Here is a 114,545-nt window from a genome sequence, read left to right as displayed (position 1 = left end):
TCGACAATTGGGATCTGAAGGAGCTGTCGCGCTATATCGACTGGACGCCATTCTTCCAGACCTGGGAGCTGAAAGGCCGATATCCGGCGATCCTCGACGACGAGAAGCAAGGGGAGGCGGCGCGATCGCTGTTTGCCGACGCGCAGGCGATGCTGAAGCAGATCATCGCGGAAAAATGGTTCCGGCCTCAGGCGGTGATCGGCTTCTGGCCGGCGAACGCCGTCGGTGACGATATCCGGCTCTACACCGGCGATGATCGCCAGGATGAGATCGCGACCTTCTTCACCCTGCGCCAGCAACTCGCCAAGCGCGGCGACCGGCCAAATCTGGCGCTGGCGGACTTCGTCGCGCCGGAGGGCAGCGGCAAGGCCGATTATATTGGCGGATTCGTCGTGACCGCCGGGATCGAGGAGGAGGCGATCGCCAATCGCTTCGCCAAGGCGAATGACGATTACGCCTCGATCATGGTGAAGGCGCTCGCCGACCGTTTCGCCGAGGCGTTCGCGGAGTTGATGCACGAGCGGGTCCGCCGGAAGTTCTGGGGCACTTCGCCCGACGAGGCGTTTTCACCGGACGAACTGGCTGGCGAGCCTTATGCCGGGATCCGGCCGGCGCCGGGCTATCCCGCCCAGCCCGATCACACCGAGAAGGCGACGCTGTTCCGGCTGCTCGATGCCGAGGCGAAGATCGGGGTGAAGCTGACGGAAAGCTACGCCATGTGGCCGGGATCGTCGGTTTCGGGCCTTTATCTCGGGCATCCCGACTCGTATTATTTCGGGGTCGCCAAGGTCGAGCGTGATCAGGTTGAGGACTACGCCCGTCGCAAGGGGATGGAAGTCGGCGAGGTCGAGCGCTGGCTGGCGCCGGTGCTGAATTATGTTCCCAAACCGGCGGAAGCGCCTCGGGCGGAGGCGGCCGAATAGGCAGCGCAACCCGGATGCGCGCCATGGCACCGGGGAAGGTCGGTCCTCGGATCGCGCCTGGCGCGAAAAATTTCCCGCAATCGCGCGGAGATTTGGAATGCGCGACGCTGCGGTGCGGTATCAGGGGACTATATACTGCCGTGACGATCAGTGAGGCGGCGAAGTTGCGGGCGGTCCAACAACCGCTTCTCCCGACAAACGGGATGGAAGAGTCGGCGGCAGACGGGGCGCGAGCGCTTACGCCGGGTGGGCGAATCGCTGTGAGTGGTGCAACGCGCCGATTGCGAATGGAAAAGGACGAAACCCGATGAGTTCTCTCGCCCTCCAGATGGAGCGTACGCCGGAGCCCGCCTTTCCCATTCCGGCAGGCGTCTTCGCCGAGACCGTGACGTCGGTGACGCACTACACGGACAGCTTGTTCTCGTTCCGCATTTCCCGGCCGCAGAGCTTCCGGTTCCGCTCGGGCGAATTCGTCATGATCGGCCTGCCAAACGCGGAGAAGCCTGTTTTTCGCGCCTATTCGATCGCCAGCCCCTCCTGGGACGAGGAACTGGAGTTCTTCTCGATCAAGGTGCCGGACGGGCCGCTGACCGAGCATCTGCAGAAGATCGCCGTCGGCGATACCGTGCTGATGCGCAAGAAGTCCACCGGCACACTGGTGCTCGACGCGTTGAAGCCCGGCAAGCGATTGTTCCTGTTCTCCACCGGGACGGGCATCGCGCCTTTCGCGGGCGTCGTCCGCGACCCGGAAACCTACGAGAAGTTCGAGCAGGTGATCCTGACCCAGACCTGCCGGCTCGAAGCCGAACTGACTTACGGGCGGGAGCTCGTCGCGACGGCGCGCTCGGATGAATTGATGAGCGAGTTCATCGGCGACAAGCTGCTGTTTCATGCGAGCGCGACGCGGGAGGGCGAAACCCGCCGCCACCGGATCACCACGCTGATCGAGACCGGCCGCCTGTTCGACGAACTCGGCATTCCGCCGCTCGATCCGACCGACGACCGGGCGATGATCTGCGGCTCGATGGCGATGCTGAAGGACACCGAGAAGCTGCTCGACGCGCGCGGCTTCGTGGAAGGCGCCAACAGCCGGCCGGACACCTATGTGGTGGAGCGGGCGTTCGTCGACTGAGGCGCTGCTCAAGCGGCCGCGTCGAAGCCGGCGCTGCTTGACAGGATGCGCCCGGAGCGGCACGGCGGCTTTATGAGCCAATCTCCCCACACCGGCCTGAAGGTCCTGGAACTCGCGCGCATTCTGGCCGGTCCCTGGATCGGCCAGACGCTGGCCGACCTCGGTGCCGACGTCATCAAGGTCGAGAGTCCGGCGAGTGACGATACGCGCGGCTGGGGGCCCCCTTTCATCAATCGGGATGGCGAGCGGACGGCCGCCTATTTCCACGCCTGCAATCGGGGCAAGCGGTCGGTAGTGGCGGATTTTTCCACCGAGGCGGGGCGGGCGCTGGTCCGCGAATTGGCGTCCGAGGCAGACGTTCTGATCGAAAATTTCAAGGTCGGCGGCCTCCAGAAATACGGCCTCGACTACGACAGCCTCAAATCGGCCAATCCGCGCCTCGTCTATTGCTCGGTCACCGGCTTTGGCCAAGACGGCCCCTATGCTGGCCGGGCCGGCTACGATTTCATGATCCAGGGCATGGGCGGCATCATGAGCCTGACCGGAGCGCCGGACGACGAGCCGCAAAAGATCGGCGTCGCCTTCGCCGACATCTTCACCGGGCTGTATGGGACAATCGCCATCCAGGCGGCGTTGACCGATCGCGCGCGGACGGGCCGCGGCCAGTTCGTCGACATGGCGCTCTATGACTGCATGGCCGGCGTCCTCGCCAACCAGGCGCTGAACTACTTTACCACCGGGATCGCGCCGCGGCGGCTCGGCAACGCCCATCCCAACATCGTGCCCTACCAGGTCTTTCCGGTCGCAGACGGCCACCTCATCGTCGCCTGCGGCAATGACCGCCAGTTCGAGCGGCTCTGCGACGTGCTCGGACTGGGTGATCTGGCCATGGACGAACGCTATCGGACCAACGAGGCACGGGTGGCGAACCGCGACGCGCTCACGCCGATCCTGACGGCGGCGATCGGCGCATGGACACGCGACCGCCTTCTGGCGGAACTCGAGACGGTCGGGGTGCCGGCCGGACCGATCAACGATGTCGCGGAGGTTTTCGCCGACCCGCAAATTCTGCATCGAAACATGAAGATCATGCCACAAGGCATTGCAGGAATTCGTACTCCCATCGTTTTTGGAGACGTCGATCTGTCCCTGGACCGGCCGGCGCCGAAGCTCGGCGAGCATCAGGGCGCGCGCTTCGGCGACCGCGGCTGAACCGGCCTTTTCGGCGCGCCGACGACAATTGGTTTCGACGGTCGGCTGGACGCGTCAGCCCTGCGCAGGCTCCGCGCGTTAAGCACTGGTTAACCCCATCCCGCTTAGATCGCCGTAGCAACCGAAAATTAACCGAGATGACCAACACCCTGACCGACACCCGCCCGATCCGCCTGAAGGGCCGTTCGTTTCTCGCGCTCGTACTCGCGCCGGAACTTCCGTTCGACGCGTGGCTCACCCGGCTCGATGATCTCGCCGCCCGCTCCACCGGCTTCTTTCTTGGCCGGCCGATCGTGCTCGATGTCGAGGGACTCGAGATCGACCAGGCGCAGTTGAAGGAGCTGATCGGCGAGCTCGGCGAGCGCAGCGTGCGGATCATGGGAATCGAAGGCGCGCGCGCATCGCTGCTCGGCTTCGGCATGCCGCCGGCGATGAAAGGCGGCAGGCCCGCCGCCGATTTCGAGCCACCGGCGGAAGAGCCCGCGCCGAAGAAGACCGAATCGACGAAATCCAAGGCGGCGAACAAACCGGCGACCGCGCAAGTGCCAGACCCGCAGCCGGTCAAGGCGATGCCCTCGATCATCATCACCGAGCCGGTGCGTTCCGGCCAGTCGGTGATCTTTCCAGAGGGCGACGTGACCATTCTGGGGTCGGTGGCATCGGGGTCGGAGGTCGTCGCCGGCGGCTCGATCCACGTCTACGGAACGCTTCGGGGCAGGGCGATGGCGGGGTCCGTCGGCAACGCCTCGGCGCGGATCTTCTGCCGCAAGCTCGAAGCCGAGCTGGTGGCGATCGACGGCCTCTACAAGACGGCCGAGGACATGGAGCCGAAATACCGCGGCCAGGCCGTCCAGGTCTGGCTCGAAGGTGACACGATCAAAGCGGAAATTCTGGGCTGAGGCCGTCATCGGCCGGAAAGCAGGAGAGCAAGATGGCAAAAGTAATCGTGGTGACGTCAGGCAAGGGAGGCGTCGGCAAGACGACCTCCACCGCCGCGCTGGGTGCGGCGCTGGCCCAGCGTGGAGAGAAGACGGTCGTCGTCGATTTCGACGTCGGCCTGCGCAATCTCGATCTGGTCATGGGCGCCGAGCGGCGTGTGGTCTACGACCTGATCAACGTCGTCCAGGGCGACGCCAAGCTGGCGCAGGCGCTGATCCGCGACAAGCGGCTGGAGACGCTCTTTCTGCTGCCGGCCTCGCAGACGCGCGACAAGGACAACCTCACCGCCGAGGGCGTCGAAGTGGTGATGGAGGAGTTGAAAAAGACCTTCGACTGGGTGATCTGCGACAGCCCGGCCGGCATCGAGCGGGGCGCGACACTTGCGATGCGCCATGCCGACGTGGCCGTTGTCGTCACCAATCCGGAAGTGTCCTCGGTGCGTGACTCGGATCGGATCATCGGTTTGCTCGATTCCAAGACCGCCAAGGCGGAGCGCGGCGAGCGGATCGAGAAGCATCTGCTGTTGACCCGCTACGACCCCGCCCGCGCCGAGCGCGGCGACATGCTGAAGGTCGAGGACGTTCTCGATATCCTGTCGATCCCGCTCCTCGGCATTATCCCCGAGAGCATGGACGTGTTGCGGGCGTCGAATCTCGGAACGCCGGTGACGCTCGGCGAGAACCACAGCGCGCCGGCTCTCGCCTACAGAGACGCCGCCCGCCGCCTTGCCGGCGAACAGGTGCCGATGTCGGTGCCCGGCGAGAAGCGCGGTCTGTTCGGCAAACTCTTCGGCAGGAGGGCGGCATGAGCCTTTTCAGCTTCTTCAGCAAACAGACCTCGGCGCCGAGGGCGCGCGAGCGCCTGCAGGTGCTGCTCGCTCACGAGCGCGCGACGGTCGGGCACTCCGATCTCGTCGCTCAGCTTCGGGAGGAAATTCTGGCTGTCATCGCCAGGCATGTGCAGCTCGATGGGGACATGGTGAGCGTCAAGATGGATCGCGGCGAGAACGTCTCGACCCTTGAGGTCGACATCGAAATCCCCACGACCGCCAGCGTGCGGGCGGCCTGACGGCCTCTCGTCCAACGAGCCCGCCGCACCCGACCGCGGCGGCTCCCGACAGGAAAAGGAGACCAGCATGAGTCGAGTAACCCTCCTGGAGCGGTTGAAGGAATTGCAGCAGACGCCGAAATTCCGGAACCGCGACATTCGCACGATCAGCGCCATTCTCTCGACCGAGGCGCTCGCCAAGCATGTGGAAGCCTGCGAGCAGGCCGCCGCGCGCTGACGCCAGGCGCCTTCCATCGAACAGTATCGAGCGGTCCGGCTTCGCATTGCGGGGCCGGGCCGCAATGCGTTTCGGAGACCCTGTTCGGGCGGGCGCGAAATCGCTTGCGCCATAGGCGGTGATCGCTACTGTGACAAATTGATCGGGAGGGCGCGAGAAACGCCCGATCCGGTCGAAGGACGGTTCCCCGGCTGCCAAGCGGCCGGGGCGAAGAGGGAATGCGACGGGCCGACCCAAGCAGGGGGCCTTCATTGCAGCCGACCCCGCGACTGTAGAGCGGCGAGGTGTTCACCGCCGATCCGTTCCGACGATGTCATCAGCATCGGCGGACCGATCGGAAAGCCACTGAAGCTTCGGCTTCGGGAAGGCGAGGCGACGACCGACGACCCGTGAGCCAGGAGACCTGCCGGCCTTGGAAACCGCCGCATTTCGCGGCCGTCACGGAGGTTGATATGACTGCCACTACCTACAGCATTGTCCATGCCGGAGCTTCGACGCGTATCGCGACCGGACTCGCGGCGCTGGTTCTCGGAGTGTTTTTCGTCTTCGGCATCGGGTTCGCCCATTCGGCGGCGGTGCATGATACGGCGCATGATGTGCGGCATTCCTACGGATTCCCCTGCCACTAAGCATTGTCTGCCCGGCCGCCATGACGCGGACCAGGCTTTTGCTTTGTCGTATTGATCGGAACCGCCCGACCTCGTCGGCGCGGAAAGGGGTATCGCTATGATTGTCAGATTCCTGTTGGCCGCGCTGGTTGCCGGCCTGTTTGTCGGTGTCCTCATGACGCCTATCCAATATGCCGGCGTGGTCCCACTGATCCTCCAGGCCGAGGAATATGAGAGCGGTAGCCGGGGACACGAGGCGGCCGGTGCCGATCGCGGCGGCCTGACGGAAAGCCGGCAAATGCCAGAGCTGTTCGGTGGCGAATTGGTTCTCGTCCATGACCACGACACGGCAGCCGGTGCGAGCAGCGAAGCGGCGGGCGCATCGCCGTTCTTCGGCCGTCTGCTTGGCACGCTGTCGGCGAACATCGTGGCGGGTGGCGGCTTCGCACTGATCCTCGCCGCCGTCAGCCTGCTCACCGGCCGCGCGATCACTTGGTCGAACGGCGTTCTGTGGGGTTTGGCGGGCTTTGCGACCGTGGGCCTGGCGCCCGCGCTCGGCCTGCCACCTGAACTGCCGGCAATGCCGGCCGCCGACCTGTTCGCACGACAGGTCTGGTGGGCCGCCGTCGTCACGTTGACCGCAGGAGCGCTCTACCTTCTCGTGTTCCGACGCGAGCTATGGACGACATTGGCCGCAATCGTGATGCTGGCCGTGCCGCATGTGGTCGGCGCCCCGCACCCGCTTGACCTTGCGAGCCCGGTTCCGCCAACGCTTGCCGCGGAGTTCGCGGTCATTTCGCTGGCGACGACGGCCGTGTTCTGGGTTCTTCTGGGGCTCAGCGTCGGCTTCGTGATGGACCGGTTCGGGACTCGCGCGGCGTGAGTGTAGCGCTCGGCGATGGTGTCACTCTCATTCTTGGCGGAGCCCGCTCCGGCAAGAGCGCCCTTGCCGAGCGACTGGCCGAAGCGAGCGGTCTTGCTCCCGTCTATCTCGCGACGGGCAGGGCTTTCGATGCCGAGATGGAGGCGCGCATCGGCGAGCACCGGGAGCGGCGGGGCAAGGGCTGGCGAACGGTCGAAGTGCCGCTCGATCTGGTTGCCGCGATCGGGCGCGAAGCCGAGCCGGAGCATGTGGTCCTCGTCGATTGCCTGACGCTGTGGCTGACCAACCTCATGATGGAGGGACGTCCGGTCGCGGCGGAATGCCAGGCGCTGGCGGATCATCTCGCCGCGAGGCTTCCAGGTCCGGTGATCCTCGTCTCCAACGAGGTCGGGCTCGGGATCGTGCCGGAGAACGCGATGGCCCGTGATTTTCGTGATCACGCGGGCCGGTTGCACCAGGCGGTTGCGGCGGTCGCGGCGAAGGTCATCTTCGTCGCCGCCGGCCTGCCGATGAAACTGAAGGGCTGATCGCCGACCGTCGAAGTCGGGATGATCGCGACAATGGAGGCACCCATGCAGGGCCAGAAAATTCCCGCCACCGTCATCACCGGCTTTCTCGGTGCGGGCAAGACGACGCTGATCCGCAACCTCCTGCAGAATGCCGGTGGCCGGAAGATCGCGCTGATCATTAATGAGTTTGGTGATCTCGGCGTTGACGGCGATATCCTCAAAGGCTGCGGTATCGAGACCTGCGGCGAGGACGACGTGGTGGAGCTGACCAATGGCTGCATCTGCTGCACTGTCGCCGACGACTTCATCCCAACGATGACCAGGCTTTTGGAGCGTGATCGCGTACCCGATCTCATCGTCATCGAAACCTCGGGCCTCGCCTTGCCGCAGCCGCTGGTCGCGGCCTTCAACTGGCCGGAGGTGAAGACGCGGGTGACCGTCGACGGCGTCGTTACGGTGATCGATACGGCGGCCGTCGCCGACGGTCGCTTTGCCGACGACGAGGAAAAGGTGGCGGCCCAGCGGGCGGCGGACGAGAGCCTCGACCACGACAAACCGCTGGAGGAGCTGTTCGAGGACCAGATCACGGCCGCCGACCTCATCGTCCTCAACAAGGCCGATCTGGTCGATGCTCCGACATTGGAGCGGGTGCGGCGTGAGATCGGGCAAAAGAGCGCGCGCGCGGTGAAGATCGTCACCGCGGAGGGCGGCAAGCTGCCGGCGGACGTGCTGCTCGGCATCGCCGCCGGCACGGAAGACCTCATCGCCGGGCGCAAATCGCATCACGAGTTGGAGCATGAAGGCGAGGCGCACGACCACGACCATGACGAATTCGAGAGCTTCGTCGTCGATGCCGGCGCCGTGCCCGATCCCGCGACTTTCGCGAAGGGGCTGTCGAGACTGATCGCGACCCATGACATCTTACGGCTGAAGGGTTTCGCCGACGTGCCGGGCAAGCAGATGCGGCTGGTCGTGCAGGCGGTCGGCAAGCGCATCGAAACCTATTTCGACCGCGCCTGGGCACCCGGCGAAACCCGGGCCACGCGTCTTGTCGTCATCGGGCTGCATGACGGCCTCGACGCCGTGCGGATAGAGGCCGAGATTCGCGCGCTGGCCGAGAGCGCGGCCAAAGAAGCCGCCGAATAGCGGGCGCCCCGTTGCATCTCCTCCTCGCCCAGAAAGGCACGATCGACGACGGCGGCGAGGCGGTCGATCTCGGCCAGTCGCCGGGCGATATCGTGGTGCTGTCGGCCGCCGACACGGAAATCGCCAGTCTGGCGGCGGCGGCTGGGCGTCTCGGGGGTACGGCGCCGACGCTGCGCCTCGCCAATCTTCTGCGCCTCAAACACCCGATGTCGGTCGACACCTATGTGGAACGGACACTACGCCACGCCAGGCTCGTCGTGGTGCGGCTGCTCGGCGGCGCGGCGTACTGGCCCTACGGGCTGGATGCGCTCATCGCCAACGCGCAGGCGGCGGGAGCCAAGCTCGCCGTCTTGCCCGGCGACGACAAGCCGGATCAGGGGCTCGACCGCTACACCACGATCCCGCTCGCCGAGCGCGACCGGCTCTGGCGCTATCTGGTCGAGGGCGGCGCGGCGAATGCCGAAAAGTTTCTCGCGGCCTGCGGTGCGATCCTTGGCGGCGGCGCATGGCCGGCCGAGGCACAACCGCTGCTGAAGGCGGGGCTGCTGGAGATTGGTGCCCGAGTATCCAGCGCCACCGACCATTCTTTCCCGAAGGCGCTATCCTCCGTCGAAGCCGAAGAGAAACCCCTCGCGGCGATCGTTTTCTACCGGGCGCTGGTGCAGAGCGGGCAGACCGAGCCGGTCGAGGCGCTGGCGCAGGAAATGGCGGAGCGGGGGCTGGATGTGCTGCCGGTGTTCGTTTCCAGCCTGAAGGACCCGGTGTCGATCGAGACGGTGCGGGCATTGTTCGCGGACCGGGCTCCCGACGTCGTCGTCAATCTGACCGGCTTCGCGGTGTCCTCGCCGGGCGGAGACCGCGTTCCGACGGTTCTGGAGGAACAGGGCGCCGTCGTCTTGCAGGCGGTCTTGGCGAGCGGGTCGGCGGAAAGCTGGAAGACATCCGCGCAAGGGTTGTCGGCCCGCGATCTGGCGATGAGCGTTGCGTTGCCGGAGGTTGACGGGCGGGTGTTGTCGCGCGCCATTGCCTTCAAATCGGCTGGCGAATGGGATGCGCTAACCGAGACGGATATCGTCGCGCACCGCTCGATGGCCGACCGCGTGGCGTTCGTCGCCGAGCTCGCGGCCCGTTGGGCGCGGCTGCGGCGGAAACCTGTTTCGGAAAAGCGTGTGGCGATCCTGCTCGCCAACTATCCCAACCGGGACGGGCGGCTCGGCAACGGGGTGGGGCTCGACACGCCGGCCGGCACGATCGCAGTGCTCGAGGCAATGGCGGCGGCGGGCTATCCGGTGGCGGATATTCCTGAGAGCGGCAACGCGCTGATCGACCATCTGATGGCCGGTCCGACCAATGCCGGCACCGCGATGCGCAAGGTGCGCGAGACGCTGTCGGTCGCGGCCTATCGACGGTTCTTCGCGGGACTGCCGGAGGCCGTGCGGTCGGCGGTGACGGAACGCTGGGGTGCGCCGGAGGGCGATCCATTCGTGGTGACGCATCGCGGCGAGGCGGCCTTCGCACTGCCGCTGGCGCGGTTCGGCGAGACGCTGGTCGGCATCCAGCCGGCGCGCGGCTACAACATCGATCCGAAGGAAACCTACCACTCGCCCGACCTTGTGCCGCCGCACAACTACCTGGCGCTCTACGCCTATCTCAGGTCCGCATATGAGGTGGACGCGGTCGTCCATATGGGCAAGCACGGCAATCTCGAATGGCTGCCGGGCAAGGCGCTGGCGCTGTCGGAAACCTGCTTTCCCGAGGCGGTGTTCGGGCCGTTGCCGCATCTCTACCCCTTCATCGTCAACGATCCGGGCGAGGGCACGCAGGCCAAGCGGCGGACGAGCGCCGTCATCATCGACCATCTGACGCCGCCATTGACGCGGGCGGAAACCTACGGGCCGCTGCGGGATCTGGAGGCGCTGGTCGACGAATATTACGAGGCGGCGGGCACCGACCCCCGGCGTCTGACGCTCTTGAAAGGCCGCATCCTCGATCTCGTACGCGACATCGGCCTCGACCGCGACGCGGGGATCGGCGCGACGGACGCCGAGGAGACGGCGCTGGAAAAGCTCGACGCCTATCTCTGCGACCTGAAGGAAATGCAGATCCGCGACGGGTTGCACGTCTTCGGCCAGGCGCCGGAGGGACGGCTGTTGACCGATCTCGTCGTGGCGCTGGCGCGGCTGCCGCGCGGGACGGAGCCGGGCGAGGCGTCGCTGCACCGGGCGATCGCGGCGGATCTGCTGGGAGCGGGTTCGGCGCCGTTCGACCCGCTCGACTGCGACATGGCGGCGCCGTGGGAGGGACCATGTCCACAGGTTTTCCACAGCCTGTCCACAGACTCCTGGCGGACGCAGGGCGACACGGTGGAGCGCATCGAACTGCTGGCGGCAAAGCTCGTCGCCGGCGAGATCACGCCCCAGCCGAAGTGGCAATCCACAGGCGTCGTCATGGCGGATGTGACGGCGCGGCTGAAGCCGGCGGTGACGGGCTCGGGGCCGGCGGAGATCGCCGGGCTGCTGGCCGGGCTTTCCGGCCGCTTCGTGCCGCCGGGGCCGTCCGGCGCGCCGACGCGGGGGCGGGCGGACGTCTTGCCGACGGGCCGCAACTTCTTTTCGGTCGACACCCGCGCGGTGCCGACCGAAGCCGCCTGGCATCTCGGCGCGAAGTCGGCCGAACTCCTGGTGATCCGACATTCGCAGGATCACGGCGACTGGCCGCGTTCGATCGGGCTCACCGCCTGGGGCACGTCCAATATGCGCACCGGCGGCGACGACATCGCGCAGGCGCTGGCGCTGGTCGGGGCGCGGCCGGTCTGGGATCGCGCCTCGCGCCGCGTCACCGGCTACGAGATCGTGACGCTGGCCGAACTCGGGCGGCCACGGGTCGACGTGACGCTGCGCATTTCCGGTTTCTTCCGCGATGCCTTTCCTGACCAGATCGCGCTGTTCGACCGGGCGGTCCGGGCGATCGGCGCGCTGGACGAGGAGGCCGGCGACAACCCGATTGCCGCGCGGATGGCGGCCGAGCGGCAGGCCTTCATGGCGGAAGGAGAGTCACCGGAGGAGGCGGACAAGCGCGCCGGCTTCCGGATTTTCGGATCGAAGCCCGGTGCCTACGGGGCGGGACTGCAGGCGCTGATCGACGAAAAGGGCTGGGACGACAAGGGTGATCTCGCCGAGAGCTACCTCGTCTGGGGCTCCTATGCCTACGGGGCGGATGCCGAAGGCGAGGCCGAGCGCGCGAGTTTCGAGACGCGGCTTGCCGGCATCGAGGCCGTGGTCCAGAATCAGGACAATCGCGAGCACGACCTTCTGGATTCCGACGACTACTACCAGTTCGAGGGCGGAATGACGGCGGCGGTGGAGCATGTCTCCGGCACACGGCCCGTCGTCTATCACAACGACCATTCCCGGCCCGAGCGCCCGGTCGTGCGGACGCTGGAGGAAGAGATCGGCCGGGTCGTCCGAGCCCGCGTCGTCAACCCGAAATGGATCGCCGGCATCATGCGCCACGGCTACAAGGGTGCTTTCGAGATCGCCGCGACGGTCGACTATCTCTTCGCCTTCTCGGCGACGACGGGCGCGGTGCGCGATCATCATTTCGACGCGGTCTATCAGGCCTTCGTCGCCGATGACGACGTGCGCGCCTTCATGCTGGAGAACAACCCGAACGCCTATCGCGAGATGAGCGACCGGCTCGCCGAGGCGATCGACCGCGGCTTGTGGTCGCCCCGCTCCAACTCGGCCCGTGCCCATCTCGGTGGCATCGACGGACGCTCGCCATGACCGGCGTGGTGACGATCGAGCGCATCGAAATGTCGGATACGGACGCGCACAGCCGCATCGTGGCGCCGCTCGCCGAACCCGCGACGCGGGGCAAATTCGCTTACGCGCCGCGCTTCGTCATGCTGGCGCTCAGCGATGATGAGGGCGTCGACGGCGGCCTGATCGGCAAGCTCTACTGGGACTGGCTGTCGATCGAGACCGTTGCCGTGCCCGAGCGCTGGCGGGGGCGGGGGCTGGGCCGGCGGCTTTTGGAACAGGCCGAGACGATCGCGCTGGCGGAGGGTTGCCACAGCGCCTGGGTCGATACCTATTCCTTCCAGTCGCCGGGGTTCTACGAGGCGATGGGCTATCGTCCGTTCGGCCGGCTGGCCGACTATCCGATGGGCGAAGAGCGGATCTTTTACGCAAAGGCGTTGGCGGGGTCGCCGATGGCAGACGATGGGATGGGGAAATGACGGACAAGGCCAAGATTACGGACGGAATGTCGGACGCCGAGCTCGACGCCCGCCATGCCGAGAAGATGAAGAAGAAGAAGGCGGCGCGCGACAAGATCCTCGCCACCAAGACGATCGAGAAGGGGCTGCTGATCGTCCATACCGGCAAGGGCAAGGGCAAGTCGACGGCCGCCTTCGGCCTCGTCTTCCGGGCGCTGGGCAACGGCATGAAGGTCGCCATCGTGCAGTTCGTCAAGGGCAAGTGGGAGACCGGCGAGCGCAAGGTTCTGGAGCATTTTCCCGACCAGGTGACGATGACCGCGATGGGCGACGGCTTCACCTGGGAGACGCAGGACCGCCAGCGCGACATCGCCGCCGCCAAGGCAGCGTGGGAGCGGGCGAAGGCGCTGATCATGGACGACGAGCACCAGCTGGTGCTGCTCGACGAGCTCAACATCGTCCTGCGCTACGACTATCTCGACATTGCCGAGGTGGTCGAATTTCTCAAGGGCAAGCCGGCGATGAAGCATGTCGTCGTCACCGGCCGCAACGCCAAGGACGAGCTGATCGAGATCGCCGACCTCGTCACCGAGATGGAGATGATCAAGCACCCGTTCCGCTCCGGCGTGAAGGCGCAGGTCGGGATCGAGTTTTAGGGGCGGGTGGTTGGATATTGGTATGCCGGTACCGGCTTTGGGGGGAGAGCTGAAAGCCCCGTTTCGGGAAGTAGCTCGAAAACGTCGATCTTTATGGCAGCCAGCGTGATGTCTGGATTTGCTGCCATAGCGGACAGCGTAACGCGCCTGCGCTAGCTAAGTCTCGTTGTTCGTTAGCACCCTTCTCCTTGCAGCGGCATCCCCAACCCGCACCGCCACCTGCCGAGTGTTGAACATCTCACTTACCTTCTTCAATCGCGCAGCCTCATCCTCGTTCTCAACCCATGTCCAAATCAGCGGGAGCAGCCCATCTACCGGTAAGTCTGTCTCGATCGTGTCCACGATTACATACCATCGGTTGCTCTTGGTTTCATACTTATGCATTGCGCCCAAGAGTTCCGCCGAGCGTGCCGTTTTTGCGTCCCTGTGATGAGTGACGATGTAGGTTAGGCCGCCTGTGGCCGTCTGAATTGAAAAGGCCTTGAGAGCTTTCCCGGTCTCGCGCACCTCTTCGCGCATATCGAGAATAGTTGCAGACAGATCAGCGAGCGCGGCACCTGAAAAATCATAGATGTCGACGACCACGCCGGCGAGGTCCGGGTCGCCGCTCCTTAGAACGCCAATCAGCTCCGAAATCACAGGCATCTCAAGCTGTTCGAGAATGCCGAGCGGCCGCTGCGCCTCGATGCCAAGGTCGGCCGCAATCATGAAGTCATCCACAACCGTCGCGAAATCGCGATCGAGCATCATCCAGTCGACGTCGTCCGGAATCGCGAGCTTGGATCGAATGTGATAACCGAGGAAATTGAACTCGCTGTCCGAAGTCACCTTATCGAAATTCAGGGATCGCGCCTGCAGGTAGAAGATTACCTCAACGGGCGAAGCAAGGATGCGGGTGGCACAATCGAGGAAACCTAGGTCCCAGATCACCGGCGGCGTTTCGTCTAAGCGCTTCAGCAGCATCCCCGAAAGCTGCGAGGCAGCCGGGAAGTGGTCACTCAACAAAACCATCGGAAAAATCCGCGGCAAGGTAGGAAATTGGAGCGTGCGACCGTCCGCAGTCACACATCGCGCCCCGCTGATGATGAGCTTGGCGCAGCTAAGCGCTTGCTCATACGGATGCTGTATCGCCCCCTTAAAATCATTCTCAAGCGCCTCCTTATCGCCCGCACGAGCCTTGAGCGACACACGCTTTGATTTAGCTTGGCCCACGATAACGAACTCACCGTAGGCGACAAGCACATCAACCTCGCCAGCAATCTTCTTGCCCCGGTACAGTGTAACGTTCTGATGTACGTGCCCCGAACCGAAAACACTCGTCAGGAGGTGCGCCGCCGTCTCCTCAAGGAATCGGCCTCGGTGTCCGGCAGCAGCCTCGCGGTACGACTTATCCGCAATCATCCAATAGAACGGACTCTCGTAAACGGATTGAAATAGCCGGTGCTGGCTCGGTACGAAGATGTACTCGCCAATGTCGATCAGCGGTGCGATGCCGACCAGATTGATCGTGAATGGGTCAGTGAAATAAGCGTTGGCATTCGTAGCAGGCGTTGAGAACTTCGCGAGGAAGGCGTTGGCTTTGCCGCCAAAGCGTTTCTTCAACTCTGCTTTGTCGATGAGAAGGCTGCTAAAGAATTCGCCCAGCTCCAAAACTCCACGGCTGTTGCGTTGGCCGCAAGCGTCCATCTGCCGCGAGATGCGTTTTCCGATGAAGGTTGCAATCTCCACAATCGGCCGGATAGAGATGCCGGCATTCTGGAGCATCCATTCCTGGTCCCTGCGAAAGCGATGCCTCGCCAGTTGACGGAACTGATGCAGGTAGAATCCGTCCGCGCCGTAGTAGATTGCCTCCCTGCCGATACTTCCAATAACTGTTAACGGGTCAGCGAGTGCACGTGTTTCTCGGTCTATCCACGGAGAATCCACGATGATCCGATCGTGGAGCTCACGCAGTAGCTTGTCGACTTTATCTGCGAAGCCATCGTCCGAAGGTAGGACGTTCCAAATTCTGTCGGAGCCAGACTGAACAGCAAGTCCCAATAGGAGCATCAGTTCGTTCGTGTTGAGCTTCTCCGTCGACCAGCGTTGCGCGGGGTCGTCCGTAACGCGCGCTTGGACCGTGTCTATGGTCAGTACCCAATCCCGATAGATGATCGCCGAAATCGAGTGAAGCGATCCCTCGCTCTGCGCGAGCTCGCGCAGAGCGTGCACGATCTCCTCCATCGGCCGTGGCGCTGAGCGTTCGCCTTCGGCTGTCATTAGGATACCTCGAGGACAGTCGCGGAACAGTAATATAAGCTGCTGTAGCGGCGTTGGTGACACGCAACCGGCAGCAGCAATAAGTCATAATGCGATATCCGGCATGAAACGCATAGCGGTCAACGCCGTGGTTGAGTCGAGCGTCCGTTTTTTGGCGCGGTGAAGCTGAGCGGAACGACTGCATGGAGTTGGATTGCGACGTTCTGATTGGGTGCCGAATGCCCTACGCATCTCATGAGCCGGCCCGCGCCGTTCGCCAAGACGAGGTCGCGACCGCAAACAGCCCTAAACGTTTGCGACCATAAAATCCGCCGGCACGCTTTTCTCCAGCACCAGCCGCATGTTGGGCAGGTCGTTGCCGTCCAGCTTGTCGCGAAGCGCGGCGCCTTCGAGGCCATAGCCGACCCAGCGCTCGGTCAGTCTGGCTTGCAGAACCGCCTCCGGCACGGCGAGCATGACTGTCATATCGAAGCGCTGGCGCAGCGGTGCCCAGGCGGGATCGTCGAAGAGAAGATAATTGCCCTCGACGAGGATGATGGGCGTGGACGCGGCGATGATCCGGGCCCCGGCGCGGGCGATCTCGATCGCCCGGTCGAACACCGGGACTGCGACGTCGCGGCCGTCGCCGGCCCGCAGCCGGTCGAGCATGACGGCCAGCCCATCGACATCGAAAGTGTGCGGCGCGCCCTTGCGCGGCCGGTCGCCGCGCGCCGCGAGAACGGCGTCGTCGAAATGGAAGCCGTCCATCGGCAGAATGTCGGTCGAACCCGGCGCTGCGGCGTTCAGGCGGTCACGAAGCCGCTCGACGAAGGTGCTCTTGCCCGAGCCGGGCGAGCCGGCAATGGCGACAATCAGGCGGCCGGACTTTTGCCGTGCCGCGATCACGTCCGCGAGGGCATCCGGCGTGATCGTCTTCGGATCTCCGGGGGTGGTGCAATCGGAGAAAGTCACGTCGTCGCTCCGCTATTCGTTCGGGATGTGAAAACGGCTGTTCACAATATGGAGACGATTCGTTACGAACCGGCCTCTTTTCATCGGGGGCGTGAATCCGCTTATTTCGTCGAGGAATTTGAACCGCACGGAGCAACCGCCATGAGCATCGCGTTGAAGGGCATCCACCATCTGACCGCCATTACCGCCGACGCCCCCGGCAATCTGCGCTTTTATACCGACGTGCTCGGGCTGCGTCTGGTCAAGAAAACGGTGAACCAGGACGATACCAGCGCCTACCATCTGTTCTATGCCGACGGAAAGGCCAGTCCGGGCACCGACATCACCTTCTTCGATTTTCCGGCGGCGCCGGAACGGCGCGGCACCAACGCGGTCTCGCGCACCGGACTGCGCGTCGCCGGCCGCGACAGCCTCGAATTCTGGCACGCACGCCTGACTGAGGCGGGCGGCGCGGTGGGCGACATCCGCGATCTCGACGGCCGGGCGTCGCTCGACTTCGAGGACCCGGAAGGCCAGCGCCTGCGGCTCATCGACGACGGTGGCAAGGGCGATTCCAACCCCTGGGACGGCAGCAGCGTGCCGGAAGAGCACCAGATCCGCGGCCTTGGCCCGATCATCATGTCGGTTCCCGATCTCGGCCGGACGGAACCGATCCTGACGGAGATCATGAACATGCGGAAGGCGCGGACCTATGAGGCGGACGGGGCGAGCGTCCATGCCTTCGAGATGGGCGAGGGTGGGCCGGCGGCGGAGCTGCATGTCGCGGTCGAGCCGAACCTGCCACGGGCCGGGCAGGGCGCCGGCGGCGTGCATCACGTGGCGTTCCGGGCGGCCGATATCGAGGAGTTGCACGAATGGACAGAGCGGGTGCAAGGCTTTCGCGTGCCCTCGAGCGGCGAGGTCGAGCGCTATTATTTCCGCTCGCTGTATTTCCGCGAGCCGAACGGCATCCTCTTCGAGATCGCGACGGACGGGCCGGGCTTTGCGGTGGACGAGCCGATGGAAAGCCTCGGGCAAAGCCTGTCGCTGCCGCCCTTCCTGGAGCCGAAGCGGGCAGAGATCGAGGCCAATTTGAAGCCGCTCGGCTGAGCCAGGAGAGGGAACCGGCCATGACAGAACGGGACGAACCGGCGTTTCTCGCCGAACATCGGCTGAAACATACGGGCGCGCCCCTCGCCGAGGCGCGGCGGGTCATGCTTTGCCTGCACGGGCGCGGCGCGAGCGCCGAGGACATCCTCAGCCTCGGCGAGGCGGTCGCCCTGCCGGGTCTCGCCGCCATCGCGCCGCAGGCCGAGGGCGGCGCCTGGTATCCGCGCCCGTTCATGGAGCCGCTGGCGGCGAACGAGCCGTTCCTGTCGGCCGCGCTCGACCGGATCGACGCGATCCTCGACGCGCTGGCCAAGGCCGGCCTCGGCAGCGAGCGCGTCGTGCTGGCGGGGTTCTCGCAGGGCGCCTGCCTGGCGCTGGAATTTGCCGCGCGCAATCCGGGGCGCGTCGCGGGCGTTCTCGGCTTCAGCGGCGGGCTGATCGGCCCGTCGGTGGCCGAGCGGACGGATTCGGGCGATCTCGCCGGGCTGCCGGTGTTCATGGGGTGCAGCGAGCGCGACCCGTTCATTCCCGCGACGCGCGTCAGGGAGACGGCGGAGCATCTGCGCAGCCGGGGCGCGAAGGTCACGGCAAAGCTTTATCCGGAGCCGGGACACGCGATCAATATGGACGAGATCGAGGAAGCGCGGGGACTCATCGCGGCGCTTGCGGCATAAAGCCGGGTCGTTCTCGAGCTAAGCGGTTTGGCGCGTCGGCTGTGCGCCCAACTGGTAGCGGTCCCGTAGTTCGCCGATCGGCATTGGTTTTCCGAAGGCATAGCCTTGCAGGTAATCGCAGCCCGTCAGGCGCAGCAGCCGTTGCTCGTCGGCGGTCTCGACACCCTCGGCCACCACGCGGAGATCCAACGCCTTTCCAAGCGCGATGATGGATTGAACGAGGCTTGCGGCCCGCGGACTTCGTGTCATTTCGGATATGAAGCTGCGATCGATCTTCAGCGTATCGAAGGGCAGCTGACGAAGATATCCGATCGACGAGAAGCCGGTGCCGAAATCGTCGAGGGCCACGGTGAAGCCGGCCTTCTTCAGCGCATCGAGTTTCTGTCGCGCGAGATCGGGATGCGTGACCAGAATCCCCTCGGTCAATTCGAGACAAATGCGGTCGAGCGGGATTTTCGCGTTGCCCGCCATAGCGACAAGCGTATCGACGAACATCGGATCGCGTAATTGCACCGGCGACACGTTGACGCTCACCCGCAACCCCTGGATCGCCGCGAGGTCCGCGAAAACACGCCGGAAGATGAATTGGCCAAGTTCGACGATCAGGCCGGTTTGCTCGGCGATCGGAACGAAGACCGCTGGCGAGACATTGCCGAATTCCGGTGAATGCCAACGGGCAAGGGCCTCGACCGCGCGCAGCTCGGCGGTGCCGGTCGATACGATCGGCTGATAATGAACCTCGAGTTCACCGGCGCGAAGCGCATGGCGCAGGGCTTCCTCGATCTTGTGGTTCTTGTAGAGGTCGGACTCATAATCCGGCGTGTAAAGGACCGGCTCTCCTGACCGCCGTCGTTTGGCTTCATACATCGCGACGTCGGCGTGTCGGACGATCTCGGCCGGCGATGTGCCGCCGTCGCGGGAAATCGCGTAACCGATCGACGCCGAGATCCGGAACGATTTTCCGTCGACCTGAAAGTCGGCTTTCAGCTTTTGAATGATCGCCGCGGCGAGGTTCTCGGCGGCCTTCAGCGGTTCGGGCGAAGCGATCAAGATATTGAACTCGTCACCACCGACACGCGCGGCGAAGGAGGACGGTGGAAGCGCCGCCTGAAGTTTGTTCGCGAATGCCTTGATCAGTTTGTCGCCTCCGGCATGGCCGATGGTGTCGTTGACGTTCTTGAAGCCGTCCAGATCGATGAAAAGCGCCGCGCATTCGCCTCTGCGGCAACTTTCTCGAATGGATGGCGCGTTTAGCTGTTCAGTGAACCGCAGTCGATTGGGCAGGCCCGTCAGCACGTCATGGCGAGCGGCTCTCGACGCCTCTTCCTCCTTGACCGCGAGAGTGTCGGCCGATCGGTGGGCGCTTCTTGCCGCGGCCCAGCCGGCGAAGGCGAAGAGGCCAAGAGCGGCAGTAACGGGAATGGCGGCCTGCCGGAGCAGCCAAGCGCCAGGTTGATAGGGAGTCCATTCGAGCTGAGCCAACGGCCTGCCGTCATCTGTCCGCAACACGTTTGTCGCCTTTTGCGAGGCGCGATACGGCGCAAGGGTCAGATCCTCGATCAGGAACTTACGTCCAAGCTCGGCAATGCGCTCGTTGTTCAAGACGAACCCGAATATTGCGAGGGGAAACGCATCCCTCTCGATCCCGCCTAGATCCTCCGGCGAGATCCTTGCCGCCGACAGCACGTAAACCAGATCGCCAACCCGGGCCGTCATGCGGGCGGGCTTCACGTTGTCGGTGGGGATGAGGTCGACCTTCTGGACCATCTGCCGGACGACGTCGCGCGACAGCACCGTGGGATCCGGCGTGTCGCCGGAGTTGCCGTTCCAGCCATATCTGATCGTCCTGTCAGGCTGGACGATCAACAGAAGGTCGATCGTCCCCGATTCGGTGACACCCGCACCCATGTTCGACAAAACCCACTCGTCATTCCGGGCGCGCACGTTGTCCCATGCGTCCTGCCACCAAGCGTAGTCGAGGGCTATCGTGTCGAGTGTTTCGCCGATACCGGCGACGCCCCATTCGACCATGGTCCTGGAGCTCGCCGCCGCTTGCCGGTCGTGCTCAAGCGACATCCAGACGATGGCTGCGACGACGATGGACGCGGCCACGATCATCGTGCCGATCAGCACATGAGTGATCTTTCTGGTAAGCGAAATATGCATGGGCGCCTCGATTCCCATACGTTATGGCGGCGCATTTCTGAACAAAGCGGTAATGCCGGGCCGCGGGTGACGTAAAGTCGCAGATCGTTAAAATGCGGCCGGTCCGGTGAAGGAGCAAAGCCACACCTCGTCCTGGCGTGCCCGTCGAATGTGCTGGCGGACGCCATTGCTTCGTCGTAAGCTCAAACGATGTTGACGGGGAGAATCTGATGGTTCGGGTCGGCAGTCTTTCAAGGTTCATCGCGGGGATCGCGATCGGTTTTGCGGTCCTGATCGCGCCGCCGCCATATGCCCAGGAGGCAGGTCAGCGGCGCATTGTCACGACCGAAGGCGCCGATTATTTCGGCCGCGACTACGACATACTGAAGAATGTCGATCTCGAGCGTTGCACCGCCGCCTGTCTGGGCGACGATCGTTGCAAGGCGTTCACCCTGAATACCAGGAGCCAGTGGTGCTTCCTCAAGGAGGAAATCGGCGAACTCAGGACCGTCGCCGGCGCCGTTTCCGGCAAGGTGGTCGTGGCAGCCGCGCCCGATGAGAACAGCGTCGAACAACGTGCCGCGGGGCTGGATTTCCTGCCGCGATCGGCCCTTGACGAAGCCAAACGTCTGCGCCTCGAAATCGCCGAGGAGGAACGCGACGCGGCCTTTGACGATCAAACGGTCGACGATCTCGCCAGAAGCGCCACGGCGGCGCTTACCTATCCCGATGCCATTCGCCTCTGGCGCGAGGCACTCAAGCGAGAGCCGCTCGCCCATCGCGCCTGGCAAGACATTGCCGAGGCGGCGCTGGCCTACAATCCCGAACAATACGGCGACCGGCCGACCAATGACCGGTTGCGGGAATTCGGCGCCATCAATGCCTATTTGACCGCGACCAGCGACGCGCAGCGGGCCGACGCTTTGCGGGCGCTCGGCCAGGCCTATGAGGCGGCGGAAAACTGGAAGCTCTCGATCAAGACCTACCGGCGGAGCCTTGACGTCGCTGAAACCCAGGCCGCCCGTTCCCGCCTCGACACCGTCATCGCCGAGCATGGCTTTCGAATCGTCGACAATGCCGTCGACAACAATGCCGCGAAGCCGCGCATTTGTCTGAATTTTTCCGATGCGTTGTCGACCGCGCTGACGAGCTCGGAAAATGCCGGTGACTATGTGCGGGTGGAGAACGGCGAGACGCTGTCGGTGACGGCGAGCAGCTCGCAGATCTGCGTCGACGGCGTGAAGCACGGGGAACGCTACCGGATCGTCGCGCGTCCGGGGATCAGTTCGGCCGATGGCGAGACCCTGACCAAAGCGGTCGAAACCATCGTCTATGTGCGTGATCGCGATCCCTCGGTGCGCTTCGCCACCACCGCTTATGTCCTGCCGGCGGGGGGCGGGGCGACGATCCCGGTCACGACGATCAACACCGACGAAATCGAGGCGCGGCTGCAGCGGATCGGCGATCGGGCGCTGGCGCGCACGATCGGCGAGAACCGCTTCCTGCGCCAGCTCTCCGACTGGCAGATCGACGAGGTCGCCAGCAGCAGCGGCGAGGACGTCTGGACGGGAACCGTGACGGTTGCCCGCGAGACCAACCGGGAAGTGACGACGGCGATCCCGGTTTCGGCGATTGCGCCCGATATCAAGCCGGGCGTCTACATCTTGTCCGCCAAGGCAAAGAACGGCCCGCAATATCAGGACGGTTTCGCCACCCAGTGGTTCGTGGTCAGCGACATCGGCCTGACCAGCTTTGCCGCGGCAGACGGCTTTCACGTCTTCGCCCGCTCGCTCGGGAGTGCTGAGCCGATCGTCGGCGTCGAACTGGAACTCGTCGCGGCGAACAATCAGATTCTCGGCTCGACCAAAACCGATGCGGCCGGCCATGCGCGGCTGCCGGCGGGGATGTTGCGCGGCACCGGCGGTGACCGACCGGCGGTGCTGACCGCGGAAAATGGCAGCTCCGACTTCATTTTTCTCGATCTCACCCAATCGCCCTTCGATCTGACCGACCGGGGCGTCGATGGGCGACCACCGGCCGGGCCGCTGGATGTCTTCCTCACTTCGGAACGCGGCATCTATCGGACCGGCGAGACCGCGTTCTTCACCGGCCTGGTGCGCGACGCCAAGGGCGAAGCCGTCGCGGGGCTGACACTGACGGAAATCGTCACCCGCCCGGACGGCGTCGAATATCGGCGCCGGCAGGTCGCCGACGAAGGCGCCGGCGGCTTCGTCTTCGGGCTCGACCTGCCCGAAAACGCCATGCGCGGGATCTGGAAGGTGGCGCTGCACACCGATCCCAAGCAGCCGGCGCTGGCGGAAGAAAGCCTCGTCGTAGAGGATTTCGAGCCGGAGAAGATAGATTTCGCGCTGACCTCATCCGCCGATATTCTGAACCCCGCCGCGCCGCCCGCTATCGACGTCGCGGCGCGCTATCTGTTTGGCGCGCCGGCCGGCGAGTTGGAGATCAACGGCGAGGCCGTCCTCAGCGCCGGCGAGAGCATTGCGGGCTTCGACGGTTATCGCTTCGGCCTTGCCGAAGACGACACGACGGCCATGCGCCAACCCTTCGACGGCGCGACGACCGATGCCGAGGGACATGCCACGATCGCGCTTCTTCCCTTCACGCCGCCGGTGACGACGAAGCCGCTCGACGCTTCGCTGCAGGTGCGTGTCATCGACACCGGCGGCCGCCCCGTCGAGCGGACGCTGACCCTGCCGCTGGCCGGGGCGCAGCCGCGTCTGGGCATCAAGCCGCGCTTCGACGGATCGGTCGGCGAGGGAAGCGATGCGGGATTCGACCTGATCGCGATCGATGCGGATCGGACGCGGACGCCGCTTGCGGGCGCCGAGTGGGTGCTCAACAAGGTCACGACCCGGTTCCAGTGGTATGCGAGCAACGGCAACTGGAACTACGAGCCGGTGCGCACATCCGCGCGGGTCGCAAGCGGTACGATCGACATCGGGGCGGAGGAGCCGGCGGCCCTGTCGCTGCCTGTCGAGTGGGGCGAATACGAATTCGTCGCTCGTGATCCTGACGGAGAGGCGGTTCCGGCAAGCGTTACCTTCGAGGCTGGCTGGTATGTCGCGGCGTCGTCGCTCGACACACCCGACATGGCCAAGGTCTCGCTCGACAAGCAGCGCTACCGCGTCGGCGAGACCGCGACGGTGCATATCGAGCCGCGCTTTGCCGGGACGGCGGAAGTGCTGGTGATGGACGAGCGCGTGATCGCCACCAAGACCGCCGAGATCAGCGCCGACGGCGGCGAGGTGACGCTGGAGGTCACCCGCGACTGGGGGCCGGGCGCCTATATCGCGGCGATCGTCTACCGGCCGATGGATATCGACGCCAAGCGGATGCCGGGGCGGGCGATCGGCCTTGCCCATGCCAGCGTCGATCCGGGGGATCGCGCCCTTTCCGTCTCGCTGGAGGCGCCGGACAAGATCACGCCGAGGCAAAGCGTGGACGTTTCGATTGGGGTCGACGGCGTCAAGCGAGGCGAGACGGCGTATGTGACGCTGGCGGCTGTCGATGTCGGCATCCTCAACATCACCGGCTTCGAGCCGCCCTCGCTGTCGGGCTATTATTTCGGCAAGCGCCGGCTCGGGGTCGAAATCCGCGATCTCTATTCCAAGCTGATCGATCGGATGCAGGGCGCGCCGGGCACGGTGCGCTCGGGTGGCGACGCGGGCGCGAGCTATCAGAGCCCGCCGCCGATGGAGGATCTGGTGGCGCTGTTCTCCGGCCTCGTCACGGTCGGAGAAGACGGCAAGGCAACGATCACGCTCGACGTTCCGGACTTCAACGGCACGCTGAAGCTGATGGCACTGGCCTGGACGAAGACTGGCGTCGGCGAGGCGAGTGCCGAGATGGTGGTGCGCGATCCGGTGGTTCTGGCGGTCAGTCAGCCGCGCTTCCTTGCCCCGGGCGATAGTTCGCGCATCGCGATCGACGTGACGCATGTGGAAGGCGCGACCGGGGAGATGACGCTAACGCTGTCCGGTGGAGACGGCATCGTCTCGCTCGGCGAAGAGGCGAGCGAGCGCTTCGATCTTGCCGAGGGCGCAAGGGAGCGGCTTCTGGTGCCGGTCACGGCCGAAGCCGTGGGTGACTCCCACTTCGACCTCGTGCTGACCCTGCCGGGTGGCGAGATTCTGTCGAAAAGCTTCGCGCTGCCGGTTCGCTCGATCGCGCCGGAAACCGTCGACAAGAGCACCGTGACGCTTGCGGCCAATGGCGGCCGGCTCGATCTCGACGCGAATCTCTTCGACGACTTCGTTCCTGGCACCGCGGCCGCGACCGTCAGCGTCACCGGCGCGGCGCGCTTCGACGTCGCCGGGGTGGTACGGGGGCTCGACCTCTATCCCTATGGCTGCACCGAGCAGATCACCAGCCGCGCGATGCCGCTGGTCTATCTGGACCGGACCATCCTTGCCGCAGGCCTTGCCGGTTTCAGCGGCACGGAGGACATCACAAAGCGCGTCGACGACGCGATCGCCGGCGTCCTTTCCAACCAGTCGTCGAACGGCGGCTTCGGCCTGTGGCGACCCGATTACGGCGATCTGTGGCTCGATGCCTATGTCACCGATTTCCTGACCCGGGCGCGCGAGGCCGGCTACACGGTGCCGGAGGAGCGCTTCGCGCAGGCGATCGACAATCTGCGCAACAGCCTTGCATATCTGCCGGACGCGCCCGATTGGGGGCCGGTCGCCTATGCCACCTATGTGCTGGCGCGCAACGGCCGGGCGGCGATCGGCGACCTGCGCTATTATTCGGACAACGAGCTGACGAATTTCCCGACACCCCTGGCCAAAGGACAGATCGCCGCGGCGCTGGCGCTCTATGGCGACCGGGTGCGGGCGGAGCGGGTGTTCCGCGCGGCGATCGCCGATGCGCTCGAATGGCAAGCCGTGAATTCCGGTCGCACGGATTACGGGACGCCGCTCAGGGACGACGCCGCGATCCTGACGCTGGGGCTGGAGACCGACATCGGCGGATTGTCCTTCGATGACCTCGTCCAGCAGGTGAACACCGCGCGACAGAACCAGCGCTACACCAGCACCCAGGAGGACGCCTGGTCGCTGCTCGCCGCGCACGCGCTGCTGGCCCGCAATCCGCCGAAACTCACCGTTGCCGGCCGCGAGGTGGATGGACCCTATTCCGCCGTCTTCGACGCGGACGACCTGGTCTCGGGTCTGGATGTCGCCAACCGCGGCATGGCGCCGGCTGAGGCTGACATCACATTGCGCGGGGTGCCGAAGATCGCGCCGCCCGCGTCCGCCGACGGCTACGCGATCGCTCGCAGCTATTACACGCTGGACGGGGAACCGGCGGATATCGCCGAAATCGGCCAGGGGGAGCGGTTCGTCGCGGTCATCGAGATGACGCCGATCGACGGCGGTCCGGCGCGGCTGATGATCGACGACCCGCTCCCGGCCGGCTTCGAGATCGACAACCCGGCGATCCTGCGGGGCGGAGACGTGGCGGCGCTCGACTGGCTGGAACTGACCGGCGAGGCGGCCCATGCCGAGTTCCGTGCCGACCGCTTCCTCGCGGCGGTGGATCAAAGCGGCGGCGATACCGCGACCAAACGCTTCGCTTATGTCGTGCGTGCCGTCTCACCGGGGAGCTTCGTCCACCCCGCCGCGCTGGTGCAGAACATGTACGATCCCAGCCGGCGCGGCCGGACCGAGGAAGGCCGGGTTTCCGTCGTCGGGCCGCTGCGGTGACGGCGGCGGCGTTGCCCTGGGACTGAGCGATGTCGCGGCAAAGGCGTCTGGCGCAGGCGGGAATGATCCTGCTGCTTTGCGCGATCGTCGCGATCGGCTGGAGCTTTGCTGCCTTCGAACGCGCGGTCGCGTCGCGGATCGCGGCCTTCCAGGCGCCGCGAACCGGTGCCGAGGTTGTCGATCGCAATGGCGCCCTGCTACGCGCGTTCGCCAGCGACGACGGCCGGTGGCGGCTCGAAGCGGGGGCCGACGATGTCGACCCACGCTATCTCGCCATGCTGCTCGCCTGGGAGGACAAGCGCTTCGTCGAGCATGGCGGGGTCGATCCGCGCGCCTTTCTCCGGGCGGCGTGGGAGACGCTGATTCATCGCCACATCGTTTCCGGCGGCTCCACCCTGACCATGCAGGTCGCGCGGATGCTCGGCCGTTTGCCGACGGGAAGCCTCGCGGCCAAGGGCGAGCAGGTGCTCGTCGCGATCGCGCTGGAACGGACGCGGAGCAAGGCGGAGATCCTGTCGCTCTATCTGCAGCTGGCGCCCTATGGGGGCAATCTGGAGGGCGTGCGGGCGGCGAGTCTCTCCTTCTTCGGGAAGGAACCGAAGCGACTGACGGCGGCGGAAGCGGCGCTGCTCGTGGCGCTGCCGCAATCGCCGGAGCGCTACCGACCGGATCGTTATCCTGCCCGAGCGAAAGCGGCCCGCGACCGGGTACTGAATCGGATGGAGACGCTCGGGGTGCTCGACGCGCGGGAGGCGGCAAGGGCACAGCGCGAGGCGATGCCGGCCGGGCGCCGCGCCCTGCCGATGCTCGCCGCGCACGCGGCCGTGCGTCTGCATGGGGGAGAGCCGGACAGGCCGCGCATTCACCTGACCATCGACAAGGCGATCCAAGAGCGGCTGGAAGCCTATGCGCGGGACAAGGCGAAGACGCTGAAGAAACCGGTCAGCCTCGCGATTCTCGTCTCCGATGCGGCGACGGGCGAGGTGCTGGCGCAGGTCGGCTCGCCCGATCTCTTCGACCGCGAGCGGCAGGGTTTCGTCGATCTGACCCGGGCGCTCCGCTCCCCGGGCTCGACCCTGAAGCCGCTGATCTACGGCCTGGCCTTCGAGCGGGGTATCGCCCATCCCGAAAGCCTTGTCGACGATTCGCCGGGCGGCTTTTCCGGCTATACGCCGCAGAATTTCGACCGTGTCTTCGAGGGGGTGATCACGGCGCGGCGGGCGCTGCAATTGTCGCGCAACCTGCCGGCGGTCGAACTGCTCAGCGCCGTCGGCCCGGCCCGGCTGCTCCATCGCATGAAGCGGGCCGGCGCCCGACCGGAGCTAGGCGACCGCTCGCTACCGGGCCTGGCTATCGGGCTCGGCGGGCTGGGGCTGACGCTGGAGGATCTGGTGCGGATCTACGGGGCAATCGCCAATGGCGGTGTGGCGATGCCGCTGCATATCGAACAGGACGCGGGGGTCGGGCAGGGCAAGCGCATCCTGTCGCCGCAGGCCGCCTGGTATGTGACCTCCATCCTCGCCGGTGCGACCACGACGAACAAGGGCTCGCCCGGCGACGTCGCCTACAAGACCGGCACTTCCTACGGCTACCGCGACGCCTGGACGATCGGCTATGACGGGCGTCATGTCGTCGGAGTCTGGCTCGGACGGCCGGACGGGGCACCGGTGGCGGGGCTGGTCGGCCAGGATAGCGCCGCGCCGGTGATGCGCGACGTCTTCGCCCGACTTGGGCCGGTAACCCGGCTGCCGGGGCCGCCGCCGGGCATTCTCGCCTCGGCCGGGGGCGGGCTGCCGCCGCCGATGCGGCGGATTGGGCGCGCGGCCGAACTGATGCAGGCCGGGCTGCGGCCGGAGATCGTGTTCCCGCCGAATGCGGCGCGAGTCGAAATCGGTCTCGGCCGGGGGCAGGGCGCCGACCTGTTCCTGAAGGTGCGGAACGGCAGGCCGCCGTTTACCTGGTATGTCGACGGGCGCCCGGTCGTCCGCGACGCGCTCGAGCGCCAGTCGAACTGGCGGGCGAGCGAGCCCGGCTTCGTCGATATCGCGGTGGTGGACGCGGCGGGTGCCGCCGCGCGCAGCCAGGTGTTCGTGGAATAGGCTGGCCTGGCCGAACGCTCCGGCGCGGCGGCTATTGCATTATCGCCGCAGCAGACGGATCGCCTCGCCGACGATGCCGCGCCGGAACAACAGCACGCACAAGACGAAGATGATGCCGATCAGGACGGTGACCGGGAAGTCCGACGTGGCGAAATAGTTCTGCATGATGACGACGAGCGCCGCGCCGACAGTCGGGCCGAAGATCGTTCCCATGCCGCCGAGCAGCGTCATCAGCACGACCTCGCCGGACATCTGCCAGGCGACGTCGGTGAGCGTCGCGATCTGGAAGACGATCGCCTTGGTCGATCCGGCGAGGCCGGCGATCGCCGCTGACATGACGAAGGCCCCGAGCTTGTAGCGCTCGACCCGGTAGCCAAGCGAAATCGCCCGGTTCTCGTTTTCGCGGATCGCCTTGAGGATATGGCCGAAGGGCGAGTTGACGATGCGCCAGACGGCGAAGAAGCCGAACAGGAAGATCGCCAGGACGAAATAATAGATGTTCAGCGGGTCGTTGAGGTCGATCAGGCCGAGGAGATGGCCGCGCGGCACCCCCTGGATGCCGTCCTCGCCGTGGGTGAAGGGCGCTTGCAGGAAGATGAAGAAGATCATCTGCGACAGCGCCAGCGTGACCATGGCGAAATAGATGCCCTGCCTGCGGATGGCGAGGAAGCCGACGACGAGGCCGATCAGGCCGGCGCCGACGGCGCCGAGCAGGATCGCCGACAGGGGCTCCCAACCCCAGACCTTGGCGGCGTGCGCGGTAAAATAGGCCGCGCCACCGAAGAAGGCGGCGTGGCCGAAGGACAGAAGGCCGACATAGCCGAGCAGGAGATTGAAGGCGGTGGCGAAGAGCGCGAAGCACAGCACCTTCATGATGAAGACGGGATAGAAGAAGAACGGGGCGGCGAGAAGCCCGGCGAGCGCGATGAGCGCGACGATCAGGCCGGCGGTCGACAGATCGCGCTGTCCGGCCTGGCGCGCGGGCGATCCCTCAACCGAGCCTTCGCCGTCGCGGATCGCGTTGGGTTCCACGCTGGTGACTTGCGGATTGGTCATATCAGGCTTCCTTCCCGAACAGCCCGGCCGGGCGGACCATCAGCACGATCGCCATGATGACGAAAACGACGATGTTCGATGCCTCGGGATAGAAGACCTTGGTGAGGCCTTCGAGAATGCCGAGGAGATAGCCCGACACGATCGCACCGACGATCGAGCCCATGCCGCCGATGACGACGACGGCGAAGACGATGATGATCAGGTTCGAGCCCATCAGCGGACTCACCTGATAGATCGGCGCGGCGAGAACGCCGGCGAGAGCGGCGAGGCCCGCGCCGAGCGCGTAGGTCAGCGTCAGCAAGAGCGGCACGTTGACGCCGAAAGCCTGGACGAGCTGCGGGTTCTCCGTCGCGGCCCTCAGATAGGCGCCAAGCTTGGTCTTTTCGATCAGGAGCCAAGTGGCGATGCAGATGACCAGCGAGGCGACGACAACGAAACCGCGATAGTTCGGCAGGAACATGAAGCCGAGATTGGTGCCGCCGGACAGGAGCGCGGGTGTCGCATAGGGCTGGCCCGCCGCGCCGAAATAATAGCGGAAGGTGCCTTCGATGATCAGGGCGAGGCCGAAGGTGAAGAGCAGCCCGTAAAGATGGTCGAGGTCATAGAGGCGCGACAGCATCGTGCGCTCGATGACGGCCGAGAGCATCGCGACGATCAGCGGCGCCAGGATCAACGCCGGCCAGAAGCCGAGGCCGGTGTAGAACAGGATCAGATAGGCGGTGAAGGCGCCGAGCATGTACTGGGCGCCGTGGGCAAAATTGATGACGCGGAGCATCCCGAAAATGACCGCCAGTCCCAGGCTGAGCAAGGCGTAGAACGAGCCGTTGATGAAGCCGATCAGCAGCTGGCCGAGGAGGGCCGGAAGCGCGATGCCGAAGATCATGGTCATTTGGCGTTATACCCCCACCACTTCATGCAGCCGGTCCATCTTGGAATCGAGTTCCGACGTCGGGAAACTCTCAAGGATATGCCCGTCCTCCATCAGGAAGAAGCGGTCGGCAACCTTCCTGGCGAAGCGGAAGTTCTGCTCGACCAGAAGCAGCGTCATGCCCTGCTTCTTCAGTTCCATGAGGACGTCTCCGATGCGCTGGATGATGACCGGCGCCAGCCCCTCGGTGGGCTCGTCCAGAAGAATGATCCTCACCCCGGTGCGAAGAATGCGGGCAATGGCCAGCATCTGCTGCTCGCCGCCGGACAGTTTGGTGCCGGGGGAATTGCGCCGTTCGGCGAGATTGGGAAAGAGCTCGTAGATCTCTTCGACACTCATGCCGCCGTCCGAAACGCGGGGCGGCAGCATCAGGTTCTCCGACACCGACAGGGTCGCGAAGATGCCGCGCTCCTCGGGGACGTAGCCGATGCCGGCATAGGCGGTCTTGTGGACCGGCACTTTCATCATGTCCTGGCCGGCGAGACGGATCGTGCCTTCGCGCTTCGACAAAAGGTTCATGATGGCGCGGAGCGTGGTGGTCTTGCCGGCGCCATTGCGGCCGAGCAGCGTGATCGTCTCGCCTTCGTGGAGGTCGAGGGAGACGCCATGCAGGATATGGCTTTCGCCGTACCAGCCGTGGAGGTTCTCGACCTCGAGAAGGGGGGAAGCGCCGGACGGCTCACTCATCTTCGGTTCCCATGTAGGCTTCGCGCACGCGCGGGTCGGAGCTGACCGTGTCGTAGTCGCCCTCGGCGAGGATTTCGCCGCGCGCCAGCACCGTGACGTGATCGCAAAGGTCGGCGACGACGTTGAGATTGTGCTCGACCATGACAACGGTGCGGTCCTTGGCGATCCGCCGGATCAGGTCGGAAATGCGGCCGATGTCCTCCGCGCCCATGCCCGCCATGGGCTCGTCGAACAAAAGGACCGGCGGGTCGAGCGCGAGGGTCGTCGCGAGCTCGAGCGCGCGCTTTCGACCATAGGGGAGCTCTGCCGCGTCGAGCGCGGCGTATTCGTCCAGGCCCACGGCCGCGATCAGCTCATGGGCGCGATCGTTGAGCCGGTCGAGCGCGCTGTTGGAGCGCCAGAACTGGGTGCCGAGATGCGCCTTGCGCTGCAGGGCGACGCGGACGTTGTCGAGAACGGTCAAATGTGGAAACACCGCCGAGATCTGGAACGAGCGCACCAGCCCCAGCCGCGCGACATCGGCGGGTTTGAAGCCCGTGATATCCTTGCCGCGAAAGGTGATCTTGCCTTCCGTGGGGCTGAGGAACTTGGTCAGCAAGTTGAAGACTGTGGTCTTACCGGCGCCATTGGGGCCGATCAGGGCGTGGATGGTATTTTCGCGGACGTCGAGATCGACGCCGTTCACGGCCTTGAAGCCGAAGAACTCCTTGGTGAGGCCGCGGGCGGAAAGAATCGCCTCCTGCGGGGAAACGCTCATCGGCGCATTCATCTCCTGTCGACGTCGGGCCAGAGCTTACAAGGAAGCGCCGACTAGGGGCTGGTAGCGATCCGACCGGGCCGCAACCGTGACCGAATGGCCGCTCCTTTTCGATACCCCCGCAAGAGTGCCCGTCCCGAACGGGCGCTCCTCAGCGAGGTTTCCATAGGAGCCGGTAAAGCCCGAGACTTTCAAGTCGAAATTTCAATTTGATCACAGCATTTCATGTGAGAGACGCTGCAGCGTGATCGACTGTAGGAGGCGGGCCGAGGCCCGCCTCCTACAGGTATTCCTTGCTATGTCAGTTCTTGAAGCTGGCGACGTCGCAGCCGGAGTCTTCAACCGACAGGAAGGCCTCGCTGCCGGGAACCGTGGAGACTTCCTTGTAGTAGTCCCACTCGCCCTGGGAATCCGACGGAGCCTTTACCTCGAAAAGGTACATGTCATAGACCATCCGGCCGTTCTCCTGCACTTTGCCGGACTTGGCGAAGACATCTTCGACCGGCATTTCATGCAGCTTGGCGGACACGGCGTCGGTGGCGTCGGTGCCGGCGGCCTCGACGGCCTTGAGGTACTGGGTCACGGCCGAATAGGTGCCGGCATGGACCATGTTCGGCCGGCTTCCCGTCCGCTCCATCAGGCGGTCGGCGAATTCGCGGTTCTCGTCGCTCTGATTCCAATACCAACCTTCGGTGAGGTTCAGACCTTGCGCCGCCTCGAGCCCAAGGCCGTGGACCTCAGCCAGGGTGAAAAGCAGGCCGGCGAGCTTCTGCCCAGCCTGGACGATGCCGAATTCAGCCGCGCCCTTGATCGCGCTGGCCGTATCGAGGCCGGCATTGGCGAGGCCGATGACCTTCGCGCCGGAACTCTGGGCCTGCAGAAGGAAGGAGGAAAAGTCGGTGGTGCCGAGCGGGTGGCGAACCGCGCCGAGAACTTCACCGCCGTTCTCCTTCACGAAATTGCCCGTCTGTTCCTCAAGCGAGTAACCGAAGGCATAGTCGGCCGTGAGGAAGAACCAGGTATCGCCGCCGGCCTTCACCAGCGCGCCGCCGGTGCCGACGGCCAGGGCGTGGGTGTCGTAGACCCAATGGAATCCGTAGGGGCTGCACTGCTTGCCGGTCAATTCGGTGGTCGCGGCGCCGGTGACGATGGTGATCTTCTCTTTCTCGCGCGACAGACCCTGCACCGCGAGAGCGACCGACGATGTGGTCAATTCCATGATGGCGTCGACATTCTGCACGTCGTACCATTCGCGGGCGATGTTGGAAGCGATATCGGCTTTATTTTGATGGTCGGCCGAGATGAGTTCGATCGGCTTGCCGAGAACCTCTCCACCGAAATCGTCGATCGCCATTTTCGCCGCCTCGACCGACGACTGGCCGCCAAAATCGGCATAGACGCCGGACTGGTCGTTCAGGATGCCGATCTTCACCACGTCATTGGAGATTTCCTGCGCGCCAACGGTGGCCGGCACAAGCGCCGCGGCCGCGACGGAGCCCGCAAGCAGCAATTTCATCATACGCATTTCGATAATCCTCCCATACAAAACGCAAACAATCGGGCCAGCCGAAATCGAAGCCGACAGTAATAACCCGACCTTGCGGTTGGTTTTCGTTGTGAAGCAGCGAGAGGAGCCCTGTCAAGGAATGCCGGCGGCCATCATCTAAGTCGTTCGTCGTAGATCACGAACAGGGCCGGGGTAGGGATCAACGCGTCGGCCGGCTGCCGGATTGGCGGCTGGGGGCGCGGCGGAAGCGTTGATTTCTGGAACAGCCGGATCCGGGGGGCGTCTCCGGCGCGTGCCAGGGACGGCCGTCCTCGAGCCACCGCGCGAGGCGCATGGCCGCCATGTGCCGATTGATGTCGTAACGGGGATCGCGACGCCGGGCCAAGCGCGCCAGCAGATCGAGTTCGCCGCGGACCCTGGCGCGCAGGGAAGCCGATTCCGCTTCGGGGAGACCGGCTGCGTCACCCGCGGCCACGGCGTCGGACACGGGCTCCCGCGCGAGGCCGAACCGACGCAGCAACATCGCAAGTTCAATCCGGGAAAGATCGCTTTGCGCCTCGCGCCGTCGGGCTTCGGCGTGGCGGCGGGCGGCTCGTTCGAGCGCGGCCGTTAGCGGCGAGGGGTCGAGAGTTCTGGCCATGCGGATGCTCCGGTGGGTGGTCCGCAAAGAATCTGGCAATTGCCGGGGAGTGGGGATAAAATCCTTTATTCAGAATGGGTGAAACCCTCGATTCGCGCCTTTATCTCCGCGCGGTTCTCGTTGCGGTCGTTAGATGAAATAGGAATTATTTCCCCTTCTGGTGGTGATGGCTTAAGACGGACGTCATGGCCAGCAGGAGGTGAATGCGATGCAATCCATATTCCCGCACCGGGTTTCCGCCCGACCGGGCCGCTGGGCACCCGGCGCAGCGGGCGAGGCGGCCCCGACGGAAGAAGCAAGCCCCGTCACCGGGATCGATCGCCGGGCGGCCGTTGCGCGCAGCTGCCGTCTGGCAAGGGAAATCGCCGGCGCCTTCTTCGCCATCCCCGTTCGGGAGATCGAGCGGCCCGGCCGGGCGATCGCCAGCGTCTGCGAGGCCCGACACGTCGCCATGTATCTCGCCCATGTCGTCTTCCAGATTCCCCTATCCGCCATGGCCGAGGGGTTCGGGCGCGACCGCACAACGATCGCCTATGCCATTCGCCGCACCGAGGATCGACGCGACGATCTGGCCTTCGACGCCGCCGTCGAACGCTTGGAAGGCCTTGCGCACGCGGTCCGCGCGGCGCTCGATGCATGCGATCAGGGATGTGGGCGGGGAGACGCCTGATGGCGGCGTTCGCGGGGCACAATTCGAACGAGTCGCCTCTCGCCCGGCTGGCGCAGCGACGTGGCAAGGGCGGCGAACCGTTCCTCGCCGAAGCGGAGACGCTGGCCGGGGAGCGGCTGCGCGTGGATTTCACGCGCGGTCAGTTGATGCCCGGGATCACGCAGCGCTGGGACGCCCAGCCACGAGAAAAAGGGAGCCGGCGCGGCGCGGGCGATTTATCGGACTCCGCGATCGACGCGCGACAACGGGTCGATGCGGCGATCAAGGCCGTCGGGCCGGAACTTGCGGGCGTTCTCCTCGACATCTGCTGTTTCCTGAAGGGGCTGGAAACCGTCGAGCGGGAACGGCAATGGCCGGCGCGGTCGGCGAAGCTGCTGCTGAAAGCCGGCCTTGGCGTCCTGGCTCGCCATTACGGGCTGACCGGCGCCGCCAGATCGCCGTCCTCGCGCATCCGGCGGTGGGGCACCGAGGACTACCGCCCGTCGATCAACGGCCGGTGACTTTCCGCAGACGGCGATACGAATGGCGTCGCGGTTCAGGCCGCGGCGGCGAGAGCCCGGCGCGCGTCGTCCTTGATCCGTGCCACCATCGAACGCAGACCGTTGGAGCGCTGCGGCGTCAGATGCTCCTGCAATCCCAGACGCGCAAAGGTCGCCTCGGCATCGGCCTCCAGAATTTCAGACGCGCTACGACCGGAGAAAAGCGCGAGAGCGACGGCGACGAGACCGCGAACGATATGTGCGTCGGATTCACCCAGAAACGTGAGATGGGGCGGGCTGGCATCGTCGGTTCGACTGATCAGCCAGACCTGACTGACGCAGCCGCGGACCTTATTGGCGTCGTTCAGCTCAGCCTCCGGCATCGCCGGCAGCGACCGTCCGAGTTCGATTAGATAGCGGTACCGATCTTCCCAATCTTCGAGAAACTCGAAATCGGCGGTGATGTCTTCTATCGTCGGCATGCTTTCTCCCGATCGGGGCCTCGATCACGATGACATAGGATCGATTCGATCCGCTGTCATGGCGATGATCGCTTCCAGCCGTGAGCGCGGCATGCGGGAGGTAACCGGTCCCCACCTTCCTCGTTCCGCGCCAGGTACCGTCCTTGTCGGGCGGTACGCCCGATATAAGGCTATGGGATGCCGATGTCAGGTGCGGGGCGCCGACCGCGGGATCGGCAGGCGCGACAGAGGGCCATGGCCGGGGATGGAGTCGGGTGGGAGCAAGGCGTGCCGCGGGTTCGCCGGCCCCTCGATGCGCGGCATGGCGACAGGCCGGGACGCCTCCACGGAACGCGACGACGCGAGCGACAAGGCCCGGCCAACCGCGCCCGTGACGATCGCGTCCGGATAGGGGGAGGACGATGAAACCGCCGAATTCCCGGAGGCGGGAGCGCTGTGTTGCTCGGTCTCGATGAAATTGTAGGCGAGGGCGATTCCGTCTCCGATCCGCTCGCCGGCGAACCGGGCGAGATCGCCACCGGCATCGCACGCGGCCGGCGCCCGGCCGCAAAAGTTCGACAGATCGGCGATCGCCGCCTGGGCGCCGGCAAAGGTGGAAAAGACGTCAATCTGGCTTTGGCGAGTCTCGTCGCCCTGGCCGTCGCCTGGAAGAAGCATCGCGACGATGCCGAGAAAGAACGCTGATTTCATAACGAACCGGATCATCGATTTGCCTCTAAACGCTTGCCGGTAAGCCGGATCCCTCGTCCCGGTCGGTTGCGTTTTCTGGAGGCATAATGCCGACGGTGGCCAAAGGCTGCGTTGAAACTGCAAGACATCTTTGATTCAAATCTTATGAATTGCTGCTTGCGCTGCTCGTCCACAGCTTCTTTCCGGCCATGATCGCCCGGCAAGCTCGGCTCTTCGCCGCGCTGGTCGCGGTCGTGTCGCGAAGCGTTAACCATAACGGCAACATCCAGGGTCCGAATCCGCCCGCAGGCCAGTAGTTCTGGCCGCAGGCGGCGTCGAAGGCGGCATGGTTTATGGCTTCCTTAAACGGTGGTCCGCATGATCGCGATCAAGCCACTGGGGTCCGACACTTCATCATGACGGGCCGCGCGGCGAGGCGAATGCGAGTGCGTGTATGATAGAGCCGTCGAATAACGGTCGGGCAGTGGCGGCAGCGGCCGGCGCCGTGGCGCAGCTCCGCGGACGGTTGGACGAGCTCGTCGCGGCCAAGGTGCTTGGTCCAGGCGAACGCCGGCTCCAGCGGCTAGCGATCGGCGCGCTTATTGTCGCCGGTCTTCACATGGCGATCGCATCGCCGGTCCTTGCGGTGCTTCAGGCCAGCGCTCTCGCCGTTGCGACGCCGATGATCATCGCGAGCCTCACTCTGGCGGCCGCCGCCTATCTCTCCGCCACCGGTGCGCTCGACCATGTGGCCTGGCTCGTCGGCACCCTTCTTTCCATAGTGTTCGGGCTTGCCGCCCTCGCGGTGGAAGCGCCGCTCGCGGCATGGCTTCTGGTGCTGGCAATCGCGCCGGGGGAAGCGACCATCGCGGGACGGCGCAAACTGGCTCTTGGCCTCGCCGGTTCGGCGGCGGCCGTTGCCGGAGTGGCGGTGTTCCTTGCGGGGCATGCGCCGACGAACCAGCCCGCGGACATCGCCTCGGTGGTACTCCTCCTGGCCTATGTCGCGACGGTGGCCCGCAGGAGCGCGAAACGCCCGGCACGGGAGGAGCGTCCGGCCGGGGAATCGGGGCATCGGATGGCCGATGCCGCCGAGCTATTCGGCGCGGCGATGCTGAGCCTCGACGTCGAGGGGAGGATCGTCTTCGCCTCGAAGGGCGCGCGCATCCTGTTTTCGGAAAAGGGTGGCGATCTCGAGGGCCAGCAGCTCCTCGACAGCGTGCTGGTCGCCGATCGTATCGCCTTCTTGAAGGCGATGGCCGACGCCAAGTCGGACGGCCACGGCTCTCGCGTCGAAGCGCGGCTCCTGCGTCCGGACGGGCGATATGTGCCGGCCGTCATGCGGTTGCTTGTCGCCACGGCGGCTGAAGACCCGGCGGCTCTGGTCCACATCGCGGTGACGCGCGCCGTCGAAGAAGGCACGGTGGACCAGGGTCTGCAGGCGGCGCTCGATGCCGCGCAGCAGTCCTCCGCCGCCAAGAGCCAATTCCTGGCAGCCGTCAGTCACGAGCTTCGCACCCCACTCAATGCCATCATCGGTTTCTCGGACATTCTGGATCAGGAGTTCTTCGGCGGATTCGAGAGCGAACGGCAAAAGGAATATGTCGGTCTCATCCGCCAATCGGGCCAGCATCTGCTGTCGGTCGTGAACTCGCTGCTCGACGTTTCCAAGATCGAGGCCGGTCGATACGAACTGGCGCCGGAACCGTTTTCGCTGGACGAAGCGGTGAACACTGCCGCCGGTGTCGTGCGCGAGGAAGCGCGGCGCAAGGACTTGCGGCTGGACGTGCGCTCGAGCTGCCAGGGGGAGACGATCGTCGCCGACCGGCGCGCCTGCCACCAGATACTCCTGAACCTCTTGTCGAACGCGGTGAAGTTCACCGATTCGGGCGTCATCACGCTCGAAAGCCAAATCGATACCGGAGCGATCGAGCTTTCGGTGAGCGACACCGGCATCGGAATCGCCGAAGCCGATATCGAAAGGCTTGGACGGCCCTTCACCCAGCTGTCTTCCGGGCCGGCACGTCGCTATCAAGGGACGGGGCTCGGACTTTCCCTGGTGAAAGGGCTGGCGGAATTGCACGGTGGTTCGATGACCATTCGCAGTCAGCCCGGGATCGGCACCATGGTGACGGTGCGGCTGCCGACCGACTGCACCCGACGAACGGACGAGTCACAGACTCTCAAGGAAAATATCGTAGCACTCAGTGATGCCCGCACAAAAACGACACCTCAACCGAAAATCCACGCGACGCGCCGCACGGCCTAGCCTCGGCGGGCGTGTTCTAGCGCTTGGAAAGAAAGGCGTAATGGCGAGCGCCGCCGGCATGTGGCGACGTCCGGCGCTTTCTGTCGGGCTAACGGCCTTCGGCGTGTTGTTCGCCGGAATGGCTGGCAATGCGATCTACGGCCAGGCCGGCCCGCATCCCAACCCGATGCTGGCGACGCGGGGCGATGGCGAGAGTGCCGAGCGCCCGCATTTGGCGAACACGCAGGGGCTGATGCCGGTCCCGCTCGTTCGGGAAGTTCAGGCCGGACTTGCCGCGATCGGTCATTACCGCGCGCCGGTCGATGGCAAGCCCGGCCCCGCGACCGAAGCGGCGATCCGCGACTTTCAAAAGACGCATGGGCTGACAACTGACGGCGCGGCAACACCGCTGCTTCTCGCCCAGATCAGACAGGCTGCGGCGGAAGCCCCCAACCCTTCGCGGCGACCGGACGAATTCGCCAGCCTCGACGAGCGGATGGGTGGCGGCTCCGGTGGTGGTTCGGCGGAAATTCCCGAGGGACTGGCTGAATCCGGCCTTGCCGCGCTCGACCAGGAGGAACTCGTACGCCGGATCCAGGCCGGCCTGACGGCGGCGCAGGTCGCCGAACTCTCGTCGGACGGGATTCCCGGCGAGCGGACACGGGCCGCCATCCGCACCTTCGAGGCGTTGGAGGGCCTGGAGATCACCGGTTCGCCGGACGCGCGGATTCTCGAGCGTCTAATCGAGATAGGCGCAGTCGATTGAGATCGGTGCCATAGCGATGCGCATCACCAGCGAACTCTTCGTCGCACAACTCATTCGCCGCCTGTTCGCCGCCGGTGGGTTTGCCGTCGTAGCCCGCAAGGGGGCGGATGCTGCCGGCGCGATCTACGTGGTGACCCGGAACCGCGGCGGGGAGATCCAGCTCTTCGGACCGGCCGTGCAAAGCCTCGGCGACGACAGCGGCACCCGGCAGTTCATGTTGGAGCCTGTGAACGACGAGGCCGGGCTGGAAGCGCGGTTCGCGCGTGAGGCCAGATTCGACCCGGATTTCTGGGTGGTCGAAATCGAAACGGACGACGCGCCAAGCTTTCTCCAGATCGTCGAAGGCTGATCCCTATCGAGGGCCGGCCTGTCACTGCCGGCGAACTGATCAACGCGAAACACGCCCGGAAGCGCGTCAGCCCCTCCTGCAACCGTGAAACGTCAGCGTTTGGCGCCGAATTGCTCGTTTCGCGACGGCAGCGCGCGACGGCGGCCGAAGGCCGGGCGAGGGGCCAAGGCTTCGATCCTCGGTTCAAGGTCCGCATACTGGCGCTGGTGGGCGGCACGAGTGCGAGCGGGGGGCGCGGAGGAAAGTCCGAAGCGGCCACGACACGCATCGACGTCGAGGCCGCGATAGGCTGACTTCATCGCGGTGAAGGCCGCGATGTCCAGGCCGACCCTCGGTTTCAGCAACATGATGATCGTCAAGGCGTCGGCGGGGCCCACGCCAATCGCCTTCAAAGCCGCGGCAAGGATCTCGCCGGTCGGATCGTCGATGATCTCCCGCATGCGGGAATCGGGAACTTTCAGCATGGTCGCGAGGCCGTCATAGGCCAGATGCTGGCAGCCGGTCCGGGCCATTTCGACGATGCCGCCGATCGTGGCCGGAGCGCCAGCCACAGGCTCGGCGAGATGCTTCCCGGGTTCCGCCAGGCGAAGCAGCGCGGCGCGTGCCTCGCTGACGTTGGCCGGCTCGGCCGTATTTGGCCTCGGCGTATCGCTCTCGATGGTTCCGAGAGCCTTCGCCGGCGCCTCCTTCGTCCCATCAGAGGGGGGCATCATGGGGGCGGGGTTGGCGGTCGGAGCGGCAGCATCGGCGGAGTGCCGACCCGTCGTTTCGCCGGATTCTCGCCGACGGTCCAGGATTCGTTGCAGCTTCGCGCTCGACTTTCCCGCGAGCACGGCGATGTCGTCCGCTGTCAGGCAGGGACTTGCCACTAAGAAGGGTGCCGCGACGTCGACCGGCGCCGCGAGGAGCTGTTCGACAATGGTTCGCGGTACACGCGGCGACTGGGACAACGCCGCCGCGAGGGCGCGTTTGGTCCTGGTGTCGATCTTGTCCCAAGCCGGGCTAACAAGCCGACCGAACTCGTGCGCCTGTCGCTCGCTCGGGTTGCGACGGGCCGCGAAGCTGGCGACGGCGGCAGTCACGATCGTGTCGAAACCGCCTTGGCCGGCCTCCTTTTCGAGCGATCGAAAAATGCTCGGCACGACGTCCTTCATGGGACTCCTGGATTGGTTGATCAGCGGTTTCCTCGCCGCGAAGAATTACGCAAGATTTCTTAGCAAGCTGTTAACCCTCCTGAGGTCTGCTCATGCAGGGAGGCCGGCGAACAAGGCGCCGGTTCGCCGGTGCAGCCGGCCGGCCAGAAGGGGAAGCGGACCGTGACAGTCGTTCTGAAATTTGTGCCCCGTAGCCCGGCCCGGGCGCGTCGGCGGAACGAAATCCGCACGCGTGAATCGAAGGGCGAGATCATCCTGCTGCCATGTATTCGTCGCGAACCGCTCGACGCGGCGAGACACCGCCACGACCGGCATGTCACGGGACCGAGATAGAAGAAATCGACGTGACGATCGCTTCAGGAGCGCCGGCCAGGACTGTCCGGCTCAGCTGTCGCGATTGTCCGGACGGCTCGCCACCGCCGGTTCGACCGGTTCGCATTGCAGTGAGTTGACGAAGGCTCTTGCGGAGGGACGCTTGCTTTCCTCATCGACCAGGACGCGGATGGTCATGTATCCTTCGCTTATATCGAGCTCTACCGGGATCGCGGTCTCCTCGGGGTCCGGGCCGAGATTTGCGTTGAACTCCACGATCTGTTCCCTGCTGCCGACGAGAAGATTGAACACGCCATCAACGGCCGACCGGTCGTTGATGCTGTAGAGGGTGTCACCGCGCCTGTCGTAGATCGAGGCCGACCAGAACGGGCTATCGTCATAGTTGGCAAGGATGCGGACCGGCCCTTTCGCGACCGAGAAGCGGCAACTCGCGGTCACGAAGGCGGGGTCGACAAAGGCGAAATCCTGCCGATCGGACCCCAGCGCGGGCGCGATCGCGTCCGTTCCGGCGCTGCGCAGGGGCTCGACACCGACGATCTGGTACATCGGGCCAAGGTTGGAAAAGCGTGCCCAGGCATTGTTCCCGGCCACAAGAGGCATGGCGAATATCACGGCAATGTGGACGATGACGGCGCCCACCAGACCGATCACAATGGCCAGAAGCAGCTTACCCATCGAAGCAGGTCTCCAACTCGATATCGGGTAATGACAGGCTGTCGACGCCGCTGGACGCGCTGGCGGGTGTATCATACAGCGCCAGCGCAAGGACGAGCGGTCCCCGGCCGGAGGTTGCAAGCCAGTTGCCAGCCCTGGCCATAGGGCCGATCGCGACCGCGAACGAATTGTCCTCGGCCCGCATCAGATTGTGGGATGTCAGCCATCCGGCCCTGCCGGCACCGGGCTGGATCAGGCGGCCTTCCGGCGTATACGGAGCCAGCGTCCAGATTCGAGTCGGCGGAGTATGCCCGGCGATCCGATATTGGCACTGGCGGCGCAGCGGCGCATCCGAGCTGTCACGGTCAGCCGTGAACAAGATACCTTCGCCGATGCCCAGCGTCAGACTACCCAGGCGCGCCAGCCGCGCCTTGGCGTAGGGATCGGCATCGGGAGAGCCGGCGAATGGATTGGCGGTCCAGGGGCCTACGGCGACGGTCCCGATCTCCGCCGATTCCTCAAGCGTCAGATGCGCGGACCATCCGCCGAGGCCAAGCGCGATCGCAAGGGAAATCAGGACGAGGAGAGTGAAACGCATAAGCCGATCATCCGGTCCGACAGGTAGGCTACGGGCGGCTTACTGCTGCGCCGGCGTCGCATCGGCCGCCGATCGCGCCGATGCGAGTTGCTCCGGCTCAAGCGGTGGCAAGGTTTCGAGCCGCTCGGCGATATCCGCCAGGACATCTTCCGTGGCTTTCCTCAGTGTCTGTGGGCCCTGGGCCGGCGGTGCTTCGCCGTCGATCGCGGCAACCTCGCGTTCTTCTTCCGGGAAGGGATTGTCGATGAACGGGATCGGCTTCAGTTCGATGTTCTGGTGCGCCGCCTCCATGAAGCGTTGCCAGGTCATTGCGGGTAGCGAGCCTCCCGTCAAATTATTGGTCGGATTGAAGCTGTCGTTGCCGAACCAGACGGCGGCGCTGAAATTGCCCGTGTAGCCGACGAACCAGCCGTCCCGATAACTCTGCGTCGTGCCGGTCTTGCCGCCCACACGGGTCATCGAAAGCTGTGCGCGCCGCGCCGTGCCGCTCTCGGTGACGCCGACCAGCATTTCGTTCATTGCCTTGGTCGCTTCCTCGCTGAGGACACGGCGGCGCGGCGGCAGATTTCTGCGGACGTCCCAAAGCGTCTTCCCGGACGCATCCATAAGCTGCGTGATCGCATGCCTGCGGGTTTCCATGCCGCCATTGACGAAGACCCCATAGGCTGTGGCCTGGTCGAGGACGGTCACTTCGCTCGTCCCGAGCGCCATGGTCTTGTCGCCGCGCAGAGGAGATTCAACACCCATGGCCTTCGCCGTCGCGGTCACGGTGTCCATGCCGACTTGCTGGCTGAGCTTGACGGCCGGCACGTTCAGTGAGCGGGCGAGGGCATTGGCCAGCGTAACCCGGCCGGAGAAGGACCGGCCGTAATTCTGCGGCGACCAATTGCCGATCGTGACGGGGCTGTCGACGATCGTGTCGTCCGGCTTCATGCCGGCTTGCATAGCCGCGGCGTAGATAAAGACCTTGAACGAAGAACCCGGCTGCCTGAGCGCTCTCGTGGCGCGGTTGAACTGCGAGATGCCGTAGTCCCTTCCGCCGACCAGAGCGCGCACGCCGCCATCGTCGCCGAGCACCACCATCGCGGCTTCCTCGACGGCGTATTTCGTACCAAGCTGCCGCAGATGGTATTCGACCGCCTCATCCGCGAGTTGCTGAAGACGCAGGTCGATCGTGGCGCGGGCGACGAAATTGCGCTGCTTCAGGCCGCTGTCGCGGGCGATTTGCTGGACCTCCTCGAAAGCATAATCGAGGAAGTAGTCGGGCGACTGCGTCACCGAACGATCGACGGCGACGGCGGGCTGCCGGCGCGCCGCCACGACCTGACCCTCGGTGACGAAATTGGCCTGGACCATATTGGTCAGGACCTCGTTGGCACGGGCGCGAGCCGCCGGCAGATTGATGTGCGGAGCGTATTTGGCGGGCGCCTTGAAGAGGCCCGCAAGCATCGCCGCCTCGGCCATCGACACGTCGCGGATGTTCTTGTCGAAATAGAATTCCGCCGCCGCCGCGGCACCGAAGCTGCCGCCGCCCATGTAGGCGCGGTCAAGATACATCGCGAGGATCTCGCGCTTGCTCAGATTGGCTTCCAGCCACAGGGAAATGAACGCTTCCTTGATCTTGCGATCGAGGGTCCGCTCATTCGACAAAAACAGGTTCTTGGCGAGCTGCTGGGTGAGGGTGGAGCCGCCCTGCACAACGCCTCCGGCGCGGGCGTTTTCCGTCATGGCGCGTCCGAGCCCGAACAGATCGATCCCCCAATGCTCGAAAAAGCGCCGATCTTCCGTCGCCAGAACCGCCTTGACGAACGTATCGGGCAACTCGTCGATCGGTGCCGCCGCAGACCTGAGCACGCCGCGCCGCCCGATTTCATCCCCGTGACGGTCGAGGAACAGGACCGAGAAATCGGTCTCCTGCGGCAGTCCCCTGGCCGTGACCTTCATCGCCGGTTGTGCGAGCGCCAGAAGGAGGACGAAGCCCGCCAGGCCCAACGTCATGCCTTCTCCGGCGACCTCGAAGACGAATCGGTTGAAGCCGCGTGCCCGAAACTTGCGAGAGGCGATCGTGACGGTTTCCCACCACGCCGCAAAGGCGCGGAAAAACCGCCACAGGCTGGAATCGATCCACGCGTCGATCTCGATCAATCGCGACGGCTGCCGACGCCGGGGAGTTCTTTTCGAGGAATTCTGCAACTTCAACCTGTCACTGTCGGCGGGAGCCGGCGGTCCGTCGCAGCGACAACGAAGCGTCTCGCCCGCGAAGCCACGGTTCCCCACATCCCTTTAGAAAACCCTGTTGTTCCCATATACGTTGAGCGCATGAAAAAGTCGCGAGAAAGGTTAGACATTTCGCCCATGCGTGATTTCGGCAACAAGCCATTTTGGCGTGAGAAGCCGCTTGAGGCGATGAGTTCGCAGGAGTGGGAATCGCTGTGCGACGGCTGCGGACGCTGCTGCCTGAACAAGCTGGAAGACTGGGATAGCGGCGAGATCGCGTGGACGAATGTGGGCTGTCAGCTGCTCGACGGGCACGCATGTCGGTGTCGCGACTACGAGAACCGGCAGGCCACCGTGCCCGACTGCGTCGCGCTCGATGCGGCAAAAGTGCGCGAGCTGACCTGGCTGCCTCCGACCTGCGCCTATCGCCTGGTGGGAGAGGGGCGCGATCTTTACTGGTGGCATCATCTGATATCCGGCGATCGAGAGACGGTGCATGAGGCGGGCATATCGGTGCGCGACCGCACCGTGAGCGAAGTCGGAATGGAACTGGAGGACTACGAAGCGTACGTGGCGGCGTGGCCCGGGGAAAACCCGATGGACGACGCGGCCTGAGCAGGTTCGTGCGGAAATGTGAAAATATTCCTTGACACCGTCACGGTGCTTTGGTAGCGTTCCTATACAGTCGAGAAATTGCGGGCGGCGGGGTATTCACCCCAGCCGCTTTTTCTATGCGAGAATCCTCCTTTATCGAGAGGGATTTCGTGCTCTACCGACAGGAGATCAGACATGGTGAAGCTGCCATCGGATCGCCTCCTGGCTCTGCTGACGCGTGAAATCGATGTCTTCGAAATCGCGATAAAGGAAAACAAACCTGTTAAAGCGACATCTGACCGGTCCAGGGCCCGGCGGCCGAAGGCCGGCACGGGCACGAGTACCGGCGCCGGCGCCGGCACGGGAACGGACAGAGCGCAGGAATTCGCGACGGCCAAGGAACGCCTGGATATTCTGGTCCAGATGACCCGCACACTGGAAAAGCTACTGGAACTGCGGCGGCTCGAAATGCTCGCCGCCCAGGGCGGCGCCGAGGACGAGGCCGAGACGGCCCGGCTCCGCGAGGAGCTGTTGAACCGGTTGCGCAGCCTGGATGCGCGGCGGCGGGCGGGGCCGGCATTGTTCGACGCCGCGACGGGCGCGTTCGCCGGCGACGCGGCCGTTCAGATAGGGGAGGCGCGGGACGCCGACGAACAGGCCGGCGTCCCGCCAGGGTCCGGATGACGGACGCCGCGGCGCATGAAGCGGATACAAACGGCCCGCAAGACGACGCCCGACCTTTGTCGGCTTGCGAATTCTGGAAACGGGCGGGCGATACGCTCGAGCAAACTCCGGCATCCGCGATCCGGGCCGCAATGCCGGTGTGGCCGTCCTATGCAAGGCCCGCCCAATTGCCGCCGCCCGGCGCGTGGCGGCAATGGCTGCTGATCGGCGGCCGCGGATCGGGCAAGACCAGGGCTGGCGCGGAGTGGGTGCGGGCGATGGCGGCGGGCGACGCGCCATTCGCCAGCCGGCCACACGGCCGGATCGCGTTGATCGCCGAAACGCTTGGCGATGCGCGTGAGGTGATGGTCGACGGGGAAAGTGGCCTCATGGCTGTCTCGACTGGGCCGAGACCGGGTTTCGAGGTGAGCCGGCGCCGGCTGGTCTTCGCGAATGGCGCGATCGCGCAGATCTTTTCGTCCGAGGACCCGGACGCGCTGCGCGGCTACCAATTCGACGCGGCCTGGGGCGACGAGTTCGCCAAATGGGCCCATGGGGAGGCCTGTTTCGACAATCTGCAGTTCGGGTTACGCCTTGGCGAGCAGCCACGGGCACTGTTCACGACGACGCCGCGGCCGATCCCGCTCTTGAAGCGGCTGATCGCCGATCCGGCGACGGTGACGAGCCACATGCGAACGGCGGAGAATGTCCGCAATCTCGCGCCTGGCTTCCTGGCCGCGATGGAGACCCGCTATGGCGGCTCCCGGCTCGGGCGGCAGGAACTGGAAGGCCTGATGATCGACGCGCGGGAGGACGCGCTGTTCGATCTGGAAGCGATCGAGCGCGCGCGGGTCAGGGCGGCGCCGGAATTGCGGCGTATCGTGGTGGCGATCGACCCGCCGGCGACGGCGACGGCGCGCTCCGATGCCTGTGGCATCGTCGCGGCCGGGAGTTCCGCCGACGGCACCGTCTACGTCCTCGCGGATGCCTCGCGGCGAGGGTCCAAGCCGCATGAGTGGGCGAGAGCGGCGGTGGCGCTTTACGAGCGGCTGGCGGCCGACCGGATCATCGCCGAGGTCAATCAGGGCGGCGACATGGTCGAGGCGGTGATCCGGACCTGCGCACCGCATGTGCCGTTCCGGGCCGTGCGGGCAAGCCGCGGCAAATGGGTGCGGGCGGAGCCGGTGGCGGCGCTTTACGAACAGGGCCGCGTGCGCCATGCGGGACGGTTTCCCGAGCTCGAGGATGAGATGGCCGATTTCGGCCCCGATGGCCTGACCGGCGGCCGCTCGCCCGACCGGCTCGACGCGCTGGTCTGGGCGGTAACGGCCCTGATGGGAACGACGCGGGAACCGCGGGTTCGTGGCTTCTAAAGCATCGAACGGCCGCCGAAGACGACAATCTGGAGACATCGATGGGACTGATGACGACGATCGCCGGCTGGCTCGGCGGTGCTGAGACGCGCGCGCCCGTGGGTGGGAATGCCACGGGACGAGAAAGCAAGGGCGCCGGCTATGCCGGCGGCGCGCTGGTGTTCACGGGCGCCGCCGACCCCGGCGCCTGGAACGAACCGTCCTATGAGGCGCTGGCGCGGTTCGGTTTCATGCAAAACCCGATCGTCTACCGTTCGGTGCGACTGATCGCGGAGACCGCGGCGGCCATTCCCTTCGTTCTTCATGACGGTCCCAATGAGGTCGTCCGGCATCCGATCCTCGATCTGATGCGCAGGCCGAACAGCGGGACGGATGGGCCGAGCCTCGTCGAGACGTTGTGCGGCCATCTGCTTCTGTCAGGCAACGCCTATCTCGAGGCGGCCAACTTCGAGAGCGAGGTCAAAGCGCTGTACTCGCTGCGCCCGGATCGGATGCGGATCATCGAAGGACGCGACGGATGGCCGGTCGGCTACGAGTACAGGGCCGGCCATTCGGTCCGCCGCATCGCCGCAGACGGCAGCGACGGCCGGCCAAGCACGCTCCTGCATGTGCGCCTGTTCCATCCTTTGGCGGAGATGGCCGGCTATTCGCCGCTCGCGGCAGCGCAGACGGCGCTCGACCTGCACAATGCGGCATCGCGCTGGAACAAGGCGCTGCTGGACAATTCCGCGCGCCCATCCGGGGCGCTGGTCTACCAGCCGGCCGACGGCGGCAATCTCGCGCCGGAGCAATTCGACCGCCTCAAGGCTGAGCTCGAAAGCGGCTATGCCGGATCAGCGCGCGCCGGGCGTCCGATGCTGCTCGAAGGAGGGCTGGACTGGAAGGCGATGGCGCTATCGCCGAAGGACATGGACTTCATCGAGGCCCGCAACGGCGCGGCGCGCGACATCGCGCTTGCCTTCGGCGTGCCGCCGATGCTGCTCGGCATACCGGGCGATCTGACCTACGCGAACTATGCCGAAGCGAACCGTGCCTTTTTCCGGCTGACCGTGCTGCCCCTGATCAGCCGGTTGAGCGGAGCGATCGGCGATTGGCTCGGCGGCCATTTCGCGGCGCCCGAACTTCGGCTCGGCGTGGATCTCGACCAGGTGGACGGCCTGAGCGCCGAGCGTGAGGCGCTCTGGGCGCGGGTCGGCGCGGCGGACTTCCTGTCGCGTTCGGAAAAGCGCGTGGCGGTCGGCTACGGCGTCGAGGAGTAAACCGGGGATCAACGCCAGAAAAGAGCGGCAACCAATCGGTTCCGCTCCAAGACCTTGTTTCACCACGATATTTCAGGGTGACCGAACGATGCAGCCATCTTATGCGATTGTCAGGACGAAGCCTTGTGGCGGCGCTCGCGGCGCAAGGCGGCTGCGATGAGCGCCGAGCCGCTGTCGGCCCTGGCGCTTTGGGTCGCAAAGATCGCCGGCGCCGTCGCCGGGTCAGCCATCTCGGTGGCCTATTTGTTGCCGCGGGGGCGGCGCGAGGCGGCGTCGCGGTTTCTCATAGGGATTGTGACCGGTGTGGTCTTCGGCCCGCCGGCCGGCCTGGTGCTCGCCGAGCATCTGGGGCTCAACGCGACCTTGAGCTCGATGGAGCTCGCGCTGATGGGGTCGGCCTCGGCCAGCCTTTGCGCCTGGTGGGCGCTCGGCATTCTCGCGCGCCTCGCGGAGGGGCTGTTCAGCGTCGGTGACAAGGCGCCTTGGAGGAACCGATGAGCTCCGGACCTTCGGCGTTCGACTTCGCCAGGCCCGACGCCTCCGGCCGCTTGCGGGGCTACGCCGCGATCTTCGGCGACGCCGACCTTGCGGGCGACGTCATCGAGCCCGGCGCCTTCACGGCATCCGTGGTGACGCGCGGCGCGTCCGGCATTCGCATGCTCTGGCAGCATGATCCCGCCCGCCCTGTCGGCACCTGGACGCTGATCCGCCAAGACCGGACGGGGCTCTATGTCGAAGGCCGGCTCGCGCTTGGCACGCAGGCCGGCCATGAGGCTGCCGAGCTGATCGCGGCCGGGGCGCTGGATGGGCTGTCGATCGGCTTCAAGACCAAGCTGGCGCGTCGGGCGGTCGGACCGATCCGAAGACGCCTCGTCACGATCGATCTGTGGGAGATCTCGCTGGTGACCTTTCCGATGCAGGAACGGGCGCGGCTCATCGGCCGGGCCGGTCTCGCCCGCCGCCGGGACGAGCGGCTGCCGGCATCAGGCTATCCCCGCCAGAAACGGCGGGCCGTCCCGGCCTGAGCGCCGACCGCGACGCAATAGTCCGCTGACCATCCATCCCAAGCAGAACGGAGAACCGCATGAGCGACATTTCCAACGCCGCGCCGGAGACGAAGGCGCACGGCCCCGAGGCCGGTTCGGCTTTCCATGACTTCATGGAGGCTTTCGAGAGCTTCCGGGAAGCCAATGACGAGCGTCTCGGCGATATCGAGAAGCGCATGAGCGCCGACGTCATCACCGAGGAAAAGGTCGATCGCATCAACAAAGCGCTCGAAGAGCAGGAGCGGCGCTTCGAGCGGCTGGTGCTGAAGGAGACCCGCCCCGCGCTCGGCGGTTCGGAGCGTCGGCAGAACGCCGGTCCGAGCGAGCACAAGCAGGCTTTCGAGCGCTATGTCCGCGCCGGCGACGAACGTGACATGCGCCGGATCGAGGAAAAGGCGATGTCGAGCCTGACCGGGGCGGACGGCGGCTTCCTCGTGCCCGACGAGACGGAAGCCGAGATCGGCCGGCGCCTCGCGGCGATTTCACCGATCCGTTCCATCGCCACCGTTCGCACCGTCTCCGCTGCGGTCCTGAAGAAGCCCTTCGCGATATCCGGGGCGCAGACCGGCTGGGTCGGCGAGGCCGACGCCCGGCCGCAGACGACGGCGCCGCAGCTCGCCGAACTCACCTTTCCGACAATGGAACTCTACGCCATGCCGGCGGCAACGAACGCGCTGCTCGACGATGCGGCGGTCAATATCGACCGGTGGATCGGCGAGGAGGTCGAACAGGCTTTCGCGGCCCAGGAAGGCACCGCTTTCGTCAATGGCGACGGCATCGCCAAACCGAAGGGCTTCATGACCTATCCGACGGTCGATGAAAGCGCCTGGGCGTGGGGCTCGGTCGGCACCGTCGCCACCGGTGCGGCGGGCGGTTTCGCCGCGGGTACCGCCGCCGACGCGGTGCTCGATCTCGTTTATGCGCTGAAGGCCGGCTATCGGCAGAACGCCAGCTTCGTCATGAACCGGCGCACGCAGGCGGCCGTGCGCAAGCTGAAGGACGCGGACGGCAACTATCTGTGGCAGCCGCCGACCGGCGCCGGCGCGCGGGCGACGCTGATGGGCTTCCCGATGGTCGAGGCCGAGGACATGCCGGATATCGCCGCCGGAGCGAAGGCGATCGCCTTCGGCGATTTCGGCCGGTTCTATCTCGTCGTCGACCGGCAGGGGGTGAGGGTGCTGCGCGATCCTTATTCGGCCAAGCCGTATGTCCTTTTCTATACGACCAAGCGCGTTGGCGGCGGCGTCCAGGACTTCGATGCCGCGAAGTTCCTCGACTTCTCCCTCTAAGTATCCCCCGACAGCGCTGGCCGGGCAGGGCCCTTGCCCGGCCAGTCCTCTATCCGGAGACAATGATGACGACGATCGACCTAGGCGGTGGCGTCGAGCCGATGACGGCCGCCGATATCAAGATATGGGCCAGGATCGACCGTGACGACGAGGACGGTCTGATCACGGACTTGATCCGCGCCGCTCGCGAAACCATCGAGGCGGCGACCGGCCTCGTTCTGGCTCGGCGGGTTTTTCGGCTGGCGCTCGATCCGGTGCCGGGTGACAGGTGGGTCGAAGTCCGGCGCAGCCCGATCGTCGGCATAACGTCGATCACCGCCTATGAAGCGAACGGCACGCCAAGGATATTCGATCCCGGCGAGGCCGTCGTCGAGCGCGTTCTCGGGATCGAGGCGGTCCGGCTGTCGCCGGCGGTGCGGATGGCGGCGGCGAACGGGGTGGAAGTCGAGTTCGAGGCGGGCTTCGCGGTCGGTATGGTTCCCGAGAACCTGCTTCTGGCGCTGCGGACCATCGTCGCGGCGTCGTATGAACTGCGGGCCGCCGTCGATCTCTCCCAACAGCCGGCAGTCCTTCCCCCGCTGGCCCGGTCGCTGCTTGCTCCATATCGCAGGGTCCGGATCTGATGGCGCCGCTGTTTCTCGACCCGGCGCTGCTGCGCAAGCGCGCGGTGCTGGAAGCCGCCGATCTCACGCCCGATGGCGCGGGCGGGGCGTCGGCCACATGGCGGGAGCTGCGCGAGCTTTCGGTGCATGTCGAGCCGGTCTCGGTGGTCGCTCGCGAGCGCTTCGACCGGCACGAGGCGGTAGTGACCCATCGGGTGATCTGCCGCTGGACAACCGACGTCGAGCGCGGCCGCGCATTCCGCCTGGGCCCGCGCCGCCTTGCCATTCTTTCGGTGCATGATCCGGACGAGACCGGGCGCTTTCTCGTGTGCCGCTGCGAGGAGCAACGCTGATGCGCATCAAGGTGCGGCTCGCGCGTTTCCGGCTCGGCACGGCGGCTTCCCGCGTGTCCGCCGCGGCGCTGGACAAGGGGCGGCGGTCGCGGGACGCGCCGTTGCGGCAGTCGCTGCCTTCGACATCGCGAATCCTTAACGTTCCCGAGGCATGGTCGATGTTACACGCCGAAGTGTTCGGCAAAACGCGAAGCACGGGAACGCTGACCAAGAAGGCGCGTTCATGACTCACGATGACGTTACGAAGATTTAAATCAAAGGGTCACGAGCGCCCCTGACAGGAAGGTGCTACACTCCATATATCAACTTGTCAGGAAAGGTGAGCGAGGATTTCTGGCCATGGCACATCCCAGCACTGAATTGCAGACGACGATCTTCCAGACGCTGACGTCGGACCCGGCGCTGACGACCTTGCTCGGGGGGCCGAAAGTGTTCGACCGACGCCCGGAGCAAGCGAGCTTTCCCTATCTGACGTTCGGACGGACAGCCGTCGTCGATTGGTCGACCGGGACGGAGGACGGGGCGGAGCATGTTCTGACCCTGCACGTTTGGGCGAAGGGCGGCGGCAAGCGCGAGACCTATGAAATCATGGACAAGGTCGCGAGCAAGCTGAACGATGCAACGCTGCCACTGGAGGGACATCATCTGGTCAACCTCCAGCTCCAGTTCGCCGAGGCCCGGCAGGAGCCGGACGCGCCGACCTATCACGGCATCCTGCGGTTCCGGGCGGTGACCGAACCGCTGGCCTGAGCCAGGCAAACCGAGCAACGGACGTCCGCGACAGCGGGGTCCGTGACGTTCGACTTGTGCGAAATGTGTTTTTGGGCGGTCCTCCGGGCCGCCCTTTTTGTTGGCCGGTGCGCCGGCCGCGCGGGAAAGGACAACGCGACATGGCCGCCCAGAAAGGCAAGGACCTGCTGCTCAAGGTCGACGACAATGGCGATGGCAGCTTCACGACGGTGGCGGGGCTCAGAACGCGGCGAATCGCGTTCAACGCCGAAAGCGTCGACATCACCGACACAGAAAGCGCCGGGCGCTGGCGCGAGTTGCTCGGCGGTGCCGGCGTGCAGCGCGCCGCGCTGTCGGGGGCGGGTATCTTCAAGGATGCCGCCTCGGACGCGGCGCTCAGGCAGATCTTCTTCGACGGCCGCGTCGCGCCGTTTCAGGCGGTGATTCCGGATTTCGGCTCCATAACCGGCCCGTTTCAGGTGACGGCACTAGAATATGCGGGCGAGCATAATGGCGAGGTCACCTTCGAGGCGACGCTGGAGTCCGCCGGCGCACTGACTTTCGCGGTGCTGTGAGGATGGCGGTCAACCGACGGCGGGGCGAGGTCTCCGCGATCATCGACGGGCGTGAGCACACGCTCTGCCTGACTCTCGGCGCGCTCGCCGAACTCGAAGACGCCTTTGCCTCCGACAATCTGGCGACGCTCGCCGAACGCTTTGGCGGCGGGCGGCTGTCGGCGCGCGACCTGATGCGCATTCTCGCCGCCGGATTGCGCGGGGCCGGGACCGATGCCAACGAAGCCGACGTCGCCGCCATGCAGATCGATGGCGGGGCGGCCGGTGCGGCGGCGGTCGCGGCGGCGCTGCTTTCGGCCGCCTTTGGCGAGCCGGAGGAGGCGAGCGAGGCACCCGCAAACCCTTGAGCGCCGTGCCGGAACCGCAAGGGGTCTCCGACACGGCTTTTCCCTGGCAGGAAGCGATGGGCGCGGGGCTCGGGCTGCTGCGACTTTCGCCCCCGGCGTTCTGGGCGATGACGCCGCGCGAGTTGGCCGCGGCGCTCGCGCCCTTGACCGCGGCCGGCGGCGCGATGCCGCCGCAACGGGCCGATCTGGCTGCGCTGATGCGGCGCTTCCCCGACCGGGGCACATCACAGGCACAGAGGTGAACGGATGGAACCGGACGAGACGTTGAACGTCGCGATCGTGGCCGACACAAGCGGTTTCGAGCGGGCGATGGGCGATCTGACGCAACGGGCGAACGCCTTCGGGTCGGCGATCTCCTCGGCGCTCAAGGCTGCCGCCACCGGCGGTCGATCCTTCGACAGCGTGCTGCGCCAGCTCGGGCAACGCATTTCCGCGATCGCGCTGGATGCGGCGCTGCGGCCGCTGACCAACATCGCGTCCAGCTTCATCGGCAAGGCGGTCGGCGGATTGACCGGTGCCCTGACTGCGCCAGTCCCGACGGGCGTTCTGCCCTTCGCCAAGGGCGGCGTCGTCGCGGCGCCAAGCTTTTTTCCGGCCGGCGGCAAGCTTGGCCTGATGGGCGAGGCCGGGGCAGAGGCGATCCTGCCGCTGAAGCGCGGCGCCGACGGAACCCTCGGCGTCGCGACACCGGCAGCGGGTGCCGGACCGTCGATCGTTTTCAATGTGACGACGCCGGACGCGGCCAGCTTCAAGCGCTCGGAGGCGCAGATCCAGGCGATGCTCGCGCGCGCCGCGAGCCGTGGCCGGCGGGGGGTGTAGGAAATGGCTATCGAAGCCTTCAGCGAAGAGCGGTTTCCGCTGCGCGTCTCGTTCGGCACCAGCGGCGGGCCGGAGCGCCGGACCGAGATCGTCCGCCTGTCGACCGGCTACGAGCACCGCAACCAGCGCCATCGCCATTCGGCGCGGCGCTACGATGCCGGCTCCGGCGTCAGGAGCCTTGCCGACCTTGCCGCCGTGCTCACCTTCTTCGAGGCGCGGCGCGGCAAGCTCACCGGGTTCCGGTTCCGCGACCCGCTCGACTGGCGCTCGTCGCAATACGGGCAGGCGGCGACCGCCTTCGATCAGATGATCGGAACCGGTGACGGTGTGACGACGGTCTTTCCGCTGCTGAAAGTCTACGGAACCGGAGACGCGGCCTACAGCCGGCCGATCGAAAAACCGGTGCCGGGGACCGTCCGGATCGCCGTCGACGGCACCGAACTCGCCGCCGGTGCGGACTTCAACGTCGATACGGTCAACGGCGCGGTGACCCTGGCCTTGGCGCCGGCCGCCGGCCTGTCGATCACCGCCGGCTTCGAATTCGACGTGCCGGTGCGCTTCGACATGGACCAGCTCGCCGTCAATGTCGCGGCCTTCGAGGCCGGCGACATCCCGTCCATACCGTTGATCGAGGTGCGGCCATGAGGCAGATCCCTTCAGGGCTGGCGAGCCGTCTGGAGAGCCCGGCGACGTCGCTGGCCCATTGCTGGCGCCTGACCCGGCGGGACGGCGTGGTTCTCGGCTTCACCGATCACGACGTGGCGCTGACCTTCGCCGGGACCCGTTTCGAGGCGGCGACAGGATTGACCGGCGGCGAGGCGCGAGGTCGAGGGCGCGCTGTCTTCGGCGGCGATCGGTGAGGCCGACATTCGCGCCGGCCGCTTCGACGCGGCGCGGGTCGAGACCTTCGTGGTCGACTGGCAGAATCCCGCCGACTTCGTGCTGATGGATGTCGCCGAACTCGGCGAGGGCAACCATGGCGAGACCGGATTCGCCGCCGAATTGCGCGGCGTCGTCGCCCAGCTCGACCGGGTGCGCGGACGCATCTATCGGCGCCGCTGCGATGCGGTCTTCGGCGATGCCCGCTGCCGGTTTCCGGCGTCCGATCCGCCTTTTTCCATCGAAGCCGTCGTTAATGGCGGTGAGGGCGGAGCCATCCTGATCGACGGCGATCTCGGCGGCTCGCCGGAGGGCTTCAATCACGGCCGCCTGGAGTTTCTCGACGGCGCCGCAGTAGGGCTCGCGGTCGATATCGTTGCGGCGAGCGATACCGGGCTCGGCACGGTTCGTCTTTCCCTCGCCGATTCGATCGACGCGGGCCTCGCGCCGGGCGACCGGTTGCGGCTGACCCAGGGCTGCGACAAGGGCTTTTCCACCTGCCGCGACCGTTTCGCCAATTCCCAGAACTTTCGCGGATTTCCGCATATGCCGGGCAGCGACGCGGCGCTTGCGGTGGCCAAGGCGGACGGCGTCCATGACGGCTCGCCGGTGGTGCCATGAGCGACCTTGCGCCGTCTCGCGCGCTCGCCGCAGCCCGCGCGTTTCTCGGCACTCCCTATCGTCATCAGGGCAGCCGGCAGGGCGTCGGCTGCGACTGCCTCGGCTTGTTGCGCGGCGTCTGGCGTGCGCTCCATGGGGCCGAACCGGAAGATCCCGGTCCTTACGGTGTCGACTGGTCGATCCGTGGCGGCCCGGACCGGCTGCTGGAGGCGGCGCGGCGGCATCTCATTGCGGTCGATATCGCCGATGCCCGGCCGGGCGACGTCGTGCTGTTTTGCTGGCGGGCTGGCGCGCCGGCGGCGCATTGCGGGATTCTCGACGAAAGCGGCCGGCTGATCCACGCCTATGAGGGCGCGGCGGTGGTTTCCTCCCCGATGCCGCGGGCGTGGTCGCGCCGGATCGCCGGCGTCTTTCGCTTTCCGGAGTAGCTCATGGCCACGATCCTTCTGCAGGCGGCCGGCGGTTTCGTCGGCGGCGTGCTCGGCGGTCCGTTCGGCGCCGTTCTCGGCCGCGCGGCCGGAGCTCTCGCAGGTGCGTCCCTCGACGCCTCGCTGTTCGGCGGGACGCGCCGCAGCGAAGGCCCGAGGCTCGGCAATGCCCGCATCATGGAAGCCGACGAGGGCGCCGGCATCGCGAAGGTCTACGGCACGGCGCGGGTCGCCGGTCAGGTGATCTGGACAACGCGCTTCGAGGAGGTCACGACCACCGAACGGCGGGGCGGTAAGGGCGGTGGCCCGCGCATCGAAACGACGACCTACAGCTATTACGGCAATGTCGCGGTCGGGCTTTGCGAAGGGCCGATCGCCGGCATCCGGCGGGTGTGGGCGGACGGCGAGGAACTCGATCTCACCGAGACCGTCCACCGCGTCTATCGCGGCGACGAAACGCAAGGGGCCGACCCGCTGATCGAGGCCCGGCAAGGAGCCGGTAACGCGCCCGCCTATCGCGGGCTTGCCTATATCGTGTTCGAGCGGCTGCCGCTGGAGCGCTGGGGCAACCGCCTGCCGCAGATCGCCTGCGAAATCCTGCGGCCGGTCGGGCACTTGGAAACCGAACTGCGGGCGATCACCATCATCCCCGGCGCCAGCGAACACGGCCTCGATCCGCTTGCCGTACGCGAACGGCTTGGCGCGGGCGAGGACCGGGTCGTCAACCGCAACCTCCTTTACGGTTCGAGCGACTGGACGGCTTCGCTGGACGAACTTGGCGCGCTGTGTCCGGCCCTGGAGCGCGCGGCACTCGTCGTCTCCTGGTTTGGCGACGATTTGCGGGCCGGCCGTTGCCGGCTCATGCCCGGCGTTGAAATCGGCCAGCGTGACGAAACCGAGCCCTGGCGGGCCGGCTCCGTCGACCGGTCAGGCGCGCATCTGGTCAGTTCCATCGACGGCGGGCCGGCCTTCGGCGGCACGCCCAGCGACCAGGGCGTGCTGCGGGCGATCGCTGACCTGAAGGCGCGCGGGCTGAAGGTGACCTATTATCCGTTCATCCTGATGGACGTGCCGCCCGGCAACGGACTGGCCGACCCCTATGGCGGCGCCGAGCAGGCGGCGTTTCCCTGGCGCGGGCGGATGACGCTCGACATCGCCACGGGGCGCGCCGGCTCGACCGACGGGACGGCGGCGGCGCGAGACGACATCACGGCATTCCTGGGAACCGCTACTCCAGGGGATTTCGCGCTGACGACCGCTGGCGTCGAATATACGGGGCCGGACGAATGGTCCTATCGGCGCATGATCCTGCATCAGGCGAAGCTCGCGACGGCGGCCGGGGTCGACGCGTTTGTCATCGGTTCGGAGATGCGCGGGTTGACGCGGATCCGCGATCAGGACGGCCGCTTTCTCTTCGTCGAAGGGCTGATCGCCATCGCCGGCGCGGTCAAGGCGATGATGCCGACGGCCGTCGTCACCTACGCGGCCGACTGGAGCGAATATTTCGGCTACCAGCCGACCGATGGCTCCGGCGACGTCTTCTACAATCTCGATCCGCTCTGGGCCTCGCCGTCGATCGACGTCGTCGGCATCGACAATTATCTACCGCTGGCCGATTGGCGGGATGGCGATATCGATGCGGACCCGGAGGGGCCTTCCTCGCAATATGACCGGGACGGGCTGCGGGCCGGGATCGGCGGCGGCGAATATTACGACTGGTACTATGCGAGCGACGCCGAACGGGCGGCGCGCATCCGCACGCCGATCACCGACGGCACGGCCGGCAAGCCGTGGGTCTACCGCGCCAAGGACGTGACGAGCTGGTGGTCGAACCCGCATGTCGAGCGCCGCGCCGGGGTCGAAATCGCCGGACCCTCCGCATGGGTGCCGATGTCGAAACCGGTGTGGTTCACCGAACTCGGCTGTCCAGCAATCGACAAGGGCGCGAACCAGCCGAATGTCTTCGTCGACCCGAAATCGTCGGAAAGCTTCGTGCCGCACTTTTCCGCCGGTGGCCGCGACGACCTCGCGCAGCGGCGCTTCCTCGAAGCGCAGCTCGAATATTGGGACCCGGCATCGCCGGACTTTTCGCCCGCCGCCAATCCGATTTCGCCGGTCTATGGTGGCCGGATGGTCGATCCCACCGCGATCCATGTGTGGACCTGGGACGCCCGACCCTATCCCGCCTTCCCGGCGCGCGGTGATCTGTGGAGCGATGGCAATAACTGGCGCCGGGGCCACTGGCTGAGCGGCCGTCTGGCCAACGCGCCGGCGGATGCCCTGATCGCCGCCATTTTGGAAGGCCACGGCATCGCGGATTACGACGTCTCGGCCGTCGATTCCTGTGTGACCGGTTACGTCGCCGCCGGTCCCGGCACGGCGCGCGAGACGCTCGAGGATTTGTTGCGGCTGACCGGCACCGTCGTGCATATCGCTGCCGGGCGACTGATTTGCCGTTCGCTCGCCTCGTTGCGGTCGAGCCGGGAGATCGGGGCTTTCGCCGACGAGGAGGGACCTTATGTCGAATTACGGCGCGGCGAGGCAAGCGAGCGGCCGGAAGAGATCGCGCTCGGGTTCCTCGATCCGGCGCGCGCCTACCAGCCGGGCTCTGCCGAGGCAGTGCGCGCCAGTGCGAGCCATCCCCGCAAGGACATCATCCAGCTTCCGGTGGTGATGGACGAGGCGCAAGCGAAGGAATTGGCCGCCGCGATGCTGCGCGAAGCGAGCGGCGCGGCCGAGACGGCTCGATTCGGCGTTGCGCCGTCGCTCCTGTCGCTGGAGTCCGGGGATATTGTCAGCCTCGCGGAGCGTCCCGGCGCCTGGCTGGTGAACCGTATCGAGACGGGCGTCTCACGAAGGATCGAGGCACGGAGGCTGCCCCAGCGCCGGGGCTCCTTCGCCGATCAGGGGGAGCCTCCGCCTTCGCCGCGGTCACCGGTTCCCGCGATCGCCTCGCGTCCACTGGTGCATCTCCTCGACCTGCCGTTGCCCGAGGGGGGGCAGGGCATCGCCGGTGCGCGGTTTGCGGTGCAGGCCAAGCCTTGGCCGGGCTACTTGATCGCGACATCGCGGAAGGGCGGCGCTTTCATCGAGCGAGCGACGGCGACGCGCCGGGCAACCGCGGGCCAGTTGCTCGAGGCACTCGGTGCGGGACCGGAAGGACGCCTGGATCGCGGGAACACGATCACGCTGCGGCTCGACAGGGGCGCTGTCTACGCGATTTCCCGCGAGGAACTTCTGGACGGCGGCAATCTTTGCGCGGTGCGGAGTGCGACGGGTGTCTGGGAGGTGCTGCAATTCGAGACGGCGGTCGAGATCGCGTCCGGCGTCTTCGAGCTGCGGAACCTGCTGCGCGCCCAAGGTGGCACCGAGGACGCGACGGTCGCAGGTGCGCCGGCGGGGTCGGCGTTCGTATTGCTCAACGCTGCCTGCGAGCCGCTAGGACTGACAACATCGGATGTCGGCCGCGAGATGGAAGTCCGCGTGGCGCCGCTCGGCCGGGCGCTCGACGATCCCGCAACGGTGACGATCACCGCCACGCTCGGCCAGCGCTCGGTCAGGCCGCTGTCGCCGGTCCACATGAAAGCGGGCTTCGACGCTGGGGGCGCGGTGGCCCTGTCCTGGATCCGGCGAACCCGCGTCGGTGGGGACAATTGGGACGGTCTCGACGTGCCGCTTGGCGAAGAGCGGGAACTGTACCGCGTCGTGGTCGGCGGCGGCTCGGGGGCGGTGCTGACGCGTGAGACCGAGACGCCGACGCTGCTGCTTGCTTCCGACGAGCAGATCGCGGCGTTCGGCGCGCTGCCTGCCGAGCTTGTCGTCTCAGTCGCGCAGGTGAGTCCCGTGTGGGGCGCCGGGACCGCCCGACAATCAGTATTTTCCCGGCCGGCATGAATGCCGGCGCAATCGTAAGGAAAGGGCGAGGTGATGAGTGAAGCAAAGCCATGGTATCAATCTCGAACCGTCTGGGGCGGGCTCGTCGCGTTCGGCGCGGCGATCGCCGGATTGTTCGGCCTTAAAATCGATCCCGCGACGCACGATGTGCTGGCCCTCTCGCTGACCAACGGTGCCGCGGCCGTCGGCGCGGTGGTCGCGATCCTGGGACGACTGGCCGCGCAGAAGACCCTACGCTAGTTGCGGGGTTGAAATCGGCGGGTGGCCCTGGTCGTCCGCCGTTCATTCGTCGTTCAGCGACAATGCACTAGGACTAAAGCGATCGTCATTCCGTCTTGGCGACGCCGCCATTCTCCATCTGGACCCGAAATGACAAGATTTCGCACCTTCCTCGCCTGCATTGTGACGGTTCTGATCGTCGGAACCGCTTCGATCGCGGCCGCGGCGCCGGCCGCCGCTCAACTCATGGACAGCTCTTTTTCCAGTCGCGGCATCGGGTCGGGATTTGGTCTGGACGTCGTCCCCGGGCCGGGGGTGCGCTTAGAGCGGGGGCCACGTCGAAATGGCGAGGGCGCGTTCGAAACCGCCGACGCCGGCTGCTCCGGCGCCGCGGCTCAGGCAGCCGCACAGACCGGCGGACAGGTCCTTTCGGTTTCCAGCCGTGAGCAGGGCGGCCAGACGGTTTGCGTGGTGACGCTCCTCGTCCCCGGAACGGAGGGTGGCCGGCCACGCAAGACGACGGTAACGATACGGCCCTGATCGCCGGTCGCCGGAGTGAGGGGAGGCGTTGACTTCGATCGCGGTCGCGGCGATTCGACAGGATGAGACGAGAGCGAGAAGACGAGGTCCGGCATGCGTATCCTGGTGGTCGAGGATGATCAGACCCTCAATCGGCAACTGACCGAGGCGCTGACCGGCGCCGAGTATGTCGTCGACCGCGCCTTCGACGGCGAGGAGGGGCATTTCCTCGGCGACACGGAACCCTATGACGCGGTCATTCTCGATGTCGGTCTGCCGGTCATGGACGGCATCAGCGTTCTGGAGCGCTGGCGCCGCGACGGCCGGACCATGCCGGTGCTGATCCTGACCGCCCGCGACCGCTGGAGCGACAAGGTCGCCGGCATCGACGCAGGGGCCGACGATTACGTCACCAAGCCGTTTCACGTCGAGGAAGTGCTGGCCCGCATGCGCGCGCTGATCCGCCGCGCCGCCGGCCATGCCTCGTCCGAAATCCACTGCGGACCGGTCCGCCTCGATACGCGGGCGTCGCGGGTGTCACTCGACGGAACGCCGCTGAAACTGACCTCCCACGAATACCGGCTGCTCGATTATCTGATGCATCATCAGGACCAGATCGTTTCCCGGACGGAGCTCATCGAGCATCTGTACGATCAGGATTTTGATCGCGATTCCAATACGATCGAGGTGTTCGTTGGACGATTGCGCAAGAAGCTCGGCGTTGATGTGATCGAGACCGTCCGGGGGCAGGGCTACAGGATGAGCGATGGCCATTCGGGCCGCTAACTCCCTCACTGTCCGGGTCATCGTTCTGTCGAGTCTGTGGGCCGTGCTGGCCCTGATCGTTGTCGGCGGCCTGATTTCCACGCTTTACGAGCGGACCGCCACCCGGGGTTTTGAAGACCTGCTTGCCGCGCAGCTCTACAATCTCGTCAACAGCGTCACTGTCAGCGACACAGGTTACCTGTCGGGCTCGCCCGATCTTGGTGATCTGCGCTATTCCCAGCCACTTTCCGGATGGTACTGGGAGGTGCTTCCCGCCAGTGACAACACCCGGGGACGACTGATCTCCAGTTCCCTCGGGATCCTGGATATTCCCGCCAGATCCACCTCGGATATTCCCTTCGATTCCGCCTACCGTCGAAGCTATGAGGCCAGCGGCCTCGATGGCGAGCGGTTGCAAGTCGTCGAGACGGAGGTCGTGCTCGACGCGCAGAACCACGCCGCGCGGTTTCGCGTGATGGGCAACGCCAGCATCGTTGCCGCCGACGTCGCCGATTTCGATCGCACGCTCGTCTACTATCTCGGCGCGGTCGGCCTTGGGACGGTCGTCGTGAACGTGTTGGCCATCCTCGCCGGTCTCAGTCCCCTGAGTGCCGTGCGTCGGTCGCTTGCCAATGTGCGCACGGGAAAGGCCGAAAGGCTGGAAGGGCAGTTTCCCGCCGAAATCGCGCCGTTGGCCGTCGAAATGAACGCGCTGATCGACAACAACCGGCGCATCGTCGAGCGTTCCAGAACGCAAGTCGGCAATCTGGCGCATTCGCTGAAGACGCCGATCGCTGTGCTCGTCAACGAAGCCGCTTCCCTTGGCGGACGGCAGGGACAGGTCGTCGCCGACCAGGCGGAGCGGATGCGTCAACAGGTACAGCACTATCTCGACCGCGCGCGAGTCGCCGCGCAGAGCGAGACCACCGTGTTCCGTACGTCGGTCGGGCCCGCTCTCCAGCGGCTGGTGAGGGTGATCGCCAAGCTCAATCCAGCGCTGGAAATCCAATACGATCCGACGTCGGCCGAGGGTCTGGTCTTTGCGGGGGAGCGTCAGGATTTCGAGGAGATCATCGGCAATCTGCTCGAAAACGCCGGAAAGTGGGCGAGGGGGCGGGTCATCGTGACCGGCATACCGGTCTCCGAAGACCGTTTCGCGACGATCATCGAAGATGATGGGCCGGGGCTGACGGAGGCGCAGATCAGCGAAGCGACAAAGCGTGGCCGCCGTCTCGACGAGGCGACGCCGGGCAGCGGCCTTGGCCTGTCGATCGTCTCAGACATGGTGGCCGAGTATCGCGGTTCGCTGGAATTCAGCCGGTCCGACCTTGGCGGCTTGCGGGTGACGATCGTGCTGCCACGCGCTTTGGGCGGCGGTGCGGCTTGACATCAACGGCCGAACCGACGAACTGCGGCACGCGGATTGCTCCGAACTCCGCACCCCGTCGTTTCAGTCCCATCGGGCTGCCGCACTCGGATGAAAACGTCATGCGCATCGTGTTGAAGCTCGTCTTTCCCTTCCTGGTCCTGCCTTTTGCGGGCTGTCTCAGCGCCGGGCTCGGTGGCGCATCGCTCGTTCCCGGTTCAGCCGGCGTCCAGGCGCTCGACGGCGGCTTGATCGGCCAGTATGAGGCGGCGACATCCTTGTCCGATTCTGCCCGTGGCAAGGCGTTGGAAGCCGAATTCCAGGCCTTGCAGTACGGGGCGGCAGGGCAGGCGGTGCAGTGGTCCGTCGACGGCTACAGCGGCGAGGTCGTGCCGACGCAGCTCTATCGCGTTGGATCGCAGGATTGTCGGGGCTACACCCACACATTCAAGGGCGACGCACAGCCGGTCAAGGCGGTTGGCACTGCCTGCAAGACCAGTAAGGGGTACTGGAAGCCCGTCGCCTGATCCGCTTGCCCCATTCTTGACGAAGTGAATGGGCAAATCGACCCATGTCTGCTAGAGGGCTCGTCGGACGGAATCTGGTTTTGAGACGGCCGGCCATTCGGGGCGATATGCTTCGATCCCCCGGCGTACGGTATAAGGGTGTCATGGCGTTCTGGATTATCGCAGCTGGCATGACCGTTGCCGCAACGTTGGTGGCTCTCTGGCCCTTGTTTCGTGCCTCCCCGGATGAGGCGGCCACGCGTGCCGCTCACGACGTCGAGGTCTATACGGCGCAGCTTCGCGAGCTGGACGCCGATGTCGAGCGGGGCGCGATCGCTGCCGGCGAGGCGGAAACCGCGCGGGCCGAGATCGGACGGCGATTGCTGAAGGCGGCCGGCCGCGCGAAGGGCGGCGGCGATGGCGGCGCCGCAGGCTGGCGGCGCCCAGGCGTCCTGGCCGCGATCGGCGTTGTCGCGATCGCTGTGCCGCTTGGCTCGGTGGCTGTTTATCTGACATTCGGAGCGCCCGGCCTGCGGGATATGCCGCTCGCCACGCGGCAAACGCCGGCACAACTGCCCGGCCAGGATGTCGAGAGTCTGGTTGCCACCGCCGAGGCGCAGCTTCGGTCCAATCCAAACGATGGCCGGGGCTGGGACGTGCTCGCGCCGATCTATCTGCGACTGGACCGCCCGGACGACGCTGCCATCGCGTTCCGGAACGCCATTCGTCTGGTCGAGCCAACGGCATCTCGCCTGAGCGGCCTCGGCGAGGCGTTGACGCGGGCCGCCGACGGTGAAGTGACGGACGAGGCGAAGGCGGCGTTCGAGCAGGCACTCGCGATTAATGGCGATTACCTGCCTGCGCATTTCTTCCTGGCGCTCGACCTGTCGCAGGAAGGTGATTACCCGCAGGCCGAAGCCGCCTGGGCGAAGCTCATCGATATCAGCCCCACCGACGCGCCCTGGATGCAGATCGCCGATGCGGCTCTCGCCGACGCGCGCCAGAAGACCGGCAACGCTGCGCCGTCCACCGCCCTCGCGCAGAACACCCGCCCCCAGGTGAAGGGCCCGAGCGACGCCGACATGGCCGCTGCCTCCGCGATGTCGGTCGACGACCGTCAGGCGATGATCGAGGGAATGGTCTCGCAACTGGCGAGCCGGCTGGAGGCAAACCCGGACGATCCCGCCGGATGGAAACGCCTGATTCGGTCCTACACGGTTCTGGGAGACAGGGAGAAGGCGGGCCAGGCTTTGGCGGCCGCCTCAGGTACATTCACGCCCGGTTCCGCCGCGGGCCAGGACATCGCCGTGCTCGGCGAGGAATTGGGGCTGACACAGGCGGGAACGACGCGATCCGCGCCGCCCCGGCCGAGCGAGGCCGACGTGGCAGCCGCGTCCGAAATGTCCTCCGGCGACCGTCAGGCGATGATTCAGGGAATGGTCTCGCAACTGGCGAGCCGGCTGGAATCCAACCCGCGCGACGTGGAAGGGTGGAAGCGGTTGATTCAGTCCTATAAGGTCCTGGGCGAGACGGACAAGGCGAGCGATGCGCTGCGCACGGCGTTTCAGCATTTCGGGACGGACACCGCCGCGGGTCGGGAGATCGCGGCTCTCGGACAGGAACTCGGCCTGACGGACGCGGAGGCGACACAGACGCAATGACACGGAAAGCGAAACGGCTCACTTCGATCGGGGTCATCCTCCTCGTTATTGGCGCCGCGGCCGGCCTCGTCCTGACCGCGCTGTCGGATTCTGTGGCGTTCTTCAATTCACCCAGCGACATTGTCGCCAAGGCACCGGCGTCCTCCCAGCGCATCCGGCTCGGCGGCCTCGTCGAAGAGGGTTCGGTCGTGCGCGGCGGATCGCAGAAGGTCTCGTTCCGGGTTACGGACACGATCGAGAGCGTGCCGGTGACCTATACCGGGCTTCTGCCGGACCTTTTCCGCGAAGGGCAGGGCGTCGTCACCGAAGGCACGCTCGGACCAGACAACGTCTTCGTCGCCGACACCGTGCTCGCCAAGCACGACGAGAACTACATGCCGAAGGAAGTCGTCGACGACCTGAAGGCGCGCGGCTTGTGGGAAGAAGGCAAGGGCATGGTCAAGTCCGACCCGCAGCCCGCGCCGGTGCAGACGGAAAGCGGAGCGAGTTCATGATCGTCGAGATTGGCCTGTATGCGTTGATTCTGGCTCTGTCTCTCTCTCTGGTCCAGTCGCTGCTGCCGGTCATCGGCGCGCGGACGGGAGACGCGCGGCTGATGGAGACGGGGACCGTCACCGCGACCGGCGGTTTCGTGCTCCTCGCCCTGTCGTTTTCGGCCCTGACGACCGCCTATGTGACCTCGGACTTCTCGGTCGCCAACGTCTTCGAGAATTCCCATTCGCTGAAGCCGATGCTCTACAAGGTTACCGGCGTGTGGGGCAATCACGAGGGCTCGATGCTGCTCTGGGTGATGATCCTGGCGTTCTTTGGAGCGCTCGTCGCGCTGTTCGGACGCGACCTGCCGGCTACCCTCAAGGCGAACGTCCTCTCCGTGCAGGCGTGGATCACCAGCGCCTTTCTCCTGTTCATCCTGTTCACCTCGAATCCGTTCGCGCGCCTCGCGCCGGCGCCGATGGAGGGACGCGACCTCAATCCGATCCTGCAGGACATCGGTCTCGCGATCCACCCGCCGCTTTTGTATCTCGGCTATGTCGGTTTCTCGATCGCCTTCTCCTTCGCCGTCGCGGCGCTGATCGACGGGCGGATCGACGCGGCCTGGGCGCGCTGGGTGCGGCCGTGGACGCTGGTCGCCTGGATCTTTCTGACCGCCGGCATCGCGATGGGCTCCTACTGGGCCTATTACGAACTCGGCTGGGGCGGCTGGTGGTTCTGGGATCCGGTCGAGAACGCGTCCTTCATGCCTTGGCTGTCGGGGACGGCGCTGCTGCACTCGGCGGTGGTGATGGAGAAGCGCTCGGCGCTGAAGATCTGGACCATCCTCCTGGCGATCCTGACCTTCTCGCTGTCGCTGCTGGGGACGTTCCTGGTGCGCTCGGGTGTGCTGACATCGGTGCATGCCTTTGCCACGGATCCGGAGCGCGGCATCTTCATCCTGATGATCCTTTGCCTGTTCATCGGCGGCTCGCTGGCGTTGTTCGCGATGCGGGCCTCGACGCTGGAAGCGGGCGGCCTGTTCGCGCCGATCAGCCGCGAGGGCGCTCTGGTCTTCAACAATCTGTTTCTCACCACAGCGGCGGCGACCGTTTTGATCGGCACGCTCTATCCGCTGGTGCTCGAGGTCATCACCGGCGAGAAGATTTCGGTCGGGGCGCCGTTCTTCGATCTGACCTTCGGCCCGCTGATGGTCCCGCTCCTGTTCGCGCTTCCGTTCGGGCCGTTGCTGGCGTGGAAGCGGGGCGACCTTCTCGCCGCCGCGCAGCGGCTCTATTTCGCCATCGGCGCGGTCATGTTGACGGTGATCGTGGCTGTCGCGGTCACTTCCGGCACGAAGATTCTGGCGTCACTCGGTTTCGGCCTCGCGGTCTGGCTCCTGATCGGCAGCCTGACGGATCTCTACGGTCGGGCCAACTTCGCCAAGGTGGGCTGGCGCAAGGGGCTGTCACGCCTGAAAGGTTTGCCTCGGTCGGCCTACGGGACGGTGCTTGCGCATTTCGGCGTCGGCGTTCTGGTGCTCGGTGTCGTCACGGTCTCGTCCTTCGAGACCGAGGATGTGCTTTCGATGGCGCCCGGCGACAGCGTCGATGTCGGTGGCTATACGGTGCGATACGAGGGCATCGCGCCACGGCGGGGGCCAAACTATGAAGAACAGGTTGGCACGTTCGCGCTGAGCCGCGATGGTCGCGACGCCGGGACGATGGAGAGCGCCAAGCGCTTCTATCCGGCACGGCAGGCGCCGACGACCGAAGCCGGTATCCGCACCCGGTGGTTTTCGCAATTGTACATTTCGCTGGGCGATCCCGCCGATGATGGCAGTTCGACCGTCGTGCGCATCTGGTACAAGCCGTTCATCACGCTGATCTGGATCGGTTCGATCCTGATGGCTCTGGGCGGCGTGATTTCGCTGGCTGACCGGCGGCTCAGGGTCGGCGCGCCGGAGCGCAGCCGGCAGCGGACCGCCGCGATGGCGAAGGTCTGAGCCATGGTTCGGCGCGTTCGGCACCTGTTTTCGGTCTTCGCCCTGCTCGCCATGCTGTTGCCGGGCGGGCTTACTGTCGGGCCGGCCTTCGCGGTCAATCCCGACGAGGTGTTGAGCGATCCAGTGCTCGAAGCCCGGGCGCGGGAGCTTTCGGCCGGTCTGCGCTGCCTTGTCTGCCAGAACCAGTCGATCGACGATTCCGACGCCGATCTGGCCAAGGATCTGCGCGTTCTCGTCCGCGAGCGCCTCGTCGCCGGCGACACCAACGAGGAGGTCCTCGATTACCTGGTGTCGCGTTACGGTGCGTTCGTGTTGCTCAAGCCGCGTTTCGACTGGGCGACGCTGGCGCTCTGGGGCGCGCCGATCATCCTGCTTCTCGGCGGCATCGGGTTTGCTCTGAGGGCCCTACGCAACCGTCGGAGTGAAAGCGGCACGCCGCCGAAGCTTTCGGCCGAAGAGGAAGCGGCCATCGCCGATGTGGTCGAAGCAAGGCGGTAGGTAAAAATCAGCGGAGCGGAGGCGACCGTGCCGACCTGCGTTCGTGGTCGCGTCACAACCTTACGAAGATTTCACGCAGCCGAAAAGCTCCTGTAACCTCGGGAACCCTATCTCTGGTCGCATCGATGGCGGGTGCGGTGTTAACGCCGGTCCGCCTGGGATTTGGACTACCAGACGAAAGGGTTTCCGATGCGGAACGAGACGAAGAGCAAGACCAAGCGCGGCGGTCTGATCGCCGGTGCGCTGGCCGCCGGCGTGGCCGGACTGGCCTTTTCCGGAGGCGTTGTAACCAACACCGTGCCGGTATTCGCCCAGCCGGTCCAGATCGAGGCACCGGCCCAGAACTTCGGTTTCGCCGATGTGGTCGAGAAGGTCTCCCCGGCGGTGGTATCTGTGCGGGTGACGCAGGACATCTCGCCGACGGTTTCCAGCGGTCGGGATATGGCGAGCCCCTTCGACAATCTGCCCGAGGACCATCCTCTCCGCCGCTTCTTCGACATGCCCGGCCAGAACGGCATGCCCGACGGCATGCGACCGCGCCGCCAGCCGCGCCAGGCGATGGGCCAGGGGTCCGGCTTCTTCATCTCCGACGATGGCTATCTGGTCACGAACAATCACGTGGTCGGTGACGGCAGCAAATACACCGTCGTCATGGATGACGGTACGGAATACGACGCCCGGCTGATTGGCACGGACAAGCGAACCGATCTCGCGCTGCTCAAGGTCGACAGCGACGACAGCAAGTTCACCTATGTCGAGTTCGGCGATGACGACGCGGTTCGCATCGGCGACTGGGTCGTTGCCGTCGGCAATCCGTTCGGCCTCGGCGGCTCGGTCACGGCGGGTATCGTTTCGGCGCGCGGCCGCGACATCGGCGCCGGTCCCTATGACGACTTCCTGCAGATCGACGCGGCCGTGAACCGCGGCAATTCCGGCGGCCCGGCCTTCGGCCTCGACGGCAAGGTCATCGGCGTCAACACGGCGATCTTCTCGCCCTCGGGCGGCAATGTCGGCATCGCCTTCGCCATCCCCGCTTCGGTCGCGAAGGACGTCATCGCCTCGCTGCGCGAGGACGGCAATGTCGAGCGCGGCTGGCTGGGTGTTCAGATCGCCGCCGTCACTGAGGACATCGCCGAGGCGGTCGGGCTTTCCGACGACAAGGGCGCGATCGTCACGCTGCCGGACAACGAGACGCCGGCGTCGAAGGCCGGAATCGCGACCGGCGACGTCATCACGGCGGTTGACGGGCAGACGGTGGACGGCCCGCGCGAACTGGCGCGCAAGATCGGCAACTACAAGCCGAACACCGAGGTGGACATCACAGTCTGGCGCGACGGTGAGGCGGAAGATATTTCCGTCCAGCTCGGCAATCTCGCCAGCCTCGACGAGGCGTCATCGGCTGAAGAATCCAGCAATCGCAAGGTGCCGGTCAACCCGTCCTCGCTGTCCGGCTATGGTCTGACCTTGGTGCCGTCCGAGGACGGCAAGGGCGTCGTCGTCACCGACGTCGAGCCGGATTCCTCGGCTGCCGACAAGGGCGTCGAAGCCGGTGACGTCATCGTCACCGTCAACGGCAAGGACGTCTCGGACCAGAAGGACGTGGAGGCGGCGATCAAGGATGCCTCGAAAAACGGACGCAAGGCCGCGCTCTTCCAGCTGAAGAACGGCGACCAGAACCGCTTCGTGGCCTTGCCCATCGACAAGGGCTGATGTTTGCCGCGGGTCGGGGACCTTTACCGGTTTCCGGCCCGTTCCAGATGCGCGGCGAAGGGGCGGACAGCTCGCATTGAGCTGCCTTCGCACCTTCGCCGCTTTTCTTTTGCCCATAAGGGATCAGATAAGGGAGCTGACCATGTCCTCTTCCACGGCCCTTGAAGCATCGACCGAATCCATGCGCATCCTGATCATCGAAGACGACCGCGAGGCGGCGGCGTATCTGGTCAAGGCGCTGCGCGAGGCCGGACATGTGGCCGACCACGCCGCCGATGGCGAGACCGGCTTCCACATGGCCGACAGCCGCTCCTACGACGTGTTGATCGTCGATCGCATGTTGCCGGAGCGTGATGGCCTCTCGGTGATATCGGGGCTGCGCGAGAAGGGCGACGGAACGCCGGCGCTGATCCTCTCGGCCCTGGGTCAGGTGGACGACCGTGTCACGGGCTTGAGGGCCGGGGGCGACGACTATCTGGCCAAGCCCTTCGCCTTTTCAGAATTGCTGGCCCGGGTCGAAGTGCTCGGTCGACGCCGCGGCGGCAAGGATGTCGAGACCAGCTACCGCGTCGGAGATCTCGAACTCGACCGCCTGTCCCATGAGGTGCGACGGTCCGGCAAGACGATCATACTGCAGCCGCGCGAGTTTCGTCTGCTCGAATATCTGATGAAGCACGCCAACCAGGTCGTGACCCGGACCATGCTTCTGGAAAACGTCTGGGACTATCATTTCGATCCGCAGACCAACGTCATCGACGTTCATATCTCGCGACTGCGCTCGAAGATCGAGCGGGATTTCGGTTCGTCGCTGCTGCATACCGTTCGCGGCTCCGGCTACATCATGCGGTCCGTCGAATAGGCGTGGCGGGAGGGGTTCCGGCATGGACCGACTGAGGGCGCTGATGCGCATGACGGCCGTCCGCATGTCGGCCGTCTATCTGCTGCTTTTCGCCGTCTTCGCGATCATCCTCGTCTTCTATGTTACCGCCACTGCGTCGGGAATCCTGGAGAGCCAGAGCCGCACGGCGATTTCCGAGGAGCTCAGCGACCTTGCCCAGGTCTATCGCACCAACGGGATCATCGGCCTCGTGCGCACGGTCGACCGCCGGGCCCGCCAACCCGGTGCCTCGCTCTATCTGGTCACCGACGCGACCGGCCGCATCATCGCCGGCAATGTGGAAAACCTGCAGGCCGGTGTCCTCGACGAGCCGGGCTTCACCGATAACGTCTTCGCCTATGAGCGTTTCGCCGAGAACGGCGCCGACCGCTATCATCTCGCGCTTGCCGAGGTCGTCAGCCTGCCGAACGGCATGCGCGTGCTCGTCGGGCGCGATCAGACCGAACAGGAACGCTTTCGACAGATCGTCCGCAGCGCGCTGATCCTGGCGCTTGCATTGATGGGAGCAGGCGCGCTGTTCGCGTGGCTGCTGGTTGGTCGCCGCGCCCTGCAGCGTCTCGACCGCATGTCCGCGGCGAGTGCCCGCATTCTGGCCGGCGACCTGACCGAGCGGCTGCCGGTAACCGGCGCGGGCGACGAGTTCGATCGCTTGTCGGAAAACCTCAACACGCTCCTGGCGCGGGTCGCCCTTTTGCAGGAGGGGCTTCGCCAGGTTTCCGACAATATCGCGCATGATCTCAAGACGCCGCTGACGCGGTTGCGCAGCCGGGCCGAGGCGGCGCTGACGGCGACTTCCGGCGAGGGCGATCCGCGCGAGGCGCTGGAAGGCACGATCGCCGAGGCGGACCAGATGATCCGCACCTTCGACGCGCTCTTGATGATCTCGCGGGTCGAAGCCGGCTCGCACCCGGTTCTCAAGGATCGCGTCGATATCGCCACGATCGTCGCCGATGTCGGTGAACTCTACGAACCTCTGGCCGAAGAGGCCGGTGCCCGCCTGGTCATCGACGCGGGCGCGCCGGTGGTTGCCTCGGTCAGCCGGGAACTGATCGCTCAGGCGCTGTCCAATCTTCTCGACAACGCCCTGAAATACGCCGCCGGCGATGGCGCCACCGTGATCACGATCCGGCTCGCGCAGGTGGGTGACCTGTGCCGGCTGACGGTCTCGGACAATGGCCCCGGCATCCCCGCCGAACAGCGCGAGCGGGTGCTGGAGCGTTTCTATCGTCTCGACCAGAGCCGCTCGCTGCCCGGCTCCGGTCTCGGCCTTTCGCTGGTTCAGGCGATCGCCCGCGTGCATGGCGGGACGTTGACGCTTGAGGATGCCGCTCCGGGCCTTACAGTGATCCTGGAGTTTCCTCTGGACGGAAAGACGCTTCTGGATGGCGAAGGATGAGGCAAGCGGTCTCGGGATCGGCGGCGGTCACCGATTGGCGCCGCTGGACCCGGACAAGGCGGCGGCGTGGCTCGCCGATCTGAAGACCGCAGCCGAGGCGCGGGAGTGCCCGAGGCTTGCGGCGCTACTCACGGCCGGCGGGCCGCAGGTCGAACGGCTCGGGGCGGTGCTCGACCTTTCATCCTATCTGAACAACCAGATGCAGCAGCATCCCGAATGGCTGGAGGCGTTGTTCGGCCAGGACGCGAGGGATCGTATCGCCGAGCGGATCGCAACGTTGCGAAAACCGCCCGCGACGGATCAGGGCGAAAGCGCTCTGATGAAAGAGCTTCGGCTGGTCAAGCGCGAGGTCTCCTTGCTGATTGCCCTGCGGGATCTGTTCGGGGCCGCGACGCCCGCCGAGACGACGGCGGACCTGTCCGATCTCGCCGAGGCCGCGATTGGCGCCGCGGTGCGGTTCTGTCTTGCCGAGGCCCATCGCTCCGGCAAGCTGGTGCTGCGGCATCCGGAAGATCCGGAGACGGATTGCGGGCTGTTCGTTCTCGGCATGGGCAAGCTGGGCGGCGGTGAGCTCAACTATTCCAGCGACGTCGACCTCATCGTCTTCTTCGAGGAATCGGCTGGCATCTGTGCCGACCCGGTGGAAGCGGTGGACACATTGTCCAAACTGGTGCGCCGACTGGTGCGGATCGTCGGCGAGAGCACGGCCGACGGCTATGTGTTTCGCACCGACCTGCGGCTGCGGCCGGATCCGGGCGCGATGCCGCTGGCGATCTCGGTCGACACCGCGCTCACCTATTACGAGGGTAGCGGGCGCAACTGGGAACGGGCCGCGATGATCAAGGCGCGACCGATCGCGGGTGACCGCGCCGCGGGAGAAGCGTTCCTTCAGGAATTGACCCCCTTCGTCTGGCGAAAATATCTCGACTTCGCCGCGATCGCCGACATCCAGGCGATGAAGACCCGCATCGACCGGCATCGAGGCTTCGACGATATCGGCGTTGCCGGGCACAATGTGAAGCTTGGACGCGGCGGTATCAGAGAGGTCGAGTTCTTCGTCCAGGCCCAGCAGTTGATCGCGGGTGGCCGCGCGCCCAGGCTGCGCCAACGCCGCACCGACAAGGCGCTCGCCGAACTCGCCGCCGGGGGGTGGATCGCGGCGGAGACGGAGGCCGAACTGGTTTCGGACTACTGGTTTCTTCGCCGCATCGAGCACTGCATCCAGATGGTCGCCGACGAACAGAGCCACACTTTGCCGGACAATGACGCGGGGCTCGAGCGGATCGCCCGCCTCGCGGCCTTCGAGGATCGCGCGGCGTTTTCCAAGGCGCTGCTGGCGCAGCTAAGCCGGGTCGACCGTCGTTACACGCGGCTGTTCAGTGACGGACGCGACCGCGAGACGAGTGCGATCGAGGAGGCGGGTTTCAAGGGATTGCTGGCCAGCGACGACGATCCGCAGGCCCTCGCCCGGCTGAGCGAACTCGGCTTTTCCCGCGCGGCGGACGTTGCCAGGATCGTGCGTTCGTGGAGTTACGGGCGCTATCGCGCTACCCGTTCGGAAACCGCCAGAGAACATATGGTCAAGGTCTTGCCGATGTTGCTGAAGGCGTTTTCGGGCGCGAAAGACCCCGACGGCGCCATCGCCGCCTTCGACACGTTTCTGGCCGGGCTGCCGTCGGGGATTCAGTTCTTTTCGCTGATCGCCTCCAACCCGCGCGTCCTCGACCTCCTCGCCCTGATCATCACGTCGGCGCCGGCGTTGCGCGACACGATCGCCGCGCGCCCGCACGTCTTCGACGCGCTTCTCGATCCAGCCTTTTTCGACGAGGTGCCGGACCGCGAACTGATGTCGGAACGTCTGGCGATGTTCCTGACCGAGGCCGACGGCTATGAGGATGTGCTTGCCCGACTGCGCATCTTCGCGTCGGAACAGCGGTTCCTGGTCGGGGCCCGGTTGCTGAGCGGCGTGGTCGACGTTGGCGAAGCCGGACTGGCCTTCTCGAACATCGCCGACGTGGTGCTCGAGGCGACGTTGAACGCCGTCACGCAAGCCTTTGCCGCGCGTCATGGTCATGTCGCCGGTGCGCGAATCGCGCTGCTCGGCATGGGTCGGCTCGGTAGTCGGGAGCTGACGGCCGGCTCTGATGTCGACCTGATCCTGCTTTACGACCATGCTGAAGCGGTCGAGGAATCGGACGGCGAAAAGCCTTTGTCGCCGGGCCTTTATTTTGCCCGCCTGACACAACGCTTGATCGCTGCGTTGACGATCCCGATGCGCGAGGGGGTGCTTTACGAGGTTGATTTCAGACTGCGTCCCTCGGGCAATATGGGGCCGCTGGCGACCCGTATCGACTCGTTCCGCCGCTATCAGTTCGACGAGGCCTGGACCTGGGAACGGATGGCGCTGACCCGTTCCCGACCGATCGCCGGTGACCCGAAGCTTTGCGCCGAGGTGACCCGCACCGTACGCGATATCCTGTCGCAACCGCGCGAGGAGTCGACGACGAGCCATGATGTCGGCGACATGCGCCGGCGCATCGAGCGCGACAAGCCGGCGAAGGGAGCGCTCGATCTCAAGCTTAGGCCCGGCGGCCTCATCGATCTGGAATTCCTGGCGCAGTGGGCCCTGCTGACCGGTCGCGCCGATCTCGATCTTGTCGGGGCGCCGACGGCGGACGTCCTCGATGCGGCCGATCTGGCCGCGGGTATCGAGGCGGGGTGCGATCTGGCGGCCGCTATGCGCTGCTATACCTGCGTCACCCAGATCCTACGGCTGGGGCCAGGCGATGTTCACCGGGTAAAGGACTTGCCGCCCGGTCTTGCCGACCGCCTGGTTCGGGCGCTGGAGGCTGACGGAACGGATGCGCTGGAGCCGCTTCTGGCGGAAACGGCGGCCGCCGTCCGGACCGTCTTCGATGCGCTGTTGCCCGCCGCGACTTCGAACGAGGCGCGGACCGAGGCAGCCACCTCGGCGCGGCACCGGGCCTGAGCTTCAGATCCGGTCAGGCGCGCGGCGCTTCGGCAGCTTCGACTTGCCCGGCCGGCACGTCGGATGAATCCGCCGGGGCGACCGGCAGGCGGATCGCGACGACGGTTCCGACGTCGATGCACGAACTGATCCGCATGCGGCCGCCCTGAAGCTCGACGAGGGACCGGGCGATGGCGAGGCCGAGCCCGGTCCCCTTGTTGCTGCGGGTCAATTCGTTCTCGATCTGCTCGAACGGGCGGCAGAGGCTGGCCAGCGCGGCTTGCGGAATGCCCATGCCGGTGTCGGAGATCGTAATCAGCGCGGTCTCGCCTACGGCCCGCACGCGCAGCCGGACCGTGCCGCCCGGGTCGGTGAATTTGACGGCGTTGGACAGGAGATTGAGAAGTATCTGCTTGGTCGCCCGGCGATCGGACTGGAACGGCAATCGGCTCGGGGCGCTTCCCTCGAAGCGGATCGTCTTCTGTTCGGCCTGGACCTCGATGATCTTGGTGGCCTCGGCGACGATCTCGGTGAGGTCGAGTTGCTCGGGGGAGAGAACGAGGCGCCCAGCCTCGATCTTTGCCATGTCCAGGATGTCGTCGATGAGCCGCAGCAAATAGTGCCCGCTTTGATGGATGTCTTCCGTGTATTCGCCGTATTTTTCGCAACCGATCGGACCGAACGTGCCTTGGCGCATGATCTCCGAGAAGCCGAGAATGGCGTTGAGCGGTGTGCGCAGCTCATGCGACATGTTGGCGAGGAACGTCGTCTTGGCACGTGAGGCGCCCTCCGCGCGCTCCTTCTCGACGGCATAATTTTGGTTCAGCTGCGTCAGTTGGACCGCCTTCTTCTCCGCGTCCCGGCGCGCCACGGACAGATCGTCAATGACCGCCATCAGGCGCCGCTCGGAATCCGACAGGCGCGCCTGGTGCAGCTTGAGCTGCGTCACGTCGGTGCCGATGGAGACAAAACCACCGTCGGCGGTGCGCCGTTCCGACAGAAGCAGCCAGCGACCGTCGGCGAGCAGAGCCTCCGAGGCGCGCTCGCCTTCGGCGAATGCCGGACTGGTGACCGTGTGGCTATCGATCGGCTTGCGGGCCTTGGCCATGACCACGTGGAGCGGGGTACCACGGGCGACGTCCGCCTCGGTGAGGCCGAAGGTCTGGCGGTATTTGGAATTACAGAGGACAAGGCGATTGCGGTTGTCGCAAAGGACGAAGGTTTCCGAGATGTTCTCGATCGCGCTGTTGAGCTGCTTGTTGGCTTCGTCGGTGAGGCGGGCGAGTTCCTGTTGCTCGCTGACGTCGAGCGCGATGCCGATCAAATGGACCTCGTTCTCGCCGGTGCGCGTCACCTGGGCTCGCGCGCGGAGCCAGACATAGGCGCCGTCGTTCCTGCGCATGCGGAAATTGTGATCAAGGCTGGTGATCTTGCCGGCGGCGACGCTCCGGGCGACATCCAGGAGGTTGCCGTCGTCGGGGTGAAGCAGGGGCGCGACATCGCCGAAGGCAAGAACGCTGTCCGTCGGTTGCAGGCCGAGCATTTCGTACATCGAGCACGACCAGTACATTCGCCCGCGCGCGATGTCCCAATCCCAAAGGCCGCACTGGCCGCGCGACAAGGCCGTGTCGACCTTCCGATGTGTCTCGAGATACAGCGCGTCGGCGTCCTGGGCACGCGTCGCCTGACGAAAATAAGCGTAGAGAATGACCAGCATGATGATGCTGGTGAAGGCGAAGAGGGTGACGTTCAGCGAGACTGATTTGCGCCATTCGGCGAGCAGGTCGGCATCCGGCTGGATAAAGGTGATGGTGCCCTGATCGCCGGCCAGAGTCGCGCTTGCGACAAGAGCGGCCTCGCCCTGGAACCGGGTATGCTGAACCCCCGCGCGCTGCCCGAACATCAGCAGCGCCTGCGACTCGTCCAGCAAGAGCATCAGATCGTCGCCGAGAAGGTGCTCATAGCCCGGCATGACCGCGGTGATCAGCCCGCCGGCATTGCTGACAACAGCAAAACGCCCCTGCCGGATCAGCGCGGCCGGAATGGCGCTCGTCAGCAGCGCGTTCGCGTCTGCCACCTTCGGATCGGACGCGTAGGCGAGCTGGCTTTCCGTCCGCATCAGCTTCGTCGCGATCTGGAGTTCGCGCGACGCGCTCTCTTCAAGGTCGAAGCGCTCTTCGACGAGCGCCGCGAAGCGTGCGATCGCGGCAATCGCCAGAAACAGGATGATCAGGATGGGAATGGTCCGGCGGAGCGTCTTTTCGGAGCGCAGGAGCCTTTCGTAGGTCGGACCGGCCAACATCTTGGCATGCCCGGCGATCTCTGTCTTGCTGGTTAGTAATGCCTCGAATCGGGACAAAAGTCCCCCTGCCGGCGCGTTTGACGCGTCCGCTCCCATGCCTAACCCCTCGTAACCGCATCTCAACGATTCGGCATGCCGCACATCCGAATCACCGGCAATTGATCAGAGGCGAATCACCTTGTCCAGAGCCGAATTGCGACAAGAATGAGGAGTCAATGAACAGATCGCCTATCGCAAAGATCGTCCCAAGATATCTCGCAGGTCAGTCGAGAGGTCTTTAAGTTCAAGCAGTTGCCGTAATGTCGCACTCGCCTTGTCGCGGCGGACCGGTTCCAAGCTTCGCCAAGAGCGGAAGGTGGTCGCGATCCGCGCCGAGACCTGCGGGTTCAGCCGGTCGATCTCCACCAGTCGCTCCGCGACCCAGCGGTAGCCGGCGCCATCGGCGCGGTGGAACGCCAGTTGGTTCGCCGCGGCGAAGGTGCCGACAAGCGCCCGGACGCGGTTCGGGTTCTTCAGCGAGAACATCGCATGCGAGGCGAGACCGGCAACGATCTCAACCGCCCCCGGACTCGGGATCGTCGCCTGGATCGCGAACCATTTGTCGATGACGAGACCATCATGCTTGAAGCGGGCATAGAAATCGTCCAGTGCGGACGTCGATGCTGGCGTGTCGGGGAAGCGATGCACCAGGACCGTCAGAGCGGCGAGCCGGTCGGTCATGTTTCCGGCAGCAGCGTATTGGTCCGCTGCCGGACCGAAATCACCGGTCGCGGCGGCGAGATAGCCGAGCGCGGCGCTGGCGAGAGCCCGGCTTCCGGCGCTCTCGGCGTCGGGGGAAAACTGCGAGCCGGTTTCCCGGTCGGCATGGAGGCGGGCGAACAGGGCGGCGCCGCGCTTGCCCACGCCGCGCCGGGCCGCCTCGACGACGGCGTGAACGGTATCGGGATCGACATTCTCCGCAAGCATGCGCGCGATTTCGGCCTCGCCGGGCAAGGCTAGTGCCTGGGCGCGGAATGCCGCTTCCAGGCTTTCGTCGCCGGCCGAGCCGAGAATGGCATCGATGATCTCGGGAGTCAGCGGCGCCTGGATCTCCGGGGACGGGGCCCGGCTCGCCGTCGTCAGCGCCGCGCCCACCAGATCGTTAAGAATCCGCCAGCGGTTGAACAGGTTCGGGTCGAGACGGGCAAGGGCAAGACGGTCGGCCTCGCTCTGGGGGTGGTCGAGCGCCACCGGGGCCGAGAAGTCCCTGAGCACCGACAGATAAGGGCGTTCGCTCAGATTTTCGAAGACGACACGGGCCTCGGGCTCGGTGAGATGGATGACATCGCCCGCTACGTTGGCACCATGAACCGATGCCGTGTCTATGTCCTGGCCATTGGGGCCGACGAGGCCGAAGCGGATTGGAATATGCACCGGCGCGGTTCCGGTGCCGGCGGTGCCTTGCCGGAGCGTCTGCTTGAAGCCGACGGTCAGGCGACCGGCGGCCGCGTCGTAATCCTCCGTGACGGTCACGGTGGGCGTTCCCGCCTGGCCGTACCACAGCGCGAGACGTGACAGGTCCTCGCCGGTTGCGGCCTCGAAGCAGGCGATGAAGTCCTCGACCGTCGCCGCGTCGCCGTCGTGGCGGTCGAAATAAAGGTCCATGCCCCTGCGAAAGCGGTCGCGGCCGAGGATCGTCTCGATCATCCGCACCAGTTCGGCGCCCTTGTCGTAGACAGTCGCCGTATAGAAATTGTTGATCTCGCGGTATTCCGTCGGCCGGACGGGGTGCTGAAGGGGCCCCTGGTCCTCGGGAAACTGATGCGCCTTCAACCGCCGCACGGAGCTAATGCGCTGGACCGTGGCGGAGCGCTCGTCGGCACTGAATTCCTGGTCGCGGTAGACCGTCAGACCTTCCTTGAGGCAGAGCTGGAACCAGTCGCGGCAGGTGATCCGGTTGCCGGTCCAGTTGTGAAAATACTCGTGCGCGATGACCGTCTCGACGCCGGCATAATCGACGTCCGTCGCCGTCTCGGGGTCGAGCAGCACGTATTTATGATTGAAGACGTTGAGGCCCTTGTTCTCCATCGCGCCCATGTTGAAGTCGGCGATCGCCACGATGTTGAACACGTCGAGATCGTATTCGCGGCCGAAGCGCCGCTCGTCCCAGACCATCGACCGCTTCAGCGCATCCATGGCGTAGCCGGCCTGCGTGGCGCGACCCCTTTCGGTGTAGATGCCAAGGCTGACGGGCTTGCCGCTCGCCGTGGTGAATTGCTCGTGGATCGAGTCGAGATCACCGGCGACCATGGCGAAGAGATAGGACGGCTTGTCGAAGGGATCATCCCAGACCGCGAAATGCCGATTGTCGGGAAGAACGGCAGTCTCCGCCGGATTGCCATTCGACAGCAGAACGGGCGCGGCGCTCCGATCCGCCTCGATCCGGACCTCGTAACGCGCCAGCACGTCCGGTCGGTCGAGGAAATAGGTGATGCGGCGAAAGCCCTCGGCCTCGCATTGGGTGCACCAGATGCCGTTGGATCGGTAGAGCCCCATCAGTTTCGTATTGTTTTCCGGCACGAGCGTCGTCTCTATGTCGAGCGTGAAGCGCTCGTCAGAGGGCAGGCCGGTGATTTCCAGCCGTTGGGGAGAAGCGTCGTATCGCTCGCCCTCCAGCGGCGTGCCATTCAGCGCCAGTCCCGTCAGCGTCAACTCGTCGCCGTCGAGGACCAGCGGGGCGGCGGCGTCGACGCCCTTTCGCCGCTCTAGCTCGAGCGTCGTGTGGATGTCGGCGCGTCCCTCGAACAGCCGTATCGTCATCGCCACCGAATGCAGGACGAAGTCCGTTGCACGGTAATCTTCGAGCTTGATGGTCTGACCGTCGTCGGTGCGAAGCATGGGGCGGTTCCTTTCGTATCGCAGCGGAGGTAGCCCCAAGCGGGCGAATTGCCAACCGGCAGATGGCGCCATCGGTCGGCCGGGTCCTGGCATACCGGATGCCGCGGACCCTCGACGGAAGTGGTTCGACGCAATAAGTGAGGCGTTCGAAACGCCATTCTTGGCCTCGTCCCCGTTTGCGCCGACCCTACGGCAGCGATCCTCGTCCAGGAGCTAGTCCCATGAACGTGATGACCCCGAAATTCGGCCTCGGTGCTTCGGTTCTGCGGAAAGAGGACGACCGCTTCGTCCGGGGCGAGGGATGTTACACCGACGACGAAAGCCGGCCCGATTTTCTCCATGCCGTGGTGGTGCGCTCGCCGCATGCTCACGCGAATTTCACGATTACGGATGTCGAAGCCGTGCGTTCGGCATCCGGCGTGCATCTGGTGCTGACCCATGCGGATGTCGCGGAACTCGGCGATATACCGTGTCAGACCTTGCTGGAACAGCCTGACGGCAGCACGGTCGCGGCCCACGACATTCCGGTGCTTTGCCGCGGTGTCGTGCGCCATGTGGGCGACGCGGTCGCCTTCGTGGTCGCTGAAACGGCGGCCCAGGCGGCGGACGCGGCGGAGCTCCTCGTCGTCGACTACGAACCGCTGCCGGTCGTTGCCGATATCGAAACGGCAACGGCGGAGGGCGCGGCGCCGGTCTGGCCGAACAGTGACGGGAACATCGGCGGCCATCTCAACATGGGGGACAGGCACCGGACCGAGGCGGCATTCGCGGACGCGCCCCGGGTTTCCGAGATCACGCTCCGGCAAAACCGCCTCGTCTGCAATTACATGGAGCTGCGCGCCGCTCTTGGAGAATGGTCGCAGGACGAGGACCGCTGGATCCTGACGACGGGAAGCCAAGGCGTTCACGGCATCCAGTCAGTGCTCGCCAAGACGGTGCTCAAGGTCGACCCGTCGAAGGTGCGGGTCGTGACCAAGGATGTCGGCGGCGGTTTCGGGACCAAGGCGTTCCTTTACCGCGAACACGTTCTGGTGCTGGTGGCGGCCGAACGCCTTGGTCGCCCGGTCAAATGGGCCGGCGACCGCGGCGAACATTTCGTCTCCGACGCGCATGGCCGCGACAATGTCGTCACGGCACGGATGGCGATGGACGAGGACGGGCGCTTTCTCGCTCTCGACATCGATCTTTACGCCAACATGGGGGCGTATCTGTCGCAGAACGGGCCGTTCATTCCCTATCTCGGCATGTCGATGGCGCCGGGCCTCTATGACATCCAGGCGGTCAATGTCGATTGCCACCTCGTCTACACCAACACTGTTCCCATCGATGCCTATCGCGGCGCCGGGCGTCCGGAGGCTTCCTATCTGATCGAGCGGCTGGTCGACCAGTGCGCGCTCGACATGGGCCTGGCCCGGGAGGATATCCGGCGGAAGAACTTCATCCGGCCCGACCAGCTTCCCTATACGACGGCGGTCGGGCGCATGTACGATACCGGCGATTTCGAGGGCCATCTCGCCGAGGCGATGCGGCAGTCCGGCTGGCAGGAGTTCGAAGCACGCCGGGAGAATGCAAAAACGCAAGGCAAGCTTCGCGGCATCGGAATGGCGACCTATGTCGAGGCCTGTGCCTTTGCGGGTTCCGAGCCGGCCTATGCCGAATTGACCCCGGCCGGACGGATCGAGCTGAAGATCGGTACGCAGAGCAACGGGCAGGGCCATGCCACGGCCTATGCCCAGTTCGTCGCCGAGGCGCTGAATCTCGACTACGATCTGATCGACGTGAAACAGGGCGATACCGACGACACCCCGACCGGCGGCGGCACCGGCGGCTCGCGGTCGATCCCGCTCGGCGCGGTATCGGTGCGTCGAGCCAGCCAGACGCTGGCGGAAAAGATCAAGAAGCTGGCGGCGGGCGAACTGGAGGCTTCGGCCGGCGACATCGAACTCGACGGCGGGACGGCCCGGATCGTCGGCACCGACCGCGCGATCGATTTCGCCGCCATCGCGGCGGCGGCCAGATCCGCCGAGGACCTGAAGGCGGTCGGCGAGTTCAAGCAGGACGAGGCGACCTATCCGAACGGCACCCATGTCTGCGAGGTCGAGATCGATCCGGAGACCGGGACGACGGAGATCATCGCCTACACGATCGTCGACGATTTCGGCGTGACGGTGAACCCGATGCTGCTCGCCGGCCAGATCCATGGCGGTGTGGCGCAAGGGATCGGTCAGGCGCTTATCGAGAACGCCGTCTATGACGAGGAAGGGCAGCTCGTCACCGCAAGCTTCATGGACTATGCCATGCCGCGCGCCTGGGACCTGCCGTTCTTCGCGTTCAAGACCCGCAACGTTCCGTCGACGACCAATGCGCTCGGCATCAAGGGCGCTGGCGAGGCCGGCACCATCGGCGCGGCTCCCGCCGTGATGAACGCCGTTGCCGACGCGCTGCGACCGGCCGGAGTCGAGCATATCGACATGCCGGCGACGCCCTTGCGGGTTTGGGAAGCACTGCAGGCGGCCCGATAAGGCGACGCCGCGAGGAAGCAAAGCCCGGCGACCGGCCGGGGCGAACAGGAACAGTTCAGGCAGGAGGGGGAGAGGATGGACAGTCGGCCGGCGTCCGCCGAGTCGCCGATGCGCGGCATTCTGCTGAAATGTCTCTCGGTCGTGGTCTTCGTCGCGATGCAGACGGCGATCAAGGCCGGCGGCGACGGCATTCCGGCCGGCGAAATCGTGTTCTTCCGCTCGTTCTTCGCTCTGGTTCCGGTGGTCCTCTATCTCGCCTGGATCGGCGACCTGAAGACGGCTCTGAAGACCGACAATCTCCCCGCCCATATCGGTCGCGGGCTGATCGGCGTCACCTCCATGGGGCTCGGCTTTTATGCCCTGACCCGGCTGCCCTATCCCGAGTGGATCACCATCACCTATGGGGCGCCCCTGCTGACCGTTGTCTTCGCCGCTGTCTTCCTGAAGGAAGTCGTGCGCCTTTATCGCTGGACTGCCGCAATGGTCGGTCTGGTCGGCATCGTGGTGGTGACGTTGCCGAAGCTGACCCTGGGCGGCGATGTCGTCGACGGCGCGCAGACGATCGGCATCATCGCGGCGGTCATTTCGGCGGCTGTGGCCGCCGTCGCGATGATCCAGGTCCGCCGTCTCGTCCGCACGGAGAAGACCGCGACGATCGTGGTCTATTTCTCGCTGACCTCGGCCGGTATCGCGCTTTTCTCGATCTTTTTCGGATGGGTGCTGCCGACATGGGAACAGGCGGTTCTGCTGGTACTGGCGGGGCTGTGCGGCGGTGTCGGGCAGTTGCTGCTAACCGCTGCCTACCGCTTCGCGGACACCTCCACCGTCGCGCCGTTCGAATACACCTCGATGCTGCGGGCCATCGCCATCGGTTATTTCGCCTTCGGCGAGGCGGCGAGCTCCACGACGCTTCTTGGCGCGGCCATCGTGATTTCCGCCGGCATCTTCATCATCTGGCGCGAGCATCAGCTGGGAATCGAGCGCTCGAAGGCGCGGCGGGTGACACCGCCGAGCGGTTGAGAGAGCGTCCGGCGGAATCTGTCATCGCGCCGTGACATTAGCCCTTTAGGTGAGGTCGGAACCAGCGCAAGATGAGCTGTTCTTAACCTTCTGAAAAAGGGGTCGTCCGATGAATGAACAAGTCACGGGTGCGGTGTTCCGCACCAGCCAACTGGAGGAAGCGGCGGGCGAGGGGCATAACCCGACCGACAATCGGACCATGGGCGAGATCATCGCCGCGCGGTTCTCACGCCGGGACTTCCTGCGCGGCTCGCTGGCCGCGACCGCCATCGCCGCGACGGTCAGCCCCCTGGCGCTCGTCGCCGCCGACGAGGCAAAGGCGCAGGGTGCGTCGGGTTCGCGTTTCGACTTCACCGAGGTCGAGGCCGGCGTCGACGAAACCCATCATGTCGCCGAGGGCTACGACGCCGACGTGTTGCTGCGCTGGGGCGACGGGATCTTTCCCGACGCGCCGGAGTTCGATCCCACGGCGCAGACGCCGGACGCCCAGAACCGCCAGTTCGGCTACAACAACGACTATGTCGGCTACGTGCCGATCGACGACTCCTCCGAACACGGCCTCCTGGTCGTCAACCATGAATACACCAACGATCATCTGATGTTTCCTGGGATCGTCAAGGTCGAGGATGGCAAGCTCGTCGTCGCCGAGGCCGACGAGAACCAGGTCAATGTCGAGATGGCCGCGCATGGCGGCTCCGTCGTCGAAATCCGCAAGGAGGACGGCAAATGGCGGGTGGTGAAGGACGGCGCCAAGAACCGCAGGATCACCGCCGAGACGGAGATGGAACTTACCGGTCCCGCGGCCGGGGATCCGCGCATTCAGACCAATGCCGACCCGACCGGCCGCAAGGTATTCGGCACGTTCAACAACTGCGCCGGCGGCGTCACCCCCTGGGGCACCTACGTGATGGCCGAGGAGAACTTCCATGGCTACTTCATGGGCGAGCTGCCAGCCGATCACCGCGAGGCGAGGAATTACGAGCGTTACGGCGTGCCGGACGGAACCTACGCCTGGGGCAAGTTCCACAACCGCTTCGACGTCTCCAAGGAGCCGAACGAGCCGAACCGCTTCGGCTGGATCGTCGAGGTCGATGTCGAGGATCCGAACTCGGTGCCGAAGAAGCGTACCGCGATGGGGCGCTTCAAGCACGAGGGCGCGGAATCGATCGTCAACAAGGACGGCCGCGTCGTCTTCTATCTCGGCGACGACGAGCGCTTCGACTATGTCTACAAGTTCGTCACCGCGGGCACCTACAACCCGGACGACCGTGCCGCCAACATGGATTTGCTGGCGGAGGGCACGCTCTATGTCGCCAAATTCGCCGAGGACGGCACGATGGAATGGCTGCCGCTGACCTTCGGTGAAGGCCCGTTGACCGCCGAGAACGGCTTCGAGAGCCAGGCCGACGTTCTGATCGAGACCCGCCGGGCGGCCGACCTTTTGGAGGCGACCCCGATGGATCGCCCGGAGGACATCCAGCCCAACGGCTCCAACGGACGTGTCTATGTCATGCTGACCAACAACACCAAGCGCGAGGAGCCGAACCCGGCGAACCCGCGCGTCGACAATGCCTTCGGCCATATCATCGAGATCGCCGAGGATGACGAGGATTTCGCCGCCACGACGGGCAAATGGGAAATCCTTCTCAAATGCGGCGATCCATCCGTTGCCGCGGTCGGCGCGACCTTCTCCACCGAAACGACCAAGAACGGCTGGTTCGGCATGCCGGACAATTGCGAGATCGATGCCGAAGGCCGGCTGTGGGTCGCGACCGATGGCATGTCACCGAAGAAGACCGGGCGGACCGACGGCTTGTTCGCCGTCGATACCGAGGGCGAGGCGCGGGGCACGTCGAAACTGTTCTTCCGGGTGCCGATCGGCGCGGAAATGTGCGGGCCGCTGCTCCTGCCGGACATGCAGACCGCGTTCGTCGCGGTCCAGCATCCCGCCGACGGTGGCGAGGATTGGGAGGGCTTTGGGCGTCCATCCTATTATGAGGATCCCTCGACCCGCTGGCCGGACTTCAAGGAGGACATGCCGGTGCGTCCTTCATTGATCGCGATCACCAAGCAGGGCGGCGGCAAGATCGCCTGACCCGCTCCGTTTAGCGATTTCACGCGGGCGGTTCGGACGGGCCGCCCGCTTCGCATTCGGGGTCCTATCTGGCAGGAACGGGCTCGGACGTGTCGGCCTCGTCCGCTCCCGGCGTTACGTCGGCGCGGGGATCGAGCGCAAAGCTCGTCGGCGTCTGGGTGCGGGCGAGGGGCGTCGTCTGGAAGTCCGGCCGATCTTCGGCCGGCAGGGCAACGCGGCGGTAGGTGCGGTAGAACGCATAGGCCGCGTACAGCGCGGCAGCGGTGCCGATCGACTGAAAGATGCCGCCGGGTCCGAAGGTTTCCATCAGATAGGCGGCGTAGAGCGGGCCAATCATCGTTCCGACCCCATACAGAATCAACAGGCCGCTCGAGATCTTCACGAAGTCCTCGTCGGCCGCGTAGTCGTTGGCGTGGGCGACGGCGAGCGAATAGGTCGGGTAGATGATGCCGCCGAGGACGAAGGCGACGACGAAAAGCATGAGAGCCCCGGCGTCGGCCAGGTATACGCCCGCCGTCGCCCCCGCGACGCCGATCAGGCCCGCGGCGCTCATCACATAGCGGCGGTCGACCCGGTCCGAGATGCGTCCGAGCGGCACCTGAAAGACAATGCCGCCAGCCATCGCCGCGACGACGAGCGTGGCGATCTCGGTCGTCGAAAGGCCGGCCTTCTGGCCGAAGACCGGCGCCATGTTGTTCCAGGCGCCGGAGAGTACGCCGGCCAGCAGCACGCCGATGAAAGCCACCGGCGAATTGCGGAAGATCAGCGGCAGGTCGATTTTCACGGCGGTAAGCGGCTTGGGCGACGGTGCCTGCGATAGCGCTGTCGGGATCACCGCCATTGCAAAGAGGATGGCGCCGAGCATGAACGGAATCGCGAGTTCCGGTCGGCTCAGCGGCATGACGTACTGGCCGCCCATCATGGCCGCCATCGTAACGATCATGTAGACGGAGAAAATCGTTCCGCGGGACTCGTTGGTAACCCGTTCGTTGAGCCAGCTTTCGACCACCATGTAGGTGCCGGCCAGTGCGAAGCCGGCGATGGCCCGGAAGAAAATCCAGGCAATCGGATTGATGACGATGGCACACAGGAGGATCGAAATCGCCAGCAGGGCGGCTAGGCTCGAGAACGAGCGCACATGCCCGGCCCGGCGCACGATCAGCGGCATCACGAAGCATCCCAGCGTGAAGGCGATGGCGTAGCTGGTTCCGAAGGCGCCGATCTGATAGCTCGACCAACCCTCGATCGAGCCGCGAACCGGGAGCAGGATGCCCATCAAGCCAGCACCGGCCATCAAGAAGAAGGTCGAGAGAAGCAGCGAGACGATCGGCAGGATCTGGACGGGCATGGGCATGAGGTTCGCCTTGGCTCAAGGTGTCGGCTCGGCATTTTGCCGATACTGCGTTCCGGCGGGACAGCTAGGCCTCTGGAAGCGGTTTGGCGAGAGTCATTTGCGATTCCATCTGCGACATTTGCCGGACGGGCTCTCAGTCGCGGTCGGATTTTTCCGCCAGCCGCGACTTCAGCGCCAGCAAATCACGCCAGGCGAGACGCTTCTGCGCCGGCTGGCGTAGAAGATAGGCCGGGTGCAGCATCGCCGTCGCGTCGATCGCCTCGTCGGCTTCGAGCCCGAAGCTGTAGGTCGTCCATTGTCCGCGGATGCGCAGAATGCCCTCCTGCGAGCCGAGAATCGCCTTGGAGGCGGGCGAACCGAGGCAGACGACGATCTTCGGTCGCACCAGTTCGATATGACGCTGCACGAAGGGCAGACAGATCAGCGTCTCGGCCGGTGTCGGCGGCCGATTGCCGGGCGGGCGCCAGGGGACGGTGTTGGTTACCCGGACGGCTTCCCGCTCCAGCCCGATCGCCGCCAGCATCCGGTTGAGAAGCTGGCCCGAGCGGCCGACGAAGGGAACGCCCGCCGCGTCCTCCTCCCTTCCTGGTGCTTCGCCCACAAACATGACGTCGGCAATTTCGCTGCCGTCGCCGAATACGGTCGATTTCGCGGTGATGCGCAGATTGCAGCCGTCGAAATCCGCAAGCGCCGCCTGAAGCTCGGCGAGGGTGGCGGCGGAGCGGGCCCGTTCGCGGGCGTCGGCAACGGCGATATCGTCCGGCACGGCAACGCGTGCCGCAGGGAAAGCGGCATCCCCGGTCGGACTCGCCGACGGCTTCGCGGCGGGCTGGGCGGCTGATCGGGATATATCGAGAGGGGCGGAGGCATTGGCGCGGGCCGGTGCCGGCGCCTTGCGCTCGGCGCGCGCCTCGATCTCGGCTCGGGTCTCCGTGAAACGGTCGCGCGGCCGCTCCTCCAGAACGACGTCGACCCCGGCGGCGCGATACCATTCGAGCAGCGCGATGGCGGTGTGGTCGATCGTGGGAGGCTCAGTGCGCATGCCGTGCTTCCTAGATCATTCGGGCGCTCGGCGCGACAGCGTCGCGCCGTCCGACGATCATTGTCTCAGTGCCCGACAGTTTGGGAAAACAGGTTGATCACCAATACCCCCGCGAGGATCAGGGCGATTCCGACAAAGCCGGCGGCGTCGATCGACAGCTTGAACCAGAACAGGTCGACGAAAGCCAACAGTACGATTCCGGTACCCGACCAGATGGCATAGACGATGCCGACCGGCAGGGTGCGAAGCGGCAGCGACAGGAAGTAAAAGGCCAGCACATAAGCGCCGACCGTCACCAGCGACGGCGCGAGGCGGGTGAAGCCGAAGGACGATTTCAGGGCCGTCGTCCCGATGATCTCGCAGACGATCGCAACGCTCAGATAAAGAAAGTTCAAATCTGTCCCCCATGCGTCCCGCCACCCCTTTCTAGCACCGCCCCGCGCGCTTCGGTCAAGCAGTGGGGCGCGGCCCGATACGGCTTCGCATCGCTGGATTGACGTCAGGGTCGATCACGATAGAACTCGTCCGGATACGCGCGAGCGCTAATCTAGCGCATGCGCGCGGTCGCGGACCATGCAGCCGGGTCGATTGGCGGGAGCCGGACAAGGAATGAGATGATGAGTGAAGCCGAGACTCTGCCCGAGCGCGAATCGATGGAGTTCGACGTGGTCATCGTCGGGGCCGGTCCTGCCGGCCTGGCGGCGGCCATCCGCCTGAAGCAGATCGATCCGGACCTGACGGTGGTGGTGCTGGAAAAGGGCGCGGAAGTCGGCGCGCACATCCTTTCCGGCAACGTTCTCGACCCGTCGGCGCTGGATCGCCTGCTGCCGGAATGGCGGCAGGAAGAAACGCCGATCAAGACCGAAGTGACCGACGACCGGTTCTATTTCTACGGCCCGCAAGGCTCGGTCAGACTGCCGAATTTCCTGATGCCGAAGCTGATGGGCAATCACGGCAATTTCGTCGTCTCGCTCGGGCTGGTCTGCAAATGGATGGCGGAAAAGGCCGAGGCGCTCGGCGTCGAGATCTATCCCGGCTTCGCCGCCTCGGAGATTCTCTACGACGAGTCGAACGCGGTGATCGGCGTGGCAACCGGCGACATGGGCGTGAGGCGTGAAGGCGACCAGGGACCGAGCTACCAGCGCGGCATGGCTCTGCTCGGCAAATACGTGATGATCGGCGAGGGCGTCCGGGGGTCTCTCGCCAAGCAGTTGATCAGGGCCTATGGGCTCGACGAAGGACGGGAGCCGCCGAAGTTCGGCATCGGCCTCAAGGAACTGTGGGAAATCGAGCCGTCGAAGTCGAAACCCGGCCGCGTCCAGCACTCCTTCGGCTGGCCGCTTGACGGAAGCACCGGCGGCGGCTCCTTCCTCTATCATCTCGGCGACAACCAGGTTTATGTCGGCTTCGTCGTCCATCTGAACTACAAGAACCCCTATCTCTCGCCGTTCGACGAATTCCAGCGCTTCAAGACCCATCCCGACGTTGCCGAGTTGCTCGAAGGCGGCAAGCGCATCGCCTATGGCGCCCGCGCGATCACCGAGGGCGGCTGGCAGTCGGTGCCGAAGCTGGTATTTCCGGGCGGCGCGCTGATCGGTTGCTCGGCCGGCTTCGTCAACGTGCCGCGCATCAAGGGCGCCCACAATGCCATGACTTCCGGCATGCTGGCGGCGGAAAAGGCGGCCGAGGCGATCAAGGCGGGCCGTTCGCATGACCGGCTGGCGGCCTACGAGGACGAGTGGCGGACCTCACCGATCGGCAAGGACCTGAAGCCGGTCCGGAACGTCAAGCCGCTCTGGTCGAAATACGGCACGATGCTCGGCATCGCGCTCGGCGGTCTCGACATGTGGACGAATTCGCTCTTCGGCTTTTCCCTGTTTGGCACGCAGAAGCACGGCAAGCCGGATTACGCCTGCCTGGAACCGGCGGACAAGCACGAAAAGATTGCCTATCCCAAACCCGATGGCGTCCTGACCTTCGACAAGGTCTCCTCGGTCTATCTGTCCAACACAAATCACGAGGAGGACCAGCCGGTCCATCTTCAGGTGAAGGACCCGGCGCTGCAGCACTCGTCCGAATGGGCGGTCTATGCCGGCCCGTCGCAGCGCTATTGCCCGGCCGGCGTCTATGAATGGGTCGAGGAGAACGGTGCCGAAAAATTCGTCATCAACGCCCAGAACTGCGTCCACTGCAAGACCTGCGACATCAAGGATCCGAACCAGAACATCAACTGGGTCCCGCCCCAGGGCGGCGAGGGGCCGGTCTATCAGGTGATGTGAGACTTATCGGCGATGGGCGACTGTCATGGCCGGCGTGGATCGATCGCCGGGGAGGGCGACCCTCGCCAGCAGGGGCAGATGGTCCGAGGTCGTGGCTTGCAGCCGCTTGACAATCATGGAGTCGATTTCCGCCGAATGGAGGATGGTATCTATGGGCAGTCCGACGTAGGGGGCGGTCGCGCGCGGCAAGGTCCTGTGGATCCAGGTCGGTCCAATGCCCATGGCGGGTTTCGTTCCGCTGGCCTCGGCGATGCTGCTCACCGCCGCGCTCCAGGGAGCGGCGTTGAAGTCGCCGGCGAGCACCAGCGGCGAGGGCATCTGATCCAATACCGGCTCCAGCGCGCGGACCTGGCTCCAGTGCCCGTGCGGCCACGGCCAATCGAGATGCATCGATGCGACCGCGACCGACACGCCGTTGAAGTCGACCGAGCGCGCCACGAAGCCCTGCTCGGGAAGGCAGATGCCTCCTGCGTCGCCGTCGGCGAAAGGGCGCCGCGACAAGATGGCGCTGTAGAATAAGCTGCGGGCGCCGCTGCAATAGTAGCGGTACGGGTAGCGATCCTGAAGCGTGTCGAGAAGTTTTCGCCATTCGTCCGTCACCTCCTGCAGGGTGACGACGTCGGGTTCGACCTCGCCGATGCGTCGCACGGCCGCCGCCTTGTCCACAGCGTCGAAGCGAAGGTTCATCTGTAGCAGGCGATAGTGCGGCGCGGTGCCGTGGGCGGCCATCGCCGCCGGCGCCGGCAGCATGTAGCGCCAGGTCGTGGCGCCGGCGAGCGCCATGCAGGCGAGGCCGAGGATCGCCGGAAACGGACGCCGCAGGGCCACTGCCGCGAGCGTCGTAGGCAGGAGCAGGATGGCCAGATGCGCCCGGAAATGCGCGAGACTGTCGAATGGTTCGATCCATCGGCCGAAAAAGCCCGCAACGACAGCGGTCGCCGGCAGGAGCACCAGCACTGCTAGGAGCGCACGCGCAGCGGGGCGCAAACGGCTCAGAAACATACCGGCTCGGCCATAGATCGACTCTACTGGAACGCGGTCTCGAAAAACGAGCGCAGCTTGCGCGAATGCACCCGTTCTGAGGGTAGTTCCGACATCAGTTCGAGCGCGCGCATACCGATCCTGAGATGCTGCGAGACCTGACGCTTGTAGAATTCCGTCGCCATCCCCGGCAGTTTCAGCTCGCCATGCAGCGGCTTGTCGGAGACGCAGAGAAGGGTGCCGTAGGGAACCCGGAAACGAAAACCGTTCGCCGCGATCGTCGCCGATTCCATGTCGAGGGCGATGGCGCGCGACTGCGACAGCCGTTCCACCGGTTCCTTCTGGTCGCGCAGTTCCCAGTTGCGGTTGTCGATGGTCGCGACCGTCCCGGTCCGCATGATCTTCTTCAGCTCGTAGCCGGAGAGGCCGGTAATCTCCTCCACGGCATGTTCCAGCGCGACCTGCACCTCTGCCAGCGCCGGGATCGGCACCCATAGCGGCAGGTCGGCGTCGAGGACGTGGTCCTCGCGGACATAGGCGTGGGCTAGCACATAGTCGCCGAGCTCCTGGCTGTTGCGCAGTCCCGCGCAATGGCCGAGCATCAGCCAGGCGTGCGGCCGCAAGACCGCAATATGGTCGGTGATCGTCTTGGCGTTGGAAGGGCCTACGCCAATATTGACCATGGTGATGCCATGGCCGTCCTCGCGCTTCAGATGATAGGCCGGCATCTGCGGCAGCCGGAGCGGCGCCATGCCCTCGTTCGGCTCGCGCGTGCCCGCCGGGGTAACGACGTTGCCCGGCTCGACGAAGTTGGTGTAGCCGGCGCCGCCTTCCGCCATCATTTCCCGCGCCAGCATGCAGAACTCGTCCACATAGAACTGGTAGTTGGTGAACAGCACGAAATTCTGAAAATGCTCCGGCCTGGTCGCGGTGTAGTGCGACAGCCGGTGCAGCGAATAGTCGACCCGTTGGGCGGTGAACGGCGCGAGAGGCAGCGCTTCGCCATCGCGCGGCTCGAAATTGCCGTTGACGATCCGGTCGTCGGTCGCCTCAAGGTCAGGCACGTCGAAGATATCGCGCAAGGGACGGTCGAGTTTCTCGGCCAGCCCTCCGTCTACGTAGGATCCTTCACCAAAGGCGAAATGCAGCGGAATCGGCGTGGTGGAATCGCCGATCGTCACGGGCTGACCGTGATTGCGGATCAAGAGATCGATCTGCTCGACGAGATAGCGCTCGAACAGATCGGGCCGGGTGATCGTCGCGGCATAGCGGCCCGGCCGCGGCACATGGCCGAAGGCGAGCCTGGAATCGACCCTGGCATGAGTCGCGGTAATCAGCGAGATTTCAGGATAATAGGCGCGGTAGCGCTTGCCCCCGAAGCCCTTTTGCAGAACGCCATCGAATGTGTCGGACAAAAACGCGACCGACCGTTCGTAGAGCCGGGTGAGTTCGGACACGGCCTCGCCGGCGTCGTGGAAGGGCCGCGACCGGGCCGGCTCGGGGCTCTGGTAATCGGGATCGGTCGGCAAGGGAAAGGGCTTGGTCATTCCCTTGTGTAGCTGGCCCGCATGGCGCGGAGAAGACGAGCGGGCTTAAAATTTCGCCCGCGTCGTGACCGGATCGCGCTCGATCGGGCAGACGATCCCGATCCGGTAACCGCAATCGCTTCCCGCAACGGAGGCAAAGGCGCTGCCGGGGCGTTTGACGGCGTTCTGCGCCAGAAAGCTGAAGCTCACCCCAAAGAGCGCGATCAGCGCGGTGATGATTGTCAATCGCGTCATCATGGCGTCGTCCTAAACGATTTCTCCTTTATTTGCACGGGTTGCCTGAACCGGAGCTGAAGCGGTGTCGCCCGAGAAGGCGCCGATGATGAACGCTGCGTCGGGGAGACACGGCTTTGCGCTTTGTCGTTGCGGCCCTAGGTCGGTGGTAACGCCAACCCGGATGACAGGGATTTTCTCGATGCCGACGCAGACCGATCCGATCAAGCTGTATTACTGGCCGACGCCGAACGGCTGGAAAATCTCTATCATGCTGGAGGAACTCGGCGTTCCCTACGATATCGAATACGTCAATATCGGCGCGGGCGACCAGTTCAAGCCGGAATTCCTGGCGATTTCCCCGAACAACCGGATGCCCGCGATCGTCGATCCGGAGGGGCCGGATGGCGAGCCGATCTCGGTGTTCGAATCCGGCGCGATCCTGCAATATCTCGGGCGCAAGTTCGGGCGCTTCTATCCGACCGAGGAGCGGGCCCGGGTCGCCGTCGAGGAATGGCTGTTCTGGCAGGTCGGCGGCCTCGGGCCGATGGCGGGCCAGGCCCATCATTTCCGCAATTACGCGCCCGAGCAGATCGCCTATGGCATCGACCGCTACACCAACGAGGTCAACCGGCTCTACGGCGTCATGAACCGGCGCCTGAAGGACAGTGAATATCTCGGCGGGGCGGACTACTCGATCGCCGACATGGCGGCGATCGGCTGGGTCGTCCCTTACAAGAACCAGGGCCAGGATCTGGAGGAATTTTCCAATCTGCGGCGCTGGTTCGATGCCGTCAGATCGCGACCGGCGGTTTCCAAGGGGCTGGAAATCGGGAAGGCCGAGCGCGAGAAGATGAATCTGGCGACCGACAGCAACGCCCAGAGCGTCCTGTTCGGTCAGCGCGCCCGCGCCTGACGCGGAGCGCCAGGGACGCGGCGGTTATTCGCGGTCGGACGGACGCCCGACCCGCAAACTGTGGCGGGTCGGTTCATGAAAAGCCGAGGCGGTGCTCTAGACGCGGACCCAGATCTGCGTCTTGCAGAAGATCTTCAACGCGCAGCCGGTGAGCTCCAGCTGTCCGCCCTCGACGCGCGCCTTGCCGCTATAGGTCCGATCCTCGCGCGGATCGGTGACGGTGCCAGTGTATTCCTGGCCCGCGCCGGTCATCTGCCCGACCGCCTTGCCCTTGTGCTCACCGGTGATGACCTGAGCGCAATAGGCATCGCCACAAGAACTCACCCTGACGATGCCGCCACCCGGCGCGCGCCACTTCCCGACGATCGGCTCGGCCGAAAGCGTCGGCGACGTGATGGCGGCGATGGTCGTGAGGGCAAGAAGTAGCTGGCGCATAATCTGTTCCTGTTCGCTGGGATGTCCCAGGTCGAACGGTACCGCCGGATTTGGGCAGCACGGTGTCGCCGGCCACGGCGCGCCAGCCCACATAGCCCGAACCACCGCATCCCCCAGCCATGGGACGCTCCCGCAACCGGCCGCCGTCAGAGACGGCTGAGGCTCTGCGACCGGCAGAATAGGCCGCCGAGGACGCACCCCGAAATCGACAGCGTGTTGCCGGAGAGGCTGCCCTTGCCGGAATATTGCTTGCCGCCCTTGGTGTAGTCGGTCACCGAGCCGGCATATTGGCCGCCGCCCTGGGGCTGCATCTGCCCGAATGTTTTGCCCTTGTGGGGGCCGTTCGTGTAGGTCAGGCAAAAGGCGCTGCCGCAGGGCGCGATCCTGGCGTCATAGCCGGAGGGCATCCGCCATTTTCCCTCGATCGGATCCGCATGGGCCGCGCCAGTCATGGCAAGGCCGAAGCACGCGGCCGCAAGCAATACTCGTCTCATATCTTCCTCCCATCGAAACGACGGACGACAGACCGACGCCCGGTATATTCCCTTGACGTAAGCGTAATTGAATTGCGGGAAATCGCAAGCGATCTCATGTCGGAGAAAGAGCCGGGAGCGCGGCTCCAGTGCGGGCGCTTGTGGGAACGCGGTTAGCTTTCAGTAAAGCCAGGGTCGACGCGATCTGGGTCGATTTTCGAGATAATCCATTTCCTTCAGGGTGTTGCCGGATCAAGGCGGGGTTTTTCCATCGGCGATGTTTAAGTCTAATTAAGCTCGAACTTTAATCGCCTTTTCAGTCGTGCCGGTCATTCTGACGCCATCGGACAACAGCCCGATCAATAGTGACAGGGACGCAAAGAAAATGGCTCGCATCGACTTCCAGAACTATTCCGAACCGACGGTCAACGGCGCCGCGTTCGTCGACGCCGACCTCCTCGTCGACCTTGGCATGCGGGCAGCCTCGGGCCGCGATGGCGCCGTCGATTTCGTCGCCGCCCACATGTATTTCAACCTGGCCGACCGCAAGGGCGCCGAGAACGCCGCCTTCCATCGCCAGGATATCGCCGGGCAGATGTCGAAGTCAGAAATCGCGGCCGCGTTGCGCGCCGCGCGCGAGTGGTTGATCCTGCACTGAGTTCCGACGCCGGCCGGGACGTCACTCGGCCTTTGGCGCGCCGATTTCCTCGATCGCGCCGGCAAGGGCCGTCGCGAACAGCGCCAGATCCTCGTCCCGTCCGACCGTGACGCGGATCATGCGGTCGAGCGGCGCCACACCCGGCATCCGGATGAACACGCCGCGGCGGATCACCGCCTCGAGCAGCGCACGGGCATAATCGCCGTCGCCGCCGCAGTCGATGGCGACGAAATTGGTGGCCGAGGGAAGGGGCGTCAGCCCGGCCGTGAGGGCGATATCGGTCAGCCGGTGCCTCGCCGCCGTGATCCGCGCGATCACCGCGCGCAGATAATCCTGATCCTTTATGGCCGCCAGCGCCCCGGCCTGCGCCACGCGCGACACGCCGAAATGATTGCGGACCTTGTCGAACTGAACGACGGTGTTTGGCTCGCCGATCGCATAGGCGATCCGCATGCCGGCCATGCCGTAAGCCTTGGAGAAGGTGCGAAACCGGAGAAGATTGGGCCGCATCAGGGTGATCGGCGGCAGCGTTGCCGCCGGTGCGAGATCGCCATACGCCTCGTCGAGAACGAGGATTGTGTCCTCGGGGATTTCCGCGATCAGCCGCTCGACAGCCTCAGCCTCGTGCCAGGAGCCGGTCGGGTTGTCCGGGTTGGCGAAATAGACGAGCTTCGGGCGTAGCGCCTTCGCCCGCTCGATCAGGCCGTCGATGTCCTCGCGATCATCCGACCGGTAGGGGACAAAGTCGACCGACGCGCCATAGCCGGTCGCGTGAAAGTTGAAGGTCGGATAGGCGCCGCGTGACGTCACCACGACGTCGCCTGGCGCGCAGGTGAGCCGCACCAGATAGCCGAGCAGCCCGTCGATGCCTTCGCCGACCGTCACATTGTCGAAGCCGATGCCGAGATGGTCGGCGATTGCCCGCTTCAGCTCATGGTTTTCCGGATCGCCGTAAGCCCAGGCATCGCGTGCGGCCTCGGCCATTGCGGCAATCGCGTTCGGCGACGGGCCGAAAACGCTCTCGTTGGCGCCCAGCCTCGCTCGGAACGGCACACCGGTGCGCCGCTCGATCGCCTCCGGGCCGACGAAGGGGATGGTAGCGGGAAGCGACCGGGCGAGGCGGGTGAAAAGTGGCATGGCGATCCGGATCAGGCGCTGACGGCAACGAGCAGAATCAATCGGCTACGGGACGTCGCTGTGGTTTAGATTCAACGCGGCGGAAGCCTGTCGATCGGTCTGACCTTGCGACGGTGTCCCGGTCTCATTCGGGATCGACACGCTCGAGTCCCTTGGCGAAGCGTCGTGCGTTGGCGACATAGTGCTCGGCGGCGGCCTTGAGCCCGGCGGCCGCGGCGTCATCGAGCGTGCGCGCCACCTTGGCAGGCGCGCCGACGATCAGGGAATTGTCCGGAAACTCCTTGCCCTCGGTCACCAGCGCATTCGCGCCGACGATCGAGTTCTTGCCGATCCGGGCGCCGTTGAGGACCGTCGCGCCCATGCCGATGAGTGAATTCTCGCCGATGGTGCAGCCATGGACGATGGCGCCGTGGCCGATCGTGCAGCCGGCACCGATGGTCAGGGGAAAGCCGGGATCGCTATGCAGGGTGCAATTGTCCTGGATGTTGGTGTTCTCGCCGATCGTCATCCATTCATTGTCGCCGCGCAGCACAGAGCCGAACCAGACATTGGCGTTCTTGCCGAGGCGCACCCGCCCGATGACATGGGCGCCGGGCGCGACGAAAAATTCGCCTCCGGGTGAGGGTTCAGGGCGATCGCCGTCGAGCGCGTAAAGGGGCATCAGCAAATTCCTCCGGTTGCGGCGGCGAAATTGCGTCAGGCGGGGGCGGGAATCAAGCGGTTCGCAGAGCGGTCAGCCGGCGGCTGCCTTAAGCATCGCCTTGGTGATCGACTGGCGCACGGCGCCATAGTCCGACCACGGATCGTCTTCTTGTAGCCGCTGTAGCACCGCCTCGATGTCGAAGCCGCTGGCGCGATCAAGCGTTTCCAGCTCGTCCCAGCCGACCGGTGTCGCCACAGGCGCCCCCGCGCGCGCGCGCGTGGAGTAGGGAGCGATCGCCGTCGCGCCGCGCTCGTTGCGCAGCCAGTCGATGAAGATCCGGCCCTTGCGCTTGGCCTTGGCCATGGTGGCAACGAAGCGTTCCGGTTCGGCGCCGGCCTGCCGCGCGGAGAAATCCTTGGCGAAGGTCTTCAGATCCGCCCAGTCCTGCCGCCGTTCGAGCGGCACGACGACATGCACGCCCTTGCCGCCGGTGACCATGGCGAAGCTTTGAAGTCCGAGCTCGGCAAGTCGGTCGCGAAGGTCGAAGGCCGCCGTCTTCACGTCGGCGAAGCCCAGGCCTTCATCCGGGTCGAGGTCGAAGACCAGCCGGTCGGGCTTTTCCAGCCGATCGTTGCGCGCGCCCCAGATGTGGAATTCCAGCGTGCCCATCTGCACCGCGCCGACCAGCGCGGCGGCGTCCGGCAGGGTCAGATAGTCGGCCGTTCCGCCATCCTTTTCGGCGACCGCTACCGTCTTCACCGCATCCGGGAAGCCGCCGGTGTCGTGCTTCTGGAAAAAGCAGTGCTTGTTGCGGCCCTGCGGACACCGCACCAGCGAGACCGGGCGATTGCCGGCATGGTCGAGCATGCGGTCCGCTGCTGCTTCATAGTAACGCGCCAGATCGAGCTTGGTGACGCCCTGACTGTCGTAGACCACGCGGCCCGGGCTGGTGAGGCGGACGCCGGCGACGGTGACGGGAGCGTCGCCGGAGCGTCGGGAGGCGGATGGGCTTCCCGTGCTCCTTTCCGCGTTCCCCGGCTTCGCGCCCGCGGATTTCATCTGCCTGGGAAGCTCGTCGGTCACGGCCTTGGCCTCCTTGTCGTCGCGCAAGCCCTTGAATACGCCGTGACGGATATGGCCGTCGGCGGTGAATTCGGCGAAGTCGATCTCCGCCACCAGCGTGGGCGTGACGAAGCGGGCGTCGCGCTCGACATCCCTCGGCAGGGTATCGAAGGGGGAGGTCTTGCGTGCGAGGGCGTCGAAACGCTTCGCGAGATCCGCCAGTGTCTGTTGGTCAAAGCCGGAGCCGACGCGGCCGCGATAGCGCAGGCTGCCGTCCTCCATGACGCCGACAAGGATCGATGAGAAGGCGCGACCCTTCTTGTCCGATGGCGACCAGCCGCCGATGACGAATTCCTGCCGGCGGGTGCATTTGACCTTCAGCCAGGACTTGCCGCGTCCGGACCGGTAGGGCGCGTCGGCGCGCTTGGAGACGATGCCTTCGTGACCGGCCCCGCAAATCTTCTGAAACACCGCGGCGCCATTGCCGGTCACATGCTCGCTGTAGAGAAAGACTTCGGAGCCTGCCCCGTCCAACAGCGCCTTCAAGGCGGCCTTGCGCTCGGTGAGGGGCCGTTTGGTCAGATCCTTGCCGTCCAGGCGCAGAAGGTCGAAGCAGAAGCAGGCGAGGGGGCCGCCCTCGCTGAGGTGCCGCTGCAGCGTCGAGAAATCGGTCTTGCCGTTGTCATCGAAGGCGACGATCTCGCCGTCGATCAGGGCGTTGCCGCAACCGAGCCGCCCTGCCGCCTCGGCAACCTGCCCGAACTTATCGGTCCAGTCCTTTTCGTTGCGCGTCCAGCACCGCACCTCGCCGCGGCCGACTCCGATAAGAATGCGGTAGCCATCATATTTCATCTCGTGCAGCCATCCATCGCCCTCGGGCGCGGCGTCGACCAGCGTGGCCAGTTGCGGGGGATGGAAACGCGGCAGCGGCAGCGAGGCGGTGGATCCGTCTCCCCCCTTTGCCTTGGCCGGCTTCTTGGTCCCGGTTCGGCTGGACTTGGCGGCGGGCTCGCCCGGCCGCCGGGTTTCGGCCCAGCTTTCGTCACCCTCGGCGATCGCCGCCATGGTGCGGCCGGTCTTGACGCTCTTGTCGGCGCTGAGAAGGTTGCGGCGCCGGTCCACCGCCTCGTCCTTTTCCTTGATCAGCAGCCAGTTCTCGCGCGTCTCCTTGCCACGCGGCTTCATGCGCACCAGCGCCCAGTTGCCCCGCATCCGCTCGCCGGCAAGGCGCATCTTCAGGCTGCCCTTCTCGAAACCCTTTTCGGGGTCCTCCAGTGGCTCCCACGAACCCTGGTCCCATAGCATGACGGTGCCGCCGCCATATTGGCCCTTGGGGATGGTGCCCTCGAAGGTCCCGTAGTCCATCGGGTGATCCTCGGTCCGGACTGCCAGGCGCTTGTCGGCGGGGTCGAGGCTCGGCCCCTTGGTCACAGCCCAGCTTTTCAGGACGCCGTCCCATTCGATGCGGAAATCGTAGTGGAGCCGCGTCGCGTCGTGCTTCTGCACGCAGAAGAACAAGGCGCTATCGCCGGTGTGCGGCGCCGACGATCCGGCGGGCTCGCGGGTCTTGGAAAAATCGCGCTTCTGGCGGTAGGTGCCGAGGAGATCGTCGCCCTTTGCTGCCATTGCATCGACCGTCAGGCGCTCTTGCGCCGGCTGGGCGGGGCCTTGGTCGCCGGCTTGGCGCTCTTCGCGGATTTGCCCGACGTGGCGGCGCGAGACTTCGTGGTCCGTGCCTTGGCGGATGGCTTGCGATTTTCCGCCGCGCCAGCCTTCGACCCGGCGGAGCCACCGTCGCCCTCGAGGCTCTTTTTCAACGTCGCCATCAGGTCGACGACGTTGCTGCCCTTGTTGGACGGCGCCGGCTCGTCGGCTTCGACCGCTATCGTCGCCTTGCCGCCCTTCTTCCGCTTCTCTGCGATCAGCTTCTTCAGCGCGTCGGTGTAGTGGTTCTTGAAAGCGGATGCGTCGAAGGGCGCGGATTTCTTGGCGATGAGCTGGGTGGCGACGTCGAGCAGGTCTTCGTCGGTCTCCGCGTCGGAGATGTCGGAGAAGATCGAATCGGATTTACGGACCTCGTCCTCGTAGTGCAGCGTCTCGAGCAGGAGGCCGTTGCCACACGGGCGCAGCGCGACAAGATATTCCTTGCCGCGCAGCGAAAGCTGGCCGAGCCCGGTCTTCTGCGATTGGCGCAGCGCATCGCGCACCACCCGGAACGCATCCTCGGCGAGTTCGTCCTGCGGCACGACGTAATAGGGCTTGTCGAAATAAAGCGGCGGGATCGAGCAGGTATCGACGAACTGAACGAGCTCAAGCGTCTTTTTCGTTTCCAGCTTGACGTCCTCGATCTCCTCGTTGGTCAGGAGAACATATTCGTCCTTGCCGATTTCGTAGCCTTTGACGATCTCGTCCTTGTCGATTGGTCCGATCCCCTCGACGACCTTGTCGTAATGCACCCGCTTGCCGCTCTCGCGGTGGATCTGGCGGAAGCTGATCGACGCGCCCGACTGGGTGGCCGAAAACATCTCGACGGGAATCGAGACGAGCGACAGACGTATCTGCCCTTTCCAGATGGGACGTGGCGCCATTTCTTAACTCCGAACGCGATGACTGCCGCTACGGGAGACAGAACGGCGAGCAGGGCCGAGTCGTTCCGGCGCGGCAAGAGCATTCCCGCGTCGCCCGGCTGGTTTCCTCGAAGCGTTGGAAAAACGGCGCGCTGTTCGTCCCCTCTTGCCAAGGACATGTGCGCGGTTAAGCAGGGGCGAATGATGAATCAGCCAAGGCGCCGCCCTTGATCCGGATCCTTCACACCGCCGACTGGCAGATCGGCAAGCCGTTCGGCACTTTCGAGCCCGAACAGCGCTATCGACTGCGCGACGAACGGTTCAGCGCCGTCGCCCGCATCGCCGCGCTGGCCGAAGACCGCGGGTGCGACGCGGTGCTCGTCGCGGGCGACGCCTTCGACAGCAACGACGTCCTTGATCGCGACATTCACCGCACGCTCGATGCCATGGCCGCCTATCGTGGTCCCTGGGTGATGCTGCCTGGCAATCACGACGCCGCGCTGAGCGTGTCGGTGTGGACGCGTCTGCGCAAGCTGACAACCAAAGCGAAGATGATCATCGCCGACCGCCCCGAACCGGTGGTTCTGAAGGACGGGGCGCTCGTCATCTTGCCGGCGCCGCTGACCCGCCGCCGCGAGGGAGCGGATCTGACCGAATGGTTCGATCATGCCGAAACGTCGGCAAACGCCGTCCGGGTGGGGCTGGCCCATGGCGCGGTGCTCAACCGGTTGCCGGAAAAGGCCGAAGCCGGCAATCCGATCGCCGACGACAGGGCCGACAGGGCAAGGCTCGACTATCTGGCGCTCGGCGATTGGCACGGCTTCGTCGAGATAGCGCCGCGCAGCGTCTATGCCGGGACCCCGGAGCCCGATCGCTACCCCGCCAACGCGCCGGGACATGTGGCGATCGCGGAGATCGACGCGCCGGGCGTCGCGCCGCGGATCGAGCGGGTCCGCACCGCGCGCTTCGACTGGCGGTCGATGGACGTGCGCCTTGATGGTGAGATCGGCGCGCTCGACGATGCGCTCGCGGCGTTGGCCCGGCCCGGCGAGACGCTGCTCGATCTGACGCTGTCCGGTAGTCTGTCGCTGCGTGAGCGGGTTCGGCTCGACGAGACGCTTGCGGGCTGGCGTGCGCGATTGTTCGATCTGCGCCTGTCGGACGAGGGTCTCCTGGACGAACCGGACGAGGAAGATCTTGACCAAATCGATGTCGGCGGATTCGTGCGCGTCGCGATCGAACGGCTGCGGGCGAAGGCGGCCGACCCGCAGGATCCCGAGCGCGCGGCGGCTCAGCTGGCGCTGCGGATGGCCTATGTCGAACACCGGCGTCTGGCTTCGGGAAACGGCTGAGCGATGTATCTAAGATCGCTGAAACTGACGGATTTCGCCGGTGTCGGCTCGGTCGATCTACCGCGCTTCGAGCCCGGGCTCAATGTCGTGGTCGGCGACAACGAAGCCGGCAAATCGACGCTGTTGACCGCGCTCCGGGCGGCCTTTTTCCAGAAGCATCGCGCCGGCGGCGAGGCGGTGAAGATGCTGGCGCCGTACAATCGACAGGCGCGGCCGGAGGTCGTGGTAGAATTCGATGTCGACGGCACCGCCTATACGCTCCGCAAGGCATTCGTTCAGCGTCCGTCGGCCGATCTGTCCTGGCCGGGCGGAAGCCTGTCCGGCGACGCGGTGGAAGAGCGTCTGGCCGAAATGTTCCGTTTTTCCCATCCCGGCCGCGGCGATTCCAAGCTCGGCGAGCATCAGGGCGCGTTCGGCCTCTTGTGGGTCGAGCAGGGGCGCTCGACCGGCGGTCTCGATATCGGCGTCGGCAAGGACGCCGTGACGGCCTCGCTGGAGGGAGAGGTCGGCCAGATTCTCGGCGGTGAGCGCGGCCGCTCGCTGGTCGCCGCGACCAAGGCACTCCGGGATCGCTTCTTCACCGACACGCTGCGCGTTGCGGCGGCCTCACCGATCCGCGTGGCCGAGGAGCGCCTTGAGGCGCTTACCACCGAGCTCACGGCCAAGCTGGCCCTTCGGGCCGATTATGACGAGAAGCTCGACCGGCTGCGGCGCCGGCGCGAAACGCTTCTGTCCTACGAGCGCGACGAGGCGATCGCGAAGGCGGAAGCCGCGGTCGAGGCGGCGGAGGCCGCTGCCCGGGACGCAGAGACTCTCGACCGGGAACGCGGCGAGGCCGAGCGCGAGCTTCGCCACGCGCTTGCCAAACGCGACGGCGCCGCCGAAATCCTGCGCCAGCGCGAAAAGCTGGTCGAGGCCAGCGCGAGCGCATCGCAGGCTGCCGAGGCGATCGCCGCTTCGCTCGATGATTTGCGTGCGCGCGAGGCCGAAGAGCGCGCGCAGGTGACGCGGCTCGAAGCGCGGCGGGCCGAAGCCAAGGCCGCCGCCGATCGGGCGGAAGCGGCGGACGAGGCCATTCAGCTTCGGGCCGAATTGTCCCGCAAGCAGGAAGAGGTGGCCAAGGCCCGCAAGCGGATCGAAACCGCGCGCGAGATCGAAGAGCAGTTGGCCGAGTTGCGCCGGGCCGCGAGCGGGGCCGGCCTCGATCAAAAGGCTCTGGCGGCGATCGAGGCGGCGGAGCAATCGCGCCGCGAGGCGGCGATCCGGCTGTCTGTCGCCGCGCCAAAGCTCCGGTTTGCACCCTCGGCCGGTCAGGCCGTGTTGGATGCGACGGGCGAGGCGGTGGCGACCGAAGGGGCGGTCGATATCACCGGCCGCACCGTCTTCGATCTGGAAGGTTTCGGCCGGATCTTCATCGAGCCCGGCGCCGATGCGGGGGCCGTGGCCCGCGATGCCGCGACGGCGGAGGCCGCATTCGCCGCGCTGCTCTCCCGGCGCGGGGTTCCCTCGCTGGAGGAGGCGCGCCGGCGCGTTCAGGCCGCCGAGGAGCGGCGAATCGCGACGGACACCTTGAAGGCACGGCTCGGTGCCATCCTGCCCGAAGGCCTGCCGGAGGCGACTGCGGCTCTCGAGCTTCGCGAAGGCGAGATCGCCGAGCGGCGCGCGGCGATGGGGGCACTCGCCGAGGGGAACGGGGCGGCGGCCGATCCATCGGACAGTCGGGCCGCTCGGCGGGTCGCGAGGGCTCTGCTGGAGGCCGCGGATGCCGAGCTCGACGCTATGCGCCGGCGCGCGGCCGCGTCTGCCGCCAAAGTGGCGACGGCGGAGGGTGAGGCGGGGTTTCGCCAGACGGAGGCCGAGCGGCTGCGTCGCGAGCATCTCGAGGCCGAAACGAAGCGGAGCCGGGCGGCGCTGGCGGAAGATCTCGCGGCCGCCGAGGTCGAGCGGACCGCGAAGGCCGTGGTGCTCGAACAGCGTGAGCGCGAATTGGCGGGCGTCGATCCCGAAACCGTCGCGTTGACGCTTCAATCCAAGCGCCGGGCCCTGGTCGAGATTCGCCGCCAAGTCGTGGCCCTGCGCGAGGAAGCGGCAGCGCTGGAAGGCGAACTCGGCGGACATGGACTGACGGCGCTTGGCGAGGACATCGATCGGATGGCGGGCGAGGTCACCGTCCTCGAGCGGCGGCTCGGCCGCCTCCGGCTCGAGGCCGAGGCTTCGAAACTGCTGCATGGGACGCTGCTGACGGCCCAGCGCGAGGCGCGCGAACACTGGCTGGGGCCGATCAAGACCCAGGTGGCTCCCTATCTGCGGCTGATCCACCCGGGAACCGACATCGAGCTCGACGAGGCGACCCTGGAGATTCGGGGACTGCATCGCGCCGGGGTCGAGGAAAATTTCCAACGCCTTTCAGCCGGCGCGCGCGAGCAAGTGGCCGTGGTCACCCGAATCGCGCTGGCGCAGGTGCTGAAGAAGGGTGGCCACCCGGCGACGGTGATTCTCGACGATGCGCTGGTCAACACGGACGAAAAACGCCTGGAGCGCATGCATCTCGTGTTGCAAAAGGCTGCGGCGGAGCTGCAGATCATCGTTCTGACCTGCCGCGAACGCGATTTTCGCGGACTGGGGGCGCCGCTCTTTCGAATCTGAGGCCTGCAAAAGGGCCACGTCGGCCGCTTCGGCGTCTGTGAGGGCCGTTTAGCCCTCATTTTTGGCTGTTTTCGCCAATTCCTTAATAGTGGGTAAACGAAAAAGTTGCATCGCCGCAACAGGGGTGTGTCCAAAGCGTCCCATCCGACCCATTGTGGCAATTAGGCGATTGCATCCGATCCGGTGCTGGATAATGTCGCGTCAGAAAGATCGCGGGGGCAAACGCTTCGGACTTTCGCAGAAGGGGATGGGGCAGGGAAGGCTGTCCTTCATAAACAAGGCCCAACCCTAACCTATAATTTGACTGGAGGTCAGAACATGAACATTAAGAGCCTTCTTCTCGGCTCCGCTGCGGCACTCGTCGCAGTCTCCGGCGCCCGCGCTGCGGACGTCATCGTGCCCGTCGCCGCCGAGCCCGCCGACTACGTCCGCGTCTGCGACGTCTACGGCGCCGGCTTCTACTACATCCCGGGCACCGAGACCTGCCTGTCGATCGGCGGTTATGTGCGTTTCCAGTACAACGTCGCTGGCGGCATTGAAGACGACTTCGGCGTCGATGTCCTTCGCAACAGCGAAGGCGACAACTACCAGGCCGGCTCCGTCGTCCGCGTTCGCCTGAACTTCGACGCTCGCGAAGAGACCGAGCTCGGCACCCTGCGCGCTTTCGCTCGCGTCCAGGCGCAGAACAGCTTCGGCGCCTACAGCGTCGATGCGCCGTACCGCATGGACCAGGGTTACATCCAGCTCGGTGGCCTGACCATGGGTTACACGGACACCCTCTGGACTGATGGCGACGGCTTGCTGACGGACACGGACCTGCCGGTCGGTGACTTCCAGACCAACCGCGTCTCCTACACCTATGCGGCGAACGGCTTCACGGCTGCTCTGTCGCTCGAAGACGACGGCACGGGCGACTTCGCTCCGGACGTTGTCGGTCGCTTGGCGTATGCCGGTGGCTGGGGCTCGATCTACCACGCCGGTTCGTACGACGAGCAGGTCGGGGGTGGTCTGCTTACCCCGGCATCCTTCACTGCTGGTTCGGGCTTCGTCATCAACAACCTCGGCGTGATCGTTCCTGCTTCGGCAACGTTCGTTAACGGTATCGATCCGAACGTAGCCGATGATGGCGCCTTCGCTCTGAAGGCTGGTCTGTCCCTCAAGGACCTGATCATGACCGACTCCGAGCTGAAGGTTGAGGGTAGCTATGCCTTCGACCCCTCGAGCTACTCGACGATCGGCCTGTTCTCGAACGCTCGTACCCTCGGCACCCAGCTTGACCTCCTGACGGGCACCCTGCCGGTCGAGTGGCAGATCGGTGCTGGTTACAAGCAGTCGTTCGGCAAGCTCGGCTTCGCGGTTTCCGGTGTCTACGGCGAGACCTTCGATACCTTCCGCTACACGACGGCCACCACCTTCACGAACCGCGGCAGTGGCGACTACTACAAGCTGGTCGGTAACGTCGAGTACGAGATCACCAACAACTTCGACATGCTGGCTGAGATCTCTTACGCCAACATCGACTACAGTGGTCAGGGCGGCTTCGTCGACAACTCGCTCGACCAGACGGCGGGCTTCCTCCGCTTCGTTCGCTCTTTCTAAGAGCGCTACATCGTCTAGAGAGCCCGGCGCGAACGCCGGGCTTTTTTTATGCCGTTTTTTCAGGAAGTTCCTGCTGCTGATGACGGGAGCGGCCTGGCTCGGTCGAAGTTGCCGCCGCCGGGTGCCGCAGTCTGAGCGCCAGTGAAAAGCCAGCCGGCGGACAGCGTCGCGCCGGGGACCATGAAGTCACGGCCGCATTCCGAACACGCGGTCGCCGACGCATAGGCCGCGTCTGAGTTTCATCCCCGTCCGACTGCTGTCTCGACCGACAAGCTGCCAGTTTTGGCGACCGTACCGGCCCGGCTGAACGAGCCGCGAAACGGGTCGCCGGACATCCTGATCCGGATCGACCAAATCGGGCCGGCGATCGAGAGATTGCGATTCGAGCCCCGAATCGGCCATTTCGATCAGATCACAATCGGGTCAGCCAAGGCGCGCTGGATCGAGCCGACGGTCGGTCTTGCCGGGGGAAGCGCGCACGGGGGTGGGGCGAGAACGGGACGGGAATTCGCGGGCGATCAGTGGTCGCCGCCGCCCTGACGGTCCACGCAGGCGTAACGCGGCGCCAGAGCGGGTATCAACCGGTCCGTCCGAAACGCAGATCACGCACGACGTCGACGCTCGCGCCGAGCCGCATCTTGTAGACCTGATAATTCTCGATGATGCGCTGGACGTAGTCCCGCGTCTCGGTGAAGGGGATGCGCTCGACCCAGTCGATCACCTCGTCCAGCGGTTTGCCGCGGGGGTCGCCGAAGCGCTCGATCCATTCGCGCGCCCGCCTTGGCCCGGCGTTGTAGGCGACGAAAGTCAGGACGTAGGAGCCGCCGAAATCGGCGATCTGTTCGCCAAGAAAACGAGCGCCGAGCGTGGCGTTGTAGCCCGGGTCGCTGGTCAGTCGCTCGGCAGAGTAGGGCAGGCCGGCCTTGCGGGCCACACTCTTGGCTGTTCCCGGCATCAGCTGCAGCAGGCCGAGGGCGCCGGCGGGAGAGCGTGCCTTTGGATTGAACGCGCTCTCCTGGCGGGCGATGGCGTAGGCCAGCGCCTTTCCGGCGGAGGAGATGTTGGCGCTCGCCGGGATGACGCCGACCGGAAAGGCCAGGGCCGGCGCCTCGACACCGCGCCAATTGGCGAGTTTGCCGATCTGGAGGGCCAAGGCGTGATCGCCGCGTCGTTCGGCCTTGACCGACAGCAATGCGAGTTCGCCTGGGCTGTCGAGTTCGCGGGCCAGCGCGCGGTAGAGGCTGTCGGTCCGCCAGTCCGAGCCGATCTGCTCCAGGCGCTGGATGGCGCGCACGGCGCGGCGCTGCTCGAAGCGTTGGCGATCGGCGTCGCTTGGGCGCGGGAAGGCGATGGCCGTCGGTTGCCGGCCGAGCCGGGCTGCGGCAAGCTGACCGTAATAGGTGGAGCCGTAGCGTGCGGCCGTCGCGTAATGGTTCGCCGCGTTACCTCCGGCGCCCGCCTCGGCGGCACGGCCAAGCCAGTAATGGCCCCGCGAGAGCGACAACGGCTTGTTCGACAGCTGGATGATGTTGGCGAAATGCCGGGATGCCGTGCGCGGATCGTTCAGGAACCGCAGCGCGATCCAGCCGGCGTGGAATTCGGCCTCGACCGCCTCGCCGGGGCTCTCGGCGGAGTGGCTGCTGGCAACCTTATAAGCGAGTTTTGACTGACCGAGATCAAGAAGATCGCGGGCGACGATGCGCCGCTCGTTCCACCACGCATCCGGATCGACCAGCGAGGCGGAATCGCGTGGCGCTTCCACCAGAAGACCGGCCGCCTCGTCGATCTTGCCTTTCTTGCGATTGTATTCGACCAACGCGAAGCGATAGCCGGGATCGGCGCGCTGGGCATTGGGAACAGCGGCGAGCAGTTTCCCCGCATTGCCTTCGCCGCGAATCACGGCCGCACGAGCGGCATGGATTTCCTTGGCGCCGGCGAGCCCCGCGACACGGCCCGCGTCGCTCACACGGTCGCCATAGAGCAATTTGTCCATGCGATATTTGTGGTCGGCGCGCGACAGCAAAGTCCGAAAGTCGCTGAGCAGCGCGCGTTCGAGGGCCTTGTCGAGCCGCTCTTGCCGCCAGATCTTCGCGATCAGGCTCTTGGCGCGCCCGCCCTCGCCGACCGCGAGATAGGCTCGGGCCAACGCCATCGTGCCTTCGGGGCTCTCCGGCTGCCCCCCGGCGAAAGCGCGGATGACGTCGCCAGCCGGCGGTCGCTCCCTATAGAGCGCCTTTTCGCTGTTGATCCTCAGCGTGATCATGCCGGGCCAGTCGGCGAGATCGGTCGCGGTGCGCGCGATCTCAACGGCGGGGACGTCCTTGCCGCCCTGAAGGGCGATCGCCCAGGCCAGAATGTCCCGGTCCAGGGAACCGGGCATCATCCCCTCGCGAATCGCCCGTGCCTTGACCGGATCGCGGTCGGACAGCGCCTGGAGCCCGTCCTTGAGTTCGCCCTGCATCGGCCGAACCGAAGACACCCGCGGCATCGCCGCGATGGACGCGGTGAAGGCGCCGGCGGTGACGGGAAGCGCGGGGGCATCGGCCGGCCGCATGACCGGGTTCGGCATCGGCGCGCGTACGGCCCCGCCGAAACGAGCGGGATCGATGGCGATGCCGGCGGCGCGTTCCACAGGGCGTACCGTCGGCTTGGGGCCTACCAACGGCAGGAACGTCTCGTCGGCCAGGCCCGGCACCGGCAGCATCGAGACGGCCAGAACGCTGATCAAAATTCGTCGGGCGTAAAGCTTTGCCGTCATGGCCAACCCTTTGGAGTCCTCGGCGCCTCTCGTCGGGCGCCCGATCCGGTTCCGGCGGCTCGTCGGCTGGCCGGAATGGTTTGCAAATCTCTCACGGACACGATTAAAGCGCGGTTACCGGGGCGAGGTCGAGACGGTCTTGCAAGGGCGTTCCGGCTCGGCTTGTCTCGCTGTCGACGCTTCAATATGGTGCCGCGTTTCTAGCACCGCACTGGGGCGGGATTGCGGTCGCTCGCCATCGTCCGAAAGACGCGGGAAGCCGACATGGGCGGACTGTGCCGGCGCCGAGAGAACTTTTGTGGGAGTGACGGAAAGCATGTTCAAGGGTTCGATGCCGGCGCTGATCACGCCTTTCGCCGCAGACGGATCGCTCGACGAAGCGGCTTTCCGTGCTTTTGTCGACTGGCAGATCGCGGAAGGTTCGAGCGGCCTCGTGCCGGTTGGCACGACCGGTGAGAGCCCGACGCTGAGCCACGACGAACACAAGCGCGTGGTCGAGATCTGCGTCGTGGTGACAAACCGCCGGGTTCCGGTCATCGCCGGAGCGGGGTCGAACAATACCGCGGAATCGATCGATCTGGCGCAGTTCGCCGAACAGGCCGGCGCCGACGGCCTGCTGGTCGTCACGCCCTATTACAACAAACCCAACCAGAAGGGGCTATACGCGCATTTTTCCGCGGTTGCGGAGGCCGTGTCCCTGCCGATCCTCATCTACAACATTCCTGGCCGCTCGGTCATCGACATGAGCCCGGAAACGATGGGCCGGCTGGCGGCTGACTGTCCCAACATCGTCGGGGTCAAGGACGCCACGGCCAAGGTCGACCGCGTTTCCGAACAGCGCATCACCTGTGGCACGGAGTTCATCCAGCTCTCGGGCGAGGATTCCACCGCGCTCGGCTTCAACGCGCATGGAGGGCACGGCTGCATCTCGGTGACGGCGAATGTCGCGCCGCGCCTGTGCGCCGATTTCCAAGCGGCGTGCCAGGCGGGCGATTACGCGGCCGCGCTTGCCTTGCAGGATCGGCTGATGCCGCTGCACAAGGCGCTCTTTCTCGAGCCGAATCCGACCGGCGTCAAATACGCCCTGTCCAAGCTTGGCAAGGTCGATAACCGCCTGCGCTCGCCGCTCGTGCCGGTGGATCGCGAGACCGAGGAGGCGATCGACGCGGCCATGCGCCATGCCGGGCTGTTGAACTGATTGCTCGCCCGTCCGTCGCGCCCGGGCGTTCCCGTGACTATATCGGCCGTATGAGGGGCGCGCGCATCGGGCGTGCGCAAGGTGGTTGATGGCCAAGAAGAAAAAGACGACGGGCTCGAACGTAGCGGCGGAAAACCGCAAGGCCCGCTACAATTACGAGATTCTGGATACGCTCGAGGCCGGCCTGGCGCTGACGGGTACGGAAGTGAAGTCGCTGCGGGCCGGCCGAGCGTCGATCGCCGAATCCTATGCCACCGAGGAAGGCGGGGAGTTGTGGCTGATCAACTCCAACCTGCCGGAATATCTACAGGCCAACCGCTTCAATCACGAGCCGAAACGCCGCCGCAAGCTGCTCGTCCACCGCGCCCAACTGAACCGGCTCGCCAGCGCTGTGCAGAAAGACGGGATGACGCTCGTGCCGCTACGGATCTATTTCAACGATCGCGGCGTGGCCAAGCTGCAACTGGCCCTCGCCAAGGGCAAGAACGCACCGGACAAGCGCCAGACCATCAAGGAACGCGACTGGAACCGGCAGAAACAGCGGATCTTGAAGGAAGGGTAGGGCCGTCCCCATGACTGAGCTGGCGCGGCTTCCCGACGACTTGACGTCACCCGCCGACGACGGGGCGGCGGACCATCTTGCCGGTCTGGCACTCCCCTCGGTGCCGCTCGAAGCCACCGACGGCCGGACGATCGATCTGTCGGCGATCAGCGGTCGCCTCGTTCTCTATGTCTATCCGATGACGGGCAAGCCCGGGATCGACTTGCCGGAAGGCTGGAACGAGACGCCCGGGGCGCGCGGCTGCACGCCGCAAAGCTGCGCGTTCCGCGATCATTTCGCCGAACTGGGCGCGCTTGGCGTTGATGCCGTGTTCGGCCTGTCCAGCCAATCGACCGCCGATCAGCGGGAAGCCGCCGAGCGCCTGCATCTGCCCTTCGCGCTGTTGTCGGACGAGCACGGCGCGTTCCGCGACGCGCTCAGGCTTCCGGCCTTCGAACTCGGCGGGCGGGTCTACCTGAAGCGGACCACGCTGATCATCGACGACGGGCGAATCGCGAAAGTCTTCTATCCCGTGTTTCCGCCGGACCGGAACGCCGCGGACGTGATCGCGTATCTTGCCGCCGGACGCTGACAGTCACAGACGAACAGATGCTATCCCGGCGTAGCCATTAACCATCCAGATAGTCCCGCACCCTTTCGAACACGGCGACGAACATGTCCTCCGTCAAGCGGCGCGTGTTGGTGTTGTAGCGCGAGCAGTGGTAGCTCGAAAACAGCCGGACGCCGCCGAGCTGGTGCTCGCCGCCATGGCTGAATGGTGCGTCAGCCAGCCGGCCGCCGAGCGCGCGCACCGTCGATTCATGCGCGATCTTACCGAGCGTGACGATGGCGCGAAGTTCGGGAAAGTCGGCGATGGTCGCGGTCAGGAACGGGCGGCAGTGGTTGATCTCCGCGCCGACCGGCTTGTTCTGCGGCGGGACGCAGCGGACCGCATTGGTGATCGCCGTCACGAACAGCTCAAGTCCGTCATCGGGGCGCGCCGCGAACCGGTCGTTGGCGAAACCGAAACGTGCCAGGGTCGCATAGAGCAGGTCGCCGGCATAGTCGCCGGTAAACGGGCGCCCGGTGCGGTTGGCGCCGCGCACGCCTGGAGCCAGTCCAGCGACGAGCAGGCGAACGGAGCTTGCGCCGGAAACGGGCAGGAGCGTTTTCACCGGCGCGTTGTGCCAGGAGGGCTCGCGGGCACGCCATTCATGGCGGAAGGCGACCAGCCGCGGACAGATCGGGCAGTCGCGGGACGGTTCGGACGGCTGGCGGGATATCGCCGCGGCCTCCCCGGCGAAGGCGACCGGCCGGCTCAATAGTCCTCGTCGGAGCGGTCGGCTTCGTCGATCTCAGTGCGACGGTTCATCCGGCTTTCGCGCTCAGCCGGGTCGCGGCCAATCTCCGCGCGAAGGCTCGCGAGATCGATGAAATGGTCGGCCTGCCGGCGCAGATCGTCGGAAATCATCGGCGGTGACGTGGTCAGGCTGGAGACCACCGAGACCTTGCGGCCCTTGCGCTGCAGTGCCTCGACCAGGGAGCGGAAATCGCCGTCGCCCGAGAACAGAACGAAGTGGTCGACCGTATCGGCCAGTTCCATGGCATCGATCGCCAGCTCGATATCCATATTGCCCTTGACCTTGCGCCGTCCGGCCGCATCCGTGAACTCCTTGGCGGCCTTGGTCACGACCCGGTAGCCGTTATAGTCGAGCCAGTCGATCAGCGGCCGGATCGACGAATACTCGCTGTCTTCGATCAGCGCGGTATAATAATAAGCGCGCAGGAGATAGCCGCGCTTCTGGAAGCTGACCAGCATCTTCTTGTAATCGATATCGAAGCCGAGACTTCTGGAAGCGGCATAAAGATTGGCGCCGTCGATGAGGAGGGCGATTTTTTCACGTTGATCGAACATCGGGAATAACGCTTTCGGTAAGGCTTAAATCGAGGATGGTAAAATCGTCGGGTCGTCGTGACCCTGGCGCGCGCGACGGTTATCAGGGCGTTCGGCGAATTGCGCGCGACCATAATCGGCGCGCTCCGGCTGCACAACGGGCGTCGTCGGATTCGGAAAACCGCGACGGTATTTCCACAAGCCCTTGTCCCGCGACGGCAAACGGTCTATGCGAGCCGCTTAATCTCATCGAATTCGTACAGCCAGGAGACAGGCATGGCCCGCGTCACCGTAGAGGATTGCGTCGATAAGGTCGAAAACCGCTTCGAACTGGTTCTGCTCGCCAGCCACCGGGCGCGCCAGATCTCGCAGGGGCAGTCGATCACCGTCGATCGCGACAACGACAAGAATCCGGTGGTCGCGCTGCGCGAGATCGCGGAGGAGACCTTGTCGCCCGGCGATCTGAAGGAAGATCTGATTCATTCGCTGCAAAAGCATGTCGTGGTGGACGAGCCGGAGCCGGCGCCGGCGCCGGAGCCGCGCGGTATTGCCGGGCAGCCGCTGGCGGCTCAGACCGCCGGCGTGCAGGAGGGCGACGATCAGGTCTCCTTCGACCACATGTCGGAAGAAGAGCTTCTCGCCGGGATCGAGGGGCTGGTTCCGCCGGAGCGCACGGACGATTATTGAGTTTTGTTTGCGCCGCACTTTCGGCCGAGCCTGTAACAGTCCTATATTGAAAGGACGTCTTCCCGATCGGGGAGGCGTCCTTTTCACGTTAGGATCGTCGCCGTAGCCCATGATGCGACAGTACGAACTCGTCGAGAAGGTTGCGGCCTACAAGCCCGATCTCGATGAAGCGCTTCTCAACCGCGCCTATGTCTACGCCATGCAGAAGCATGGCGCGCAGACGCGCGCCAGCGGCGATCCGTACTTCTCGCATCCGCTCGAGGAGGCGACGGTCGCGGTCGCGTTGCTGCATGACACGATCGAGGATACGGACGCGACCCGCAAGGAGATCGATCATCTCTTCGGCCCGAAGATCGGCCAGCTCGTCGAAGGCCTGACCAAGCTGAAGCGCCTCGATCTCGTCTCGAAGAAGGCGGCGCAGGCCGAAAACCTGCGCAAGCTGTTGCTCGCCATCGCCGACGACATACGCGTCCTGCTGGTCAAGCTCGCCGATCGCCTGCACAACATGCGCACCCTCGGTCACATGGCGGCGGACAAGCGGGCCCGGATCGCCCAGGAGACGATGGACATCTATGCGCCGCTGGCCGGGCGCATGGGCATGCAGGACATGCGCGAGGAATTGGAGAACCTCGCATTCAAGCA

The 114,545-nt window shown here is 65.5% G+C and carries 100 protein-coding genes, 1 pseudogene and 1 riboswitch (1 of these 102 running past the window's edge); of the genes and pseudogenes, 69 read left to right on the top strand and 32 right to left on the bottom strand.

Going from position 1 to position 114,545, the window contains the following annotated elements; translation table 11 throughout:
* From metH to cobO, 14 genes are all read left to right on the top strand, one after another.
* On the top strand, positions 1 to 923 hold part of the coding region annotated (gene metH, locus MJ956_RS06980) for a methionine synthase (RefSeq protein ID WP_253963757.1) (this coding region is incomplete at its 5' end). Its footprint begins 1,512 nt before the window's first position; 923 of 2,435 annotated nt are visible.
* 307 nt (positions 924 to 1,230) lie between these two features.
* The gene (locus MJ956_RS06975; protein WP_253963756.1) at positions 1,231 to 2,055 is read left to right on the top strand and encodes a ferredoxin--NADP reductase; all 825 of its coding nucleotides are present in this window, start codon (positions 1,231 to 1,233) and stop codon (positions 2,053 to 2,055) included.
* 72 nt (positions 2,056 to 2,127) lie between these two features.
* A complete protein-coding gene (locus MJ956_RS06970) occupies positions 2,128 to 3,267 on the top strand; it encodes a CaiB/BaiF CoA transferase family protein (RefSeq protein ID WP_253963755.1) in 1,140 nt (379 codons plus the stop codon).
* Positions 3,268 to 3,404: 137 nt separating this feature from the next.
* A complete protein-coding gene (gene minC, locus MJ956_RS06965) occupies positions 3,405 to 4,166 on the top strand; it encodes a septum site-determining protein MinC (RefSeq protein ID WP_253963754.1) in 762 nt (253 codons plus the stop codon).
* Positions 4,167 to 4,198: 32 nt separating this feature from the next.
* Entirely contained in the window at positions 4,199 to 5,014 is an 816-nt protein-coding gene (gene minD, locus MJ956_RS06960; protein WP_253963753.1) for a septum site-determining protein MinD, read from the top strand.
* Positions 5,011 to 5,274, top strand: a complete 264-nt coding sequence (gene minE / locus MJ956_RS06955) for a cell division topological specificity factor MinE (protein WP_253963752.1) — start codon at positions 5,011 to 5,013, stop codon at positions 5,272 to 5,274. The genes minD and minE overlap by 4 nt, the downstream gene beginning before the upstream one ends.
* A gap of 67 nt (positions 5,275 to 5,341) precedes the next feature.
* On the top strand, positions 5,342 to 5,491 hold the full coding sequence (locus MJ956_RS06950) for a hypothetical protein (protein ID WP_253963751.1): 150 nt from the start codon (positions 5,342 to 5,344) through the stop codon (positions 5,489 to 5,491).
* A 163-nt stretch (positions 5,492 to 5,654) separates the two neighbouring features.
* Positions 5,655 to 5,916: riboswitch (cobalamin riboswitch) on the top strand.
* Between the two features lie 27 nt (positions 5,917 to 5,943).
* Positions 5,944 to 6,120, top strand: coding sequence for a CbtB domain-containing protein (locus tag MJ956_RS06945; protein ID WP_253963750.1), 177 nt, complete (start codon positions 5,944 to 5,946; stop codon positions 6,118 to 6,120).
* Positions 6,121 to 6,217: 97 nt separating this feature from the next.
* A complete protein-coding gene (locus MJ956_RS06940) occupies positions 6,218 to 6,982 on the top strand; it encodes a CbtA family protein (RefSeq protein WP_253963749.1) in 765 nt (254 codons plus the stop codon).
* Positions 6,979 to 7,509 (top strand): bifunctional adenosylcobinamide kinase/adenosylcobinamide-phosphate guanylyltransferase, encoded by a 531-nt coding sequence (gene cobU / locus MJ956_RS06935; protein ID WP_253963748.1) that lies wholly within the window; start codon positions 6,979 to 6,981, stop codon positions 7,507 to 7,509. Before MJ956_RS06940 ends, cobU begins: the two co-directional genes overlap by 4 nt.
* Positions 7,510 to 7,554: 45 nt before the next feature.
* Positions 7,555 to 8,637 (top strand): cobalamin biosynthesis protein CobW, encoded by a 1,083-nt coding sequence (gene cobW, locus MJ956_RS06930; RefSeq protein WP_253963747.1) that lies wholly within the window; start codon positions 7,555 to 7,557, stop codon positions 8,635 to 8,637.
* Positions 8,638 to 8,648: 11 nt separating this feature from the next.
* A complete protein-coding gene (gene cobN / locus MJ956_RS06925) occupies positions 8,649 to 12,422 on the top strand; it encodes a cobaltochelatase subunit CobN (protein ID WP_253963746.1) in 3,774 nt (1,257 codons plus the stop codon).
* Positions 12,419 to 12,877: a GNAT family N-acetyltransferase gene (locus MJ956_RS06920; protein ID WP_253963745.1), complete on the top strand. Its 459-nt coding sequence runs from the start codon at positions 12,419 to 12,421 to the stop codon at positions 12,875 to 12,877. The genes cobN and MJ956_RS06920 overlap by 4 nt, the downstream gene beginning before the upstream one ends.
* Entirely contained in the window at positions 12,874 to 13,512 is a 639-nt protein-coding gene (cobO, locus tag MJ956_RS06915; RefSeq protein WP_253963744.1) for a cob(I)yrinic acid a,c-diamide adenosyltransferase, read from the top strand. The genes MJ956_RS06920 and cobO overlap by 4 nt, the downstream gene beginning before the upstream one ends.
* Positions 13,513 to 13,668: 156 nt before the next feature.
* Here cobO and MJ956_RS06910 read toward each other — a convergent pair whose 3' ends face one another.
* Positions 13,669 to 15,771, bottom strand: a complete 2,103-nt coding sequence (locus MJ956_RS06910; protein ID WP_253963743.1) for a hypothetical protein — start codon at positions 15,769 to 15,771, stop codon at positions 13,669 to 13,671.
* A gap of 285 nt (positions 15,772 to 16,056) precedes the next feature.
* On the bottom strand, positions 16,057 to 16,722 hold the full coding sequence (locus MJ956_RS06905; protein WP_253963742.1) for a nucleoside/nucleotide kinase family protein: 666 nt from the start codon (positions 16,720 to 16,722) through the stop codon (positions 16,057 to 16,059).
* Positions 16,723 to 16,863: 141 nt separating this feature from the next.
* On the opposite strand from MJ956_RS06905, the gene MJ956_RS06900 reads away from it, so the two are divergent.
* Together MJ956_RS06900 and MJ956_RS06895 are read left to right on the top strand one after the other, a co-directional pair.
* Entirely contained in the window at positions 16,864 to 17,811 is a 948-nt protein-coding gene (locus tag MJ956_RS06900) for a ring-cleaving dioxygenase (RefSeq protein WP_253963741.1), read from the top strand.
* A gap of 20 nt (positions 17,812 to 17,831) precedes the next feature.
* Complete coding sequence (locus tag MJ956_RS06895) at positions 17,832 to 18,485, top strand: alpha/beta hydrolase (protein ID WP_253963740.1); 654 nt, start codon at positions 17,832 to 17,834, stop codon at positions 18,483 to 18,485.
* An 18-nt stretch (positions 18,486 to 18,503) separates the two neighbouring features.
* Here the strand turns inward: MJ956_RS06895 and MJ956_RS06890 are convergent, their stop codons facing one another.
* Entirely contained in the window at positions 18,504 to 20,651 is a 2,148-nt protein-coding gene (locus tag MJ956_RS06890; protein WP_253963739.1) for a putative bifunctional diguanylate cyclase/phosphodiesterase, read from the bottom strand.
* A 209-nt stretch (positions 20,652 to 20,860) separates the two neighbouring features.
* Between MJ956_RS06890 and MJ956_RS06885 the strand changes: the two genes are divergently transcribed.
* Together MJ956_RS06885 and pbpC are read left to right on the top strand one after the other, a co-directional pair.
* Positions 20,861 to 26,359 (top strand): alpha-2-macroglobulin family protein, encoded by a 5,499-nt coding sequence (locus tag MJ956_RS06885; protein WP_253963738.1) that lies wholly within the window; start codon positions 20,861 to 20,863, stop codon positions 26,357 to 26,359.
* A 29-nt stretch (positions 26,360 to 26,388) separates the two neighbouring features.
* Positions 26,389 to 28,458, top strand: coding sequence for a penicillin-binding protein 1C (gene pbpC, locus MJ956_RS06880; RefSeq protein ID WP_253963737.1), 2,070 nt, complete (start codon positions 26,389 to 26,391; stop codon positions 28,456 to 28,458).
* A gap of 39 nt (positions 28,459 to 28,497) precedes the next feature.
* On the opposite strand, the gene MJ956_RS06875 is transcribed toward pbpC, so the two are convergent.
* From MJ956_RS06875 to MJ956_RS06850, 6 genes are all read right to left on the bottom strand, one after another.
* Positions 28,498 to 29,514 (bottom strand): branched-chain amino acid ABC transporter permease, encoded by a 1,017-nt coding sequence (locus tag MJ956_RS06875; protein ID WP_253963736.1) that lies wholly within the window; start codon positions 29,512 to 29,514, stop codon positions 28,498 to 28,500.
* A gap of 1 nt (position 29,515) precedes the next feature.
* The gene (locus tag MJ956_RS06870; RefSeq protein ID WP_253963735.1) at positions 29,516 to 30,403 is read right to left on the bottom strand and encodes a branched-chain amino acid ABC transporter permease; all 888 of its coding nucleotides are present in this window, start codon (positions 30,401 to 30,403) and stop codon (positions 29,516 to 29,518) included.
* Positions 30,404 to 30,409: 6 nt separating this feature from the next.
* Positions 30,410 to 31,129: an ABC transporter ATP-binding protein gene (locus tag MJ956_RS06865; RefSeq protein WP_253963734.1), complete on the bottom strand. Its 720-nt coding sequence runs from the start codon at positions 31,127 to 31,129 to the stop codon at positions 30,410 to 30,412.
* Positions 31,122 to 31,886 carry an ABC transporter ATP-binding protein gene (locus tag MJ956_RS06860; RefSeq protein ID WP_253963733.1) on the bottom strand — a complete coding sequence of 255 codons (765 nt, stop codon included), beginning with the start codon at positions 31,884 to 31,886 and terminating at the stop codon, positions 31,122 to 31,124. The genes MJ956_RS06865 and MJ956_RS06860 overlap by 8 nt, the downstream gene beginning before the upstream one ends.
* 301 nt (positions 31,887 to 32,187) lie before the next feature.
* On the bottom strand, positions 32,188 to 33,405 hold the full coding sequence (locus MJ956_RS06855) for an ABC transporter substrate-binding protein (protein ID WP_423724811.1): 1,218 nt from the start codon (positions 33,403 to 33,405) through the stop codon (positions 32,188 to 32,190).
* 187 nt (positions 33,406 to 33,592) lie between these two features.
* Positions 33,593 to 34,033 carry a hypothetical protein gene (locus tag MJ956_RS06850; RefSeq protein ID WP_253963732.1) on the bottom strand — a complete coding sequence of 147 codons (441 nt, stop codon included), beginning with the start codon at positions 34,031 to 34,033 and terminating at the stop codon, positions 33,593 to 33,595.
* Positions 34,034 to 34,241: 208 nt separating this feature from the next.
* On the opposite strand from MJ956_RS06850, the gene MJ956_RS06845 reads away from it, so the two are divergent.
* Positions 34,242 to 34,703, top strand: a complete 462-nt coding sequence (locus tag MJ956_RS06845) for a helix-turn-helix domain-containing protein (protein ID WP_253963731.1) — start codon at positions 34,242 to 34,244, stop codon at positions 34,701 to 34,703.
* Positions 34,703 to 35,203, top strand: coding sequence for a DUF6456 domain-containing protein (locus MJ956_RS06840; protein WP_253963730.1), 501 nt, complete (start codon positions 34,703 to 34,705; stop codon positions 35,201 to 35,203). Before MJ956_RS06845 ends, MJ956_RS06840 begins: the two co-directional genes overlap by 1 nt.
* Before the next feature lie 35 nt (positions 35,204 to 35,238).
* Here the strand turns inward: MJ956_RS06840 and MJ956_RS06835 are convergent, their stop codons facing one another.
* Positions 35,239 to 35,664, bottom strand: a complete 426-nt coding sequence (locus MJ956_RS06835; protein WP_253963729.1) for a SufE family protein — start codon at positions 35,662 to 35,664, stop codon at positions 35,239 to 35,241.
* A 186-nt stretch (positions 35,665 to 35,850) separates the two neighbouring features.
* Positions 35,851 to 36,369, bottom strand: coding sequence for a DUF5330 domain-containing protein (locus MJ956_RS06830; protein WP_253963728.1), 519 nt, complete (start codon positions 36,367 to 36,369; stop codon positions 35,851 to 35,853).
* A 469-nt stretch (positions 36,370 to 36,838) separates the two neighbouring features.
* Here MJ956_RS06830 and MJ956_RS06825 point away from each other — a divergent pair, with 469 nt between their 5' ends.
* From MJ956_RS06825 to MJ956_RS06815, 3 genes are read left to right on the top strand one after another with little or no spacing between them, the layout of a single operon-like run.
* The gene (locus MJ956_RS06825) at positions 36,839 to 38,602 is read left to right on the top strand and encodes a PAS domain-containing sensor histidine kinase (protein WP_253963727.1); all 1,764 of its coding nucleotides are present in this window, start codon (positions 36,839 to 36,841) and stop codon (positions 38,600 to 38,602) included.
* Positions 38,603 to 38,642: 40 nt separating this feature from the next.
* Entirely contained in the window at positions 38,643 to 39,347 is a 705-nt protein-coding gene (locus tag MJ956_RS06820; RefSeq protein ID WP_253963726.1) for a peptidoglycan-binding domain-containing protein, read from the top strand.
* Positions 39,348 to 39,363: 16 nt separating this feature from the next.
* Positions 39,364 to 39,696, top strand: coding sequence for a DUF1491 family protein (locus MJ956_RS06815; RefSeq protein ID WP_253963725.1), 333 nt, complete (start codon positions 39,364 to 39,366; stop codon positions 39,694 to 39,696).
* Between the two features lie 92 nt (positions 39,697 to 39,788).
* Here the strand turns inward: MJ956_RS06815 and MJ956_RS06810 are convergent, their stop codons facing one another.
* The 4 genes from MJ956_RS06810 to MJ956_RS06795 form a co-directional block, all read right to left on the bottom strand.
* Positions 39,789 to 40,850, bottom strand: a complete 1,062-nt coding sequence (locus MJ956_RS06810) for a hypothetical protein (protein WP_253963724.1) — start codon at positions 40,848 to 40,850, stop codon at positions 39,789 to 39,791.
* A gap of 384 nt (positions 40,851 to 41,234) precedes the next feature.
* Entirely contained in the window at positions 41,235 to 41,858 is a 624-nt protein-coding gene (locus MJ956_RS06805; protein ID WP_253963723.1) for a DUF1254 domain-containing protein, read from the bottom strand.
* Positions 41,851 to 42,435 carry a DUF1214 domain-containing protein gene (locus MJ956_RS06800; RefSeq protein WP_253963722.1) on the bottom strand — a complete coding sequence of 195 codons (585 nt, stop codon included), beginning with the start codon at positions 42,433 to 42,435 and terminating at the stop codon, positions 41,851 to 41,853. Before MJ956_RS06800 ends, MJ956_RS06805 begins: the two co-directional genes overlap by 8 nt.
* Before the next feature lie 39 nt (positions 42,436 to 42,474).
* Positions 42,475 to 44,628 carry a transglycosylase domain-containing protein gene (locus tag MJ956_RS06795; RefSeq protein WP_253963721.1) on the bottom strand — a complete coding sequence of 718 codons (2,154 nt, stop codon included), beginning with the start codon at positions 44,626 to 44,628 and terminating at the stop codon, positions 42,475 to 42,477.
* A 162-nt stretch (positions 44,629 to 44,790) separates the two neighbouring features.
* Between MJ956_RS06795 and MJ956_RS06790 the strand changes: the two genes are divergently transcribed.
* From MJ956_RS06790 to MJ956_RS06635, 32 genes and pseudogenes are all read left to right on the top strand, one after another.
* A complete protein-coding gene (locus tag MJ956_RS06790) occupies positions 44,791 to 45,267 on the top strand; it encodes a YcgN family cysteine cluster protein (RefSeq protein WP_253963720.1) in 477 nt (158 codons plus the stop codon).
* 174 nt (positions 45,268 to 45,441) lie between these two features.
* Positions 45,442 to 45,930 carry a hypothetical protein gene (locus MJ956_RS06785; RefSeq protein WP_253963719.1) on the top strand — a complete coding sequence of 163 codons (489 nt, stop codon included), beginning with the start codon at positions 45,442 to 45,444 and terminating at the stop codon, positions 45,928 to 45,930.
* Between the two features lie 131 nt (positions 45,931 to 46,061).
* A complete protein-coding gene (locus tag MJ956_RS06780; RefSeq protein ID WP_253963718.1) occupies positions 46,062 to 47,282 on the top strand; it encodes a DNA-packaging protein in 1,221 nt (406 codons plus the stop codon).
* A 50-nt stretch (positions 47,283 to 47,332) separates the two neighbouring features.
* Positions 47,333 to 48,541 carry a phage portal protein gene (locus tag MJ956_RS06775; RefSeq protein ID WP_423724810.1) on the top strand — a complete coding sequence of 403 codons (1,209 nt, stop codon included), beginning with the start codon at positions 47,333 to 47,335 and terminating at the stop codon, positions 48,539 to 48,541.
* Positions 48,542 to 48,697: 156 nt separating this feature from the next.
* Positions 48,698 to 49,039 (top strand): DUF6107 family protein, encoded by a 342-nt coding sequence (locus MJ956_RS06770; protein WP_206454858.1) that lies wholly within the window; start codon positions 48,698 to 48,700, stop codon positions 49,037 to 49,039.
* Entirely contained in the window at positions 49,036 to 49,566 is a 531-nt protein-coding gene (locus MJ956_RS06765) for an HK97 family phage prohead protease (protein ID WP_253963716.1), read from the top strand. Before MJ956_RS06770 ends, MJ956_RS06765 begins: the two co-directional genes overlap by 4 nt.
* A 59-nt stretch (positions 49,567 to 49,625) precedes the next feature.
* Positions 49,626 to 50,876 (top strand): phage major capsid protein, encoded by a 1,251-nt coding sequence (locus MJ956_RS06760; RefSeq protein ID WP_253963715.1) that lies wholly within the window; start codon positions 49,626 to 49,628, stop codon positions 50,874 to 50,876.
* A gap of 65 nt (positions 50,877 to 50,941) precedes the next feature.
* The gene (locus tag MJ956_RS06755; RefSeq protein WP_253963714.1) at positions 50,942 to 51,499 is read left to right on the top strand and encodes a head-tail connector protein; all 558 of its coding nucleotides are present in this window, start codon (positions 50,942 to 50,944) and stop codon (positions 51,497 to 51,499) included.
* Positions 51,499 to 51,831, top strand: coding sequence for a phage head closure protein (locus MJ956_RS06750; RefSeq protein ID WP_206454862.1), 333 nt, complete (start codon positions 51,499 to 51,501; stop codon positions 51,829 to 51,831). The genes MJ956_RS06755 and MJ956_RS06750 overlap by 1 nt, the downstream gene beginning before the upstream one ends.
* On the top strand, positions 51,831 to 52,058 hold the full coding sequence (locus MJ956_RS06745) for a hypothetical protein (RefSeq protein ID WP_253963713.1): 228 nt from the start codon (positions 51,831 to 51,833) through the stop codon (positions 52,056 to 52,058). The genes MJ956_RS06750 and MJ956_RS06745 overlap by 1 nt, the downstream gene beginning before the upstream one ends.
* Before the next feature lie 112 nt (positions 52,059 to 52,170).
* Positions 52,171 to 52,581, top strand: a complete 411-nt coding sequence (locus tag MJ956_RS06740; protein ID WP_253963712.1) for a DUF3168 domain-containing protein — start codon at positions 52,171 to 52,173, stop codon at positions 52,579 to 52,581.
* Positions 52,582 to 52,721: 140 nt separating this feature from the next.
* Positions 52,722 to 53,135: a phage major tail protein, TP901-1 family gene (locus tag MJ956_RS06735; protein WP_253963711.1), complete on the top strand. Its 414-nt coding sequence runs from the start codon at positions 52,722 to 52,724 to the stop codon at positions 53,133 to 53,135.
* Between the two features lie 2 nt (positions 53,136 to 53,137).
* The gene (locus MJ956_RS06730) at positions 53,138 to 53,482 is read left to right on the top strand and encodes a gene transfer agent family protein (protein WP_253963710.1); all 345 of its coding nucleotides are present in this window, start codon (positions 53,138 to 53,140) and stop codon (positions 53,480 to 53,482) included.
* Between the two features lie 5 nt (positions 53,483 to 53,487).
* The gene (locus MJ956_RS06725) at positions 53,488 to 53,724 is read left to right on the top strand and encodes a rcc01693 family protein (protein WP_341482701.1); all 237 of its coding nucleotides are present in this window, start codon (positions 53,488 to 53,490) and stop codon (positions 53,722 to 53,724) included.
* A gap of 4 nt (positions 53,725 to 53,728) precedes the next feature.
* Positions 53,729 to 54,301: a phage tail tape measure protein gene (locus MJ956_RS06720; RefSeq protein WP_423724809.1), complete on the top strand. Its 573-nt coding sequence runs from the start codon at positions 53,729 to 53,731 to the stop codon at positions 54,299 to 54,301.
* Positions 54,302 to 54,304: 3 nt separating this feature from the next.
* Positions 54,305 to 54,946 (top strand): DUF2460 domain-containing protein, encoded by a 642-nt coding sequence (locus MJ956_RS06715; RefSeq protein ID WP_253963709.1) that lies wholly within the window; start codon positions 54,305 to 54,307, stop codon positions 54,944 to 54,946.
* Positions 54,943 to 55,801, top strand: a pseudogene (locus tag MJ956_RS06710) (DUF2163 domain-containing protein). The gene MJ956_RS06715 and the pseudogene MJ956_RS06710 overlap by 4 nt, the downstream one beginning before the upstream one ends.
* Positions 55,798 to 56,229, top strand: a complete 432-nt coding sequence (locus MJ956_RS06705; protein WP_253963708.1) for an NlpC/P60 family protein — start codon at positions 55,798 to 55,800, stop codon at positions 56,227 to 56,229. The pseudogene MJ956_RS06710 and the gene MJ956_RS06705 overlap by 4 nt, the downstream one beginning before the upstream one ends.
* A gap of 3 nt (positions 56,230 to 56,232) precedes the next feature.
* Positions 56,233 to 60,123, top strand: a complete 3,891-nt coding sequence (locus MJ956_RS06700) for a baseplate multidomain protein megatron (protein ID WP_253963707.1) — start codon at positions 56,233 to 56,235, stop codon at positions 60,121 to 60,123.
* A gap of 33 nt (positions 60,124 to 60,156) precedes the next feature.
* Entirely contained in the window at positions 60,157 to 60,363 is a 207-nt protein-coding gene (locus MJ956_RS06695; RefSeq protein ID WP_253963706.1) for a hypothetical protein, read from the top strand.
* A 129-nt stretch (positions 60,364 to 60,492) separates the two neighbouring features.
* Positions 60,493 to 60,882, top strand: a complete 390-nt coding sequence (locus MJ956_RS06690) for a hypothetical protein (protein ID WP_253963705.1) — start codon at positions 60,493 to 60,495, stop codon at positions 60,880 to 60,882.
* 93 nt (positions 60,883 to 60,975) lie between these two features.
* Positions 60,976 to 61,647, top strand: a complete 672-nt coding sequence (locus tag MJ956_RS06685) for a response regulator transcription factor (RefSeq protein ID WP_253963704.1) — start codon at positions 60,976 to 60,978, stop codon at positions 61,645 to 61,647.
* A complete protein-coding gene (locus MJ956_RS06680; RefSeq protein WP_253963703.1) occupies positions 61,628 to 63,013 on the top strand; it encodes an ATP-binding protein in 1,386 nt (461 codons plus the stop codon). Before MJ956_RS06685 ends, MJ956_RS06680 begins: the two co-directional genes overlap by 20 nt.
* A 101-nt stretch (positions 63,014 to 63,114) precedes the next feature.
* Positions 63,115 to 63,519, top strand: a complete 405-nt coding sequence (locus MJ956_RS06675; protein ID WP_253963702.1) for a hypothetical protein — start codon at positions 63,115 to 63,117, stop codon at positions 63,517 to 63,519.
* Positions 63,520 to 63,662: 143 nt separating this feature from the next.
* Positions 63,663 to 65,159: a c-type cytochrome biogenesis protein CcmI gene (gene ccmI / locus MJ956_RS06670; RefSeq protein WP_253963701.1), complete on the top strand. Its 1,497-nt coding sequence runs from the start codon at positions 63,663 to 63,665 to the stop codon at positions 65,157 to 65,159.
* Positions 65,156 to 65,653, top strand: a complete 498-nt coding sequence (gene ccmE / locus MJ956_RS06665) for a cytochrome c maturation protein CcmE (protein ID WP_253963700.1) — start codon at positions 65,156 to 65,158, stop codon at positions 65,651 to 65,653. The genes ccmI and ccmE overlap by 4 nt, the downstream gene beginning before the upstream one ends.
* On the top strand, positions 65,650 to 67,635 hold the full coding sequence (locus MJ956_RS06660) for a heme lyase CcmF/NrfE family subunit (RefSeq protein WP_253963699.1): 1,986 nt from the start codon (positions 65,650 to 65,652) through the stop codon (positions 67,633 to 67,635). Before ccmE ends, MJ956_RS06660 begins: the two co-directional genes overlap by 4 nt.
* Positions 67,636 to 67,638: 3 nt before the next feature.
* Positions 67,639 to 68,133, top strand: a complete 495-nt coding sequence (locus tag MJ956_RS06655; protein WP_423724808.1) for a cytochrome c-type biogenesis protein — start codon at positions 67,639 to 67,641, stop codon at positions 68,131 to 68,133.
* A 189-nt stretch (positions 68,134 to 68,322) separates the two neighbouring features.
* On the top strand, positions 68,323 to 69,843 hold the full coding sequence (locus tag MJ956_RS06650) for a Do family serine endopeptidase (protein WP_253963698.1): 1,521 nt from the start codon (positions 68,323 to 68,325) through the stop codon (positions 69,841 to 69,843).
* Positions 69,844 to 69,985: 142 nt separating this feature from the next.
* The gene (locus tag MJ956_RS06645) at positions 69,986 to 70,702 is read left to right on the top strand and encodes a winged helix-turn-helix domain-containing protein (protein ID WP_279327037.1); all 717 of its coding nucleotides are present in this window, start codon (positions 69,986 to 69,988) and stop codon (positions 70,700 to 70,702) included.
* Positions 70,703 to 70,724: 22 nt separating this feature from the next.
* Entirely contained in the window at positions 70,725 to 72,137 is a 1,413-nt protein-coding gene (locus MJ956_RS06640) for a sensor histidine kinase (protein WP_253963697.1), read from the top strand.
* On the top strand, positions 72,124 to 75,126 hold the full coding sequence (locus MJ956_RS06635) for a bifunctional [glutamine synthetase] adenylyltransferase/[glutamine synthetase]-adenylyl-L-tyrosine phosphorylase (protein WP_253963696.1): 3,003 nt from the start codon (positions 72,124 to 72,126) through the stop codon (positions 75,124 to 75,126). The genes MJ956_RS06640 and MJ956_RS06635 overlap by 14 nt, the downstream gene beginning before the upstream one ends.
* A gap of 13 nt (positions 75,127 to 75,139) precedes the next feature.
* On the opposite strand, the gene MJ956_RS06630 is transcribed toward MJ956_RS06635, so the two are convergent.
* Together MJ956_RS06630 and pepN are read right to left on the bottom strand one after the other, a co-directional pair.
* Complete coding sequence (locus tag MJ956_RS06630) at positions 75,140 to 77,407, bottom strand: PAS domain-containing sensor histidine kinase (RefSeq protein WP_253963695.1); 2,268 nt, start codon at positions 77,405 to 77,407, stop codon at positions 75,140 to 75,142.
* 228 nt (positions 77,408 to 77,635) lie between these two features.
* Positions 77,636 to 80,284, bottom strand: coding sequence for an aminopeptidase N (gene pepN, locus MJ956_RS06625; RefSeq protein WP_253963694.1), 2,649 nt, complete (start codon positions 80,282 to 80,284; stop codon positions 77,636 to 77,638).
* A gap of 221 nt (positions 80,285 to 80,505) precedes the next feature.
* On the opposite strand from pepN, the gene MJ956_RS06620 reads away from it, so the two are divergent.
* From MJ956_RS06620 to MJ956_RS06610, 3 genes are all read left to right on the top strand, one after another.
* On the top strand, positions 80,506 to 82,806 hold the full coding sequence (locus tag MJ956_RS06620; protein ID WP_253963693.1) for a xanthine dehydrogenase family protein molybdopterin-binding subunit: 2,301 nt from the start codon (positions 80,506 to 80,508) through the stop codon (positions 82,804 to 82,806).
* 75 nt (positions 82,807 to 82,881) lie between these two features.
* Positions 82,882 to 83,826 (top strand): DMT family transporter, encoded by a 945-nt coding sequence (locus MJ956_RS06615; protein WP_253963692.1) that lies wholly within the window; start codon positions 82,882 to 82,884, stop codon positions 83,824 to 83,826.
* A 109-nt stretch (positions 83,827 to 83,935) separates the two neighbouring features.
* Positions 83,936 to 85,921 (top strand): PhoX family protein, encoded by a 1,986-nt coding sequence (locus MJ956_RS06610; RefSeq protein WP_253963691.1) that lies wholly within the window; start codon positions 83,936 to 83,938, stop codon positions 85,919 to 85,921.
* A 64-nt stretch (positions 85,922 to 85,985) separates the two neighbouring features.
* Here MJ956_RS06610 and MJ956_RS06605 read toward each other — a convergent pair whose 3' ends face one another.
* The 3 genes from MJ956_RS06605 to MJ956_RS06595 form a co-directional block, all read right to left on the bottom strand.
* The gene (locus MJ956_RS06605) at positions 85,986 to 87,275 is read right to left on the bottom strand and encodes an MFS transporter (RefSeq protein WP_253963690.1); all 1,290 of its coding nucleotides are present in this window, start codon (positions 87,273 to 87,275) and stop codon (positions 85,986 to 85,988) included.
* 133 nt (positions 87,276 to 87,408) lie between these two features.
* Positions 87,409 to 88,317: a uracil-DNA glycosylase gene (locus tag MJ956_RS06600; protein ID WP_253963689.1), complete on the bottom strand. Its 909-nt coding sequence runs from the start codon at positions 88,315 to 88,317 to the stop codon at positions 87,409 to 87,411.
* A 65-nt stretch (positions 88,318 to 88,382) separates the two neighbouring features.
* The gene (locus tag MJ956_RS06595) at positions 88,383 to 88,712 is read right to left on the bottom strand and encodes a DMT family transporter (RefSeq protein ID WP_253963688.1); all 330 of its coding nucleotides are present in this window, start codon (positions 88,710 to 88,712) and stop codon (positions 88,383 to 88,385) included.
* Positions 88,713 to 88,934: 222 nt separating this feature from the next.
* On the opposite strand from MJ956_RS06595, the gene MJ956_RS06590 reads away from it, so the two are divergent.
* Positions 88,935 to 90,596: an electron transfer flavoprotein-ubiquinone oxidoreductase gene (locus MJ956_RS06590; protein ID WP_253963687.1), complete on the top strand. Its 1,662-nt coding sequence runs from the start codon at positions 88,935 to 88,937 to the stop codon at positions 90,594 to 90,596.
* 3 nt (positions 90,597 to 90,599) lie between these two features.
* Here MJ956_RS06590 and MJ956_RS06585 read toward each other — a convergent pair whose 3' ends face one another.
* From MJ956_RS06585 to MJ956_RS06575, 3 genes are read right to left on the bottom strand one after another with little or no spacing between them, the layout of a single operon-like run.
* Positions 90,600 to 91,598 carry an endonuclease/exonuclease/phosphatase family protein gene (locus MJ956_RS06585; RefSeq protein ID WP_253963686.1) on the bottom strand — a complete coding sequence of 333 codons (999 nt, stop codon included), beginning with the start codon at positions 91,596 to 91,598 and terminating at the stop codon, positions 90,600 to 90,602.
* Between the two features lie 23 nt (positions 91,599 to 91,621).
* Entirely contained in the window at positions 91,622 to 93,124 is a 1,503-nt protein-coding gene (locus MJ956_RS06580; RefSeq protein WP_253963685.1) for an AMP nucleosidase, read from the bottom strand.
* A gap of 45 nt (positions 93,125 to 93,169) precedes the next feature.
* Positions 93,170 to 93,358: a hypothetical protein gene (locus MJ956_RS06575; RefSeq protein WP_253963684.1), complete on the bottom strand. Its 189-nt coding sequence runs from the start codon at positions 93,356 to 93,358 to the stop codon at positions 93,170 to 93,172.
* Positions 93,359 to 93,539: 181 nt separating this feature from the next.
* On the opposite strand from MJ956_RS06575, the gene MJ956_RS06570 reads away from it, so the two are divergent.
* Complete coding sequence (locus MJ956_RS06570; RefSeq protein ID WP_253963683.1) at positions 93,540 to 94,253, top strand: glutathione S-transferase N-terminal domain-containing protein; 714 nt, start codon at positions 93,540 to 93,542, stop codon at positions 94,251 to 94,253.
* A 96-nt stretch (positions 94,254 to 94,349) separates the two neighbouring features.
* Here the strand turns inward: MJ956_RS06570 and MJ956_RS06565 are convergent, their stop codons facing one another.
* The gene (locus MJ956_RS06565) at positions 94,350 to 94,688 is read right to left on the bottom strand and encodes a DUF2147 domain-containing protein (protein WP_253963682.1); all 339 of its coding nucleotides are present in this window, start codon (positions 94,686 to 94,688) and stop codon (positions 94,350 to 94,352) included.
* A 146-nt stretch (positions 94,689 to 94,834) separates the two neighbouring features.
* Complete coding sequence (locus tag MJ956_RS06560) at positions 94,835 to 95,182, bottom strand: DUF2147 domain-containing protein (protein ID WP_253963681.1); 348 nt, start codon at positions 95,180 to 95,182, stop codon at positions 94,835 to 94,837.
* A gap of 364 nt (positions 95,183 to 95,546) precedes the next feature.
* On the opposite strand from MJ956_RS06560, the gene MJ956_RS06555 reads away from it, so the two are divergent.
* Positions 95,547 to 95,819: a sel1 repeat family protein gene (locus MJ956_RS06555; protein WP_253963680.1), complete on the top strand. Its 273-nt coding sequence runs from the start codon at positions 95,547 to 95,549 to the stop codon at positions 95,817 to 95,819.
* Positions 95,820 to 95,840: 21 nt separating this feature from the next.
* Here MJ956_RS06555 and MJ956_RS06550 read toward each other — a convergent pair whose 3' ends face one another.
* The 4 genes from MJ956_RS06550 to ku all read right to left on the bottom strand — a co-directional run bounded on the left by MJ956_RS06550 (position 95,841) and on the right by ku (position 101,249).
* Positions 95,841 to 96,956 carry a pyridoxal phosphate-dependent aminotransferase gene (locus MJ956_RS06550; protein ID WP_253963679.1) on the bottom strand — a complete coding sequence of 372 codons (1,116 nt, stop codon included), beginning with the start codon at positions 96,954 to 96,956 and terminating at the stop codon, positions 95,841 to 95,843.
* A gap of 124 nt (positions 96,957 to 97,080) precedes the next feature.
* Positions 97,081 to 97,617 carry a gamma carbonic anhydrase family protein gene (locus tag MJ956_RS06545; protein ID WP_253963678.1) on the bottom strand — a complete coding sequence of 179 codons (537 nt, stop codon included), beginning with the start codon at positions 97,615 to 97,617 and terminating at the stop codon, positions 97,081 to 97,083.
* 72 nt (positions 97,618 to 97,689) lie between these two features.
* Entirely contained in the window at positions 97,690 to 100,287 is a 2,598-nt protein-coding gene (ligD, locus tag MJ956_RS06540) for a DNA ligase D (protein WP_253963677.1), read from the bottom strand.
* 11 nt (positions 100,288 to 100,298) lie between these two features.
* Complete coding sequence (gene ku, locus MJ956_RS06535) at positions 100,299 to 101,249, bottom strand: non-homologous end joining protein Ku (protein ID WP_253963676.1); 951 nt, start codon at positions 101,247 to 101,249, stop codon at positions 100,299 to 100,301.
* 206 nt (positions 101,250 to 101,455) lie between these two features.
* On the opposite strand from ku, the gene MJ956_RS06530 reads away from it, so the two are divergent.
* From MJ956_RS06530 to MJ956_RS06520, 3 genes are all read left to right on the top strand, one after another.
* Positions 101,456 to 102,580: a metallophosphoesterase family protein gene (locus tag MJ956_RS06530; RefSeq protein WP_253963675.1), complete on the top strand. Its 1,125-nt coding sequence runs from the start codon at positions 101,456 to 101,458 to the stop codon at positions 102,578 to 102,580.
* Between the two features lie 3 nt (positions 102,581 to 102,583).
* Entirely contained in the window at positions 102,584 to 105,226 is a 2,643-nt protein-coding gene (locus MJ956_RS06525; RefSeq protein ID WP_253963674.1) for an AAA family ATPase, read from the top strand.
* Between the two features lie 318 nt (positions 105,227 to 105,544).
* Positions 105,545 to 106,825, top strand: a complete 1,281-nt coding sequence (locus MJ956_RS06520; RefSeq protein WP_253963673.1) for a porin — start codon at positions 105,545 to 105,547, stop codon at positions 106,823 to 106,825.
* A 577-nt stretch (positions 106,826 to 107,402) separates the two neighbouring features.
* Here the strand turns inward: MJ956_RS06520 and MJ956_RS06515 are convergent.
* Positions 107,403 to 109,583 carry a lytic transglycosylase domain-containing protein gene (locus tag MJ956_RS06515; protein WP_253963672.1) on the bottom strand — a complete coding sequence of 727 codons (2,181 nt, stop codon included), beginning with the start codon at positions 109,581 to 109,583 and terminating at the stop codon, positions 107,403 to 107,405.
* Positions 109,584 to 109,899: 316 nt separating this feature from the next.
* On the opposite strand from MJ956_RS06515, the gene dapA reads away from it, so the two are divergent.
* The 3 genes from dapA to MJ956_RS06500 all read left to right on the top strand — a co-directional run bounded on the left by dapA (position 109,900) and on the right by MJ956_RS06500 (position 111,914).
* Positions 109,900 to 110,781: a 4-hydroxy-tetrahydrodipicolinate synthase gene (gene dapA / locus MJ956_RS06510; RefSeq protein WP_253963671.1), complete on the top strand. Its 882-nt coding sequence runs from the start codon at positions 109,900 to 109,902 to the stop codon at positions 110,779 to 110,781.
* A gap of 88 nt (positions 110,782 to 110,869) precedes the next feature.
* On the top strand, positions 110,870 to 111,343 hold the full coding sequence (gene smpB, locus MJ956_RS06505; RefSeq protein ID WP_253963670.1) for an SsrA-binding protein SmpB: 474 nt from the start codon (positions 110,870 to 110,872) through the stop codon (positions 111,341 to 111,343).
* 10 nt (positions 111,344 to 111,353) lie between these two features.
* Positions 111,354 to 111,914 (top strand): peroxiredoxin, encoded by a 561-nt coding sequence (locus tag MJ956_RS06500; RefSeq protein ID WP_253963669.1) that lies wholly within the window; start codon positions 111,354 to 111,356, stop codon positions 111,912 to 111,914.
* A gap of 37 nt (positions 111,915 to 111,951) precedes the next feature.
* Here MJ956_RS06500 and MJ956_RS06495 read toward each other — a convergent pair whose 3' ends face one another.
* Positions 111,952 to 112,644 (bottom strand): uracil-DNA glycosylase, encoded by a 693-nt coding sequence (locus MJ956_RS06495; protein ID WP_253963668.1) that lies wholly within the window; start codon positions 112,642 to 112,644, stop codon positions 111,952 to 111,954.
* Positions 112,641 to 113,237: a LabA-like NYN domain-containing protein gene (locus MJ956_RS06490; RefSeq protein WP_253963667.1), complete on the bottom strand. Its 597-nt coding sequence runs from the start codon at positions 113,235 to 113,237 to the stop codon at positions 112,641 to 112,643. Before MJ956_RS06490 ends, MJ956_RS06495 begins: the two co-directional genes overlap by 4 nt.
* A gap of 255 nt (positions 113,238 to 113,492) precedes the next feature.
* Here MJ956_RS06490 and rpoZ point away from each other — a divergent pair, with 255 nt between their 5' ends.
* Entirely contained in the window at positions 113,493 to 113,903 is a 411-nt protein-coding gene (gene rpoZ, locus MJ956_RS06485; protein WP_253963666.1) for a DNA-directed RNA polymerase subunit omega, read from the top strand.
* A gap of 109 nt (positions 113,904 to 114,012) precedes the next feature.
* Positions 114,013 to 114,545, top strand: a 533-nt coding sequence (locus tag MJ956_RS06480; protein ID WP_253963665.1) for an HD domain-containing protein, incomplete at its 3' end; no start/stop codon positions are given.

This window comes from Aurantimonas marianensis (assembly GCF_024195285.1).
GTDB lineage: Bacteria > Pseudomonadota > Alphaproteobacteria > Rhizobiales > Rhizobiaceae > Aurantimonas > Aurantimonas marianensis.
Note: the sequence above shows the minus strand (reverse complement) of the source record. Positions and strands in the feature narration are given on the sequence as shown.

Excerpts from the sequence above, each read along its gene's own strand:
- MJ956_RS06525 (WP_253963674.1), top strand. The coding sequence starts at position 102,584 with ATGTATCTAAGATCGCTGAAACTGACGGATTTCGCCGGTGTCGGCTCG.
- MJ956_RS06645 (WP_279327037.1), top strand. The coding sequence starts at position 69,986 with ATGTCCTCTTCCACGGCCCTTGAAGCATCGACCGAATCCATGCGCATC.
- MJ956_RS06875 (WP_253963736.1), bottom strand. The coding sequence starts at position 29,514 with ATGACCAATCCGCAAGTCACCAGCGTGGAACCCAACGCGATCCGCGAC.
- MJ956_RS06700 (WP_253963707.1), top strand. The coding sequence starts at position 56,233 with ATGGCCACGATCCTTCTGCAGGCGGCCGGCGGTTTCGTCGGCGGCGTG.
- MJ956_RS06585 (WP_253963686.1), bottom strand. The coding sequence starts at position 91,598 with ATGTTTCTGAGCCGTTTGCGCCCCGCTGCGCGTGCGCTCCTAGCAGTG.
- MJ956_RS06835 (WP_253963729.1), bottom strand. The coding sequence starts at position 35,664 with ATGCCGACGATAGAAGACATCACCGCCGATTTCGAGTTTCTCGAAGAT.
- MJ956_RS06970 (WP_253963755.1), top strand. The coding sequence starts at position 2,128 with ATGAGCCAATCTCCCCACACCGGCCTGAAGGTCCTGGAACTCGCGCGC.
- MJ956_RS06820 (WP_253963726.1), top strand. The coding sequence starts at position 38,643 with ATGGCGAGCGCCGCCGGCATGTGGCGACGTCCGGCGCTTTCTGTCGGG.
- pbpC (WP_253963737.1), top strand. The coding sequence starts at position 26,389 with ATGTCGCGGCAAAGGCGTCTGGCGCAGGCGGGAATGATCCTGCTGCTT.
- MJ956_RS06720 (WP_423724809.1), top strand. The coding sequence starts at position 53,729 with ATGGAACCGGACGAGACGTTGAACGTCGCGATCGTGGCCGACACAAGC.
- MJ956_RS06610 (WP_253963691.1), top strand. The coding sequence starts at position 83,936 with ATGAATGAACAAGTCACGGGTGCGGTGTTCCGCACCAGCCAACTGGAG.
- MJ956_RS06640 (WP_253963697.1), top strand. The coding sequence starts at position 70,725 with ATGGACCGACTGAGGGCGCTGATGCGCATGACGGCCGTCCGCATGTCG.
- MJ956_RS06545 (WP_253963678.1), bottom strand. The coding sequence starts at position 97,617 with ATGCCCCTTTACGCGCTCGACGGCGATCGCCCTGAACCCTCACCCGGA.
- MJ956_RS06790 (WP_253963720.1), top strand. The coding sequence starts at position 44,791 with ATGCGTGATTTCGGCAACAAGCCATTTTGGCGTGAGAAGCCGCTTGAG.
- ku (WP_253963676.1), bottom strand. The coding sequence starts at position 101,249 with ATGGCGCCACGTCCCATCTGGAAAGGGCAGATACGTCTGTCGCTCGTC.
- MJ956_RS06555 (WP_253963680.1), top strand. The coding sequence starts at position 95,547 with ATGGCTCGCATCGACTTCCAGAACTATTCCGAACCGACGGTCAACGGC.
- MJ956_RS06715 (WP_253963709.1), top strand. The coding sequence starts at position 54,305 with ATGGCTATCGAAGCCTTCAGCGAAGAGCGGTTTCCGCTGCGCGTCTCG.
- MJ956_RS06675 (WP_253963702.1), top strand. The coding sequence starts at position 63,115 with ATGCGCATCGTGTTGAAGCTCGTCTTTCCCTTCCTGGTCCTGCCTTTT.
- pepN (WP_253963694.1), bottom strand. The coding sequence starts at position 80,284 with ATGCTTCGCACCGACGACGGTCAGACCATCAAGCTCGAAGATTACCGT.
- MJ956_RS06910 (WP_253963743.1), bottom strand. The coding sequence starts at position 15,771 with ATGACAGCCGAAGGCGAACGCTCAGCGCCACGGCCGATGGAGGAGATC.
- MJ956_RS06695 (WP_253963706.1), top strand. The coding sequence starts at position 60,157 with ATGAGTGAAGCAAAGCCATGGTATCAATCTCGAACCGTCTGGGGCGGG.
- MJ956_RS06830 (WP_253963728.1), bottom strand. The coding sequence starts at position 36,369 with ATGATCCGGTTCGTTATGAAATCAGCGTTCTTTCTCGGCATCGTCGCG.
- MJ956_RS06840 (WP_253963730.1), top strand. The coding sequence starts at position 34,703 with ATGGCGGCGTTCGCGGGGCACAATTCGAACGAGTCGCCTCTCGCCCGG.
- MJ956_RS06490 (WP_253963667.1), bottom strand. The coding sequence starts at position 113,237 with ATGTTCGATCAACGTGAAAAAATCGCCCTCCTCATCGACGGCGCCAAT.
- MJ956_RS06770 (WP_206454858.1), top strand. The coding sequence starts at position 48,698 with ATGAGCGCCGAGCCGCTGTCGGCCCTGGCGCTTTGGGTCGCAAAGATC.
- MJ956_RS06635 (WP_253963696.1), top strand. The coding sequence starts at position 72,124 with ATGGCGAAGGATGAGGCAAGCGGTCTCGGGATCGGCGGCGGTCACCGA.
- minE (WP_253963752.1), top strand. The coding sequence starts at position 5,011 with ATGAGCCTTTTCAGCTTCTTCAGCAAACAGACCTCGGCGCCGAGGGCG.
- MJ956_RS06580 (WP_253963685.1), bottom strand. The coding sequence starts at position 93,124 with ATGACCAAGCCCTTTCCCTTGCCGACCGATCCCGATTACCAGAGCCCC.
- MJ956_RS06940 (WP_253963749.1), top strand. The coding sequence starts at position 6,218 with ATGATTGTCAGATTCCTGTTGGCCGCGCTGGTTGCCGGCCTGTTTGTC.
- MJ956_RS06740 (WP_253963712.1), top strand. The coding sequence starts at position 52,171 with ATGGCACATCCCAGCACTGAATTGCAGACGACGATCTTCCAGACGCTG.
- MJ956_RS06660 (WP_253963699.1), top strand. The coding sequence starts at position 65,650 with ATGATCGTCGAGATTGGCCTGTATGCGTTGATTCTGGCTCTGTCTCTC.
- MJ956_RS06680 (WP_253963703.1), top strand. The coding sequence starts at position 61,628 with ATGGCCATTCGGGCCGCTAACTCCCTCACTGTCCGGGTCATCGTTCTG.
- MJ956_RS06865 (WP_253963734.1), bottom strand. The coding sequence starts at position 31,129 with ATGAGTGAGCCGTCCGGCGCTTCCCCCCTTCTCGAGGTCGAGAACCTC.
- cobO (WP_253963744.1), top strand. The coding sequence starts at position 12,874 with ATGACGGACAAGGCCAAGATTACGGACGGAATGTCGGACGCCGAGCTC.
- MJ956_RS06705 (WP_253963708.1), top strand. The coding sequence starts at position 55,798 with ATGAGCGACCTTGCGCCGTCTCGCGCGCTCGCCGCAGCCCGCGCGTTT.
- MJ956_RS06860 (WP_253963733.1), bottom strand. The coding sequence starts at position 31,886 with ATGAGCGTTTCCCCGCAGGAGGCGATTCTTTCCGCCCGCGGCCTCACC.
- MJ956_RS06575 (WP_253963684.1), bottom strand. The coding sequence starts at position 93,358 with ATGACGCGATTGACAATCATCACCGCGCTGATCGCGCTCTTTGGGGTG.
- MJ956_RS06775 (WP_423724810.1), top strand. The coding sequence starts at position 47,333 with ATGACGACGATCGCCGGCTGGCTCGGCGGTGCTGAGACGCGCGCGCCC.
- MJ956_RS06765 (WP_253963716.1), top strand. The coding sequence starts at position 49,036 with ATGAGCTCCGGACCTTCGGCGTTCGACTTCGCCAGGCCCGACGCCTCC.
- MJ956_RS06945 (WP_253963750.1), top strand. The coding sequence starts at position 5,944 with ATGACTGCCACTACCTACAGCATTGTCCATGCCGGAGCTTCGACGCGT.
- MJ956_RS06745 (WP_253963713.1), top strand. The coding sequence starts at position 51,831 with ATGCGCATCAAGGTGCGGCTCGCGCGTTTCCGGCTCGGCACGGCGGCT.
- MJ956_RS06500 (WP_253963669.1), top strand. The coding sequence starts at position 111,354 with ATGACTGAGCTGGCGCGGCTTCCCGACGACTTGACGTCACCCGCCGAC.
- minD (WP_253963753.1), top strand. The coding sequence starts at position 4,199 with ATGGCAAAAGTAATCGTGGTGACGTCAGGCAAGGGAGGCGTCGGCAAG.
- cobW (WP_253963747.1), top strand. The coding sequence starts at position 7,555 with ATGCAGGGCCAGAAAATTCCCGCCACCGTCATCACCGGCTTTCTCGGT.
- MJ956_RS06685 (WP_253963704.1), top strand. The coding sequence starts at position 60,976 with ATGCGTATCCTGGTGGTCGAGGATGATCAGACCCTCAATCGGCAACTG.
- MJ956_RS06785 (WP_253963719.1), top strand. The coding sequence starts at position 45,442 with ATGGTGAAGCTGCCATCGGATCGCCTCCTGGCTCTGCTGACGCGTGAA.
- MJ956_RS06755 (WP_253963714.1), top strand. The coding sequence starts at position 50,942 with ATGACGACGATCGACCTAGGCGGTGGCGTCGAGCCGATGACGGCCGCC.
- MJ956_RS06650 (WP_253963698.1), top strand. The coding sequence starts at position 68,323 with ATGCGGAACGAGACGAAGAGCAAGACCAAGCGCGGCGGTCTGATCGCC.
- MJ956_RS06800 (WP_253963722.1), bottom strand. The coding sequence starts at position 42,435 with ATGCGTTTCACTCTCCTCGTCCTGATTTCCCTTGCGATCGCGCTTGGC.
- smpB (WP_253963670.1), top strand. The coding sequence starts at position 110,870 with ATGGCCAAGAAGAAAAAGACGACGGGCTCGAACGTAGCGGCGGAAAAC.
- MJ956_RS06950 (WP_253963751.1), top strand. The coding sequence starts at position 5,342 with ATGAGTCGAGTAACCCTCCTGGAGCGGTTGAAGGAATTGCAGCAGACG.
- ccmI (WP_253963701.1), top strand. The coding sequence starts at position 63,663 with ATGGCGTTCTGGATTATCGCAGCTGGCATGACCGTTGCCGCAACGTTG.
- MJ956_RS06570 (WP_253963683.1), top strand. The coding sequence starts at position 93,540 with ATGCCGACGCAGACCGATCCGATCAAGCTGTATTACTGGCCGACGCCG.
- MJ956_RS06750 (WP_206454862.1), top strand. The coding sequence starts at position 51,499 with ATGGCGCCGCTGTTTCTCGACCCGGCGCTGCTGCGCAAGCGCGCGGTG.
- MJ956_RS06620 (WP_253963693.1), top strand. The coding sequence starts at position 80,506 with ATGAACGTGATGACCCCGAAATTCGGCCTCGGTGCTTCGGTTCTGCGG.
- MJ956_RS06975 (WP_253963756.1), top strand. The coding sequence starts at position 1,231 with ATGAGTTCTCTCGCCCTCCAGATGGAGCGTACGCCGGAGCCCGCCTTT.
- MJ956_RS06900 (WP_253963741.1), top strand. The coding sequence starts at position 16,864 with ATGAGCATCGCGTTGAAGGGCATCCACCATCTGACCGCCATTACCGCC.
- MJ956_RS06560 (WP_253963681.1), bottom strand. The coding sequence starts at position 95,182 with ATGAGACGAGTATTGCTTGCGGCCGCGTGCTTCGGCCTTGCCATGACT.
- ccmE (WP_253963700.1), top strand. The coding sequence starts at position 65,156 with ATGACACGGAAAGCGAAACGGCTCACTTCGATCGGGGTCATCCTCCTC.
- MJ956_RS06520 (WP_253963673.1), top strand. The coding sequence starts at position 105,545 with ATGAACATTAAGAGCCTTCTTCTCGGCTCCGCTGCGGCACTCGTCGCA.
- MJ956_RS06565 (WP_253963682.1), bottom strand. The coding sequence starts at position 94,688 with ATGCGCCAGCTACTTCTTGCCCTCACGACCATCGCCGCCATCACGTCG.
- MJ956_RS06890 (WP_253963739.1), bottom strand. The coding sequence starts at position 20,651 with ATGCATATTTCGCTTACCAGAAAGATCACTCATGTGCTGATCGGCACG.
- MJ956_RS06810 (WP_253963724.1), bottom strand. The coding sequence starts at position 40,850 with ATGAAGGACGTCGTGCCGAGCATTTTTCGATCGCTCGAAAAGGAGGCC.
- MJ956_RS06690 (WP_253963705.1), top strand. The coding sequence starts at position 60,493 with ATGACAAGATTTCGCACCTTCCTCGCCTGCATTGTGACGGTTCTGATC.
- MJ956_RS06815 (WP_253963725.1), top strand. The coding sequence starts at position 39,364 with ATGCGCATCACCAGCGAACTCTTCGTCGCACAACTCATTCGCCGCCTG.
- dapA (WP_253963671.1), top strand. The coding sequence starts at position 109,900 with ATGTTCAAGGGTTCGATGCCGGCGCTGATCACGCCTTTCGCCGCAGAC.
- MJ956_RS06655 (WP_423724808.1), top strand. The coding sequence starts at position 67,639 with ATGGTTCGGCGCGTTCGGCACCTGTTTTCGGTCTTCGCCCTGCTCGCC.
- MJ956_RS06615 (WP_253963692.1), top strand. The coding sequence starts at position 82,882 with ATGGACAGTCGGCCGGCGTCCGCCGAGTCGCCGATGCGCGGCATTCTG.
- MJ956_RS06735 (WP_253963711.1), top strand. The coding sequence starts at position 52,722 with ATGGCCGCCCAGAAAGGCAAGGACCTGCTGCTCAAGGTCGACGACAAT.
- MJ956_RS06600 (WP_253963689.1), bottom strand. The coding sequence starts at position 88,317 with ATGCGCACTGAGCCTCCCACGATCGACCACACCGCCATCGCGCTGCTC.
- MJ956_RS06730 (WP_253963710.1), top strand. The coding sequence starts at position 53,138 with ATGGCGGTCAACCGACGGCGGGGCGAGGTCTCCGCGATCATCGACGGG.
- MJ956_RS06515 (WP_253963672.1), bottom strand. The coding sequence starts at position 109,583 with ATGACGGCAAAGCTTTACGCCCGACGAATTTTGATCAGCGTTCTGGCC.
- minC (WP_253963754.1), top strand. The coding sequence starts at position 3,405 with ATGACCAACACCCTGACCGACACCCGCCCGATCCGCCTGAAGGGCCGT.
- rpoZ (WP_253963666.1), top strand. The coding sequence starts at position 113,493 with ATGGCCCGCGTCACCGTAGAGGATTGCGTCGATAAGGTCGAAAACCGC.
- MJ956_RS06590 (WP_253963687.1), top strand. The coding sequence starts at position 88,935 with ATGAGTGAAGCCGAGACTCTGCCCGAGCGCGAATCGATGGAGTTCGAC.
- MJ956_RS06760 (WP_253963715.1), top strand. The coding sequence starts at position 49,626 with ATGAGCGACATTTCCAACGCCGCGCCGGAGACGAAGGCGCACGGCCCC.
- MJ956_RS06885 (WP_253963738.1), top strand. The coding sequence starts at position 20,861 with ATGGTTCGGGTCGGCAGTCTTTCAAGGTTCATCGCGGGGATCGCGATC.
- MJ956_RS06630 (WP_253963695.1), bottom strand. The coding sequence starts at position 77,407 with ATGTTGGCCGGTCCGACCTACGAAAGGCTCCTGCGCTCCGAAAAGACG.
- MJ956_RS06920 (WP_253963745.1), top strand. The coding sequence starts at position 12,419 with ATGACCGGCGTGGTGACGATCGAGCGCATCGAAATGTCGGATACGGAC.
- MJ956_RS06870 (WP_253963735.1), bottom strand. The coding sequence starts at position 30,403 with ATGACCATGATCTTCGGCATCGCGCTTCCGGCCCTCCTCGGCCAGCTG.
- MJ956_RS06895 (WP_253963740.1), top strand. The coding sequence starts at position 17,832 with ATGACAGAACGGGACGAACCGGCGTTTCTCGCCGAACATCGGCTGAAA.
- MJ956_RS06850 (WP_253963732.1), bottom strand. The coding sequence starts at position 34,033 with ATGGCCAGAACTCTCGACCCCTCGCCGCTAACGGCCGCGCTCGAACGA.
- MJ956_RS06605 (WP_253963690.1), bottom strand. The coding sequence starts at position 87,275 with ATGCCCATGCCCGTCCAGATCCTGCCGATCGTCTCGCTGCTTCTCTCG.
- MJ956_RS06780 (WP_253963718.1), top strand. The coding sequence starts at position 46,062 with ATGCCGGTGTGGCCGTCCTATGCAAGGCCCGCCCAATTGCCGCCGCCC.
- MJ956_RS06805 (WP_253963723.1), bottom strand. The coding sequence starts at position 41,858 with ATGGGTAAGCTGCTTCTGGCCATTGTGATCGGTCTGGTGGGCGCCGTC.
- ligD (WP_253963677.1), bottom strand. The coding sequence starts at position 100,287 with ATGGCAGCAAAGGGCGACGATCTCCTCGGCACCTACCGCCAGAAGCGC.
- MJ956_RS06855 (WP_423724811.1), bottom strand. The coding sequence starts at position 33,405 with ATGATGAAATTGCTGCTTGCGGGCTCCGTCGCGGCCGCGGCGCTTGTG.
- MJ956_RS06845 (WP_253963731.1), top strand. The coding sequence starts at position 34,242 with ATGCAATCCATATTCCCGCACCGGGTTTCCGCCCGACCGGGCCGCTGG.
- MJ956_RS06550 (WP_253963679.1), bottom strand. The coding sequence starts at position 96,956 with ATGCCACTTTTCACCCGCCTCGCCCGGTCGCTTCCCGCTACCATCCCC.